At 67.4% G+C, this 113,818-nt stretch carries 102 protein-coding genes and 3 pseudogenes (2 of these 105 cut by a window edge); 26 read left to right on the top strand and 79 right to left on the bottom strand.

What is annotated here, in order from left to right:
- On the bottom strand, positions 1–228 hold the 5' portion of the coding sequence (locus FVA74_RS01875) for a sterol carrier family protein (RefSeq protein ID WP_147720104.1). The gene continues 174 nt to the left of window position 1, outside the view; 228 of the gene's 402 nt are visible here — the first part of the coding sequence; the start codon lies at positions 226–228; its stop codon lies off the left edge, out of view.
- A gap of 37 nt (positions 229–265) precedes the next feature.
- Between FVA74_RS01875 and FVA74_RS01870 the strand changes: the two genes are divergently transcribed.
- Genes FVA74_RS01870 through FVA74_RS01855 form a run of 4 tightly spaced genes read left to right on the top strand, consistent with a single transcriptional unit; the run spans position 266 to position 3,162 of the window.
- Positions 266–544 carry a hypothetical protein gene (locus tag FVA74_RS01870; protein WP_147720103.1) on the top strand — a complete coding sequence of 93 codons (279 nt, stop codon included), beginning with the start codon at positions 266–268 and terminating at the stop codon, positions 542–544.
- 46 nt (positions 545–590) lie between these two features.
- Positions 591–1,844, top strand: a complete 1,254-nt coding sequence (gene purD / locus FVA74_RS01865; RefSeq protein WP_147720102.1) for a phosphoribosylamine--glycine ligase — start codon at positions 591–593, stop codon at positions 1,842–1,844.
- The gene (locus FVA74_RS01860) at positions 1,841–2,695 is read left to right on the top strand and encodes a phosphoribosylaminoimidazolesuccinocarboxamide synthase (protein WP_147720101.1); all 855 of its coding nucleotides are present in this window, start codon (positions 1,841–1,843) and stop codon (positions 2,693–2,695) included. Before purD ends, FVA74_RS01860 begins: the two co-directional genes overlap by 4 nt.
- The gene (locus FVA74_RS01855) at positions 2,692–3,162 is read left to right on the top strand and encodes a GNAT family N-acetyltransferase (protein WP_147720100.1); all 471 of its coding nucleotides are present in this window, start codon (positions 2,692–2,694) and stop codon (positions 3,160–3,162) included. Before FVA74_RS01860 ends, FVA74_RS01855 begins: the two co-directional genes overlap by 4 nt.
- 9 nt (positions 3,163–3,171) lie before the next feature.
- Here the strand turns inward: FVA74_RS01855 and FVA74_RS01850 are convergent, their stop codons facing one another.
- Positions 3,172–4,551: an FAD-binding oxidoreductase gene (locus FVA74_RS01850; protein ID WP_147720099.1), complete on the bottom strand. Its 1,380-nt coding sequence runs from the start codon at positions 4,549–4,551 to the stop codon at positions 3,172–3,174.
- A gap of 72 nt (positions 4,552–4,623) precedes the next feature.
- On the opposite strand from FVA74_RS01850, the gene FVA74_RS01845 reads away from it, so the two are divergent.
- Positions 4,624–5,487 (top strand): VOC family protein, encoded by an 864-nt coding sequence (locus FVA74_RS01845; RefSeq protein ID WP_240792272.1) that lies wholly within the window; start codon positions 4,624–4,626, stop codon positions 5,485–5,487.
- A gap of 48 nt (positions 5,488–5,535) precedes the next feature.
- Here FVA74_RS01845 and FVA74_RS13715 read toward each other — a convergent pair whose 3' ends face one another.
- The 6 genes and pseudogenes from FVA74_RS13715 to FVA74_RS01825 all read right to left on the bottom strand — a co-directional run bounded on the left by FVA74_RS13715 (position 5,536) and on the right by FVA74_RS01825 (position 11,328).
- Positions 5,536–6,378, bottom strand: a complete 843-nt coding sequence (locus tag FVA74_RS13715; protein WP_240792271.1) for an Ig-like domain-containing protein — start codon at positions 6,376–6,378, stop codon at positions 5,536–5,538.
- A gap of 15 nt (positions 6,379–6,393) precedes the next feature.
- Positions 6,394–6,897, bottom strand: a pseudogene (locus FVA74_RS13875) (InlB B-repeat-containing protein); the annotation flags it as partial.
- Positions 6,898–7,336: 439 nt separating this feature from the next.
- A pseudogene (locus FVA74_RS13870) lies at positions 7,337–8,029 on the bottom strand (hypothetical protein); the annotation flags it as partial.
- A 78-nt stretch (positions 8,030–8,107) separates the two neighbouring features.
- The gene (locus tag FVA74_RS01835; RefSeq protein ID WP_240792269.1) at positions 8,108–9,268 is read right to left on the bottom strand and encodes an AI-2E family transporter; all 1,161 of its coding nucleotides are present in this window, start codon (positions 9,266–9,268) and stop codon (positions 8,108–8,110) included.
- 114 nt (positions 9,269–9,382) lie between these two features.
- On the bottom strand, positions 9,383–10,915 hold the full coding sequence (locus FVA74_RS01830) for a catalase (RefSeq protein WP_147720097.1): 1,533 nt from the start codon (positions 10,913–10,915) through the stop codon (positions 9,383–9,385).
- A complete protein-coding gene (locus FVA74_RS01825; RefSeq protein WP_147720096.1) occupies positions 10,888–11,328 on the bottom strand; it encodes a Fur family transcriptional regulator in 441 nt (146 codons plus the stop codon). The genes FVA74_RS01830 and FVA74_RS01825 overlap by 28 nt, the downstream gene beginning before the upstream one ends.
- Before the next feature lie 100 nt (positions 11,329–11,428).
- On the opposite strand from FVA74_RS01825, the gene purS reads away from it, so the two are divergent.
- Genes purS through FVA74_RS01810 form a run of 3 tightly spaced genes read left to right on the top strand, consistent with a single transcriptional unit; the run spans position 11,429 to position 12,914 of the window.
- Complete coding sequence (gene purS / locus FVA74_RS01820; RefSeq protein ID WP_147720095.1) at positions 11,429–11,716, top strand: phosphoribosylformylglycinamidine synthase subunit PurS; 288 nt, start codon at positions 11,429–11,431, stop codon at positions 11,714–11,716.
- Entirely contained in the window at positions 11,716–12,420 is a 705-nt protein-coding gene (gene purQ / locus FVA74_RS01815; RefSeq protein ID WP_147720094.1) for a phosphoribosylformylglycinamidine synthase subunit PurQ, read from the top strand. The genes purS and purQ overlap by 1 nt, the downstream gene beginning before the upstream one ends.
- A complete protein-coding gene (locus FVA74_RS01810) occupies positions 12,417–12,914 on the top strand; it encodes a DUF3817 domain-containing protein (protein ID WP_147720093.1) in 498 nt (165 codons plus the stop codon). Before purQ ends, FVA74_RS01810 begins: the two co-directional genes overlap by 4 nt.
- On the opposite strand, the gene FVA74_RS01805 is transcribed toward FVA74_RS01810, so the two are convergent.
- Positions 12,911–13,957: a mechanosensitive ion channel family protein gene (locus FVA74_RS01805; RefSeq protein WP_147720092.1), complete on the bottom strand. Its 1,047-nt coding sequence runs from the start codon at positions 13,955–13,957 to the stop codon at positions 12,911–12,913. The genes FVA74_RS01810 and FVA74_RS01805 overlap by 4 nt on opposite strands.
- Before the next feature lie 375 nt (positions 13,958–14,332).
- Here FVA74_RS01805 and FVA74_RS13865 point away from each other — a divergent pair, with 375 nt between their 5' ends.
- The gene (locus tag FVA74_RS13865) at positions 14,333–14,512 is read left to right on the top strand and encodes a hypothetical protein (RefSeq protein ID WP_370454492.1); all 180 of its coding nucleotides are present in this window, start codon (positions 14,333–14,335) and stop codon (positions 14,510–14,512) included.
- Here FVA74_RS13865 and FVA74_RS13860 read toward each other — a convergent pair.
- The 3 genes and pseudogenes from FVA74_RS13860 to FVA74_RS01790 all read right to left on the bottom strand — a co-directional run.
- Positions 14,493–14,669, bottom strand: a pseudogene (locus FVA74_RS13860) (mechanosensitive ion channel domain-containing protein); the annotation flags it as partial. The gene FVA74_RS13865 and the pseudogene FVA74_RS13860 overlap by 20 nt on opposite strands.
- Positions 14,670–15,317: 648 nt before the next feature.
- The gene (locus tag FVA74_RS01795; RefSeq protein ID WP_147720090.1) at positions 15,318–16,295 is read right to left on the bottom strand and encodes an SRPBCC family protein; all 978 of its coding nucleotides are present in this window, start codon (positions 16,293–16,295) and stop codon (positions 15,318–15,320) included.
- A gap of 10 nt (positions 16,296–16,305) precedes the next feature.
- Complete coding sequence (locus FVA74_RS01790; protein ID WP_147720089.1) at positions 16,306–16,656, bottom strand: helix-turn-helix transcriptional regulator; 351 nt, start codon at positions 16,654–16,656, stop codon at positions 16,306–16,308.
- Positions 16,657–16,920: 264 nt separating this feature from the next.
- Between FVA74_RS01790 and purL the strand changes: the two genes are divergently transcribed.
- Positions 16,921–19,239 carry a phosphoribosylformylglycinamidine synthase subunit PurL gene (purL, locus tag FVA74_RS01785; protein WP_147720088.1) on the top strand — a complete coding sequence of 773 codons (2,319 nt, stop codon included), beginning with the start codon at positions 16,921–16,923 and terminating at the stop codon, positions 19,237–19,239.
- A 47-nt stretch (positions 19,240–19,286) separates the two neighbouring features.
- On the opposite strand, the gene FVA74_RS01780 is transcribed toward purL, so the two are convergent.
- From FVA74_RS01780 to FVA74_RS01650, 27 genes are all read right to left on the bottom strand, one after another.
- Complete coding sequence (locus tag FVA74_RS01780) at positions 19,287–19,862, bottom strand: maleylpyruvate isomerase N-terminal domain-containing protein (RefSeq protein WP_147720087.1); 576 nt, start codon at positions 19,860–19,862, stop codon at positions 19,287–19,289.
- A gap of 16 nt (positions 19,863–19,878) precedes the next feature.
- Positions 19,879–20,988 carry a cupin domain-containing protein gene (locus tag FVA74_RS01775; RefSeq protein ID WP_147720086.1) on the bottom strand — a complete coding sequence of 370 codons (1,110 nt, stop codon included), beginning with the start codon at positions 20,986–20,988 and terminating at the stop codon, positions 19,879–19,881.
- Positions 20,989–21,038: 50 nt separating this feature from the next.
- A complete protein-coding gene (locus tag FVA74_RS01770; protein ID WP_147720085.1) occupies positions 21,039–22,127 on the bottom strand; it encodes an ABC transporter substrate-binding protein in 1,089 nt (362 codons plus the stop codon).
- A gap of 46 nt (positions 22,128–22,173) precedes the next feature.
- Entirely contained in the window at positions 22,174–23,925 is a 1,752-nt protein-coding gene (locus FVA74_RS01765) for an iron ABC transporter permease (RefSeq protein WP_147720084.1), read from the bottom strand.
- Positions 23,922–25,049: an ABC transporter ATP-binding protein gene (locus tag FVA74_RS01760; protein ID WP_240792267.1), complete on the bottom strand. Its 1,128-nt coding sequence runs from the start codon at positions 25,047–25,049 to the stop codon at positions 23,922–23,924. Before FVA74_RS01760 ends, FVA74_RS01765 begins: the two co-directional genes overlap by 4 nt.
- 64 nt (positions 25,050–25,113) lie before the next feature.
- The gene (locus FVA74_RS01755) at positions 25,114–26,766 is read right to left on the bottom strand and encodes a thiamine pyrophosphate-binding protein (RefSeq protein ID WP_147720083.1); all 1,653 of its coding nucleotides are present in this window, start codon (positions 26,764–26,766) and stop codon (positions 25,114–25,116) included.
- A gap of 105 nt (positions 26,767–26,871) precedes the next feature.
- The gene (locus tag FVA74_RS01750) at positions 26,872–27,864 is read right to left on the bottom strand and encodes a LysR family transcriptional regulator (protein WP_147720082.1); all 993 of its coding nucleotides are present in this window, start codon (positions 27,862–27,864) and stop codon (positions 26,872–26,874) included.
- A gap of 71 nt (positions 27,865–27,935) precedes the next feature.
- Complete coding sequence (locus FVA74_RS01745) at positions 27,936–28,739, bottom strand: enoyl-CoA hydratase/isomerase family protein (RefSeq protein WP_147720081.1); 804 nt, start codon at positions 28,737–28,739, stop codon at positions 27,936–27,938.
- Positions 28,736–29,971 (bottom strand): CaiB/BaiF CoA-transferase family protein, encoded by a 1,236-nt coding sequence (locus tag FVA74_RS01740; RefSeq protein ID WP_240792266.1) that lies wholly within the window; start codon positions 29,969–29,971, stop codon positions 28,736–28,738. Before FVA74_RS01740 ends, FVA74_RS01745 begins: the two co-directional genes overlap by 4 nt.
- A gap of 5 nt (positions 29,972–29,976) precedes the next feature.
- On the bottom strand, positions 29,977–31,119 hold the full coding sequence (locus FVA74_RS01735) for a citramalate synthase (protein WP_147720079.1): 1,143 nt from the start codon (positions 31,117–31,119) through the stop codon (positions 29,977–29,979).
- 48 nt (positions 31,120–31,167) lie between these two features.
- The gene (locus FVA74_RS01730) at positions 31,168–32,355 is read right to left on the bottom strand and encodes an acyl-CoA dehydrogenase family protein (protein WP_147720078.1); all 1,188 of its coding nucleotides are present in this window, start codon (positions 32,353–32,355) and stop codon (positions 31,168–31,170) included.
- Between the two features lie 72 nt (positions 32,356–32,427).
- Complete coding sequence (locus FVA74_RS01725) at positions 32,428–34,542, bottom strand: acetate--CoA ligase family protein (protein WP_147720077.1); 2,115 nt, start codon at positions 34,540–34,542, stop codon at positions 32,428–32,430.
- Positions 34,543–34,544: 2 nt separating this feature from the next.
- The gene (locus FVA74_RS01720; RefSeq protein WP_147720076.1) at positions 34,545–35,909 is read right to left on the bottom strand and encodes an MmgE/PrpD family protein; all 1,365 of its coding nucleotides are present in this window, start codon (positions 35,907–35,909) and stop codon (positions 34,545–34,547) included.
- Between the two features lie 11 nt (positions 35,910–35,920).
- The gene (gene leuD / locus FVA74_RS01715) at positions 35,921–36,514 is read right to left on the bottom strand and encodes a 3-isopropylmalate dehydratase small subunit (RefSeq protein ID WP_147720075.1); all 594 of its coding nucleotides are present in this window, start codon (positions 36,512–36,514) and stop codon (positions 35,921–35,923) included.
- Between the two features lie 9 nt (positions 36,515–36,523).
- Complete coding sequence (gene leuC / locus FVA74_RS01710) at positions 36,524–37,987, bottom strand: 3-isopropylmalate dehydratase large subunit (protein ID WP_147720074.1); 1,464 nt, start codon at positions 37,985–37,987, stop codon at positions 36,524–36,526.
- A gap of 11 nt (positions 37,988–37,998) precedes the next feature.
- Positions 37,999–38,916, bottom strand: coding sequence for a MarR family winged helix-turn-helix transcriptional regulator (locus tag FVA74_RS01705; protein ID WP_147720073.1), 918 nt, complete (start codon positions 38,914–38,916; stop codon positions 37,999–38,001).
- Between the two features lie 24 nt (positions 38,917–38,940).
- Entirely contained in the window at positions 38,941–40,179 is a 1,239-nt protein-coding gene (locus tag FVA74_RS01700) for a CaiB/BaiF CoA-transferase family protein (protein WP_147720072.1), read from the bottom strand.
- 84 nt (positions 40,180–40,263) lie between these two features.
- Positions 40,264–41,220, bottom strand: a complete 957-nt coding sequence (locus tag FVA74_RS01695) for an ABC transporter substrate-binding protein (RefSeq protein WP_147720071.1) — start codon at positions 41,218–41,220, stop codon at positions 40,264–40,266.
- Between the two features lie 69 nt (positions 41,221–41,289).
- A complete protein-coding gene (locus tag FVA74_RS01690) occupies positions 41,290–42,204 on the bottom strand; it encodes a fumarylacetoacetate hydrolase family protein (RefSeq protein WP_147720070.1) in 915 nt (304 codons plus the stop codon).
- Positions 42,205–42,239: 35 nt separating this feature from the next.
- A complete protein-coding gene (locus FVA74_RS01685; RefSeq protein WP_147720069.1) occupies positions 42,240–43,436 on the bottom strand; it encodes an FAD-dependent monooxygenase in 1,197 nt (398 codons plus the stop codon).
- Positions 43,437–43,736: 300 nt separating this feature from the next.
- The gene (locus FVA74_RS01680; RefSeq protein WP_147723010.1) at positions 43,737–44,015 is read right to left on the bottom strand and encodes a chorismate mutase; all 279 of its coding nucleotides are present in this window, start codon (positions 44,013–44,015) and stop codon (positions 43,737–43,739) included.
- Positions 44,016–44,036: 21 nt separating this feature from the next.
- Positions 44,037–45,074, bottom strand: coding sequence for an MBL fold metallo-hydrolase (locus tag FVA74_RS01675; protein ID WP_147720068.1), 1,038 nt, complete (start codon positions 45,072–45,074; stop codon positions 44,037–44,039).
- A gap of 15 nt (positions 45,075–45,089) precedes the next feature.
- On the bottom strand, positions 45,090–46,283 hold the full coding sequence (locus tag FVA74_RS01670; protein WP_147720067.1) for a flavin reductase family protein: 1,194 nt from the start codon (positions 46,281–46,283) through the stop codon (positions 45,090–45,092).
- A gap of 11 nt (positions 46,284–46,294) precedes the next feature.
- Complete coding sequence (locus FVA74_RS01665; RefSeq protein ID WP_147720066.1) at positions 46,295–47,245, bottom strand: alpha/beta fold hydrolase; 951 nt, start codon at positions 47,243–47,245, stop codon at positions 46,295–46,297.
- A gap of 2 nt (positions 47,246–47,247) precedes the next feature.
- Positions 47,248–48,474, bottom strand: a complete 1,227-nt coding sequence (locus tag FVA74_RS01660; RefSeq protein WP_147720065.1) for a hydroxylase — start codon at positions 48,472–48,474, stop codon at positions 47,248–47,250.
- A gap of 12 nt (positions 48,475–48,486) precedes the next feature.
- On the bottom strand, positions 48,487–49,401 hold the full coding sequence (locus tag FVA74_RS01655) for a VOC family protein (protein WP_147720064.1): 915 nt from the start codon (positions 49,399–49,401) through the stop codon (positions 48,487–48,489).
- Between the two features lie 71 nt (positions 49,402–49,472).
- Entirely contained in the window at positions 49,473–51,074 is a 1,602-nt protein-coding gene (locus FVA74_RS01650) for an ABC transporter substrate-binding protein (RefSeq protein ID WP_147720063.1), read from the bottom strand.
- Positions 51,075–51,352: 278 nt separating this feature from the next.
- On the opposite strand from FVA74_RS01650, the gene FVA74_RS01645 reads away from it, so the two are divergent.
- Together FVA74_RS01645 and FVA74_RS01640 are read left to right on the top strand one after the other, a co-directional pair.
- The gene (locus tag FVA74_RS01645; protein WP_147720062.1) at positions 51,353–52,174 is read left to right on the top strand and encodes an IclR family transcriptional regulator; all 822 of its coding nucleotides are present in this window, start codon (positions 51,353–51,355) and stop codon (positions 52,172–52,174) included.
- 34 nt (positions 52,175–52,208) lie between these two features.
- A complete protein-coding gene (locus FVA74_RS01640) occupies positions 52,209–53,045 on the top strand; it encodes an alpha/beta fold hydrolase (RefSeq protein ID WP_147720061.1) in 837 nt (278 codons plus the stop codon).
- 223 nt (positions 53,046–53,268) lie between these two features.
- Here FVA74_RS01640 and FVA74_RS01635 read toward each other — a convergent pair whose 3' ends face one another.
- The 3 genes from FVA74_RS01635 to FVA74_RS01625 are packed head-to-tail and all read right to left on the bottom strand — an operon-like array spanning position 53,269 to position 56,881.
- Positions 53,269–54,216 (bottom strand): 3-carboxyethylcatechol 2,3-dioxygenase, encoded by a 948-nt coding sequence (locus FVA74_RS01635; RefSeq protein WP_147720060.1) that lies wholly within the window; start codon positions 54,214–54,216, stop codon positions 53,269–53,271.
- Entirely contained in the window at positions 54,213–55,109 is an 897-nt protein-coding gene (locus FVA74_RS01630; protein ID WP_147720059.1) for an alpha/beta fold hydrolase, read from the bottom strand. The genes FVA74_RS01635 and FVA74_RS01630 overlap by 4 nt, the downstream gene beginning before the upstream one ends.
- A complete protein-coding gene (locus tag FVA74_RS01625; RefSeq protein ID WP_147720058.1) occupies positions 55,106–56,881 on the bottom strand; it encodes an FAD-dependent monooxygenase in 1,776 nt (591 codons plus the stop codon). Before FVA74_RS01625 ends, FVA74_RS01630 begins: the two co-directional genes overlap by 4 nt.
- Positions 56,882–57,040: 159 nt before the next feature.
- Here FVA74_RS01625 and FVA74_RS01620 point away from each other — a divergent pair, with 159 nt between their 5' ends.
- Positions 57,041–58,378: an MFS transporter gene (locus FVA74_RS01620; protein WP_147720057.1), complete on the top strand. Its 1,338-nt coding sequence runs from the start codon at positions 57,041–57,043 to the stop codon at positions 58,376–58,378.
- Positions 58,379–58,622: 244 nt separating this feature from the next.
- On the opposite strand, the gene map is transcribed toward FVA74_RS01620, so the two are convergent.
- From map to FVA74_RS01605, 3 genes are all read right to left on the bottom strand, one after another.
- On the bottom strand, positions 58,623–59,393 hold the full coding sequence (gene map, locus FVA74_RS01615; protein ID WP_147720056.1) for a type I methionyl aminopeptidase: 771 nt from the start codon (positions 59,391–59,393) through the stop codon (positions 58,623–58,625).
- On the bottom strand, positions 59,390–60,088 hold the full coding sequence (locus FVA74_RS01610) for a GntR family transcriptional regulator (RefSeq protein ID WP_147720055.1): 699 nt from the start codon (positions 60,086–60,088) through the stop codon (positions 59,390–59,392). Before FVA74_RS01610 ends, map begins: the two co-directional genes overlap by 4 nt.
- A gap of 221 nt (positions 60,089–60,309) precedes the next feature.
- The gene (locus tag FVA74_RS01605; RefSeq protein WP_147720054.1) at positions 60,310–61,074 is read right to left on the bottom strand and encodes an IclR family transcriptional regulator; all 765 of its coding nucleotides are present in this window, start codon (positions 61,072–61,074) and stop codon (positions 60,310–60,312) included.
- A 151-nt stretch (positions 61,075–61,225) separates the two neighbouring features.
- On the opposite strand from FVA74_RS01605, the gene FVA74_RS01600 reads away from it, so the two are divergent.
- From FVA74_RS01600 to FVA74_RS01590, 3 genes are read left to right on the top strand one after another with little or no spacing between them, the layout of a single operon-like run.
- A complete protein-coding gene (locus FVA74_RS01600; RefSeq protein WP_147720053.1) occupies positions 61,226–62,167 on the top strand; it encodes an acetaldehyde dehydrogenase (acetylating) in 942 nt (313 codons plus the stop codon).
- Between the two features lies 1 nt (position 62,168).
- Positions 62,169–63,200: a 4-hydroxy-2-oxovalerate aldolase gene (dmpG, locus tag FVA74_RS01595; protein WP_147720052.1), complete on the top strand. Its 1,032-nt coding sequence runs from the start codon at positions 62,169–62,171 to the stop codon at positions 63,198–63,200.
- Positions 63,197–63,991: a 2-keto-4-pentenoate hydratase gene (locus FVA74_RS01590; RefSeq protein WP_147720051.1), complete on the top strand. Its 795-nt coding sequence runs from the start codon at positions 63,197–63,199 to the stop codon at positions 63,989–63,991. Before dmpG ends, FVA74_RS01590 begins: the two co-directional genes overlap by 4 nt.
- Before the next feature lie 128 nt (positions 63,992–64,119).
- Here FVA74_RS01590 and FVA74_RS01585 read toward each other — a convergent pair whose 3' ends face one another.
- The 10 genes from FVA74_RS01585 to FVA74_RS01540 all read right to left on the bottom strand — a co-directional run bounded on the left by FVA74_RS01585 (position 64,120) and on the right by FVA74_RS01540 (position 75,775).
- The gene (locus FVA74_RS01585; protein ID WP_147720048.1) at positions 64,120–65,586 is read right to left on the bottom strand and encodes an aldehyde dehydrogenase family protein; all 1,467 of its coding nucleotides are present in this window, start codon (positions 65,584–65,586) and stop codon (positions 64,120–64,122) included.
- Between the two features lie 5 nt (positions 65,587–65,591).
- Entirely contained in the window at positions 65,592–66,407 is an 816-nt protein-coding gene (locus tag FVA74_RS01580; RefSeq protein ID WP_147720047.1) for an enoyl-CoA hydratase/isomerase family protein, read from the bottom strand.
- The gene (locus FVA74_RS01575) at positions 66,404–67,618 is read right to left on the bottom strand and encodes a CaiB/BaiF CoA-transferase family protein (RefSeq protein WP_147720045.1); all 1,215 of its coding nucleotides are present in this window, start codon (positions 67,616–67,618) and stop codon (positions 66,404–66,406) included. Before FVA74_RS01575 ends, FVA74_RS01580 begins: the two co-directional genes overlap by 4 nt.
- Positions 67,618–68,760: a citramalate synthase gene (locus FVA74_RS01570; protein WP_147720043.1), complete on the bottom strand. Its 1,143-nt coding sequence runs from the start codon at positions 68,758–68,760 to the stop codon at positions 67,618–67,620. The genes FVA74_RS01575 and FVA74_RS01570 overlap by 1 nt, the downstream gene beginning before the upstream one ends.
- Positions 68,757–70,154, bottom strand: a complete 1,398-nt coding sequence (locus FVA74_RS01565; RefSeq protein ID WP_147720042.1) for an MmgE/PrpD family protein — start codon at positions 70,152–70,154, stop codon at positions 68,757–68,759. Before FVA74_RS01565 ends, FVA74_RS01570 begins: the two co-directional genes overlap by 4 nt.
- A 5-nt stretch (positions 70,155–70,159) precedes the next feature.
- A complete protein-coding gene (locus tag FVA74_RS01560; protein WP_147720041.1) occupies positions 70,160–71,347 on the bottom strand; it encodes an acyl-CoA dehydrogenase family protein in 1,188 nt (395 codons plus the stop codon).
- A gap of 69 nt (positions 71,348–71,416) precedes the next feature.
- Positions 71,417–72,841, bottom strand: coding sequence for an MmgE/PrpD family protein (locus FVA74_RS01555; protein WP_147720039.1), 1,425 nt, complete (start codon positions 72,839–72,841; stop codon positions 71,417–71,419).
- The gene (locus FVA74_RS01550) at positions 72,838–73,674 is read right to left on the bottom strand and encodes a cyclase family protein (protein WP_206022652.1); all 837 of its coding nucleotides are present in this window, start codon (positions 73,672–73,674) and stop codon (positions 72,838–72,840) included. The genes FVA74_RS01555 and FVA74_RS01550 overlap by 4 nt, the downstream gene beginning before the upstream one ends.
- Positions 73,671–74,540 carry a CoA ester lyase gene (locus FVA74_RS01545; RefSeq protein WP_147720037.1) on the bottom strand — a complete coding sequence of 290 codons (870 nt, stop codon included), beginning with the start codon at positions 74,538–74,540 and terminating at the stop codon, positions 73,671–73,673. The genes FVA74_RS01550 and FVA74_RS01545 overlap by 4 nt, the downstream gene beginning before the upstream one ends.
- Positions 74,540–75,775: a CaiB/BaiF CoA-transferase family protein gene (locus FVA74_RS01540; protein WP_240792265.1), complete on the bottom strand. Its 1,236-nt coding sequence runs from the start codon at positions 75,773–75,775 to the stop codon at positions 74,540–74,542. The genes FVA74_RS01545 and FVA74_RS01540 overlap by 1 nt, the downstream gene beginning before the upstream one ends.
- A 217-nt stretch (positions 75,776–75,992) precedes the next feature.
- Between FVA74_RS01540 and FVA74_RS01535 the strand changes: the two genes are divergently transcribed.
- On the top strand, positions 75,993–77,204 hold the full coding sequence (locus tag FVA74_RS01535; protein WP_147720035.1) for an FAD-dependent monooxygenase: 1,212 nt from the start codon (positions 75,993–75,995) through the stop codon (positions 77,202–77,204).
- Between the two features lie 16 nt (positions 77,205–77,220).
- Here FVA74_RS01535 and FVA74_RS01530 read toward each other — a convergent pair whose 3' ends face one another.
- The 6 genes from FVA74_RS01530 to mdlC form a co-directional block, all read right to left on the bottom strand.
- A complete protein-coding gene (locus tag FVA74_RS01530) occupies positions 77,221–77,976 on the bottom strand; it encodes an IclR family transcriptional regulator (RefSeq protein WP_147720034.1) in 756 nt (251 codons plus the stop codon).
- A gap of 82 nt (positions 77,977–78,058) precedes the next feature.
- Positions 78,059–79,351 carry an MFS transporter gene (locus FVA74_RS01525; protein ID WP_147720032.1) on the bottom strand — a complete coding sequence of 431 codons (1,293 nt, stop codon included), beginning with the start codon at positions 79,349–79,351 and terminating at the stop codon, positions 78,059–78,061.
- An 88-nt stretch (positions 79,352–79,439) separates the two neighbouring features.
- Entirely contained in the window at positions 79,440–80,540 is a 1,101-nt protein-coding gene (locus FVA74_RS01520; protein WP_147720030.1) for an ABC transporter substrate-binding protein, read from the bottom strand.
- Positions 80,541–80,581: 41 nt separating this feature from the next.
- The gene (locus tag FVA74_RS01515; RefSeq protein WP_147720028.1) at positions 80,582–82,396 is read right to left on the bottom strand and encodes an iron ABC transporter permease; all 1,815 of its coding nucleotides are present in this window, start codon (positions 82,394–82,396) and stop codon (positions 80,582–80,584) included.
- Positions 82,393–83,508, bottom strand: coding sequence for an ABC transporter ATP-binding protein (locus FVA74_RS01510; RefSeq protein WP_147720026.1), 1,116 nt, complete (start codon positions 83,506–83,508; stop codon positions 82,393–82,395). Before FVA74_RS01510 ends, FVA74_RS01515 begins: the two co-directional genes overlap by 4 nt.
- Before the next feature lie 29 nt (positions 83,509–83,537).
- Positions 83,538–85,115, bottom strand: a complete 1,578-nt coding sequence (gene mdlC, locus FVA74_RS01505) for a benzoylformate decarboxylase (RefSeq protein WP_147720024.1) — start codon at positions 85,113–85,115, stop codon at positions 83,538–83,540.
- Positions 85,116–85,244: 129 nt separating this feature from the next.
- Between mdlC and FVA74_RS01500 the strand changes: the two genes are divergently transcribed.
- The 4 genes from FVA74_RS01500 (at position 85,245) to FVA74_RS01485 (ending at position 89,304) form a co-directional block, all read left to right on the top strand.
- Complete coding sequence (locus FVA74_RS01500) at positions 85,245–86,135, top strand: LysR family transcriptional regulator (RefSeq protein ID WP_147720022.1); 891 nt, start codon at positions 85,245–85,247, stop codon at positions 86,133–86,135.
- 121 nt (positions 86,136–86,256) lie between these two features.
- Positions 86,257–87,168, top strand: coding sequence for a transporter substrate-binding domain-containing protein (locus FVA74_RS01495; protein WP_168220015.1), 912 nt, complete (start codon positions 86,257–86,259; stop codon positions 87,166–87,168).
- A 78-nt stretch (positions 87,169–87,246) separates the two neighbouring features.
- Positions 87,247–88,029, top strand: coding sequence for an N-acyl homoserine lactonase family protein (locus FVA74_RS01490; RefSeq protein ID WP_147720018.1), 783 nt, complete (start codon positions 87,247–87,249; stop codon positions 88,027–88,029).
- A 315-nt stretch (positions 88,030–88,344) separates the two neighbouring features.
- Positions 88,345–89,304, top strand: a complete 960-nt coding sequence (locus FVA74_RS01485) for a hypothetical protein (protein WP_147720017.1) — start codon at positions 88,345–88,347, stop codon at positions 89,302–89,304.
- A 122-nt stretch (positions 89,305–89,426) separates the two neighbouring features.
- Here the strand turns inward: FVA74_RS01485 and FVA74_RS01480 are convergent, their stop codons facing one another.
- Genes FVA74_RS01480 through FVA74_RS01465 form a run of 4 tightly spaced genes read right to left on the bottom strand, consistent with a single transcriptional unit; the run spans position 89,427 to position 93,353 of the window.
- Positions 89,427–90,242 (bottom strand): amino acid ABC transporter ATP-binding protein, encoded by an 816-nt coding sequence (locus FVA74_RS01480; protein WP_370454473.1) that lies wholly within the window; start codon positions 90,240–90,242, stop codon positions 89,427–89,429.
- Complete coding sequence (locus FVA74_RS01475; protein WP_222705953.1) at positions 90,239–91,132, bottom strand: amino acid ABC transporter permease; 894 nt, start codon at positions 91,130–91,132, stop codon at positions 90,239–90,241. Before FVA74_RS01475 ends, FVA74_RS01480 begins: the two co-directional genes overlap by 4 nt.
- A 35-nt stretch (positions 91,133–91,167) precedes the next feature.
- Positions 91,168–92,598 (bottom strand): aldehyde dehydrogenase, encoded by a 1,431-nt coding sequence (locus tag FVA74_RS01470; RefSeq protein ID WP_147720015.1) that lies wholly within the window; start codon positions 92,596–92,598, stop codon positions 91,168–91,170.
- A complete protein-coding gene (locus FVA74_RS01465; protein ID WP_147720013.1) occupies positions 92,598–93,353 on the bottom strand; it encodes an SDR family NAD(P)-dependent oxidoreductase in 756 nt (251 codons plus the stop codon). The genes FVA74_RS01470 and FVA74_RS01465 overlap by 1 nt, the downstream gene beginning before the upstream one ends.
- A 137-nt stretch (positions 93,354–93,490) precedes the next feature.
- On the opposite strand from FVA74_RS01465, the gene FVA74_RS01460 reads away from it, so the two are divergent.
- Positions 93,491–94,396, top strand: coding sequence for a LysR family transcriptional regulator (locus tag FVA74_RS01460; protein ID WP_147720011.1), 906 nt, complete (start codon positions 93,491–93,493; stop codon positions 94,394–94,396).
- Between the two features lie 4 nt (positions 94,397–94,400).
- Here the strand turns inward: FVA74_RS01460 and FVA74_RS01455 are convergent, their stop codons facing one another.
- Positions 94,401–95,174: an IclR family transcriptional regulator gene (locus tag FVA74_RS01455; RefSeq protein ID WP_147720009.1), complete on the bottom strand. Its 774-nt coding sequence runs from the start codon at positions 95,172–95,174 to the stop codon at positions 94,401–94,403.
- Between the two features lie 140 nt (positions 95,175–95,314).
- Here FVA74_RS01455 and FVA74_RS01450 point away from each other — a divergent pair, with 140 nt between their 5' ends.
- Together FVA74_RS01450 and FVA74_RS01445 are read left to right on the top strand one after the other, a co-directional pair.
- Positions 95,315–96,337: a cupin domain-containing protein gene (locus FVA74_RS01450; protein ID WP_147720007.1), complete on the top strand. Its 1,023-nt coding sequence runs from the start codon at positions 95,315–95,317 to the stop codon at positions 96,335–96,337.
- Entirely contained in the window at positions 96,337–97,191 is an 855-nt protein-coding gene (locus FVA74_RS01445) for a fumarylacetoacetate hydrolase family protein (RefSeq protein WP_147720006.1), read from the top strand. Before FVA74_RS01450 ends, FVA74_RS01445 begins: the two co-directional genes overlap by 1 nt.
- Positions 97,192–97,273: 82 nt before the next feature.
- Here the strand turns inward: FVA74_RS01445 and FVA74_RS01440 are convergent, their stop codons facing one another.
- Positions 97,274–98,845: a 4-hydroxyphenylacetate 3-hydroxylase N-terminal domain-containing protein gene (locus FVA74_RS01440; RefSeq protein ID WP_147720005.1), complete on the bottom strand. Its 1,572-nt coding sequence runs from the start codon at positions 98,843–98,845 to the stop codon at positions 97,274–97,276.
- Positions 98,842–99,357, bottom strand: a complete 516-nt coding sequence (locus FVA74_RS01435; RefSeq protein WP_147720004.1) for a flavin reductase family protein — start codon at positions 99,355–99,357, stop codon at positions 98,842–98,844. The genes FVA74_RS01440 and FVA74_RS01435 overlap by 4 nt, the downstream gene beginning before the upstream one ends.
- 138 nt (positions 99,358–99,495) lie before the next feature.
- On the opposite strand from FVA74_RS01435, the gene FVA74_RS01430 reads away from it, so the two are divergent.
- The gene (locus FVA74_RS01430; protein ID WP_147720003.1) at positions 99,496–100,812 is read left to right on the top strand and encodes a CdaR family transcriptional regulator; all 1,317 of its coding nucleotides are present in this window, start codon (positions 99,496–99,498) and stop codon (positions 100,810–100,812) included.
- Here FVA74_RS01430 and FVA74_RS01425 read toward each other — a convergent pair.
- From FVA74_RS01425 to FVA74_RS01415, 3 genes are all read right to left on the bottom strand, one after another.
- Positions 100,809–102,341 carry an FAD-binding oxidoreductase gene (locus FVA74_RS01425; protein ID WP_147720002.1) on the bottom strand — a complete coding sequence of 511 codons (1,533 nt, stop codon included), beginning with the start codon at positions 102,339–102,341 and terminating at the stop codon, positions 100,809–100,811. The genes FVA74_RS01430 and FVA74_RS01425 overlap by 4 nt on opposite strands.
- A gap of 29 nt (positions 102,342–102,370) precedes the next feature.
- Entirely contained in the window at positions 102,371–103,825 is a 1,455-nt protein-coding gene (locus FVA74_RS01420) for a benzaldehyde dehydrogenase (RefSeq protein ID WP_147720001.1), read from the bottom strand.
- A gap of 71 nt (positions 103,826–103,896) precedes the next feature.
- Positions 103,897–105,444, bottom strand: a complete 1,548-nt coding sequence (locus FVA74_RS01415) for a carotenoid oxygenase family protein (protein WP_147720000.1) — start codon at positions 105,442–105,444, stop codon at positions 103,897–103,899.
- Between the two features lie 236 nt (positions 105,445–105,680).
- On the opposite strand from FVA74_RS01415, the gene FVA74_RS01410 reads away from it, so the two are divergent.
- Complete coding sequence (locus FVA74_RS01410; RefSeq protein WP_168220014.1) at positions 105,681–106,445, top strand: IclR family transcriptional regulator; 765 nt, start codon at positions 105,681–105,683, stop codon at positions 106,443–106,445.
- 37 nt (positions 106,446–106,482) lie between these two features.
- Here FVA74_RS01410 and FVA74_RS01405 read toward each other — a convergent pair whose 3' ends face one another.
- The 8 genes from FVA74_RS01405 to FVA74_RS01370 all read right to left on the bottom strand — a co-directional run.
- Positions 106,483–107,295 carry an ABC transporter ATP-binding protein gene (locus FVA74_RS01405; protein ID WP_147719998.1) on the bottom strand — a complete coding sequence of 271 codons (813 nt, stop codon included), beginning with the start codon at positions 107,293–107,295 and terminating at the stop codon, positions 106,483–106,485.
- 6 nt (positions 107,296–107,301) lie between these two features.
- Complete coding sequence (locus FVA74_RS01400) at positions 107,302–108,099, bottom strand: ABC transporter permease (protein WP_147719997.1); 798 nt, start codon at positions 108,097–108,099, stop codon at positions 107,302–107,304.
- A gap of 40 nt (positions 108,100–108,139) precedes the next feature.
- Complete coding sequence (locus tag FVA74_RS01395) at positions 108,140–108,835, bottom strand: ABC transporter permease (RefSeq protein ID WP_168220013.1); 696 nt, start codon at positions 108,833–108,835, stop codon at positions 108,140–108,142.
- A 163-nt stretch (positions 108,836–108,998) separates the two neighbouring features.
- Positions 108,999–109,991: an ABC transporter substrate-binding protein gene (locus FVA74_RS01390; protein ID WP_147719995.1), complete on the bottom strand. Its 993-nt coding sequence runs from the start codon at positions 109,989–109,991 to the stop codon at positions 108,999–109,001.
- Positions 109,992–110,158: 167 nt separating this feature from the next.
- Entirely contained in the window at positions 110,159–110,521 is a 363-nt protein-coding gene (locus FVA74_RS01385; protein ID WP_168220012.1) for an FAD-linked oxidase C-terminal domain-containing protein, read from the bottom strand.
- A 224-nt stretch (positions 110,522–110,745) separates the two neighbouring features.
- Complete coding sequence (locus FVA74_RS01380; RefSeq protein WP_168220011.1) at positions 110,746–112,005, bottom strand: MFS transporter; 1,260 nt, start codon at positions 112,003–112,005, stop codon at positions 110,746–110,748.
- Entirely contained in the window at positions 112,002–113,021 is a 1,020-nt protein-coding gene (locus FVA74_RS01375) for an ABC transporter ATP-binding protein (protein ID WP_147719992.1), read from the bottom strand. The genes FVA74_RS01380 and FVA74_RS01375 overlap by 4 nt, the downstream gene beginning before the upstream one ends.
- A protein-coding gene (locus tag FVA74_RS01370; protein ID WP_240792264.1) for an ABC transporter ATP-binding protein crosses the window boundary here: on the bottom strand, positions 113,021–113,818 show its 3' portion. 237 nt of this gene lie beyond the right edge of the window; only the last 798 of its 1,035 coding nucleotides appear in the window; its start codon lies off the right edge, out of view — the gene reads right to left on this strand; the stop codon is at positions 113,021–113,023. Before FVA74_RS01370 ends, FVA74_RS01375 begins: the two co-directional genes overlap by 1 nt.

Raw genomic sequence — 113,818 nt, 5'->3', positions numbered from 1 at the left:
CTCAACCACATTGGGCGGCGTGCCCCGGGTGTGATTCGGGCCCTCGACGCACTGCACGGCCCCGTGCGGCGGGATGCGCACCTCGAGCGTGGTGCCCGGGGCGACATCGGCGAGCAGTTGCAGCAGGTAGCGCACCGCCATTGCCTCCACCTGGCGGTCGTCGGCGCCCGCGAGCACCTGACGCACGGCCGCCTCGCCGACCTGGGGAACGATCCTCGACTTGCCCATGCCCTCCACGCTACCCGCGCGCTGGCAGGATTGAGCTATGGATGTCGCCGCCAATCACCTCACGGCCGATCTGGAAGAGCGGCGGGGGCCCATGTGGAAGCGGGCCCTTGCCTGGCTCTGGGCGCTCGTGGAAGCCGCCTTCGGAATGGGCGCACACGGTCCCATGGATCTCGTCATCCGTCGCATCGACAACGGGCGCGAGGTCATGCGCACCGCTGCAGACTCGGGCTCGCCTGATTTCCTACTCGAGCAGGTGCGGGAGGACCTCGAAACGAAGACTGTCGACGAGTTCTTTGCGGAGTGGCGCCTCGAATGACGACCGCCTTGGCGAGACCTCTCACGCGACCGCTACTCTTGCAGACGTGAAGATCCTGGTCCTCGGTTCCGGTGCCCGCGAGCACGCCATCATTACCGCACTTCTCGCGGAAGAGGCGAGCCACGAGATCATCGCCGCCCCGGGAAACGCGGGCATCGCGGCCGAGGTTCCCGTCATCCACCTCGACCCCACGAACCCGACCGTCGTGACCGACTTCGCGGTCGACAACGACATCGAACTCGTGGTGATCGGGCCGGAGGCCCCCCTCGTCGAGGGCGTGGCCGACCGCATCCGCCGCTCGGGCATCCCCGTCTTCGGCCCCGGCAAGGCGGCTGCGCAGCTCGAGGGCAGCAAGACCTTTGCGAAACGGATCATGGAGGCCGCCGGCGTTCCGACCGGCCGCGCCACACGCGCCGGCACGCTCGATGAGGCGATCGCGGCAATGGACGAGTATGGCGCTCCCCACGTGATCAAGGCCGACGGACTCGCGGCGGGCAAGGGCGTGCTCGTCACTGGCGACCGCGACGCCGCCGTCGCCCACGCCGAGTTCTACCTCAAGCAGGGCAGCGTGCTGGTCGAGGAGTTCCTCGACGGACAGGAGGTCTCGCTCTTCCTGCTCTCCGACGGGCACAACGTGCTCCCGCTCTCCCCCGCCCAGGACTACAAGCGCCTCCTCGACGCGGATGCCGGGCCCAACACGGGCGGAATGGGCGCCTACTCGCCCCTCCCCTGGCTGCCCGACTCCTTCGTCGATGAGGTCATCGACACGATCGCCCTCCCAACCGTGCGCCAGCTCGCCGAGGAGCAGACGCCCTTCATTGGCCTCCTTTACTGCGGACTCATCGTGACGGAGCGCGGCATCCGGGTCATCGAGTTCAACGCGCGTTTCGGCGACCCCGAGACGCAGGTCGTGCTGCCGCGCCTCCTGACCCCGTTGAGCGGGCTGCTGCTCGCCGCAGCGGTGGGCGGCCTCGGCTCCCTGCCTCGCCCCGAGTTCTCGAGCGACGCGTGCGTCACGGTCGTGCTCGCAAGCGAGGGCTACCCGGAGACGCCCATCACGGGCCGTCCCGTCACGGGCATCGCGGATGCTCTCGCAATTGAGGGCGTGACGATCGCGCATGCTGCGACAGCAGCATCCGAGGGCGGCTTCGTCTCCTCGGGAGGGCGCGTGCTGAGCGTCGTCGCGCGGGGAGCGAACTTCGCCCAGGCGCGGGAGCGCGCGTACAGGGCCATGGGCACAATCCATCTGGACGGCGGACAGTTCCGCCACGACATCGCACAGGGGGTGGTTGGGCAATGACCTATACAGAACCACTGGCCAAACGGGGGTGGCACCTCGCCCACTCCGGCAAGGTGCGTGACCTCTATCGTTCCGAGGAGATGCCGGGCCGCATGCTGGTCGTCGCCTCCGACCGTGTGAGTGCCTTCGACCACGTGCTCGAGCCCGAGATCCCCGGCAAGGGTGAACTCCTGACTGCCCTGAGCCTCTTCTGGTTCGAGGAACTCGCCGACGTTCCCAACCATCTCGCGACGGGCGACATCCCCGAGGCGGTCTCGCACCGGGCAATGTTCGTGCAGGAGCTCGAGATGTTCCCGGTCGAGTGCGTCGTCCGCGGTTACCTCACCGGCAGCGGCTGGAAGGAATACCAGCAGAAGCAGACCGTGTGCGGCATCCCTCTGCCGTCCGGCCTCTCCGACGGTGACCGCCTGCCGGAGCCGATCTACACGCCCGCCTTCAAAGCAGCAGCTGGCGAGCACGATGAGAACATCACCTTCGAGCAGTCAGCCGCCCTCGTCGGCGATTCCACCGCCGCTGCCCTCCGCGACCTCTCACTCTCGATCTTCACGCGTGCGGCGACCTATGCCCTTTCGCGTGGTGTCATCCTCGCCGACACGAAGTTCGAGTTCGGCATCGACTCGCACGGCGTCATCACCCTCGCCGACGAGGTGCTCACGTCTGACAGCAGCCGGTACTGGGACGCCGAGCGCTATGCCGCCGGCGACCGCGCATCAAGCTTCGACAAGCAGATCGTGCGCGACTGGCTCAGCGCCAACTGGGCAGGAGAGGGCGCTCCGCCCGAGTTGCCGCAGGAGATCGTCGAGCGCACCTCCGCCCGCTACCGCGAGCTCATCGAAAGGCTGACCGCATGACCCAGATCGACTTCGATGAGATTGAGATCCGCGAGCTGCCCTACGAGCACGCCGACTCGACCATGCTGCACTCGGCCCAGCGAGCCGAGATCTCGGCCGCCTACGGCAACGTGGACTCCGACCCGAGCGAGCCGACGACCTCGGAGAACGTGACGGCGTTCGTCGTCGCCTACACCGATGGCATGCCTGCGGGATGCGGCGGCCTCCGTGCCGTGGCCGACGACGAGTTCGAGGTCAAGCGCATGTATGTCACGCCCGCCCACCGCGGCACCGGGGTCTCGACGGCGGTGCTCGCGGCACTTGAGGGGATCGCCCGCGATCGTGGCGTTCGCCGCCTCGTATTGGAGACGGGCGACCGGCTGCCTGCTGCCATCCGCTTCTATGAGCGCGAAGGCTATAGCCGCATCGAGAACTTCGGTCCCTACGCGGGTGTCGTGACGAGCGTCTGCTACGCCAAGCAACTCTGACCCTCCGGTTCAGTGAGCGAGCGGGCCGAACGCGAAGAGGCCCTTCGGGTCCCAGCGACGCCGCACCTCCCGCAGTCTCTCGGCGGTCGCGGCCGGCCACGCCCTGCCGTAGTCCTCGACGTTCTGGGGGTTGCCGACGAAGTTGATCGTCGTCTCCGCTGAGGTCCACGGCTGCACGGCCTCCCTCAGCGCGCCCATGAACTGGGGAAGCACGGTCTCGAAGAGCGAAGGGTCTGGCGCACCGACCGCCGTCAGCGCGTGGAGGGCCGTGCGGCCGCCGACCGCTGAGCCCTCTGGCACATCCCGCGCCGTCGCGCCGCCCAGGTGCCGCACCTCAACCGCGATGAGCGGTGCCTGGGAACCCGGGCCCACGAGTGCGAGCAGGGTCGAGACGAAGTCGTCATCGATCTCGTCGAGGAGGAGGCCGTCACTCCAGGCGGGCATCGGTTCCTGAGGGTCGTCGTGGATGCGGCCGATCTGCGCGGCGGGCAACACCCCGAGCTCGCCCATGAGCGGCGTCGCCAGTGCAGCCAACGGAGCCGCAAATTTCTCGCCCTCCGCTCCGTCGCCCGGGTAGGCGAACCGCAGGGCCATGACGGTGCGGCCCCGCAGAGGCCGCGGCACGGCGTCGAGCGGAGGCATATTGACGATCGCAACCGAGGTCGTCACGGCCGCGGGCGCATTCCGCGCCCACGCCACCCAGCCGCGCAGGACCGTCGCGATGTCGGCAGCATCGAAGAACAGTGAGCCACCGTAGAGCGTCGCGAGTTCGACGAGGCTGAGCTCGACCGTGGTGACAATCCCGAGCCCGCCCTTGCCGCCGCGGAGCGCCCAGAAGAGTTCCTGGTTCTCGAGGGCACTTGCGTGGACAAGCTCGCCGGACGCCGTCACGACGTGCATGGCGCGCACGTGGTCCGAGCTGAAGCCGTGGCTGCGGGCGAGCGGTCCGAGGCCTCCCCCGAGCAGATAGCCGACGACGCCCACAGTGGGGGCGGCACCCGGCACGGTGGACAGGCCAAGGGATGCGGCCGCCTGCTGCACTTCGCCCCAGGTGACGCCCGCGCCGACGGTCGCGGTGTGGGCATCCGCTTCCACACTCACGCCTCTCAGCCTTCGGGTCGTGATGATCATGCCGTCCGTGACTGCGGAGTGGGAGCCGTGGCCGGTCGCGAGCATTCGCACGGGCAGGTCGTGCTGCGCCGCAAAGCGCACGGCGTTCACGACATCGTCAGGGTTGGCGGCGCCCACGACGATCTCGGGCGTGTGGGCGTAGGCGAGGTTCTGTCCCCTTGTCTCGATGCCGTAGTCGGCGTCGCCGGGGAGCAGCACGGGCCCTGCCAGTGATGTGGCGAGGGCGGCGACCTCATCCGGATCGAAGCGCGTGGGCATGGCGGGAGACTAGTTCCCCGCCGCCGTCTTGGATAGGGGGAATATGCGAGTGGTATGGTTGTTGCTACAACTATGACTGCCGACATCCTCGCCCCAGAAACCGCCATGGCCGCCGTGACCCTCAAGGTCGCCGACCTCGACCGCATGATCGCGTTCTACCGCGACGGCGTCGGCCTCGACCTCATCGCACAGGAAGGCTCGAGCGCCGTGCTCGGCCGCGGTGCGACATCCACCCTCGTACTCGAGGTCGCCCCAGAGCTCAAGCACGCACCCTCGAACTCGGCAGGGCTGTTCCACACCGCCTTCCTCTTCGCCGAGAAGAGCGACCTCGCATCATCGGTGTACTCCACGGCCCGCGCCTACCCGCAGAGCTTCACGGGCTCGAGTGACCACTTCGTGAGTGAAGCCTTCTACTTCGACGACCCCGAGGGCAATGGGGTGGAGCTCTACTGGGACCGCCCGCGCGACTCCTGGGAGTGGAGCAACGGCGAGGTCAAGATGGGCACCGTCTACCTCGACCCCAACCGCTTTCTACAAGAGAACCTGACGGAAGCCGGCCTCACCGCCGCGGCCGGCGGCATGACCTCCATCGGCCATGTGCACCTCAAGGTGGGCGACATCCAGACCGCCAAGCAGTTCTATGTCGACACGGTCGGCTTTGAGCTCACGATCGAATATGGCACGCAGGCACTCTTCGTCGCAGCCGGCGGCTACCACCACCACCTCGGCATGAACACCTGGCAGAGCGCCGGCGCAGGCACCCGCACGCCCGCACTCGGCCTGGGCCAGGTCGCGATCGAGGTGCCGAGCACCGACGAGCTCGGCGCCCTCGCCGAGCGACTCAGCGCCCGCGGCGTGCAGCAGGCCAACGACGGCCGCGTGCTGGAGTTCGACGACCCCTGGGCCAACCTCATCCGCGTCACGGTCGCGTCGTAGGCAGCGTTGCCGCCCGCCCGGCCTCCTCGAGCGGGCGGCAACGGCGGCCTAACCTCGTGCGAGCAGACGCCGTCTCCGCACGAGCATGCCCAAGCCGAGCACCAGAAGCAGCAGCCCCAGCGATGCCCAGGGACTCGGGTTCGAACCCGTTACCGGCAGGCCATCGACTACGGGCGAACCCGTCACCACAGCCCCAGGAGGTGCCGTCACGCTGAACTCGTACACGCTCACATCCCCCGTCGTCTGCCCGACGAACACCAGGTGGTGCGGCCCAGGCGAGAGCACCGGCATGAAGTTCCAGTACGAGGGGTCGACCCTGCCGCCGACGATCGCGTAGGTCCCGAGCCACTGCGCGGTGCTGTAGACGTACACATCGACGAAGCTGTCGAGCGGGTTCGACCACGACACATTCTTGCCGAGCACGCTGTCGACGCCTCCGGCCAGGGGATGCACGGGCCATCCGTTGGCCTCGATCTCATCGAATAGACCCTGCGTGTCGGCAGCCGGGGCGGGCACACGGGGAGCCAGCCCATTCACGACCAGCGCGAGCGGTGTCGACGTCGAGGCCAGGAAACGCGCCTCGCCAGGGGTGAACACGGCCGTGTAGACGTAGGTGCCCCCGGCCAGCGCGAAGGTGTTGATCTGGTACTTTCCGTCGCCGGCCGGGCCGGAACCGATCGAGACGCCATCCTGAAACAGCTCGATCGTGCCGATCGCCGTCGCCGGGCTCACCTCGCCGAAGATCGTGACGCTGCGGCCGGCCGGAACCGCCGCGGCCTGCCCATGGTCGATCGTCTGCGACGGCTCGAAGCTGCCGCCGGCGCCCGTGTCGAAAGTCACCGTGTAGGTGTTGACCGTCCAGCGTGCGTAGACCGTGATATCAGAGGTCACCGCGGCTGTCGCATCCCACACCGTCGAGCCGCCGGCCGTCGTCACCCATCCGCCGAAGGTGTGCCCGGTGCGAGTGGGCGCCACCGAGGGCACTGCCGCCGTGCCGCCATGAGCGATCGTCTGCGAAGGCACCGCACTGGCCCCCGTGCCTGTGGCGAACGACACCGTGTAGGTATTGAGCGTCCAGCGCGCGTACAAGGTCATCGCAGCCGTGACGGGGGTCGACGATGTCCACTCCGTGCCGCCCGAGACGGCCGTGAACCAGCCGGCGAACGTGTGATTCAACTTCGTCGGCGGGGTGGGGAGGACGAATGTCGAACCCTCCTCGACCGCGATCGCCGCGACGGCGCTTCCCCCCACCGAGTCGAAGGTGACCGGATGCTCCGGCGCCTGCCAGCGGGCATGCGACGTGCTGGTGCTCAGCGCCGTCGTGGTCGTGAGTTGGCTTCCGCCCGTCGCCGCCGACCACCAGCCCGCGAAGGTGAACCCCGCCCTGGTGGGTGCGGCAGGGACGGCCATGCCTGCCCGCCGAGAGCGTGGCGGCGAGGACCCGCACACTGCCAGGGCCGCCGGAGCCGCCCGCGTCATTGAAACTCAGAACATAGTTGTTGCCGGAGAGGGGCCCCACGATCGGGCCGTTGATGGTTCCGCTATTGCTCGCGGTCGAACCGGCGGGGAAGGTGAGCCTCGCGTTGAGTACATTGATGGTGCCCGCGTTGCGGAAACTGCCCTCACCCTCACGCGAGAACTGCACCACGGATGTGATGGCGCCATAGTCGTGCGCCGCGAGAAGGTGAACGACCGCGGTCGCGCCGATGGTGATGTCGACGGGGGCATTGGGAACGCAGACGCCGCCGATGTCACTCGCCCACGCCCCGAGTGTTCCTCCACACCACAGGCGTCCGGCCGCCCACACCTCTCCGCTGTTGATCCTGATCGTCGACGCTATTCCCTGTTCCCCTGCGCCGATTCCCATGCCTTGGTACGGCAGCTCGGCTCCTGCTCTCACCGTGCCACCATTAATCGTGATGGGAGGCGCGACCGCCATTGCTCCGCTGCCCAGCGCGGCCGCGATGTACCCACCCAGCGCCGTCACCGTGCCGCCATTGATGGTGACCAGCTCAGCGCCTGCGGGCGCGCTGTCGCCCGTGCCGATGCCAGCACCGCGGTAGCCGCCAATCGCTTCGATGGTTCCGCCGTTGATGGTGATCGCCCCATTGGCCCCCCGGTCGCTGCCACCGATGCCCGCGCCGCCGCCACCGCCAGTCGCCCTCAGGATTCCGGGACCGTTGACGGTCAGCGATGCCCCCACCGGCACCTCGATACCGGCTTTGCCGTCCGGGCTTCCTGCCGATCCAGCACCTTGGACGGTGAGGCTGAAACCGTTCAGCTCGAGAACGACGTCATTGGGGGCGGGAATGCGCAGGCCCGCCCCGGTGATGTTGTCGCCGAGGGTCACCGTGCCACCAGCATCCAGGCCCGCCTGAAGCTCAGCGTGACTCGTGACCGGCGTAGCGGCGGCGGCAGGTGAAGCGGCACCGCTGACGCTGCCCGCGAACGCCAGGATTGCGACGAGTGTGGCCGCGACGAACCGCGTTCGTGCACGCGCGTGCGCGAGTTCGGTGTCGGCGAGGAATCGAGAAAGACGCATGCCACCAGCACAGTGGATGCGCCCGCTCGCGCCTAGGGAGCCAACTCCCCAATCGGAAGTTCTGTGCGCACGCCCGGGTCAGCTGCGGAGACGAGCGGATGTCGCGGGCTCGAGCCTCGTGGCATCCGGCTCGTTCCACGCCTTGATGGCCGCCCACGCGACCGCGGCGAGCGGCACTGCGAGGAAGGTGCCGATGATTCCGCCGAGGATCGTGCCTGCCGACAGCGCGAGCAGGATGACGAGGGCGTGCAGCTTGAGGGCGTTGCCGAGCACCACAGGGGCGAGAAGGTTGCCCTCGAGCTGGTTGACGAGGATCACGACGCCAGCGACGATCAGGGCAGTCACGAGGTCGTTGGTGACGAGGGCGACCAGTGCAGCGAGCGTGCCCGCGACCGTCGCGCCGACGATCGGGATGAACGCGCCCACGAAGACCAGGAGGGCCAGCGGCAGGGCCAGGGGCACCTGGAGAATCCAGAGCGCAAGACCGATGAAGATGGTGTCGACGAGTGCCACGATCGCGGTGCCGCGGATATAGCCGCCGAGCACTCCTGTCGCGCGACTGCCGACTCGGCGGGCTCGCCGCTTGCGGTTCGGCCGCAAGGGACGCAGGAGAAACTCCCACATCTCGGGGCCGTCCTGCAAGAAAAAGAAGAGCAGCACGACAGTGAGGACCGCACCAGTGAGCAGTTCGACGACGGTACCTGCCCCGGCGAGGGCCGTCGACCCAAACTGCGCACTCGTGAGGAAGTCGCCGATGCTCTTACGGACCTCCTCCAGCTGGGAGGTGTCAATCGGAAACGCGCCGGACTGCAGGTAGTCCTGGATGGTGTCGATAGCCCGGGTGACGGCGTCGGACAGATCCTCCCACTGGCTGCGAACGCCCGTGACGACGAGTGTGATGATGCCACCCAGCACGACCACTCCTGCCAACAGCGTGCCGAGGGTTGCGAGCGGTCGCGGGAAGCGGTGCTTCACCAGCCAGCGCACGAGCGGATACAACGCGGACGCGAGGATGAGGGCAATAAAGACTGGGATGACGATGATCTTGAGCTGAATGGTCGCAAGGACCACCAGACTCACGAGGGCGAGCACGAGGAGCGTCTGGCCGCTGCGGATCGAAAGACGACCGAGGGAGTCCGTCCACAGCGGGCGGGGTGAGTCGATCAGCTCGGCGCGTTCCGACGCGGTCAGGTTCGGGTCGACGGGTGGCGTCGACGGCGTGCGCGAGAAGAGTCCCATGCGCCCACGCTACTGCCGAAGCCGTGAGAAAGCTCGAAACGGCCGGCTCCCCGAAGGGAACCGGCCGCTTGGTTTCGATACGGCCCTGGCGGGCCTACTCAACACACCGAGTCGTTACGCGCCGACGCCCACGGGGTCGGCGGACGTCACGTGGTCGACGGCCTCGATGAGCTTCATGCCCAAGTCGGAGTCGACCGAGGTCCAGTACCACATGAAGCGGTCCTTGACGACGGGAACCGTGAGGGCCTGGTACTGGCCGACGAGGGTCTTGAGGAAGCGCTCCTTCGACTCCTCGCTGAACACCTCGCGGTAGAGGATGCCGGCCTGCACGAAGTCGCCGTCCTCCGAGTGGAGGGTCTGGGCGGCGCGGATGAGCTCGCCGTCCGTCTCCCAGCCGCCCTCGGATGCCGCGGCCGCGTCGGCCTCGGCACCACCGAAGGAGTTCGGGGTGTAGACGGGGGTCTCTGCGGTGTTGAACTGGTACCGCATCTGGCCCTCGTGCTGGTAGTTGCGCACCTCAGCCGCGTGCGGCTGGTTGACCGGCAGCTGGTTGTAGTTGGCGCCGATGCGGTAGCGCTGCGCGTCGGGGTAGGCGAATACGCGGGCCATGAGCATCTTGTCGGGGCTGATGTCGGTGCCGGGAACCAGGTTCGACGGCGAGAAGGCAGCCTGCTCGATCTCCGCGAAGAAGTTCTGCGGATTGCGGTTGAGCGTGAAGTGCCCGACCTTGATGAGCGGGTAGTCCTTGTGCGAGATCGTCTTCGTCATGTCGAAGATGTTGTAGCGGTAGGTCTTGGCCTCCTCGTAGGGGACCGCCTGCACGAACACGTCCCACGTGGGGTGCTCGCCGCGCGCGATCGCCTCGTAGAGGTCACGACGGTAGTAGTCGGCGTCCTGGCCGGCGATGCGCTCGGCCTCCTCCGCCTCCATGAGCTCCACGCCCTGGCGGGACTTGAAGTGGTACTTGACCCAGAAGCGCTCGCCCTCGGCGTTGATCCACTGGAAGGTGTGCGATCCGTAGCCGTTGAGGTGACGCCACGACTTCGAGAGGCCGCGGTCACCCATGAGGTAGGTCACCTGGTGGGCCGACTCGGGCGAGAGGGTCCAGAAGTCCCACTGCGCGTCGGCGTTGCGGAGGCCGGTGGCACCCATGCGCTTCTGCGAGTGGATGAAGTCGGGGAACTTCATGCCGTCACGGAGGAAGAAGACGGGGGTGTTGTTGCCGACGACGTCGTAGTTGCCCTCGGTCGTGTAGAAGCGCAGCGCGAAACCGCGCACGTCGCGCCACGTGTCGGGCGAACCCTGCTCGCCGGCGACGGACGAGAAGCGGAGGAGGACCTCGCTCGAGGCGCCGGGCTGGAAGACAGCTGCCTTCGTGTACTTCGAGACGTCTTCGGTGACGACGAACTCACCGAAGGCGCCGCCGCCCTTGGCGTGGGGGTTTCGCTCCGGGACACGCTCGCGGTTGAACGAGGCGAGCTTCTCGACCAGGAAGCGGTCGTGCAGCGCGGTGACGCCATCCGGGCCGGTCGTGAGCGAGTGGGCATGGCTCGGGATTGGCGCGCCCGTCTGCGTGGTGGTGACGTTAGTCAAGGATTCTCCTTCTTGGTGGTGTTGGGTCAGTGTGAGTCTGTTGAGGCCTGGCATGCGGGGCAGAGCCCCCAGAAGGTGACCTCCGCCGTGTGGATGCTGAAGCCCGAATCTGCCGAGGGGATCAAGCAGGGGGCGTGACCGACGACGCAGTCCACGTCTTCGAGGGCACCGCATCCGCTGCAGACGACGTGATGGTGGTTGTCGCCCGTGCGGAGCTCATAGCGGGCGGGAGAGCCGGCGGGCTCGATCTTGCGCAGCAGGCCCGCCGTTGCCAGGGCCGCGAGCACGCCATAGACGGCTTGGATCGACGTGCCGGGGAGGTCGCCGCGCACCGCACCGAACACCGTGTCGGCGTCGGCGTGGGGTCGGGACTCGAGCGCCCGCATGACGGCGAGCCGGGGTTCGGTGACCTTGAGTCCGGCGTCGCGGATGCGCTCGCTGAGCACTGCCGGAGACGTCGTTCGCATACGTCCATTGTATTGCTTGTTTTGAATCACTCAAAACAAGTGCCGCGGCGCGTCCCGGTAGACTGGGAGCACTCATCCGCGCGATCCCCCTGGAGTCACCGTGCCCACAATCGTCGTCGAGGTCATGCCCAAGGCCGAACTGCTCGACCCCCAGGGCAAGGCCGTCGCCGGTGCCCTCCACCGCCTCGGCAAGGAACACTTCACGGATGTGCGCATCGGCAAGCGCTTCGAGCTCACGGTCGCCGAGGTCACCGACGAGGTCGTCGAGGAGGTTCGCCAGCTCGCGGCTGACATGTTCTCGAACTCGGTCATCGAAGATGTCGTGAACATCATCGTCCCCGAGGTTTCGACAGGCTCAACCCGCGGGGCCGCAGGAGAGACCCACTGATGGCACCCCGCGTCGGCGTCATCACCTTCCCCGGCTCGCTCGACGACCGGGACGCCCAGCGCGCCGTCCGCCTCGCAGGCGGCGAGCCCGTCGCGCTCTGGCACGGCTCGCACAGCCTCGACGGCGTCGACGCCCTCGTGCTCCCCGGCGGCTTCAGCTACGGCGACTACCTGCGCGCGGGCGCCATCGCGAGCTTCTCCCCCATCATGGCGGAGGTCGTCGACGCCGCGAACAAGGGGATGCCGGTGCTCGGCATCTGCAACGGCTTCCAGATGCTTGCCGAAGCCCACCTGCTCGAGGGCGGGCTCATCCGCAACAGCCACGGCCAGTTCATCTGCCGCGACCAGGTGCTGCGCGTCGAGAACACGGCGACCGACTGGAGCCGCGGCTACGAGCAGGGCCAGGAGATCGTGATCCCGCTCAAGAACGGCGAGGGCGGCTTCATGGCGAGTGCCGAGACGATCGAGCGACTCGAGGGCGAAGGCCGAGTCGTCTTCCGCTACGTCGACGTCGACCCCAACGGGTCGCTCAACGCGATCGCGGGAATCACCAACGAGCGCGGCAACGTCGTCGGCCTCATGCCGCATCCGGAGCACGCGGTCGAGGAGGGCTTCGGGCCCGACACCAACGCGGCGATGCGCAACGGCACAGACGGCCTCACCATCTTCACGAGCGCGATCCAGCACGCGCTGCAGTCAGCATGAGCGCCACGAGCACGACCACACGGGTGACGCCGCAGCGTTTCTTCCGTGTCGTCGCGATCGCTGAGGCGATCACCTGGACCATGCTCATCGCAGGCCTCCTCATGAAGTACGTCTTCACGATGGGAGAGACCGGCGACCTGGCGGTGCGCATCGGCGGCACCATCCACGGCTTCGTGTTCATCACCTACGCCGCGACCGTCATCATCGTCGGCTTCAACCAGCGCTGGGGCATCCCCCTCATCGCGCTCGGCGTCGTCACGGCGGTCGTGCCCTACGCGACCATCCCGTTCGACGTCGCGATGGATCGCCGCGGCCGACTCGAGGGCGACTGGCGCACCGAGGCGACGGATGACCCGCGCGACAAGAACTGGATCGACCGGCTGCTGCGGTGGTTCCTGGCGCGCCCGATCCTGCTTGTCGTGGTCTTCATCGTCGCCGTCGTGGCCGTCTTCTTCGCGGCCCTCGCGATCGGCCCGCCCGGGGGCGACCACTAGGCGGACTTCGCCTCCGGCATCACCACCCGCGTGGCGGGGAGCGCCTCGGGGTGCACCTCCTGCAGCCACGTGACCATCTCCTCGCGCACGAGGCACATGAGGCTCCACTGGTCGCCCGAGTCCTTGGCCGAGACCAGGAAGCGGATCGTGACGAAGCCACCCTGGGATCCCGTCACCAGCACACTCCCGGCGCGGCCGTCCCACAGCTCGGTGCTCGCCAAGAGCTCCTGAAATCGCTCGCGCACTGCCTTGATGGGAACACGCCAGTCGACGTCCATGTAGACGGTGCCCATGATCTTGGGGTTCTGCCTGGTCCAGTTCTCGTAGGGCTGGCTCGCGAAATAGGTGCACGGGAGGATGAGGCGGCGCTCGTCCCACACGTTGACGACGACGTAGGAGAGGGTGATCTCGCCGATCGTGCCCCACTCCCCCTCCACCACGACGACATCGCCGACGCGCACCGAATCACTGAAGGCGAGTTGGATGCCCGCGATCAGATTGCCGAGGGTGGTCTGGGCAGCGAGGCCTGCGATGATGCTGACGATGCCCGCGGAGGCGAGCACGCTTGTGCCGACGGCACGCACCTCCGGGAACGAGAAGAGCACCACCCCGATCGCGATGACCGCGATCAGCACGTTGACGAGACGGCGGATGACCTGCAGCTGGGTGCGCATCCGTCGAACCTCGGGAAGGCTCTCACCCTCGGTCGAGTAGCGCCCCATGAGCCGCTCGATGCCGAAGGAGGTCAGCCCGGAGAGCAGCCACGCACCCGCCAGCACGGTCGCGATGAGGAAGACATGCGACAGTGCATCCCACCACTCGTATTGGGCGGGCGCGGTGAGTGCGGCCGCGTTCCAGAACGCGATGAGGGCGACGAGCAACTGGATGCGGGGGTGCAGTCGCACGACGAGCGCCCGCAGCCAGCGGCTCTGCTCGTCGGACCTCGAGACGATGATGCGCACGACGACCGCCACGATGACGTTCGCGACGAGGGCGATACCCACTGCCAGGAGGGTGCCCACCCAGCTGTTCCACTCGATCATTCAGTGTCCCTTCGCTTGTGAACTCCCCAGCCTAGGGATCGTGCCTCTCCGCTTCGTGATCGTCGTCGGGGCGGATGATCGGAATCGCCTGAGTGAACTCGTGCGCGCGTGTCTCCGCCTCGATGCTGCCCGTGAAGAGGCCGGGACGCTCCGGCAGGGGCTCCACATCCCCGTCGACAGTCGGCATTTCGACGGTCTTGGCGTCACGCTCGGACGGGTCAAAGGGGTCGAGCATGACGACCCGCTGCCGCGGCATCCCGGGCGAGCCCTGGCGGATGAGCCAGCGCACCATCTCCTCGCGCACGTGGCAGCGAAGGTCGAAGAGGCGCCCCGAGTCGCTGGCGGAGACGAGGATGCGCACGCGCATCGTGTTGCCTGTCGTTTCGGTCACCTGGAGCACCGACTCGCGCTGGTCCCACAGGCTCGTCGCCGCGAGGATGCGGTCCAGCTGGGTGCGCATGTCGTCGAGGTCGAGGTTCCAGTCGAGGTCGAATTCGACGACACCCAGCAGGTCGCTCGAGTGACGGGTCCAGTTCTCGAACGGGGTCGTCGTGAAGTAGGTCGACGGCAACACCAGGCGCCGGTCATCCCAGAGCTTGAGCACGACATAGGTGAGGGTCATCTCCTCGATACGCCCCCATTGCCCCTCCGCGATCACGACGTCGTCAACGCGGAGCGCCTCGCTGAAGGCCAACTGGATGCCGGCGAACATGTTGCCGAGCGTCGACTGCGCGGCGAGGCCCGCGATGACGCTGATGATGCCGGCGGAGGCGAGCAGGCTCGTGCCGACCGCCCGCACCGCGTCGAAGGTGAGGAGGACGCCGGCGATCGCGAGCACGATGACGATCGCAATGACGAGACGCCGCACGATCTCGAGCTGCGTGCGGGCGGTGCGCGCCGAACGACTCTCGGGATCGTTGCGGTACCGGGAGATCGCGTGGTCGATCGCGAGGATGATGAGGGCGCCGAACAGCCAGGCCGCGACGATAATGACGCCGATAAGGAAGCCGTGCGACACATACGGCCACAGCTCCCGGTCAGGCAGGGTCTGCCCCACCGCGAACCACAGGGCGATGACGACGACAAGCACGCGGAACGGCATGCGACCCCACCGCGTGAGATTGCGCACGAACTGGTACCGCCGCCCGAACGCCGCAGCCACCCCGGTCACAAACAGGATGACAACGGCCGCGATCACCAGCGCGATCGCGGCGGCGGCCGCCAACCCAGGCCACGACACCCACTCGAACATCCGCGCCTCCTCCCGGCCGACTCCCACGGTAGGCGCGTTGCGGCCGAAAGGTCAGGGGGACACGGATGCCCGGCCGCACCAACAAAGCGGTTGACGGATGCGAGGGGGCTAGCGCGCGAGCACCGTCTCGAGTCGTGCGTACGAAGCCTCCATGCCCTCGGCCATCCCCGTCGCGAGGATCATGTCGCGGGTCTCGCGGTCGGGGTACTCGATGTGCAGGATGACGAGGGTCGCGCCATCCTCCTCCTCGAACACGCTGTCGTTGATCGTCGAGGGCCCGTCGGTGCCCGCCATGCGTTCCGTCGTGACAACCCGGCGCGGCGGGTCAACGACGAGCACCTCGCCCTCGAAGCCGAAGGATTCACCCTCCGTGCCCTCGAGGGGCGCCCAGGAGTATCGGTAGCTCTCGCCCACCGTCTGGCTCGGTGTGCACTCGGTCATGCTCCAACCGTCGGGGCCGAGCATCCACTGCCGCAGCAGCTCCGGGTCGTTGTGGGCCTGCCACACGAGGTCGCGCGGGCCATCGATGAACCGCGTGATGCGCACGAGGGTGTCGCTCAGCTCCTCCACGCGGGTGCCCTTGCCCTGGGCGTACTCGCGAAGGCCCGCGAGCACCCGGTCGAGCTGGTTCATCGCCTGCGTCGAACCCTCGGTCGCGCCCATCGCGACGACCTGCTCCAGCGCTTCGGCGGCATCGAAGTAGGTGACATTGCGCAGGCGTGCGCGCGAGCCATCCGCTTCGAACTCGAAGGTCATGCGCATGGATGGAAACCCTTCGAGAGGCGCGCCATCGTCGCCCACGAAGCTGTCGATGACTTCGAAGCGATGGGGCGCGTCGATCGAGAGGAACTCCCAGCGTCCCGAGGAGCGCTCGCCCTTCGGCCCGGTCATGTGGTACTCGGCGTGCCCGCCAGGGCGCGGGTCGAAGCTCGTGAAGGTGGCCGGCCAGGTCGGCGGACCCCAGAAGCGCTCGAGCTGGCGCGGGTCGGTGAAGACCTGCCAGAGGCGATCGACGGATGCCTCGAATTCGGCGGTCAGCGTCATGGTGAGTTGTTCGGGGTCGGTCGTGACATCCGTGACAGGCATTGCGTTCTCCTTAGGGATTCTCGGCGAGCAACGCGTCGATTCGATCGACGCGTCCACGCCACAGTGCTTCGTAGTGCGCGAGGAGGGCTCGCGCGCGGGCGATCATTTCGGGGTTCGCGCGGACGAGTCGTTCGCGACCCTCCGCGCGCTTGACGATGAGACGGGCGGCCTCGAGCACGGCGACATGCTTCTGCACCGCTGCGAATGACATGTCGTATTCGCTGGCGAGGTCTGAGACCGACTGCTCGCGGTCGATCGTGCGGCGCAGGATGTCACGCCGCGTCGCTGCGGCGAGCGCCTGGAACAGGCGATCGACTTCGGCATCGCTCAGCTCTTCTCGCTCATCTCGTTGTGCAACCATTTGGTTGTACGTTACACCCGTGCGCGCGGTGGGTCAAGACTCTTCCTGGCATCCGGTGCACCCGGTGCGGCGGCGCAACCCCAGTGATGCGGTGTTTTCTGCGCGATGCGGCCCGCACAACGGCCGCGTCGCGCAGAAAACACCGCATCGCTGTGACGGGGCCGGGACCGCGACCGGGACCGCGGGCATGGGACGGCGGCCCGGTAGACTCGGGGGTGCCCGGCCGCGCGAGCCGTGGCATCCGTCTCGCCCAGGAGCTCCCTCGTGACCGACGTCTCAACCCCCGCCCGCCGCCACGTCGCCGACACCGTCGAGAACGCCAAGGCCACCCCCGAGAAGGAGCAGCCCTACGCGGCGCTCGGCCTGAAGCCCGACGAGTACCAGGCGATCCGCGACATCCTGGGCCGCCGCCCCACCTCGGGCGAGCTCGCGATGTACTCGGTCATGTGGAGCGAGCACTGCTCCTACAAGTCCTCCAAGAAGTACCTGCGCCAGTTCGGGCAGAAGGTCTCCGACGAGATGAAGAAGAACCTCATGGTCGGCATGGGCGAGAACGCCGGCGTCGTGGATGTCGGCGAAGGCTGGGCGGTCACCTTCAAGATCGAGTCGCACAACCACCCCAGCTACATCGAGCCGTTCCAGGGTGCCGCGACCGGCGTCGGCGGCATCGTGCGCGACATCATCTCGATGGGAGCCCGCCCCGTCGCCGTCATGGACGCCCTCCGCTTCGGCAAGATCGACGATCCCGATACGGCCCGCGTCGTGCACGGTGTCGTGAGCGGCATCAGCTTCTACGGCAACTGCCTCGGCCTGCCCAACATCGGCGGCGAGACCTGGTTCGACCCGGTGTACCAGGCAAACCCGCTCGTCAACGCCCTCGCGGTCGGCGTGCTCCGCCACGAAGACCTGCACCTCGCCAACGCCCGCGGCGTCGGCAACAAGGTCGTGCTCTTCGGCGCCCGCACGGGTGGCGATGGCATCGGCGGCGCATCCATCCTCGCCTCCGACTCCTTCGACGAGGGCGGCCCCACCAAGCGGCCCGCCGTGCAGGTCGGTGACCCCTTCGCCGAGAAAGTGCTCATCGAGTGCTGCCTCGAGCTCTTCAAGAACGAGCTCGTCGAGGGCATCCAGGACCTCGGCGCGGCCGGCATCTCGTGCGCGACCTCCGAGCTCGCAGCCAACGGCGACGGCGGCATGCGCATCCAGCTCGAGAACGTGCTGCTGCGCGACCCCACCCTCACGGCCGAGGAGATCCTCATGTCGGAGAGCCAGGAGCGCATGATGGCGATCGTGCACCCCGACAAGCTCGACGCCTTCATGGCCGTCGTCGACAAGTGGAACGTCGAGACGAGCGTGCTGGGAGAGGTCACCGATGGCGACCGCCTCATCATCACCCACTTCGGCGAGGAGATCGTCAACGTCGACCCCACCACCGTCGCGGTCGATGGCCCCGTCTACGACCGGCCCGTCGCCTACCCGGCGTGGCTCGACGCGCTGCAGGCGGATGGCGCGGCTCGCCTGCCCCGGGCATCCTCGTCTTCGGAGCTCCGGGCCCAGGCCCTCGCCCTGCTCGGCAGCCCCAACCTCGCCGCCAAGGACTGGGTCACCAATCAGTACGACCGCTACGTTGGCGGCAACACGGCGCTCTCGTTCCCGGATGACGGCGGCATGGTGCGCATCGATGAGGAGAGCGGCCTCGGCTTCGCGGTCGCGACCGATGCCAACGGGCGCTACTGCCAGCTCGACCCCGCGCAGGGCGCCAAGCTCGCCCTCGCCGAGGCATACCGCAACGTCGCGTCGACCGGCGCGAAGCCCGTCGCGGTCAGTGACTGCCTGAACTTCGGCTCCCCCGAGAACCCCGAGGTCATGTGGCAGTTCGCGCAGGCCGTCGAGGGCCTCTCCGACGGATGCCTCGAGCTCGGCATCCCCGTCACGGGCGGCAACGTCTCCTTCTACAACCAGACGGGTGACGTGCCCATTCACCCCACGCCCGTGGTCGCCGTGCTCGGCGTGATCGACGACGTCGCCCGCCGCGTGCCGAGCGGCTGGCAGGACGAGGGCAACAACATCTACCTGCTCGGCGTCACGCGCGAGGAGTTGGACGGTTCCGCATGGGCTGGCGTCATCCACGACCACCTGGGCGGACGCCCGCCGGCCGTCGACCTCGCGACCGAGAAGCAGCTGGCGGAACTCCTGCACTCAGCGTCCATGGGCAGCCTGCTCTCCTCCGCGCACGACCTCAGCGACGGAGGCCTCTGGCAGGCCCTCGCCGAGTCGGTCGTTCGCTTCGGCCTCGGCGCCCGCGTCTGGACGAGCGGCATCGAGCAGCGCGACGGCGTGGATGCGACATCCGCCCTCTTCTCGGAATCAACCGGTCGCGTGCTCGTGAGCGTGCCGCGTGAGGACGACGTGCGCTTCGTCGGGCTGTGCGAGGGCCGCGGCTACCCCGTGCTGCGCGTGGGTGTCACGGTCGACTCAGGCGAGCTCGAGGTGCAGGACCAGTTCACGATCTCGGTCGAGGAGCTGCGCGCAACGCACCGGGGCACGCTGCCCGAGCACTTCGGCGCGGTCGTCGGCGGCTAGTCCCTCACTCCTGAATTCAGGATCCAACTCTCCTGAATTAGGAAAGGCTAGTGTTCCGCGGTCAGGGAGGCATACGGCCGAATCGCCGGTGCGGGCAGCTCCCGAGCGAGCTCGAGGACAGCCGCCGGGATGTCGGCGAGCTTCCCGCCCGCATCGAGATCGAGCGCGCGGAACCAGTTCTCGCAGGCGCGCATGGCGGGTGTGGCAGCGATCTCGACCGTCAGGCCCTCGCGGGCGGGCACGGTGCGGCGCCAGCCGGCATCGGAGAGGTCGCGCCACTCGACCGTGAGGTGCACGGCCGCATGGTCGGAGAGGTTGCGGAGCGCGAACGGCGGCAGGGTGGCGCCATACTCGACCTGGTCGAGGAACGCGGCATCCGTCTCGAACAGCGGCGGCTCATCCGGGTCGCTGGCGCTCTGCACGAGCATGCTCAACTCGCGGGCGTGGTAGCCGACGTGGGCGATGACGTGCGCCTTCGACCAGCCGCCGATTGCTGACGGCTGCTCGAAGTCGGCATCGCTGAGACGCATGAGGAGTCGGCTGAAGTAGGCCTGGCCGCGGCGCGCCAGGAGGAGCTGCTCCTGGATTGCCGGGTCGGTGACCCTGTCTACGCGCGCCACCATCTCTGGCCTCCCCTGATCAGTGCCCGCCCTCGGGCATGACCGGCATGGCGCGGCCCTCGCCCGGCGAGAAGCTGCGGTCGAAGCCGAGCCGCTCGATGATGGGGAAGTCGTTGAAGCGGAAGAGATCGAGGTCGCTCTCGGCCTTGATCGACCAGGGCACCCACGACGGCACGACGAACACGTCGCCGCGCTCGATCTTGCGCTCGACGCCGCCGAGCTCGCAGAGGCCGCTCCCCTCAAAGACCTGCCAGACGGAGGAGCCGACCTCGTGCAGCACGGGGGTCTCGACTCCTGCGCGCAGGCGGTGGAACTCGGCGCGCAGCGTCGGCATCACGTCCCCGCCCGTCGTGGGGTTGACGTAGCGGATGGCCGCGTGGCCCTGCTCGACAGTGGCTGGGTAGCCCTCGTCCTCCAGCGCCAACTGCTCGCGCAGCGCAGCATCCGTGAATTCCCAGCGGTATGCCATCAGCGGCGAGTTGACCTTGGGGGCCAGCTCGGAGACCGGGCGCAGCCCCGGGTAGCCCCAGAGCCGCTCGTTGCGCGACACGTCGGGCGAGGACTCGTCGGTGACCCGCTCGGAGCCGAACTCGAAGAAGCCGACGTCCATGTAGTACGAGAACGGGGCGTCGAGCCCATCGAGCCAGGCCATCGGCTGGTCTGTGTCGTTGTGGTGTCCGTGGAAATGCCAGCCCGGCGTCAGGAGGAAGTCGCCGCGACGCATGGAGACAGGGTCGCCGTTGACCACCGTCCACACGCCTTCCCCCTCGATGATGAAGCGGAAGGCATTCTGGCTGTGCCGGTGCTCGGGGGCCGTTTCGTGGCCGCCGAGGTACTGGATGGCACACCACAGGGTGCGTGTGGCATAGGGGCGGCCGTCGAGGCCGGGGTTCGCCAGGGCGATTGCCCGACGTTCCCCGCCTCGACCGACCGGCACCAGGTCACCTGACTGCTTGGCGAGGTCGTAGAGACGCGACCATTCCCAGAGGTGCGGCACCGCCTTGGGCTTCGGATGCACCGGCACCAGGTCTTCCCTCTGTGTCCAGAGTGGCGACATGTGGTTCTCATCGAAGTCCCGGTAGAGCTGCTCGAGCTCTGGCGAGTTGTGTTCGCTGTTGGGATCGGTCATGACGACTCTTCTCTCTTGCTTGTGGGCTTCAGGTTCAGACTACAAACGCGCTACCCGAGGAAGACGGACTCCCACTCCTTGACGAGCTGGGTGCGGGCGCTCTCCGACCACTCCTCGAGCGGCACCGAGATGAGGTTTGCGCCATCCTTGGGCATGAGCGCACCCTCGTAAGCGTGTGACATGTCGTTGCGCGCCGGGAACTCGCCCGCGACATCGCTGATGGCCTGCTGGCCGCGCTCCGACAGGACCCATTCGATGTAGAGGCGGGCCGCGTTGGGGTTGTTCGCCTCTTCCATGACGCCGAGCGCGTTGGCCCAGGACGGCGTGCCGTCTTCGAAGAGCACCGAGTTGACCGGGGCTCCGGCGGCGCGCTGCGACGACACGACGCTCGGGCCCGAGATGCCGAGGGCGATCTCGCCACGCACGAGGTCCTGCGTGAGCGGCACGACGGACTGGTACATCTTGGGCGAGTTCCCCGCCAGCTGCTCCCAGTACTCCTCGCCGCCCACCTCGCGAAGCATGTGGTACGTCACGTAGGCGCTCCCGCCGACCGAGACGGGCGTCACGCCGATCTTGCCTTCCCACTTTGGGTCGAGCAGGTCGTCCCAACTCTTGGGAACGTCCTTCTCATCCACGAGCTTCTCGTTGAAGGCGAGCGCGAGGGTGACCTGCGAGCCCGTGTACCAGCGGTGCTCGGGGTCGTACTGCCCTTCCTCGAGCGCTTCGAGCGCCATGGGGGATTCGTACTCGGCGAGGATGCCGCGTTCCGCGACCTCGTTCATGAGAGTCAGGTCGTTGAGGCCCAGCACGTCGGCGACGCCGCGCCCCGCACCGGCTTCGGCGACGGCGCGCTCGTAGAGCTGCGAGGTGACGGCGCGAACCAGCTCAACCTCAATGCCGGTGTCCTCGGTGAAGACGTCGAGCAGGGCCCGATTCTGCTCCTCCGGGTAGGAGTCGTAGAGCACGAACTCGCCCTCCTCCTGGGCGGCAGCGTAGAGCTCGGCCGAGGCGATTGTCTCTCCATCGACGACAAGCTCCCCTCCGTCTCCACTGGAGCTGCCGGCGCCGGCGGTGGAGCCGCACGCGGTGAGGCCGAGCGTAACGCCCATGAACAGTGCAACTGGGATAGACCGCTTCATTGCTTGCTTCCTTTCGATTGCTGTGGTGTGCGTTGGCGGGCGCGAGTTACGCGGGCTTGAGCCACTTGCCGCCGATGATCGTGATGACCAGAAGGATGGCGCTGTAGGCGAGCGACATTGCCGCGACCTTGTCCCACTGGCCGTTCTCCCACTGCCCGAAGACGAGCACGGAGAGCACGCGCGTCTGGGAGGTGTAGAGGAAGATCGAGGACGAGAGCTCGCGCAGCGAAAGGATCAGCACGAGCAGGCCCGCGGAGATGATGCTCGTCCGCAGCAGCGGCAGCGTCACGTAGGTGAGGGCCCGGAGGTTGCCAGCACCAGCGACCTTGGCGGCCGCCTCGAGGTCGCCATCGATCTGTTGCATCGTGCCCGAGATGCCGCCGTAGCCCTGTGGGATGAGGCGTGCGATGTAGGCGAGCACGAGGATGATGAGCGTGCCATAGACCGGGAGCGGCACGACCGCCCAGGTCCAGAAGAACGCGAGGCCCATGATGAGCGCCGGGATGGCGACGGGGGCGGTTGCGAGCTGCTCGAGCAGGCGGCGGCCCTTCATCTGCGTGCGCTGGATGAAGTATGCGAGGGCCACGTAGAGGATGACGCCGAAGATCGCGGCCGCGATGCCCGCGACGAAGCTGTTGTTCAGCGCGTCGAGGAACGCCCCCGACGTGACCGTGTCGACGAACACATCGGTGGAGAAGGTGCTCGGGTCGAAGATGTCCGTAAACGACTCGACGTAGAGCGCTCCGGAGAACGCCGCCTTCGCGAGGGCGAGGATCGGGAGCACGACTGCGATGATGAGGTAGAGCGCGACGAGGCCGAAGGCGGGCCAGCGCCACTTGCCGAGCTTGACGACGCTGGGCTTGAAGCCCTTGCCGCTCACGGTCGTGTACGACTTGTTCTTCAGCAGCATCCGCTGGAAGACGATGATCGCGACGAGGATGACGAGCAGCGTCATGCCGAGGGCGCTCGCCTGGTTCATCTGCGACGGGGCGACCGTCATGAGCGAGTACACCATGGTCGGCAGCGTCTCGATGCCGCCGCCAGCACCGAGGATCGTCTGGATCGGGAAGTCCTCAAGCACGAGCGCGAAGGTCAGCACGGCCGCGCCCAGGAGCGCCGGGCGGATGATCGGCAGCGTCACGAAGCGCACGACGTGGCGCTGGCGAGCGCCGTGGATGAGCGCCGCCTCCTCCATCTCGGGGTTCATGAGCCGCAGCGCACCGAAGACGAAGATGAACGCGTAGGGCGAGTAGTAGATCGCCTGCACGAAGATGATCCCCGGCAGCGAATAGACGTTGAGGGTGACGTCCCACCCGATCCAATCGAAGAAGAGGTTGATGTAGCCGGCCTGGGGTGAGGCGATCAGGCTCCACGCCATCGCGCCGACAAAGGCGGAGATGAAGAGCGGGATGATGCCCGCGATGCTCACGATCGACCGGCCCGGCACGTCGCTTCGCGCCGCGAGCCAGGCCATGGCGGTGCCGAGGATCATCGCGAGCGACCCGGCGAAGAAGGCGATGATCGCCGAGTTGCCAGCCGCCGAGAGGCCCCGCGCGGAGAAGATTGCCGCGTAGTTGTCGAGGGTGAAGTTGCCGATCGCGTCACCCGGGCGCGGCGCGCTGTCGGTGAAGGATGCGACGAGCAGCACCACCATTGGCACGACCACGAGAATGGCCATGACCGCGAAGAGGATCAGGTAGGGCGCACGGAGCAGCCAGATCTTGTCCTTCGGGCCACGGGGCGTGGCGGGTTCGGCCGCACGCATCGCCGTCGTGTCGACGGTGAGTTGTGCGGTCATGATTCCACCACCGTGGGGAAGCAGCGCACGTCCTGCGCCTTGACGCCGAGCGTGATGGTGTCGCCGGGAGCGGCGAGGCGCTCGACGAAGGGCACGAGCACCTCGAGCAGCGTGCCGCCGACCCGGACCGAGTACTGGATCTGGCTGCCCAGCAGGCTCGATACCTCGATGCGGCCCGTGACCCGCCCGCCAGCCCAGGCCTCTGGCGGGTTCTCGGTGAAGTCCTCGGCCCGCAGGCACATCGACACGTCGCCAGCGGGACCGGCGTACGCGGTCGGCAGCGAGAAGTCGTCGAGCAGGACCGTGCCGTTCTCGGCGCGACCTTTCAGGAGGTTGTTGGTGCCAAGGAACTCAGCGGCGAAGAGCGTCTTGGGGTTGCGGTAGAGCTCGAGAGGCGCTGCGACCTGCTCGATGACGCCGTTGCGCATGAGCACGACGCGGTCGGCGAGCGCGAGCGCCTCGGCCTGGTCGTGCGTGACGTAGATCGAGGTCGTGCCGAGTCGCTGCTGCGTCTGCTTGAGCTCGACGCGGAGCTTCTCGCGAAGCTTGGCGTCGAGGTTGGAGAGCGGCTCATCGAGCAGCAGCACGGCGGGGCTCATGACGATGCTGCGGGCCAGGGCGACGCGCTGCATCTGGCCACCGCTCAGCATGCTGGCCGAGCGGCTGCCCTGCGCCTCAAGTCCGACGAGGGCAAGGACCTCGTCGACACGCTGGGCGGCCTCTTTGCGCGGAACCTTCTGCATCTTCAGCGGGAAGGAGACGTTCTCGCGCACCGTGCGGTGCGGCCAGATCGCGTAAGACTGGAAGACCATGCCGATGTTGCGGTCGGCGGGCGCCCGGTCAATGCCCTTGGACGAGTCGAATACGACCTGGCCCCCGACCTCGATCGTGCCGGAGGTCGGCACCTCGAGTCCCGCGATCGACCGCATCGTCGTCGTCTTGCCGCACCCCGAGGGGCCAAGCAGCACCAGGAACTCGCCCTTGCGCACCGCAAGGTCAAGCGACTCGAGTGCGGTTGCCTTGCCGAACTTCTTATGGAGGCCCTGCACGTTGACGGCGAGTTCCTCGCCGGCATTTGCCGCCTCGAACGTCGCTCGCTCTTGCAGCATCGACGCAGTGTTCATGCTCTTCCTTTCCTTGAGACCCGGGACGCTTGGCCCGGGTCGCGGCGCGTTGCTCTTCGTCGAGCTACGCGTCTTTCTCAACCCGGTGTGCGTGCGCGAGCACCCACGAGGCAAACTTGGCGACCTTGGCGTCGATCACGAGGGGGCGGTCGCGGGGGCCGGCCAGCCACAGGCTCACGGCGTCGACGTCGTCGAGGGTCTCGACAGTGATGGCATCGCATCCGAAGCCCCTCGCAATCGCCGCGAGGTCGGTCTCGGGGAACACGACCGTCTCCAGCTGGTCGGTCACGTGCTCGAAATGGTGCACCTCGGCGCCGTACGCGCTGTCGTTGTAGATCACGATGACCATGCCGAGGCCCAGGCGCACAGCCGTGTCGAGCTCGACGAGGCTCATCATGAAGCCGCCATCGCCGATGCCCGCGACGACGAGTCGCTCGGGCGACGCCACGGCGGCGCCGATCGCGCTCGAGAGCGCGAGGCCGATCGACTGGAACGAGGCGGGGAAGCAGAAGCCACGCTCGTCGGGCACCCGCAGGTGCGCCGCCGGGTAGCAGGCGAAGTTGCCACCGTCGGGCACGACGACGCGCTCGGTGGGGAGGATGTGCTCGAGGGCGTTGCTCAGCTCGCGCGGGTCGACGCGGCGCTCCTCAGCGCGCGACTCGACCGCTTGGTCGGCCCAGTAGCGCGACTCGCGCACCTTCACAGCCACTTCGTCGCTGCGGTAGCCGACGCGCGAGCCCGGCAGTTCGCGAACGAGGGCCTGGGCAACCTCCCTCGCGTCACCCCAGACGCCGACATCGACGGGACGGTGCCATCCGATCGCGTCGAGCCGGTCATCGACCTGCACCACCTTGGCGTTCGCCAGAAGGCTGCCGCTGCGGGTCGTCCAGTTGTTGAGGGCGACCCCGAAGGCGAGGACCACGTCAGCATCCTGCACGAGTTCCGCAGCACCGTCGGTGGCGAAGCCGCCCATGATGTCGAGCGCCCAGTCGTCGTCGACGAAGAGTCCGCGGCCCGCGGCAGAGGTGACGAGCAGTGCGCCGATGCGAGCGCCGAGTTCCCGAAGGTCGGCCCCCGCGCCCCAGGCGCCGCGGCCCGCGACGATGACAGGACGCTCAGCCTCTGCAAGGAGCTCGAGCACCTCCCGGACCGACTGCTGCGACGCCCCGGCACGTACGGGGGCGTTCGCCGCCGGAATGCTGTCGACGCTCCACTCAACGAGTTCGTCCTGGATGTCGATCGGCAGCGAGAGCACGACCGTGCGGCGCTCGTAGAGGGCCGAGCGGAAGGCGCGAGCGGCGTCGCTCACGGCGCTCTTCGCCGAGTGGATGCGCTCCGGCACGGCACCGAGGGCACGCACTGCCGCGTCCTGGTCGATGTAGAAGTTGGAGGTGACGTGCCCATTGGCGGTGTCCCCCGAGACGACCAGCACTGGCGAGTGACACTTGGCGGCCTCGACGATGCCGGTCATGGCGTTCGTGAGTCCGCAGCCCTGGTGCACACTGACGATGGCAACCTTGCCGGTGAGGCGCGCATAGGCATCCGCCATGCAGGCCGCGCCCATCTCGTGACGCGCGGCGGTGAATTCGACACCCCCGTCCAGGATGGCGTTGGTGACGTGGAAGTTGCCGCTCCCGACAACTCCGAACACGTGTCCCGCACCGAGGTGCGCAAGAGTCCGTCCGACGGCTTCGGCTACCGTGACGCGATCCGACATCGGCTGTTCCCCGTTTCCCGCGGCTACTCTGCCGCTGTGGATCCATCGTCACAGCGCTCCTGCGCGCTGTCGATTTAGCCTTTGTTTGGCCCCGATAAGGTCGCCTTATTCGTGAGCGGAACGGCGCGCAGCATCCGCAAAGTCGGACGTGATGGCGTCATTGGTGATCGCGAAGTACCGCTCAGGGGTGGTGCGTGCGGCTCGTTCTACAACGCTCGAGAGCCAGGCGAGCGCCTCCATGTCGTGCCCGGTCGTGCGCTTGCAGAGGCACACGTCAACGTGGTCCACGTGAAAGGGCAGAGGTCGCGCGACGACCGGCCAGGTGACCGCCCACGCGCTCGCGAGACTGTCGGGTACGGTCGCGATGAAGTCCCCCATCGCCAGGAGCGGCGGCAGGGCGGCGAAGTTGTTGACGGCGACGGTGGTGTTGATGCGCAGGGCCAGCGTGTCGAACATGGCGCGCACATGGGGAAACCCCGAATCGCCCGTCACGACAATGTGGTTCGCTGCTTCGTACTGCTCGATGCTCATGTCGGCGTCGGCGTCGGCGTCGGCGTCGGCGTCGGCGTCGGCAAGAGGGTGCTGCTCTGACATGAGCGCCACATAGCGCGCCGTCTGCAGGGTCGTGCGCATGACGTTGGAGCCGACGGGCGAGGAGGTGATGGCGAGGTCAATCTTGCCCCGCTGCAGCCAATCGTCGACGCTGTCGGTGTCGAGCGCGACCACCTTGATGCTCACGCCGGGCGCAGTTGCGTGGACATCACGCAGGATGACTGGTAGGTAGCGGATCTCGCCGAGTTCCGACAGGGCGATCGTGAAGTGGTGCTGCGACGTCGCGGGGTCGAAGCCATGGATGCCCGTGATGGCCCGGTCGATGCGGAGCAGGGCCTCCCTCAGTTCGGGGTACAGCACGTCGGCGAGGGGGCTCGGTTCCATGCGCCGCTCGACGCGGGTGAACAGCACGTCATCGAGGTCGCGACGCAGGCGGTTGATGGCCTGGCTGACGGCCGGCGGGGTGACGAACAGTCTCTCTGCAGCCTCGGTAAGACTGCGTGCCTCATACACCGCCACAAAGGTGCGCAGGAGATTGAGGTTCATAGTGCCATTCTCCCCCACAACCGGGGGACACCGTCGGCCGCCAGTGGCCGCGTACACCGTGTGCTGCCGTGTTACCTGTTCTTCCACTGGGGTGCGCGCTTCTCGACGAACGCGGCGACCCCCTCGGCGCGGTCCTCGCTCGTGTACGGGTTCGGCCCGACATTGAGGCGCAGCGCCGAGGCGAGGGGTAGCCCCCAGCCCTTCACCGCCATCTCTTTGTAGCGACGCGTCGACACCGGCGAGTTGGCGACGATGCTGCGCACGTAGCCTTCGACCTCATCTGCGAACGATTCGCGCGAGACGACCTTGTTGACGAGTCCGATCTGGGCGGCCTCCTCGACGGGAACCATGCGGCCCGTGTAGAGCATGTCCATGGCATAGGCGCGAGGCACGAGCCGCGGCAGCACGATGGAACCGAAGTTGGCCCCCATGCCGCGCTTGGCCTCGGTCAGGCCGATCGTCGTGCCCTCCACGGCGATCCGGATGTCACAGGCCAACGCCAGCTCGCATCCTCCCGCGAGCGCGTGCCCGTTGATCGCGGCGATGACGGGCTTGTACGTCTCCGCCGCCACCTCCAGCATGTCCCGATAGGCGCCCGTCATAGGGGTGTGGACCTGGCGACCGGCCTTGGCGATGTTGTTCATCTCCTTGAGGTCACCGCCGGCGCAGAACGCCTTGTCGCCGGTGCCCGTGACAACGACGGCCCAGACCTCCGGGTCCTCCCCCGCCTCAACGAACGCCTCGGTGAGCAACTGGACGGTGTGGCGGCTCATCGCATTGCGCCGCTCCGGCCGGTTGATCGTGATGCGCGCCACGTGGTCGTTGAGTGCGTAGAGCACCTCGTCGGGCGTACCCGCGAGCAGTCCATCGGTCATCGTGCGTCTCCCTGCGTGTCGGTGTCGGTGTCGGTGCTGGTCTTTGCTGCCTCGACGATCCCCGCCTGCACGAGCGCCTCGAGCTGTTCGGGCGTCACCCCGATGTCGGAGAGGACCGCGGAGGTGTCTGCCCCGAGTCCCGGGGGCGCCCCGCGGTGGGCGAGGTACTCCCCGTCGAAGGTGAGCGGGGTGTTCACGATCGTGAACGGCCCCATCTGAGGATGGTCAAGCTGTTCGAGCTGACCGATTGCCTGCACCTGCGGATCGACGAGGACCTTGTCGAGCGTGTTGACCGCCGAGTGCGGCACCTGGGCGCGGTCAAGACGCTCGAGTAGTTCGTCCATCGTGAAGCGGCTCGTCGCTTCGCCCAGACGAGCATTCACGACCGCGCGGTTGGCAACGCGGGTGACGTTGTCGGCGAACTCCGGCGCATACTTCAGCTCGGGTGCCTCGATGGCCTTGAGGAGGCGGTAGAAGCTCTCGTTGTTGCCCACAGAGAGGAATACGTAGCCGTCGGATGCCGGGAACGCGCCGTTGGGCACGTTCCCGCCGAAGCCCGAGCCCAGCCGCTTCGGCACGGGATCTCCCGCGGCGACGTTCATGAGCGCCGGGCCGACCCACGACAGGGCCGTCTGCAGGAGGGATGCCTCGAGGTGCACGCCCTCCCCCGTCTGGTCGCGGCGGCGCAGGGCATCGAAGACGCCGAGCGCGATCCACATGCCCGTGCCGAGGTCCATGATCGACAGCGGCACGCGAGCCGGAGGCCCGTCATCCGCTCCCGTCATGGCGACAACACCCGAATAGGCCTGCAGCATCGCGTCGTAGGCCGGCTGCTCGCTCCGCGGACCCGTGCGCCCGTAGCCGGTCATCTCGGCGTAGATGAGGCGCGGGTTGATCTCGCGCATCCGCTCCCAGGTGAACCCGGCGGCGGCGAGCGCGCCGGGTCGCAGGTTCTGCACGAGCACGTCGGCCGAGGCGATGAGCTTCTCGAGCACCTCGGCGCCCTGCTCATCCTTGTAGTTCACGACGACGGACTTCTTGCTGCGGTTGAGCGCGAGGAAGGTGACCGAGACCCCCTTGATGACGGGGGCCCACGCCCTCGCGTCGTCTCCGCCGCCCAGGCGCTCGACCTTGATGACCTCGGCACCGAAGTCCGCGAGGATCTGGCAGCCATAGGGCACTGCGACGCTCGTGCCGATCTCGACGACCCGCACTCCTGCGAGTGACCCCATCGAGCTCATCGCCCTGCCCCCTCTGCCGCGAGCCGCGCCTCATAGTCGTCGCGCACGGGCGAGCGCACCGGCTCGCGCCAGGGCGACATTGCCCCCGCATACACGTCGGGTCCGAGCCGGAAGTGCTGCGCCTGCTCGAATGTCTCGACGAACGGCATGTCCATCGCATAGACATCCGCGCCCGTGGGGCGGGGCCCCGCCGCCGTGACCTTCGACCAGAGCGGATGCCCGACCACTTCCTCAGCGATGACGCCGGCCTCGATCAGCTTGCGCAGGTCGATGCCCGTTGTGATGCCCTCGGATTCGAGCAGGTGCACGAAGTCCTCCGTCGGGATCATGCGGGTCGCGCGCCCATTGCCGCAGTACGGGCATCCACCCATGCCGCCGATCGATGTGTCGACCGTGAGCGTGTGGCGCTCGTCGAGCTGCTGCATGGCCGCATATGCCGAGAGCATCGCCATGCCGCGCGCATCGTGCAGGTGCAGGTGGAACTCCTTGACCTCCGGCCAGGTATCGAGCAGCCGACGGAACATGGAGCTCATCGCCGAGGGCGTGTTCCAGCTCATGGGGTCACCGATGTGGATGCGGGTCACGGGTATGCCGGCCGCCGTCCAGGCATCGTGCTGCAACTGGAGCACGCGCATCCGCTCGTCTTCGCTGATCTCGCCCAGCCAGTTCGAACCCCAGGCGGCGTTGACGCTGATCTCGGCGTGCGTGACGCCCTTGTCCTTCGCCGCCGCGACCATGGCGAGCGTGGCATCGATCTCGTCCTGCTGGCTGCGGTTGGTGTTGCGCCGCACGAAGACGTCGCACAGGTGGATGCGCGACTGGCCCAGCGCCGGGTCGGGCACCGTGAGCTTCTGCGCGTAGGCCTCGCGGCGCTCGGCACCCTTCGCGTTGAGCACGAGCGCCTGGTACTCGACCCCCTCGACGGGAGTGAAGCCGTTGATGACGTCTTCGACGTGTTCCATCTGCGGGGTCCACTTGGGGCTCACGAAAGAGCCCACGATGATGTGCTTGAGCCCCGTCGCAGACAGCGCGTCGAGCAGACGGATCTTGCCATCGACCGGGATGTCGCGACTCTCGATCTGCATGCCCTCTCGCATGCCCTCCTCAACGATGACGATGGTGGGTTTGCCGGTGGTCATAGCGTGCTCCTAGCGTGTGGGTTCTCGTGTGACGTGGAGGTCGGCAGCTTAGAAGGACTTCGGCAGGCCGAGGGTGCCGTGGGCGATGCCCGCGAGCACGATGTTGTTGCTGATCGGAGCCGTGCGGGGCAGACGCGCCTCCCGCCAGTGACGCTCGATGCCGTACTCCTCGGCGGCCGCGTAGCCACCGAAGGTGTCGAAGGCCGCCTCGGCCGCAGCCCACAGCGCCTCGGAGGCGAGCAGCTTGGCGCCGTTGACCTCGAAGCGGGGGTTCTCGCCGGCGGCGTACATTTCGGCGGCACGCCAGCGCATGAGCGAGGCCGCCTGCAGTTGCGCGTAGGCGCGGGCGATCGGGATCTGGATGGCCTGGTTCATGCCGATCTTGCGCCCGAAGACCTCACGCTCGTTGGCGTACTGCACCGCACGGTCGAGCAGGTAGAAGCCCGCGCCGATGTACTCACTCGTGACGATGACCCGCTCAGAGTTCATGCCCGAGAGGATGACCTTGAAGCCCTTGCCCTCCTCGCCGATCCGGTTCGCGACCGGCACCCGCAGGTCACGGATGGCGAGCTCGTTGGTCTCGTGGTTGACCATCGTCTTGATGGGCGTCGCCACGATCTGGCCGTTCTCGATCGCCTCGCGAAGGTCGACGAGGAGGACAGTGAAGCCATCGCTCGGCTTCGTGGCGTCCTCGCGCTTGGTCGTGCGGGTCAGGAGCAGCAGGAGATCCGAGTGCTGCACGCGCGAGATGAAGATCTTGTTGCCGTTCACGACGTACTCGTCGCCATCACGCACCGCGAAGGTTTTGATGCGGGTCGTGTCAGAGCCGGCATCCGGTTCCGTCACGCCGAAGGACTGCAGGCGCAGCTCACCCGAGGCGATCTTCGGCAAGAACTCCGCCTTCTGCTCCTCGGAACCGTGACGCAGGATCGACCCCATCGTGTACATGCCCGCCCGCACCGCGCCGGCGTGGCATCCATTGCGCTCCATCTGCTCGAGCACGACGGCAGCATCGCGGATGTCAGCACCGCCTCCGCCATACTCTTCCGGAACGAGCATGCTCATCCAGCCCGCCTCATAGACGGCGTCGACGAACTCCTCCGGGTACGTGCTCGCCGCGTCATGCCGAGCCCAGTACTCGTTGCCGAACGGCTCACAGAGGTCGTCGATCGCCTCGCGGATCGCGATCTGCTCCTCCGTGAGACTGAACGCGGATGACTCGATACGGTCTGCCATGGGTACTCCTCTATCAATTGGCGCCGGCGAACGCGGTTCGCGGCGAGGGGTGGTGTCGCGACGGGCGGCTGGTCACGGCGGAGTCCCGCCTGGCCGGCTTGCGACGAGAAGCGCATCGACGGCGATGGGCCCCTCCGTGGTGATCAGAATGGGGTTGAGGTCGATCGCATCAACCGAGTCACGATGGGCCAAGAGCATGTCCTGCACGCGATCGACGACATCGATGAACTGCTCCGTGACCCCTGGGTTCTCGCTCTCAAGCCGCCCCAGCATGCGACCGAGGGGCGAGTCGAGCAGCTTGTGCCGGATCCGGTCGCGCGCGACGGGCACCGACCAGAGCACGACCTGCGCGATCGCCTCCGTGTAGACGCCACCGAGTCCCGCCACGAGCACGTGCCCGATGCCTGGCTGCCGGCTGCTGCCAACGAAGGCCTCGAATTCACCGGTCGCCTGGCGTTCGATGATGATGTCGCCGCCACTGGGCGAGAGTTGCGCGATCACCGCCTCAAGCGAGGTGAAGTTCGTGACCACGTCGGATGGGCTCTCGAGGCCGAGCCGCACGAGGCCCGCCTCGGCCTTGTGCGCGACACCGTCGACGAGTCCCTTCATGACGACGGGATAGCCCATGGCATCCGCGACGGCGTGCGCGTCGATCGCGCTGCGCACGAGTCTTGGCACGACCGCGGGGATGCCCCAACGCGCCAGGAGCTCCAGGCTCCTTCGTTCGTCGAGGACCCCTTCGGGCAGGGTCTCCGTCTCGGCTTGCACCGCGCGCTCGGTGGTGACCTCATACGTTGCCACCTGCACGAGCGGCTTGAGCGACGAGAGGCACAGGGCCGTATTGGTGAAGACCTCAATGCCGGCATCGCTCAGGATGTCGTGCTCCTCGCAGCTCACCCCGCCGGGAGCAATCACGACGTGCAGTACGCCCGTGTCTCGCTGGGACTTCGCGATCGCTCGGGCGATCATGAGATTGACGGCCGGCGTCTGCATGCCATGCAGGAAGACCACCATCGCCCCGACGCCAGGGTCATTCGCGACCGCCGACAGCGCCTCGTAGCTTTCGGCGAGTGGGATGCCCGCCCCCATGTCGAGCGGATTCATCAGCGGCGCGGGCCGGGTGAGCCGCGCCGCGAGGGCCGCGAGGGTCTCAGCCCCGAGCTCAGCGACGGGCAGTGACAGCTCACTTGCCCTGTCGACCACGAGTGCGCTGCCGCCGCCGGAATAGGTGACCACACCGAGACCACCGCGCCGGACTGCTGCGGGGCTGTGCTCCGCGATCGAGGCCAGGCCGGCAATGCTCTCGAGACTGTCGAGCAGCGGCACACCGGCGTCCTCGAGCCAGGCCTCATATGCGGCCGACGACCCCGCGAGCCGACTGGAGTGGGCGACCGTCGCCCGCGCCCCGGCAACGGAGCGTCCGAGCTTCAATGCGACCAGGGTCTTGCCGCGGGCGCGGGCATCATCGGCGAGGCCCCGGAGGCGGTGACCGTCCCGCACCGACTCCATGATCATCGCGATGACGGAACTCTCGCCCTGGTGCACGCAGTATTCCACGAGGTCGAGCATCGTGACATCCGCCTCATTGCCCACAGAGACGAAGGTGTCGAGGCCGACCTCGCGCTGCTCAAGCTGGCCAGCGACGGCGCTGAAGAGGGCGCCGCTGTGGGAGATGATCGCCAGCCTGCCTCGCGTGAACGTGCGCTCGTGCGCCGAGTTGTAGCCGAGCGACATCGAGGCGGGCGTGCTGTAGAGCCCGTTGGTGTTGGGGCCGAGGATGCGCATGCCGGAACTCGCCGCAATCTCGGCGATGCGCTGCTGGCGACTGCGGCCATCCGCGCTGTCTGTCTCGGCAAAGCCACTCACGGCAACGACCGCGCACGGGATGCCGGCAGCAGCGCAGCGCTCGAGCTCGTCGAGCACGAACTCGGCCGGGATGACGATGTAGGCAAGGTCGACGGGAGCCGGGACATCCGTGATCGAGGCGTACGCCGGAACCCCAAGCACCGACTCGGCGGAGGGGTTGACGGGGAACACCTCGCCCGCAAAGCCGTTGCGCAGCAGATTGCGCAGCGGCATGTGGCTGGGCTTCTCGGGCGATGCCGACGCACCGATGACCGCCACGCTGCGAGGAGCGAAGAGGGCGTCAAGGCCTGAGGGGCGCGTGGGGGGATTCGTGATGGACATGATCAAGACCCGGTTTCGAGACGAAGTTCGGCGGCGATCTGGATGAGGTCTTGCTCGGGCGAGTACCCGTCGGCCCCCGCGAGCAGCCTCTCGCCACCCGCTACACCCGCGAACTCGAGGCACGAGCGGAGTTTCGCCTGTAACTCGCTGGGCCCCATGGGGTTGCCTCCGGAACCCTTCGTGAGGGTCACCGTGCGGTGGTGCGAGCCACCGTCGGCGGCGAACACCGTGACGTGCGCGAACTCCCCCTCACCGTCGACCTCGCGCAGCGAGATGCGCGAGGCCAGCGCAGCAACCTCGGCACGGTCCGCGGCGAAGTGCGCATCCGCGAAGTCAAGGAGGGCCACGTTCCCCCGCAACCACGCGAGCGCGGTGCAGTATTCGAGGCTGAACTTCGCCTCGGTGCCAGCCTCGGGCGGGCGCGGGGTGAGCGGCGCGCTGCCGCCGCGGTAGATCTCAACCTCGACGCGGGCCACCTGCTCGGCGGGCACGAGCGCGCGCAGTTCGAGCGCCGCGTCAATCGGGCGGTGCGTGCCGTAGCAGGACGGATAGCGCTTGAGCCCCCAGTCGCTCGGCCACTCCTCGACCCAGTGGGTGAAACGCGCCTCGACCGTCTCGGCGAGCCCCGCGGCATCCGCGGTGCCGAAGCGGCTGAAGAACCCGCCCTTCGATTCCAGTTCCGTTGTCGAGGCCGTCACGCCAGCCTCCGACCATTCGACCGCGTGCAGGGCGTCGCGGGCAGCCAGGCCGGCGTGCAGCGGCTTGGTCATGGTGCCGAAGTTCACGCGCGAACCGGACGCCATCGACGAGGCCATGCCGAGCGCATTCGCCGTCACCTCGGCCGACAACCGCCGGTAGCGGGCGATGGCGGCCACCGCCGCCACACGACCGACGGTCGCCGTCGAGTGCCAACCGCGCCCGTAGTGCTCCTCGCTCGGCAGCGCCTCCGCGATGTAGCGGAACATCGCGGACCCAACGTTGAAGGCCTCCGCGAAGCGGTCGAAGCGCAACTCGCCGTGTGACTCGGCCGCCATGAGCGCTGGGACGAGCACCGCGCTGGGGTGCAGCGGCATCGAGGGCGAGACGTCGTCGAAGTCGAGGAAGTGCGCCGCCGTGCCATTCAGGAGGGCGGCGTCGTCGGCCCGCTGCGGCCCGGTCGCCAACCAGAGCGATGACGCATGCTGGCCGAGCACGGCAGAGCGGATGTCGCGGAGCCCCTGCTGCCCGACGGCGGCCGCCGACACGGCAATCGTGTCGGCCCACGCCTGCGCGATCACGTCCGCGTGCAGGCGTTCCCCCACAGGCAGCGCGACAGCGAGCTCCGCGAGGCGTAGGGTCAGGCCCCGTTCGGCCGCGTGATCGGTCATGGTGCTGGTTCCTATCTGGCGATCGTCGTGGGAAGGCGGCGCGGGCGGCGCGATTCGAATTCCCCGATGGCGTCCTCGTGACGGAGGGTGAGTCCGATGTCGTCGAGTCCCTCCAGAAGGCGCCAGCGCGTGTACTCGTCGATCACGAAGGGTGCGCTCACGGAGCCGCAGGTGACGTGTCGCTGCACGAGGTCGACCGTGACGGCCAGCCCCGGCTGCACCTCGAGTTGTTCCCAGATCCGCTCTACCTCGGCCTGTTCGACCTGCGCCGTCACGAGGCCTTGGTTGCCGGCGTTGCCGCGGAAGATGTCGGCGAAGCGTGACGAGACGACGGCGCGGAAGCCGTAATCCTTGAGCGCCCACACTGCGTGTTCCCGGGAGGATCCGGTGCCGAAGTCGACGCCTGCGACCAGCACCGAACCCTGCGAGTACGGGGGCTGGTTCAGGATGAACGATTCGTCCTTGCGCCAGGCGGCGAAGAGCGCGTCATCGAATCCCGTGCGGGTGATCCGCTTGCAGAACTCGCCCGGGATGATCTGGTCGGTGTCGACGTTGCTGCGCCGCAGGGGAACGCCAATGCCCGTGTGGCTCGTGATCTTCTCCATGGTGGATCCTCACTCTCCTGCGCGGGCGCCGACTGGGGCCGGCGCGATGATGTCTGCGGGCGAGCTCAGCGTGCCCCGCACTGCGGTCGCCGCTGCGACGACGGGCGAGACGAGGTGGGTGCGCCCACCCGCTCCCTGCCGACCCTCGAAGTTGCGATTGGACGTGGATGCGCAGCGCTCGCCCGGCGCGAGCTTGTCGGGATTCATGCCGAGGCACATGGAGCAGCCCGAGTAACGCCATTCGGCGCCGAAGTCGAGGAACACCCGGTCGAGTCCCTCTGCCTCGGCCTCCTGACGCACCCGCATCGAGCCCGGGACCACCATCATGCGAACCCCGGGGGCGATCGTGTGCCCCTGCACGACGGCGGCCGCCGCCCGAAGGTCCTCGAGACGCCCGTTCGTGCAGGAGCCGAGGAAGACCGTGTCGATGTCGACTTCCTTGAGCCGAGTGCCCGGCGTGAGGCCCATGTACTCGAGCGACTGGATGCACGCCTGGCGTTCGCTCTCATTGCTGAAGTCCTCGGGCGAGGGCACGGCACCCGAGAGCGGTACGCCCTGTCCAGGGTTGGTCCCCCACGTCACGAAGGGCTCGAGCTCGTTCACGTCGATGTGCACCTCGGCGTCGTACACGGCACCATCGTCGGTGCGCAGCTGCCGCCACTCCGCAACCGCCGCATCCCAATCGGCCCCGCTCGGCGCATTCGGCCGGCCTTTCAGATACTCGAAGGTCGTGTCGTCGGGAGCGATCAGGCCCGCCCGCGCGCCCGCCTCGATCGACATGTTGCAGATCGTCATGCGTGCATCCATCGACAGCGCCTCGATCGCGGAGCCGCGGTACTCGAAGATGTAGCCCTGCCCACCGCCTGTGCCGATCTTCGCGATGATCGCGAGGATGATGTCCTTCGATGAAACTCCGGGCTTCAACTCGCCGTCGACGACGATCGCCATCGTTTTGAAGGGCTTGAGCGGCAACGTCTGTGTCGCGAGCACGTGCTCGACCTCGGAGGACCCAATGCCGAAGGCGAGGGCGCCGAAGGCACCGTGCGTCGCGGTGTGCGAGTCGCCGCAGACGACCGTGAGACCCGGCTGGGTCAGGCCCAGCTGCGGCCCGACCACGTGCACGATGCCCTGGTTCAGCTCACCGAGTGAGTGCAACGGGATGCCGAACTCAGCACAGTTCTTGCGGAGCGCCTCGATCTGCAGGCGGCTCGTGAGGTCTGCGATGGGCTTGTCGATGTCGACCGTCGGGGTGTTGTGGTCTTCCGTGGCGATCGTCAGGTCAGGCCGCCGCACGGTGCGCCCCGCGAGTCGAAGACCGTCGAATGCCTGGGGCGAGGTGACCTCGTGCACGAGGTGCAGGTCGATGTAGATGTGATCTGGCTCGCGGCTCGAGCCCTCGCCCTCTCCCCGCCGCACGAGGCGGGACTCCCAGATCTTCTCGGCGAGAGTCCGAGACTTCTCTTCTGCGCTCATGATGTGCCCTTTCACTCGGTGCCGCGCGGTCGCCGGGGGCCCCTGCGCCCCGCGTCATGCGCGTCAATCAGCTGACGCGCAAGGAACGCCAAGCGCTCGCGCTCGGCCTCGCCCAACACGCCCAACAGCTTCTCTTCCACTTGCTCCACCCCGTGCACGCTCCATCGCGCCGCGATACGCGCGACGGGCGTGAGGTGGATAAGCCGGCGGCGTTTGTCTTGCTCATCGGTCACCTTGACGAGCCATCCGTCCTTCTCCATGCGGGTGATGACGGCGCCCGCGGATGACAGGTCGAGCCCAGCGAGCTCTGCGACCGCGAAGAGATCGGGCACCTCGAGCGCGGAGCACGCCGCGAGCACCGAGTACTGGGCGGTGGTGATCTCGCCCGCGAAGATCTCGTTCCACCGGGCGGCGTGGTTCTGGTGGGCGCGCCGCAGCAGGTGGCCGATCGAGGTCGACATGCTCATGACGGGAAAACCCGGGTCGTCGACGCGCGGCTCCTGCGGAGCGCCGCCCGCATACGCCACCGCGAAGACGAGACCGACGAACTCCGCGCCGCTGCCCTCCGGCAGCAGGTCCAGGAGGGCGTCATGCACGGCGGTCGCACGCTCCGCGAACGCGGCCATCGAGGCGCGACCGTGCTCGTTGAGGTCAAGTCGGTAGCGGCGAAGGTTGCCGGGATCCGGCGTGCGCTCCACCAGTGCCCGCGTCTCGAGCCGCTCGATGATCCCGCCCATCGTGGCCTTATCGTGGCCGGTCAGCTCGCCGAGGGTCTGCTGGTCTGACCCGGGCCAGCGCGCGATCGCGATGAGGGTGGAGTACTGGGGGCCCGTCAGCTCGTTGCCGAACAGGTCGTTCCACAGCGAGGTGTGCACCCGCTGCGCACGGCGCAGCAGGAATCCACCCGACATCCACGCCGTGTCAGCCATGATGCTCCCCCGCCGCACTCATCCTCACTCGGCCGCCCTCGCCCCGCCTGTGACGGCCGAGATCTCGTCGCTCGACATGCCCAGCATGCCGCCGAGGATCTCGTCCGTGTGCTCACCGAGCTCCGGGCCGAGTGTGCGGATCGACGCCGACACGTCACCGAGCACCGGAACGATTCCCGTGAATCCGACGTCGTCGATCACCTCGCTGCCGGTCGACACTGAGAACTTCTGGATCATGTTGCGAGCGCGGTACTGCTCGTCCTTCGTGATGTCGGCGGCCGAGTAGATGGGGCCCGCCGGCACACCCGCCTCGGCGAGCGCCGCAAGCACGTGTTCGGAGCTGTGCGCCGAGGTCCACCCCTCGATCGCGGCATCCAGGTCGTCGCGTCGCTCCCAGCGGCCGGCGTTCTCTGACAGCTGCGGGTCTGCCGCGAGGTCGGGACGCCCGATGACCTCCATCAGGCGGAGGAAGATCGAGTCCCCATTGCCAGCGATGATGACGCTCGAGGAGTCGGCGCAGAGGTACGCGTTGGAGGGGGCGATGCCCTCGACCCGGCCCCCCGTGCGCTGGCGCAGCACGCCGAAGGCCTCGTAGTCGGGCACGAGCGACTCCATCATCGAGAGGATCACCTCGTTGAGCGCCACGTCGATGACCGGGGCAGACGACGACCCCGCCCGCTCGCGGCCCCGCTCGCGGTCGAAGAGCATCATGGCAACACCAAGCGCCGCATAGAGCCCCGCGATGGAGTCGCCGATCGAGACGCCGACGCGGGCTGGCGGCCGGTCGGCCTCACCGATGAGGTTGCGCAGGCCCCCGTAGCCCTCCGCGACCGCCGCGAACCCCGGTCGGGATGAGAGCGGCCCCGTCTGCCCGAAGGCGGAGATGCGGGAGATGATCAGCTCCGGGTTGGCCTCCTTGAGCACCTCGGGCCCGATACTCCACTTCTCGAGCGTGCCCGGCCGGAAGTTCTCGATCAGCACATCGCAGTGCTTGACGAGTTCGACGACGGCCGCCCGCCCCTCGGGCGAGCCCAGGTCCAGCACGAGCGACTTCTTGTTGCGGTTGATTGTGCGGTAAAGCATCGACGTGTCACCCGAGTACAGGCGCCAACGGCGAAGCTCATCCCCCGTGCCGGGACGCTCCACCTTGATGACCTCTGCACCGAAGTCGGCAAGCATCCGGCCGGCCGTGGGGGCAGCGATGTAGTTGCCGAGTTCGAGGACCCGCACCCCGCTGAGGGGTGAAGCAGACGAATGTGACATGGGATGCTCCTGGCTGGTCTGACGGGGACGGTTGTGGTCTGGGCGGTGGAGGCATGGCCCCGACGGGCCTGCTCGACCCGCCGGCTAGGGAAGCAGCGTGTCGAGGTCCGGCTCGGCCTTGAGGATCCCGTACTTGGCGGCCGCCTTGCCGAGGATCTCCATGGCTTCGCGGTTGAAGTCCGGCTTGAACCGCGGCAGCACGATGTCGGCGGCAAGCTCCGGAGTGATCTGCGTGTAGGTCGTGATGATGCGGTGCACCTCGTCAGGGTTCTCCTGCGAGAACTCGAGGGACTTCGCCATCGCGGCCGCGAACTTCTCGACCAGCTCTGGGTTCTCCTTGACGAGCCGTCCGCTCGTCATGTAGCCCGAGACATCCATTTCCGGATGCACCGCGACATAGTTCCAGTCGAGTGCGCGGCCGCCCGTCTGCAGCGCCTGCGTCAGGAAGGGCTCAACGACGAGCGCCGCCTGGATCTGCTTGTTCTCGAGCGCGGCCATCGCCTCCTGCACTGGAACCTCGATGAAGTTGAGTGAAGCCCCGTCGCCACCAGCCGCGTCGACCGCGTGCCGGATGGTGGTGTCGCCGATGTTGGAGAGCAGGTTCGAGGAGACCGTCAGGCCATCGAGGTCCGCCGCGGACTTGTACGGTGCGTCGTCGAGCACGACGATCGCGGCGATGTCGGCGTCGACCTCGCCGGTGCTCGTCGCACCGTTCGTCACGAACTGGAGGTCGAGACCCTGCTCCTGCGCCACGAACATGCTGATGACGTTAGAGAAGGCGAAGTCGAAGTCGCCGCTGACGACGCCTGGCACCGAGATCGCGCCGCCCATGACGCTCTCGACCGTGACATCCAGCCCCTCGTCTTCGAAGAAGCCCTGCTCGACCCCGAGGTGCAGGGCTGCCGTGTCCGCGATAGGGATGGCGGCGACCGAGACGGGGGTGAGCCCGTTGGCGCCCTCGTCGGGTGCCGCGGAACCGCCACATCCCGCGAGGGCGAGTGCTGCAACCGTCGCTACCGATGCGATCTTGAATGCCTTCATGTCGTTCTCCTGATCTCCATTGATCGTTGGCGGCGAAGCGCCGCGGGGTGCTGCTGCAGGGACGGCACGCTAGCTGCGGGCGCGCTCCCGAACCGGTGTGATCGTCTCGGGCGCGTGCGGGCCCGAGTTCGCTCCAAGGGTCGGGCACGGCACGGCGTGCTCGTCGCTGACCGTGACCGCGAGGGTGCCGATGCGGTCGATCGAGACCTCGATGGTGTCGCCGTCGCGGATGACGCCGACGCCCGCGGGCGTGCCCGTCGTGATGATGTCGCCGACCTCGAGCGTCGTCACCGACGAGACGTAGCTGACGAACTGGGGCACTCCCCAGATGAGGTCCTTGATGTCGGTGTCCTGGCGCACCGTGCCGTTGACGGCGCAGGTCATCGTGAGCTGGTCGAGGTCACCGACCTCGTCGGGGGTGACGAGGTGCGGCCCGACCGGGGTGAAGGTGTCGAAGGACTTGCGGGTGGAACGGTCCTCCCCGCCGCGCATCGTCAGGTCGAGAAGGCACGTGTAGCCCGCGATGTGCTCCGCCACGCTCTCCTGCGGGATGTTGCGACCGCGCTTGCCGATGACAAGAGCGAGTTCGCCCTCCTGGTCGAAGCGACGGTCGCTGTAGGGCAGTCGCACCGTGCTTCCGTGCGCCGCCACCGAGGTCGGGGACTTGAGGAAGAAGCCGAGGGCAGACACGTTGCCGAGCTGCTTCATCTCCTCTTGGTGGTCCTCATAGTTCACGGGGGCCGCGACGATCTTGCCGGGGCGGGAGAGCAGCGGGGCGACGGTCACTTCATCGCTCGGGATGAGCGGCTGGGCCTCGATGACCTCCTGCGAGAGCTCCGTCTCAGCGATCACGCGCAGCAGGTCGAGCATGGGGTCGCCGCTCGCCGACGAGTCATGGAGTAGGGCGGACAGGTCACGGTAACCGTGCTCGGTGACCGAGACGGCGGTCAGACGGCCATTGTGGACGACGCTTGCGTAGCGCATGGGCGTTCCTCTCTAGGGGTTCAGAAGCAGGGGGCTCAGGCGCGGGCGGGCGACAGCTCGCCGACGTGGTCGTTGTAGAGCCAGTCGAGTTCCGAGTAGTCGTCGGCGGCGCGCATCTTGAAGTACTTGTTGCGCATGAGCTGCAGGGTCGGGTCCTCCGTGTGCCACAGGTCGCCCCACGGGCGCGAGACCTCCTGGCACCGTGTCCCGCGCGGCACGCGGCGCTCCTCGTACTCGGCGAACGCGGCCGACTGCTCGGGATGCCGGGCGACGGCCTGGGCGAGCACGAGCGCGTCCTCTAGCGCCTGGCAGGCACCCTGGCCCAGGTACTGGCGCATGGCGTGCGCAGCATCGCCGATCAGCACGGTGTGCTCGGTCGACCAGGAGTACATGGGGTCGCGGTCGTAGATGGGCCACTTCTGTTCGCTCGTCAGCATCGCGAGCGATGCCTTGACCTCGTCACAGGCATCCCGCGTCACCTCATCGAGCTCGGCCCGGGTGCCCCAGTCCTCGCGGCCCTGCGCGTGCCACTTGCTCTCAATCACGGCGACCTGGTTGTAGAGTTCACCGGCCCGCACGGGGTACTGGATCATGTGGAAGTTCGGGCCCATCCAGAGGATGACGTCGTCGGAGTCCAGGTCGACAAGCTCTGTCGGCACGGTGCCGCGGTAGGCGGTCTGGCCCGTGAACTTCGGCTCGCTGTCGTCGAACTGCAGCCGGGTACGCGAACGGATGCCGTCGCCACCGATGACCGTCTTGGAGACGTACTGGTCGCCATCGGCAAAGGTCACGGCCGCGGCATCCGCTGATTCGGTGACCTCGACCACGCGACGGTTCGTCTCGAGCGTGATCTCGGGGCGGCGGCGGCAGGCTTCGACGAGGATGCTGTGCAGGTCGGCGCGGTGTGCGACAACGTAGGGGTAGCCGTAGTGCTCGATGAAGGCTGGGCCCAGGTCGAGCCGGGTGAGTTCTTCGCCCGTCATCGCGTCCATGATGATGCCGGCGCTGGGGAACACCGCGGTCTTCTTGACCTCGTCCCACACGCCGAGCCGGTCGAGACTGCGGATCGCGTTGGGGCCGAGCTGCAGGCCCGCGCCGATCTCCCCGAACTCCGCTGCTTGCTCAACGAGGTGCACCGTGCGGCCGACATCGGCCAGCGCGATCGCGGTTGCGAGGCCGCCAATGCCCCCTCCGAGCACCAGGACGTCGTGGGTGGGTTGCGTGGAGTTCATTGTGCTGTGCCGCCGTTTCGCATCGTTGGGAAACAAATTCTCACGCCTACTTACGGTTTGGCCGTGTCTGGCTTCCGCGAGATTCTGCGTGTACGTATCGAAACCCTAGGAGAGCACTCAGGGGCCGTCAAGCATTGATTTCCCCGGAACCGCGGGCAACATGAGTGGATGGCCCGCACATAGCGCCGAACACGAGGGCGGAGGCCTATTGCAATAGTTTTGCTAAATCATCGGGTACACAAACTAAAGGGTGGACGGCAGACGAAGCCCCGACCGCGAAGCGGGGTCCGTCGCGGTGGGCTAAGACTCGTCGCGGATGCGCTCGTGGTGGTGAATGACCTCGGCGACGATGAAGTTGAGGAACTTCTCCGCGAACTCCGGGTCGAGGTTCGAGTCAGCAGCGAGCGCCCTCAGCCGCTCGATCTGCACGCGCTCGCGCTCCGGGTCGGAGGGCGGCAGGCCGTGCCTGGCCTTCAGCCGACCGACCTGCTGCGTGAACTTGAAGCGCTCCGCCAGCATGTGAATGAGGGCCGCATCGACATTGTCGATGCTCTGGCGCAGGGAGAGCAGCTCGTCCATGGTGTCACTCACGTGAATACTCTATTCGCTGCCGGGAATGCCAACGCGCCAGCGCTCGAGCAGCTCGACATGACCGCCGCCGCGCACGAGTTCGAGGTGCAGCTCGGTCTGCCTGAGGGCCGCGATCAGGTAGTGGCGGGTCATGTTCTCCCAACCGCGCGACCACGTGAGCCGCGAGGCCGTCTCCCAGGTCGAGCCCGGGTCGCCGTGCCCGACGAGCTGCGCGACCTCGGCCGTGCGCTTGAGGTGGTGCCGGGCGATCTCTGCGGCCCGGGCCGTGACCCCGCGGAACCGGTATCCGTGACCGGGCAGCGCCTCGCATCCGTCGTACCTGGCGATGTCGGCCATGCCGTGCAGGTACCGCTCGAGCGGGTTGTAGTCGACGGGCCCGCCGAGCCCGATGCCGGGCACGACCTTCGGCAGCACGTGGTCACCCGTGAAGAGCAGCCCGTCGCCTTCATCGAACAGGCACATGTGCCCGGGCGTGTGCCCCGGCGTGTGCAGGGCCCGGATGCGTCGCCCCGGCACGTCGAGCACCTGCCCGTCTTGCACGAGGATGTCGCCCTCGACGACGACCCGCGCGCCCTTGGTGGCGTAGCCGCGCACCTCGTCGAAACGCTCGGCGGGCACGCCCCAGCGGGTGAGCTCGTCGCGCACATGGTGCGGCCGGGCCTCGAGCGCGGCCACCCGCTGCTGCGCCTCGTGCTCGAGCCGGTGCAGCACGACAGGCAGGCCGTGCAGCGTGCGCACGCGACCCGCGAGGCCGATGTGGTCGGGGTGCAGATGGGTGACGATGACGGAAGCGACATCCGCCCAGTCACGGCCGATGCGCCCGAGCGCGAGGCGGAGTGCGTCAAGGTTCTCGTCGAGATCCCAACCGGGGTCGACGAGGTGCACGCCGCCGCGCGCATCCTCGACAAGGTAGGAGAGCGTGTAGGGCATGTGCCCGGGCGGGATCGCGAGAGGGACCGTCCAGACGCCCTCGACGACGCGTTCCATCGCGGGCAGGCGACCCGCCCGATGCGCGTCGAGCTCGGCCGCGCTCACGGGCGCCGTCATCGCGGCATCACCCGCTCAGCGGCAGGAGCCGTGTGCCGAGAGGGTCTCGCTCGCGGTGGCCGCAGCATCCGTGAGGGCATCGATCCAGGCGCTGATCTGGGCCGGAGTGGCCTGCGTCGGCAGCTGGCGGAGGCGCAGCACGAAACGGATGAGGCCGTCGCACATGACGGGCGCGACGATCGACGTGACGTCATAGCGCTCCCCCTCCACCAGGTCACGGTGCTCGTAGTACTTGTTCGCCGAGCGGATAACCTCGCGGATCTCGGCCAGGCGCACGGGTGTCAGATCGCCGCCGGAATAGTCGCGGAGGGCGTCGAACAGTGCCACATCAGGGTACTCGCCCGCGAACGACATCGACCACCCACGCTCGCGCGCAAGCTCGAGCCGCTCGCGGTAGCGGTCCATGACATCCTCGTCTTCAAGGGATGCCGCGCGACCGAGCCAGCGCAGGGCGGACTCGTCGGCGTCGAGGGCAGCGTAGAGCTCCCCGAGCGGCGGCATGTACGGGATGCGACTGCCCAGGCTGCCGTGCGGCGCCAGTCCGCCGGCCGCGGCGGTGGCAACCACCGTGAGATCTGAACCAATCACCGTGAGCGCGCTGCACTCGGCGCCCACCGCATCCGCGACATCCTGCATGGTGCCGCGGAAGGTCTCCACGAGCCGCACGCTCTCAATCATCTCGCTCGGCGAACGGTCCTCGACCGCGAGCAGCGAGAACTTGCCGTAGCCGCCCTGGAAGAACAGCAGCGGCGAAACGGGCCGGTGCACCTCAAGCGCCTGCACGGCGCCCAGTACGATGTAGTGGTCACCCGCCTCTACGATCGAGTCGAAGGTGCAGTGGATGGATGCGACAGTGCCGTCGAGCACGGGCGCGCCGCTCTCGGCGACCGACCAGAGAACATCCTCGAATCGATCGGGGCCCGAACGGGCGAAGCGCCTCGCGAGGGCCTCCTGGTCGGCCGCGAGAACGTTGACGCAGAAGCAGTCGGCCTCACGCAGCGCCTGGAAGCTCTTCGATGCGGTCGTGGGCATGAAGCTCACGAGCATGGGGTCAAGCGACACCGAGCTGAAGGAGCCGACCGTCATGCCGAGCGGCTGCCCATCGGGACGGATCGCCGTGATGACGACCACGCCCGTCGGATAGTGGCCGAGCACCTGGCGAAAGCGGGCCGGGTCGATCGACTGCACTGCCGTCGCATCCTGCGTCATGGTGGTTCCTTTCAGTCGGACACCACGGGGAGGGGGTCCCGCCGTGGTGAGACTCCCGCGTCGCGCGCGGTCGCCCGTGTGACACGGCCCGTCGAGAAGAACTCGGCGAACACCTGCCCGAAGAGCTCGGGGCGATCGGTCTGCCCCTGGTGGCCGCAGTTCTCCGGATAGAAGAACTGCACGCCCGGCATCGCATCCTCCTGCAGGTAGGCGTTCTCGACGGGGCCGAGCACGTCATCCTGGCCGTACAGGTAGATCGCGGGGATTGTCAGCTTCTCGATCCTGCCGACGAGCATCAGCTTCTCGCGGTGCTCCGGCACGGTGAACGACTCGCGGTTGAACTTCGATGCGGCCGCCCAGGCGTCCTTCTGCTGGGCCGCCGCCTCGGCGCGCATCTGCACGACCTCGTCAGTGACACCCTCCGGCTTGTGGGCGATCGTCTTGAGGATCTCGCGCATCCCGTCGACCGTGCCGTCCCAGCGCGGGAAGGGCACGCCCTCCTTGAGGAGTGCGCGGTCGATGCCAAGGGCGGCGTTGAAACCAGCGGATGCGATGAGCGCCAGGTGCGTGACCCGCTCCGGCATCTCGAGGGCGATATAGGCGGCGAGCTGGGCGCCCTGCGAGTTGCCGCCGATGCCGAAACGGTCGAGCCCGATCGTGTCGACGAAGTCGCGGACGAAACGGATCCAGCTGAGGTGCCCCTCGACCGGCCAGAACTCCTCACGGGTGTCGGCCTTGCCGAAGCCGGGCCGGTCGGGCGCGACCACATAGAGGCCCTCGGCAACGAGACGCGGGATGATCTTGACCCAGCCCGCGTAGCCAGAGGCACCGTGCAGTCCCCCGTGGAGGAGGACCACGGCCGGATTCGCCGGGTCCCCCGCCTCGGAGTAATGGGCGATCGAACCGTTGGGCAGCGTGACCTGCCGTGAACGGATGTCAGCATCCATGGTCGTCTCCGCCATGATCAGGCCCGCGCTCCCGGGGGAAGCTCGTGGCCGAACTCGAGCATGGCCGCGTGCTGGTAGACCGGCTCCGCGACGTTCGACGCGTGGTTCATCGCGGCGTGGAGGTCACGCCAGCGCTGCTGCAGCGGCTGGTCGAGGTGCAGGGCAGCCCCACCGCCGTGCATGAACAGGCGGTCGGCCGCATCCACGGCACGACGAGCAGCACGCACCTGGTTGCGACGAACCTCGAAGCGCGTCTCGAGCGAGACGACCTTGCCGGCGCTCACGATGTCGTAGAGCCGGTCGATGTCGCTCAGCACGTGCGTCACGCTCGCCTGGATGTCGGCCATCGCCTCACCCAGGGTCGCGAGCTTGAACGGGTCGAGCGACGCCTTGCCGCGACGGTTCTCTCGTCCGCGCGTCCACTTGACGTACTCCGCGACGACGCTCTGGGCGATCGCGAGGGTGCCCGCCGTGATCGCGCCCGAGAAGACGCTCGCACGGGGCAATGAGTAGAGCGGGTTGTCGAGGCCCAGCGCCTTGCCGGCGGTGCCCGCCTGGATCTCGTCTTGGGCGATCACGCGGTAGTCGGGCACGAACACGTCCTTGACCACGAGGTCCTTGCTGCCCGTGCCGCGCAGGCCCATGACCTGCCAGGAGTCCTGGAGGATCTCGTAGTCCTTGCGCGGGAGCACGAAGTGACGCACGTCGCTGTGGATGGGGCTGCCGTCAGGGTTGCCGACGAAGCCGCCGATCATGACCCACTGGCAGTGGTCGGTGCCGGAGGAGAACTTCCAGTGCCCCGTGAAGCGGAACCCACCCTCGACGGGGACGCCGACGCCCATGGGCGCGTAGGGGGAGGCGACCCAGATGTCGGGGTTCTGCGCCCACAGCTCCTCCTGCAGTCGCGGGTCGGCGAGACCCAGCTCGTGCGGGTGGACTCCGACGACACCGGCGACCCAGCCGACCGACGGGGCCTGCGTGCCGATGTGGAGCACGGCGCGCATGAAGTCGTTGAGATGCGTCTCGTAGCCGCCGTACTGCGCGGGCTGGAGCATCCGCACGAGGCCCGACTCCTTGATGGCGTCCGCCGCGGACTGGGTCACGCGGCCAAGCTCATTGGACTCCGGCTCCTGCGAGGCCCAGAACTCGGTAAGTTCCTCGACCCGGTCACGAACCTTGCGGCCCGCGTTCGGGTCGCCGATGAGCGACTCCGCGAAGGTGGGGGTGGTGGTTGCACTGGTCATTGTTGCGTGTTCCTAGCCGTGGTCTGCTGCGTCGGTGGGGTCGATCGGCCTGACGCGCTGGTGACCCCAGTAGTGGGCATCCGGGTAGCGGGTGGGCACCCAGTCGTCCGTGATCTCGATGCCGCCGGTGCCGTACTCAATGCCGAAACCGGATGGGCTGCGCACGTAGAAGGACACCATCTTGTCGTTGGTGTGCTTGCCGAGGCGCGAGAGGATCGGGGCGGCGCCGTGCTCGTCGACCTGGTCCCAGGCGAGACCGACCGTGTCCATGCTGTCGACCTCGAACATGAGGTGACCGACGCGGAGCTGCGACGTCGCGATGTGCGCGAAGGCCATCGAGTGGTGGCGGCGGTTGCAGTGGAAGAAGTTGAGGTCGACCTTGAAGTCGGGGCCGGCCTCGATGTTGTCGCTCAGGTTGAAGCCGAGGATGTCGACGTAGAGGCGCCAGTACTTCTCGACGTCGCTGACCGTCTGGAAGGCATGGCCGAAGCCGAGGCCCTTCGTGACGAACTTCGCGCCCGTCGGGGAGACGAAGGGCGCGAGGGTCTCGCGCAGGCCGTAGTAGAGCTCGATGCGCACGGTGCCGTCGGGGTCGTCGAAGCTCACGAACTTCGAGACGCGACGCTCGCGCGCCTCCTCGCGGCTGTGGCGGGTGACAACGTAGCCCTCCGCCTCGACCTTGGCCGTGAGCTCTTCGAGCTCGACGGGGCCGGAGGTCTCCCAGCCGAGGATCGCGACGCCCTCGCGCTCGGTGTTGCGGCGCACGGCGAGGCGGTATTCCTTCTCGTCGACACGGAATTCGATGAGGTCATCCGACTTATTGGCTACCTGGAGGCCCAGGAGGTCAGACGCGAACCGCTCCCAGCCGTCGAGGTCGGCGGAGTCGACAATCGCGTATCCCAAGGCGCGTACCTGAGGCTTTGCCATGGTGTTCCTTTCGTGTGTGTTGATCGTTTCGGAGGTGGCGGGGAGCCGTTGCAGCTCCCCGCCACCGAAGGTCACTCGCCGCTGCGAACCCAGACGAGGCGGAAGTCGGGGTCGGGGGTGCCGACGATGTTCCCGGGGTATCCACCCACGCGGTCGCTCACGAAGATGCCGTTCTTCTGCAACACGAGCGGCACCTGGGGCATCCACTCGGTCAGGGCGTGCTGGAGGTCGGCGTAGAGGCCGTCCATCTCCGACTCGGATGCCACGAGCATGTCGTCGAGGATCTTGTCGACCGTCGGGTCTCCCGCGAGTCCGTTGTTGCCGCCAGACGTGCTGTAGAAGGCCGTGCGGGCGTTCTGGTCGTCGTTGATCTCGAGGTAGCGGTGCTGCGCCTGGAAGTTGCCGGCGCGGGCCTCGGAGACCATGGTGGGCTGGTCGCTCACGTTGATTGACATGTCGATGCCGGCGTCGGCGAGCATCTGCTGGAGCACGGCCGCCTGCTGCTGGAACTCGGGCGGGCTCGTCGTGGTCAGGCTGAAGGCAGCGGGGTTGCCGGTGTCTGCCGTGTAGTCCTCAGCGAGTTCCTTCGCCTTGTCGGGGTCGAAGCTCGGCCACTCGGTCTCCTCGAAGAAGGGACTCGTGCTGGGCATGAAGCCGACCATGGGGTCGTGCTTGCCCTCGAAGACGGCCGCGTTGAGGCCCTGCAGGTCGATCGCGTGGGCGAGGGCCTGGCGCATCCGGACATCATCGAAGGGCGCCTGCGTGAGGTTCAGCAGCAGGTTGTAGTACGCCGAGTCCGGCTGGTCGAGCGTGGTCAGGCCACCGTCGGCCGCGGCCTGGAGGTCGACCGCCGACTGCGTGCGGGCGATGTCGATGTCGCCCGCGAGGCCGGCCGAGACGCGCGACTGGGTGTCGGTTGCCGTGACGAACTTGATCTCGTCGAGGTAGGCCTCCTCGCCCGCATAGTCGGTGTTCTTCACGAGCACGACGTCGCCGCCGGGCTGGAACGACTTGAGCATGAAGGGGCCCGCACCCACGGGGTTGGTCGCGAGCGCCTCGCCGTGCTGCTCGACTGCGGCAGGCGATGGAACCATCGCGGGACCGCCGGGGAAGGCGCCGACGAGGGTGTTGGGGAAGCCCGTCCACGGCTGCTTGAGCGTGATCTCGAGGGTCGTGGCATCCGTCGCCGTCATGGACGCGATCTGCCGCATGTCGCCGGCCGAACGCGAACGCGAGCCCTCTGCCGCCGTGCGCTCAAAGTGTGCCTTGACCGCCTCGGCGTCGTAAGGGTTGCCGTCGGTGAAGGTGAAGCCGGGCTTGAGCTTGAGGGTCCAGTTGAGGCCGTTGTCGTCGGACTCGATCGACTCGGCCATGTCGGGAACGATGTTGCGCTCGCCGTCGTAGGAGAACAGCACACCGTAAATGGAACGCATGATCAGGTTTCCGCTGACGGCAGCGCCGGCGGGGTCGAGCGACTCAACCACGGCCTGCAGGCCGTAGGTGATGCTGCCACCCATTTCAGGTTCGCCGCGTTCCAGGACCTGGGCACCCCACGCCGTCGTGGTGATGTCGCTGTCCTGGCCACCGCCTCCAGTGGGGCCACCGCTGGTGCAACCGGTGAGCACCAACAGTGCTCCGGCCGCGACCGCGATAGCGGGACGGAAGATCTTCATATTCACTCCTTTTGTGCCGTGTAGGCAGGGGACATGCTCGACTCAGCTCTGAGTCGAGGGTGCAGATCGGGCGCTGGCCGGGGCCTGCGCCGTGGTCGCAATCATGCGGGGCGCTACAGGTGCGAACAATCTGGGTGTCTCATTTTGCGGAACGCCTCTTCTGCAGCCAAGAATCGATTTCTGCTGGACGCTTGCCTTCGTCACAAAGTAACCACTACAGTCTCCAGAGCACGCACTACAGAACTCGCGTGCATGGCAATGACGCCAAGGAGGCACGAATGACGACCACCCTCGCCCCGGCACCCGCCCTCCCCCAGGAGCAGGCGCTCGCAAACATCACCCTCGGGATCGACTCAGCACAGAACCCCGGCACCTCCGTGCGCAAGGCACTCCAGCTGCTCGAAGCGTTCACGGGTCTCAAGCGTCCCGTCGGAGTCAGCGAGCTCGCCCGCCGGGCCCTCCTCCCCAAGTCGACCGCCTACCGCCTCCTCAGCGCCCTCGAGACGGGCAACTTCGTCGAGCGCGTCGGCTGCAACTACCAGCTCAGCCTTCGCACCTTCGAACTCGGATGCAGCGTGCGCGAGGTGCGCAACCGCAGCGTCATCGGGGCCGCCTTCCCCTACCTCTGCGAACTCTTCGCGCAGACCCGCCAGGTCGTGCAGCTCGGAATGCTCGACGGAAGCGACGTCGTGCTGCTCGAGCAGTTGCATCCGGTCGGCGGCGCCAGGGTGCCCGACTCGGTCGGCGACCGCCTGCCCGCCAACTGCACGGCACTCGGCAAGGTCATGCTCGCCTTCAGCAGCCGCGCCGAGATCGCCGAATACCTCGGCACCCCGCTCGAGGCGCGCACACAGCGCTCCGTGACCGACTCCCGCAGCTTCGTCGAGCACCTCGCCATCTCTCGCCGCTCGGGTGTCGCCGTCGAGATCTCAGAATGCCACTCGGGCCTCTCGAGCGTCGCCGCCCCCGTGCTCTCGGGCGGCCGCGCGATCGGCGCCGTCTCGATCACGACGGCATCCACCGCCTTCAACGAGCGCGCCCTCGCAGCAACCGTGCGCGCCGTTAGCACCCAGATCACTGCGGCACTCGCCGCCGCCTGACCTCTCCACCACGACGAAAGGGACCACCCACACAATGGCAGCTCTCCCGGCGGGCGTCACCGCCCACGACATCGAGACCCCCAGCGGCAAGATCCACTACATTGAGGCCGGCGAAGGCCACCCCGTGCTCCTCCTGCACGGCTCGGGCCCCGGCGCCACCGGCTGGAGCAACTACGCGCCCAACATCGAGTACCTCGCCAAGCACTTCCGCGTCATCGCGCCCGACATGCCCGGCTGGGGCGAGTCAGACACCGTCACCGTTGACAAGCGCAACCACGTGCAGACGGCCCTCGAGATCCTCGACGCGCTCGGCATCGAGAAGGCCGCCTTCGTCGGCAACTCCATGGGTGGCATGACCTCCACCCGCTTCGCCACGACCCACCCCGACCGCATCTCGCACCTCATCACGATGGGCCCCGGCAGCGGCACCCCCGGCATGTTCGGCCCCGCGGGCCTCACGGAGGGATTGCGCATCCTGCAGGCGACCTACCGCGACCCGTCAATCGAGGGCATGCGCAAGCTCGTCGACATCATGACCTTCGACCCCGCCTTCGCGACCGAGGAGCTCATCACACAGCGTTCCGAGATCGCGAGTTCGCGCCCCGACCACCTCAAGAACTTCGTCGACGGCCTCGGCAACGACCGTGCACGGCACACCCTTGAGCCCGGCAAGATCGCGGGGATCAAGGCTCCTGCGCTGCTCATCCACGGGCGCGACGACCGCGTCGTGCACTTCGAGCACTCGCTGCGCCTGCACAGCCTCATCCCCAACTCACGCCTGCTGCTCATCAACCGCTGCGGCCACTGGGCCCAGCTTGAGCACGCCGCCGAGTTCAACCGCGTTGTCGCAGGGTTTATCGCGGAGCACTGAGCTCACTTTCCCAATCCAGGACCGTCCAACTCCTGAATTGTGAACGTCGCGGAAACTCAGGAATAGTCCCACCTCCCTGAACAAGACGACCCCGCCTCCCTATATATAAGGAGGCGGGGTCGTTCTCATTGGATCGGGTTTCCTGACTTTTCGTGGCCGGAGCGGCTCTCACCGTCCGCCTTTCACAATTCCGGACCGACAGTCCGGAATTGTGAAAGGGCCATTAGGCGAGGCGGGCGGTTGTGACGCCGAAGCCCGCGATGTACTCCGGGATGGGTCGGTAGAAGGAATAGTCGACCGTGTACTCACCCACGGCGCCGAGGGCCGCGTACGCCGCGATCCACGTGCGTACCTCGTGGGAGGAGTTGCCCGCGATCTCGCTCATCTCGTCGGGCGTCCAGGCGTCGATCGGCGATAGGTCGCCCGAGGCGAGGATGCGCATGAGCTCCTGGTCCCACTCGGGGGCCAGCGGCTTGACCACGTTGATGCCGGCCGCGAAGTCGCGCGCGGCGTTGATGACGCGCTGTTGACGGGCATCCCGAGCCTCCGGGGTCAGGTGACGGCCACCACCGAGCAGCGCCTCCCTTACCTCCGGGGTTGCCGTGGCGATCTGGGGCACGGGCGGCTCGTGCGAAAGCCCGCCCGAGCCGATCACGAGCACCTTCTTGTCGGCGAGCTTCTCGCGCACGAAGGCGCCGATCTCCTCACCCAACTGGCGGATGCGACGCAGCGGCGTGAAAGGCGGGGCCACCGAGTTCACGAAGATCGGCAACACGGGCTTGGCCGTGATGTCGCCATAGATGAGCTCCATCGGCTGCACGGCGCCGTGGTCGACCTCCATGCGCAACGACACCGTCATGTCGATCCCGCGCTCCATGAGGAACTCGGTGAGATCCCGCGCGATCTCACTCGGGACATCCAGCGGCCCGGCCTGGGTGCCGAAGTCGCCGATCGCGGTCGCCTCATAGCCGACACAGAACGGCGGCATGATGTCGTAGAAGAAACCGTTGTAGTGGTCCGGCCCGATGTTGATCACCAGGTCAGGGTCGTAGTCCATGACGAAGGCGCGGGCAGCCTCGAAGGCCGCTTCGACCTCGGCCTTGACCTCGGCGGGCGGGTCCACGAACTCCAGCAGCGGGCTGTGGGACATCGTGACGAGTGCAAGCGTCATGCCGGGTCCTTCACCTGGGGGTCATCCTTGCCGAGCAGGAAGTTCAGATGCAGGCGGTCGAAGGTCTCGGTGTCCTCGTACTGGGGCCAGTGGCCACAGTTCTCCATGACGGCGAGCTTCGCGCCAGGGATCAGCGAGGCGATGCGACGGCCTTCATCAACGGGACCGGAGGGGTCCTTCGTCGTCCACAGCACCATGGCGGGCACGGTGATCGCGGCGAGGTCGCCATCCGAGAGCATGTTGCGCTTGCGAGTCTCGAGGTCCTGCAGGGCCATGTTCATCTGGCACGCCATCTTCCAGTCCGGCTGCTGGAAGATCGCCTGCCTGGTCTTGATGAGATCATCCGTCACCATGCTCGGGTCGGCCATCAGCCACTCGAGCCGCGCCTTGACCCGCTCCCAGGACGGGTCGTTCGCGGCATCCGTCGACAGCGTCAGCAGTCGCTCCATCACGACAGGGTTGGCCATCGTGCCACCCATCGTGTTGAGCACGATGCGCTCCACCTTCTCGGGGTGCAGCTGCGCGAGCTTCGCCGCGACCCAACCGCCAAGCGACTCGCCCGTGATGTAGACCTTCTCCGCACCGATGCCGTCCATGAAGGCCAGCACCTGGTCGATGTAGTGCGTGATCTCCAGCGGATGCTCCGGCTTGGAGGAGTAGCCGTGGCCGATGAAGTCGATCGCCCAGCAGGAGAAGTGCTCCGAGTGCGCGCGGAGGTTGCGCGAGTACGCCTCGGCGTGGCCCGTGATTCCGTGCAACATCAGCAGCGCCGGCTTCGAGGTGTCGCCTGCGTGGAGGTACCGCGTGCGGTACCCACCGGCGTCGATGTAGCCCTGGCTGAACTCGAGCGCGGCCAGGTCAGACCAGACTGAGGCGAAGGGTCGTTCGGTCATTGCTTCTCTCCATTCCCCTCGGCCGCGCCGAGGACCGCCGCGAGTGCCGCGGTGAGCTGTCGCTCTGCTTCATCGGTGTCGTGCACGCCTGCCGGCTGGCGCCAGGCGATGTAGCCGTCGGGCCGCACGAGCAGCGCCCCGGCCTCATCGATCTCGCTGACGGCGTTCCAGTCGCCGTAGAGGTCGGCGTGTTCGGGCGCGCCGATCACGACGGTGCGCAGGTACGGGACATCGAGGCGAGCAGATGCCTCGGCCCAGGCGGTTCCCGAAAGTCCCGTGACGAGCGACATCCGCCCGCCCCCGGTCACGTCAAGCGTCGACACCCGCACGCCGCGCTCATTCACGAGCCAGGCATGCGGAATCTTCGCGCCGGGGCGGGTGGTCGCCTGGAGGTAGAGTTCCCGGTCGCGCACCCACTCCTCCTCACCCAGGGTGGGGTCGGGGATGACCGCGCTCGACGCGTAGCGCTGGTTGAGCTCGACACCCTGCGCGTTGAACTCGGTGTTCTTGAGTTCGAGCGCCTCGTAGAGGGCCCTGCGAGCGGCAACACCCTCCGGCGTGGCCGACTTGAGTCGCTTGACGCCCGCGGCGACGGGGTCGTCTGCCTCAGGCATGCTGATCGCGGCGCGGATGGGCGCGTAGTCCTTGCGGGACTGGTTGGCGCGCGCGACGATCTGCCGGCCGACGGGCACGCGCTCGTCGGAGTAGCTGTCGAGCAGCCCCTGCCCGGCCCAGCCGTTGACGGCGAAGGCGAGTTTCCATGCGAGGTTGAAGGCATCCTGCATGCAGGTGTTGGAGCCGAGGCCCGAGCTCGGCGGGTGCCGGTGCACGGCGTCGCCCGCGCAGAAGATGCGGCCGCGGTGGTAGAGCTCGGCGTGCTGCTGGTTGACGTACCAGATCATCTCGCGGTCGATCTCGACCTCGAGGTCGGGGATGCCGGTGAGCGTGCGAATCTGCCCGAGCAGGAACTCCTCGCTCAGGTCGGGCTCGCCCGCCGTGATGTCGAAGCCCCAGCCGAGAATCCACTGGTCCCAGGGCCGGATGGCGCGGAAGGTCGCCATGCCGATCTCGCCGATGCCCGCCGCCGGGTTCATGATCCAGTGCAGGATGCTCGGCCGATGCTCGACGTACTGCCTGAGGTCGGCCGTGAAGAGGATGTAGACAGTGCCTGCGCGGGCCAGCTGACCCTCGAAGGGCAGGTCGAGTTCCTGGGCCACCTTCGACTTGGCTCCGTCCGCACCGACGAGGTAGCGGGCGCGCTGTGTGTACTCGGTGCCGCTCTGCTTGTTGAGGAGCCGCACGGTGACGCCGTCGGCGTCCTGCTCGTGCGAGAGGTATTCGGTGTTGAAGGAGACATCCGCTCCATTGGCGGCGGCGTTCTTGACGAGCACGGGCTCCATGAGGGTCTGCGGGATGTCAGCCATGCCGCAGGGGCTGCCCTTGAGGTAGTCGCCGTAGCGCTGGTCGCCCGTGCCCCAGGTGCGGATGCGCGCGATCTCTTCACCGACGAGGCTCGTCGTGAACATGGTGTCGCCCATGAACTCCCACGGGGTCGCATACTTCTTGGCCTCGTCTTCGACACCCAGGTCGCGAAGCACCTCCATCGCACGCTGGTTGGTGATGTGCGCGCGGGGCGTGTTGGCGAGCCAGTTCCACTTGGACACCATGTGCGTGCGCACGCCGTACTTCGCCAGTGCGAGTGCCGTGGTGGCGCCGGCGGGCCCCGTGCCCACGACGATCACGTCAGTGTCGAATTCAGTGTTCTCTGGCATCGCTCTCTTCCTCGAGATTGGACTGGTCAGGCGCTCGCCGTCGTTGAACTGGCATGCTAGCACGCATACTGCGGGGCAAGGCACTTGCAATTAAGCGAGGAAGCCGCTTACCCTCGACTAACCCGCTAGCATGCGAGTTTGTTTTCAGAGAGGAAAACCGTGACAACGACGACACAGCCGCCCGCGACACCGACGGCTAAGACATCACCCCTGAAGGTCGCGAGCGCCAGCTTCGTCGGCACGACGGTCGAGTACTTCGACTTCTTCATCTACGGAACCGCGGCAGCGCTCGTGTTCCCGCAGATCTTCTTCCCGGACTCCACCCCACTCATGGGAACCCTGCTCTCCTTCGCGACCTTCGGCGTGGGCTTCCTCGCCCGCCCCCTCGGCGGCATCATCTTCGGCCACTTCGGAGACCGCGTCGGCCGCAAGAAGATGCTCGTCATCTCCCTGCTCGGCATGGGGCTTGCGACCCTCCTCATGGGGCTGCTCCCCGGCTACGCACAAATCGGCATCTGGGCCCCCATCCTCCTGACCGTCCTCCGCCTCCTGCAGGGACTCATGGTCGGCGGCGAATGGGGCGGTGCAACGCTCATGGCGGTCGAGCACGCACCCCTCGGCAAGCGCGGCTTCTACGGCGCGTTCCCCCAGATGGGCGCACCCGCCGGCACCTTCCTCGCCACCCTCGCCTTCCTCATGGTTTCGCAGCTGCCCGACCCCGAGTTCTTCTCGTGGGGCTGGCGCATCCCCTTCATCGCGAGCATCCTGCTCGTCGGCGTGGGACTCTTCATCCGCCTCTCCATCAGCGAGAGCCCCGCGTTCGCGGCAGCCCGCGAGAAGTCCGAGATCGTCAAGGTTCCACTCGTCGTCGCCTTCCGCAAGCACTGGCGCGAGATCTTCATGGTCGCCGGCACCTACCTGAGCCAGGGCGTGCTCGCCTACATCACGATGGCGTTCCTCGTGAACTACAGCGGCGGGGTCGGCATCGACCGCACCGCCGCGCTCATGGGCATCTGCTTCGCCGCCATCGTCGCGACCGTGCTCTACCCCGTGTTCGGCTCGCTCTCCGACAAGTACGGCCGCAAGACCATGTACTTCCTCGGCGCCGTGCTGATGCTCATCGCGACGCCCATCGGCTTCCTGCTCATCAACACGGGCAACCCGTGGAACTTCGCCCTCGCCGTCACCCTCATCTTCGGCATCGCGATGGCCCCCTCGGCCGGCGTCACGGGCTCGCTGTTCGCGATGATCTTCACGCGCGAGGTGCGGTACACCGGGGCATCCGTCGGCTACACGATCTCCCAGATCGCCGGGCCCGCCTTCGCGCCGACCATCGCCGTCGCCCTCCTCGCGGCTGGCGGATGGCAGGCGGTCGTCGTCTACCTGATGATCGTGTGCGCCATCTCGGTCATCTCCGTCACCCTCATCCCCGGCGGATGGGGACGCAAGGAGGCGGCGTTCCGCAACGACGCCAACAACGTACTCGAGAACAACTGACAGCCAAAGAGAACGGCCCCTCGGGACTTCGGTTCCGGGGGGCCGTTCCGTTGCACTTTCGCGGTGCAGGGTGCGCCGCCCGGACCTCGGGCCCACCGTAACTAAGGAGATGTGGCGACACGCCCTGCGATCGCAGTCGCCGGGTCCGCGTGTCGCCAAATCTCCGTAGTTGCGCGCGCAGCGGACGGCCGCGCTGAGAAGCAGACGGAACCCGGATGTCTCAGCGCGTCGCGGCAGCCCGGCGCTACCGCGGGAGCGTGAGGATCTCAACCCCGTCGTCGGTGATCGCGATCGTGTGCTCGCTGTGGGCCGTGCGGCAGCCGGTCTTGCTGCGCAGGGTCCAGCCGTCGGCATCCGTCACCAGCTCGTCCGTGTCGATCATGGCCCACGGCTCGATCGCGAGCATCAGCCCTGGGCGCAGCTTGAACCCTCGACCGGGGCGGCCCGTGTTGGGCACATGCGGGTCCTGGTGCATGGTCGAACCGATGCCGTGGCCGCCGAACTGCAGGTTGATCGGGTAGCCGGCCTCCTCCAGCACGGTGCCGATCGCGTGCGCGATGTCGCCGATGCGGGCATCCGGACCCGCCGCCGCGATGCCGGCCACCAGGGCCCGCTCCGTCGCGTCGATCAGGGCAACGCTCTCGGGCGGGCGCGAGTCGCCCACGATGAAGCTGATGGCCGCGTCGGCCGCGATCCCGCCCGTGAGCACGGCAAGGTCAAGCGTGAGGAGGTCGCCGTCGGCGAGAGCGTAGTCGTGCGGCATCCCGTGCAGCACCGCGTCGTTGACGGCCGTGCAGATGTAGTGGCCAAAGGGTCCGCGGCCGAAGGACGGCGCGTAGTCGACATAGCAGGACTCCGCGCCCGCCGCGAGGATCATCTCCTTCGCCCAGCGGTCAACCTCGAGCAGGTTGGTGCCCACGCGCGCGCGGCCCTTGATCGTGTGCAGGATGTCGGCGACGAGTGCGCCGCTCGTGCGCGCCTGCGCAATCTCGGCCGGAGTGAGGATCTCGATCATCGCGCAGCCCCCTGATCCGCGAGCACATCGCCGAGGATGAGGGCGGGGGTCGAGCGGATGTGCGCCTCCATCACCCGGCGAGCCTCCTCCGAATCGCCGGCGCGGATGGCGGCGACGATCTCGGCGTGCTCACTGTGCCGCTCCTCCGTCACGTAGCCGAGCGGGAGCGGGCGACCCGCCGTGTTGATCAGGAAGTCGCTCAGGTCCCAGAGCCGACGGCTGGACTCGGACATGATCGGCGAGGCGACGGCGCGGTGGATCGCGGAGTGGAAGTCGCGGTTCTCCCGGCGGTAGGCGGAGGACTCGTCAGCGCCCGGCTGGTGGTCGCGAGCGGTCGCCGCCGCGATGATCGATTCGAGCCGCTGCACGTCCTCCGGGGTGCCGCGCTTGGCGGCCGCACCCGCCATTGCTCCCTCGAAGGCGGCGAAGACCTCGAAGAAGTCGACGACATCGCGCGGTGAGTAGCTCTTCACGACGCATCCGATCTGGGGCAGGATCTCGACGATGCCGTCGGCGGCCAACTGGCGCAGGGCCTCCATGACGGGCTGCTTGCTCACGCCGAACTCGGCCCGCACGGTCTCGACCGAGACGCGGGAACCCGCTGGGTAGTGGCCGTCAAGGAGTCGGGACTTGAGCGTCTCATACACGTGGCCCGAGAGCCTCCCCCTGCTGCGCTGATTGTCGACGTCGCTCATCTCTCCAGTATGGACGACCCTTGCATGCCAGCCCTGCTTTCCTAGTTCAGGACTTGGCATTCACAGTTCAGGAGGTGGTGAGGGCCGGGCCTGAGCTGGGAAGGCCTGGTCCTGAGTTGGGAAGGCCAAGTCCTGAATTGGGAAGGCCAAGTCCTGAATTGGGAAGGGCTAGGCCTGAATTGGGAAGGCCAAGTCCTGAGTTGGGAAGGGCTAGGCCTGAGTTAGGGAAGGGCGTAGCCGAGGCTCGACGAGAGGCCGTCGCCCGCCGCGCGCACGAGGTCGGCCCAGTCGCTGTCGGGGCGCTCGGAGAAGCGGGCGGATGGCACCGAGAGGCTGATGGCCGCGACGACGGCGCCCGAAGAGTCGCGCACGGGGGCGGCGACGCACCACACGCCCGGCGTCGATTCCTCACGCTCGAAGGCGACCCCCGTCTCGCGCACGCCCTCGAGTTCCTCCTCCAGCACGTCGAGGGAGCGGATGCTGCGCTCCGTCATCCGCGGCAGCGCATCCGGATCAGGAAACAACTCGCGGAGAGTCGTGGGCGAGACGTAGGCGAGCAGTACCTTGCCGAGCCCCGTGACATTGGCGGGGAGGCGCTGGCCGATGCTGGAGGGCAGCCGAAGAGTGTCCCTCGGCTCGACCTTGGCCAGGTAGAAGACGTCGGCACCCTCGCGCAGTGCGACGCTCACGGTCTCGTTGGTGCGGGCCGAGAGTTCGCGTGCGGCCTCGTTGGCGGCCGCGAGCATGTCGAAGCGGGCCGAGTATGCGTTGCCGAGGTGCAGGAGTCGCACCCCGAGCCGGAAACCGCCGCCGTCATCCTTCTGCAGGTAGTCGCGGGCGACGAGCGTCGAGAGCAGTTCGTGGGCCGTCGTGCGTGGGACGCCGGTGCGGCGCACGACCTCGGGCGCCGTGAGGGGTCCGTCGGCGTCGAGGAACAGCTCGAGGATGTCGAGGGTGCGCACGACGGCGGGTGTGAGGCGGGCCATTCCCTATGGATACTCGGCCCGTGGGTCGAGCGCAAACTGGGAGTCCCCGTCGCCCGCTTGACATGCGGCCCTTCGCGTTGTTCGATATATAGAACAAGTGCCGAAACTTCGAACAGGGTCGGCTCGAACGCTATCGAGAGAAGGTACTGGAATGGCTGAGCCCATCCACGTCGCCATCATCGGTTCCGGCAATATCGGCACCGACCTGATGATCAAAATCCTCCGCGGCAAGGGGCTGCTCAAGGCGGCCGCCCTCGTCGGCATCGACCCCGAGAGTGACGGCCTGCGCCGCGCCGCCAGCATGGGCGTAACGGCGATCGCGACTGGCGTCGACGGGCTCATCGCCGACCCCGTCTTCGCCAACATCGGCATCGTCTTCGACGCCACCTCGGCCAAGGCGCACGTCTACAACGCCGAGAAGCTCCTCGCGGCGAAGCCGGGCATCCGCCTCATCGACCTCACCCCCGCGGCGATCGGCCCCTACTGCGTGCCCGTCGTCAACCTCGAGGAGCACATCGACGCGCCCAACCTCAACATGGTGACGTGCGGCGGCCAGGCCACGATCCCCATGGTGGCGGCCGTCTCCAGTGTCGTGCCCGTGCGCTACGCCGAAATCGTGGCATCCATCGCCAGCAAGTCAGCCGGCCCAGGCACGCGCGCCAACATCGACGAGTTCACCGAGACCACCTCTGAGGCGCTCAAGACGGTCGGCGGCGCCGAAAGCGGCAAGGCCATCATCGTGCTCAACCCCGCCGAGCCGCCCCTCATGATGCGCGACACCGTGTTCACGCTCTCCGAGCCCGGAGACCAGGACGCGATCGAGGCTGCCGTCGAGGAGATGGTCTCCAAGGTGAACGCCTACGTTCCCGGCTACCGTCTCAAGCAGAAGGTGCAGTTCGACCTCATCGAGCAGCCCATCGTCATTCCCGGCGTCGGCGAGTTCACGGGCCTGAAGACGAGCGTCTTCCTCGAGGTGGAGGGCGCAGCCCACTACCTGCCCGCCTACGCCGGCAACCTCGACATCATGACCTCCGCGGCGATGCGTGCCGCTGAGACGATCGCACTGCGCCAGCAGGCAGACAAGGCGGCCTGACATGTTCGACCCCACCAAGGACAAGCTCTTCATCTCCGACGTCACGCTGCGTGACGGCAGCCACGCCGTCGGCCACCAGTACACGGTGCAGAACGTGCGCGACATCGTCACCGCGCTCGACAAGGCGGGCGTCGACAGCGTCGAGGTCGCCCACGGCGACGGGCTCGCCGGCTCGAGCGCCAACTACGGCTTCGCACGCCACTCCGACGTCGAGCTGATCGAGGCCGCCGCCGAGGTCGCCGAGAACATCGCCATCGCGACCCTGCTGCTGCCGGGCGTCGGCACGATCCATGACCTCAAGCGCGCCGCATCCGCCGGCGTCAGCTACGTGCGAGTCGCGACCCACTGCACCGAGGCGGATGTCTCGGCGCAGCACATCGAGACGGCGCGCGAGCTGGGGCTCAACACGACCGGCTTCCTCATGATGAGCGCCATGACGACCCCCGGGGACCTCGCCAAGCAGGCGAAGCTCATGGAAGGCTACGGTGCCCAGTGCGTCTACGTCGTCGACTCGAGCGGCGCCCAGACGATGGGCGACGTGACCGACCGCGTCAACGCCATGCGCGACGTGCTCAACCCCGAGACCGAGATCGGCATCCACGCCCACCACAACCTCTCACTCGGCGTTGCCAACTCGGTCGCGGCCGTGCAGGCGGGCGTCAACCGAGTGGATGCCTCGCTCACCGGCATGGGCGCGGGCGCGGGCAATGCCCCGCTCGAGGTCTTCATCGCGGTGGCCGACAAGCTCGGCTGGAACCACGGCACCGACGTCTTCGCGCTGATGGACGCGGCCGATGACATCGTGCGCCCCCTCCAGGTGCGGCCGGTGCAGGTCGACCGCGAGACGCTCGGGCTCGGCTACGCCGGGGTCTACTCGTCGTTCCTGCTGCACGCGGAACGGGCATCCGCTCGCTACGGCGTGCCGACGATCGAGATCCTCATGGAGCTCGGCAAGCGCAAGATGGTGGGAGGCCAGGAGGACATGATCGTCGACGTGGCCCTCGACCTCCTGAAAGAGAAGGACGCCGCATGAGCACCACGCACGACTCGGTCTACTACGCCACCCTCGGCGATGCGCTGCTGGGCGCCTACGAGACGGGCACCCCCATCGCCCCCCTCACGTCCACCCACTCGGGACTGAGCATCGAGGATGCCTACGCCGTGCAGCTCCACCAGGTGAAGCGGTGGACGGAATCCGGCCGCCGCATCGTCGGCTACAAGGTCGGGCTCACGTCGAAGGCCATGCAGGACCAGTTGGGCGTCGACCAGCCCGACTTCGGTCACCTCTTCGACGATATGGTGCTGGATGCCTCGTCCCCCGTGAGCCTCGACCGCTTCATCTCGCCCCGCATCGAGCCGGAGATCTCCTTCGTGCTCGGCCGCGACCTCAAGGGACCAGGGCTCAGCCGTGAGGATGTCGCGGAGGCGATCGACCACGCGGTCATCTCGCTCGAGGTCATCGACTCCCGCATCGCCGACTGGAAAATCACGCTTGCGGACACGATCTCGGACAACGCGTCATCCGGCGCACTCATCCTCGGCGAGAAGGCGGCGCTCGACGCGGTCGACCTCGCCGCCATGCCCGTGACCCTCAAGCGCAACGGCGAGACCGTCGGCGAGGGAGTCGGTGCCGCGGTGCTCGGCCACCCCATCGAGGGCATCGTCTGGCTCGCGAACACGCTCGGTGCCCTCGGCACGACGCTCGAGGCCGGCTCCGTCGTCATGGCGGGGTCGATCACGGCGGCCGTCGCGATTGCGCCGGGCGACAGCATCCGGGCCACCTTCGGCGAACTGGGTGACCTCGAGGTCACCTTCGCGGAGTAGCCCCGCTTTCCTAACTCAGGAGCTGGCTTTCCTAATTCAGGAGCTCCTGAGTTGAGAGAGCCAGCTCCTGAATTGGGAAAGCGGAAGGGGCCGGCATCCAGTGGATGCCGGCCCCTTCTCCTCCTTAATTAAGAGGGGAGCTTGTAGGTCTCGATCTCGGAGCGCACCGTGACCCACTGGGTCTCGGTGAAGGCCTCGAAGTTCGCGCCGGGCCCACCGAAGCGTGAGCCGTTTCCGGATGCTCCCATGCCGCCGAAGGGCGCGCTCGCCTCGTCACCGACCGTCTGCTCGTTGATGTGCACTACCCCGCTGCGGATCTGGTCCGAGACATCCATCGCGGTGCCCGCGTCGCCAAGAATCGCGACCGAGAGGCCGTACTCGCTCGCATTGACGAGCTCGATGGCCTCCTCGATCGTGCTGTAGGCGACGACGGGGGCGACGGGTCCGAAGATCTCGTCCTTCCACACCGACATGTCGGGCGTGACTCCACTCAGCACGGTCGGCCGGTAGCAGCGCCCCGCCGCGGTGCCACCCGAGACGACACGCGCACCCTTGGCGACGGCGTCATCCACGATGCTGCGCACCGCACCGAGCTGCCGGTCGTCGATGATGGGTCCCACCTGCACGCCCTCCTCGGCGAAGGGGTCGCCCACGCGCACGGCGTCCGCGACGGCGCCGAGCTTTGCGACGTACTCCTCGAGCTGCGACTCGTGCACGAGGTGACGCCCCGCCGCCTGGCAGATCTGGCCCTGGTGCAGGAAGGAGCCGAAGGCGCCCGCCGCTGCGGCCTTGTCGAGGTCAGCCCCGGGGAGCACGATGATGGCGTTGTTGCCGCCCAGTTCGAGGTGGGCACGCTTCATGTGCTCGGCGGCGGCCTTGCCGACGTGGCGCCCGGCAGCGGTCGACCCCGTGAAGGAGATGATGCGAACCTCGGGGGCGCTCACGACGGCAGCACCGACATCCGCCCCGCCGGGCAGCACCTGCAGCACACCCTCGGGGAGGCCGGCCTCCTCGAAGACCCGCTGGATGACGACACCACCGCACACGGAGGTGCGGGGGTCCGGCTTGAGCAGCACCGCGTTGCCGAGGGCGAGCGCGGGGGCGACGGAACGGATCGCGAGCGTCAGCGGGTAGTTGAACGGCGCGATCACGGAGACCACACCGGCGGGCACGCGACGTGCGATCGACCAGCGCGGTTTGTTGGTCGTGAGCACCTCGCCGTGCGGGTGGGCGGGCAGGGCCGCCCCCTCCCGGCACTCGCTGATGGCGGCGAGCACCTCGGTGCCGGCCTTCGCCCAGGTGCCGCCGCTCTCGCGCACGATCCAGGGCTTGATGAGTTCGGCATCCCGCTCGAAGATGTCGCCCGCCTTGCGCAGCACGCTCGCCCGGGCGGCTGGCGTCATCCGCGCCCATTCGCGCTGTGCCCGGTCTGCGCGGCGCGCAGCCTCGGCGACCTGCTCGAGCGAGGCGGTGCCGAGGGTGCCGATCACGGCACCCGTCGCCGCCTCGGTCACCTCGAGCGGTTCGCCGTCACCGGCAACCCATCCGCCCGCGGCGATCTTGCCGGTCCACACGTCTGCGTCGAGCAGGGTCATGGTCTCTACCTGTTCTTCCACTGGGGTGCGCGCTTCTCGACGAACGCGGCGACGCCTTCGGCGCGGTCCTCGCTCGTGTAGGGGTTGGGGCCGACGTTGAGGCGCAGCGCCGAGGCGAGGGGCAGGCCCCAGCCCTTGACGGCCATCTCCTTGTAGCGACGCGTGGAGACGGGCGAGTTCGCCACGATGCTGCGCACGTAGGCCTCGACCTCCTCTTCAAAGGATTCCCGCGAGACGACCTTGTTGACGAGTCCGATCTCGGCGGCCTCCTCGACGGGAACCATGCGGCCCGTGTAGAGCATGTCCATCGCGTAGCCGCGGGGAACGAGGCGGGGCAGCACGATGGAACCGAAGTTGGCCCCCATGCCGCGCTTGGCCTCCGTGAGCCCGATGGTCGTGCCCTCGACAGCGATACGGATGTCGGCGGCGAGCGCGATCTCGCATCCACCGGCGAGCGCGTGGCCGTTGATTGCGGCGATGACGGGCTTGTAGGTCTCGACGATCACCTCGAGCATGGCGCGGTGCACCCCCGTCATGGGCGTGTGCACCTGGCGGCCGGCCTTGGCGATCGAGTTCATCTCCTTGAGGTCACCGCCGGCGCAGAACGCCTTGTCGCCGGTGCCCGTGATGACGACGGCCCAGACCTCCGGGTCCTCGCCCGCCTCGACGAAGGCCTCGAGCAGCAACTGCACGGTGTGCCGGCTCATGGCGTTGCGCCGCTCGGGGCGGTTGATCGTGATGCGCGCGACGTGGTCGGTGACCTCGTAGAGCACCTCGTCGGGGGTGCCAGCGATGAGGCCACCGTTCAGTCCGTCACTCATGCTGCGTCTCCTTCTGCGATCTCGATGACGCCGGCCTCGAGCAGGGCGTCGATGTCGGATGCCTCGATGCCGAGTTCTGCGAGCACGGAGGCCGTGTCAGCACCGACGGCGGGGGGCGCGCCCGTGTGCTCAAGGTATTCACCGTCGAAGGTGATGGGGGTGTTGACGATCGTGAACTCGCCGAGCTCCGGGTGCTCCATCTCCTCCAGCTGGCCGATGGCCTGCACCTGCGGGTCGACGATGACCTTGTCGAGCGTGTTGACGGCCGAGTGGGGCACGTTGGCCTTGTCGAGCCGCTCGACGAGCTCATCCATCGTGAAGCGCGAGGTGGCCGCGCCGAGTCGCTCGTTGACGACGCCGCGGTTATTGACGCGCGTGACGTTGTCGGCGAACTCGGGCACATCCTTGAGTTCCGGCGCTTCGATCGCGTCGAGCAGGCGGTAGAGGGTGTCGTTGTTGCCGCAGGAGAGGAAGACGTAGCCGTCGGATGCCGGGTAGGCGCCGTTGGGCACGTTGCCGCGGAAGCCGGAGCCGAGGCGCTTGGGCACGGGGCTTCCCGCCGCCACGCTCATGAGCGGCGTGGCAACCCACGCGAGGGCCGTCTGCAGCAGCGAGACCTCGAGGTGCACACCCTCGCCCGTCTGGTCGCGGCGGCGGAGCGCGTCGAAGACGCCGAGCGCGATCCACATGCCCGTGCCCATGTCCATCATCGACAGCGGCACGCGGGCGGGCGCGCCGCCCTCCTCGCCGGTCATGGCGACGACGCCGGAGTAGGCCTGCAGCATCGCGTCGTAGGCGGGCTGGTCACGGCGCGGGCCGGTGCGGCCGTAGCCGCTCATGTCGGCGTAGATGACGCGGGGGTTTATCTCGTGGATGCGCTCCCATGAGAAGCCAGCGTTGGCGAGCGCGCCGGGGCGGAGGTTTTGCACGAGCACATCCGCCGAGGCGATGAGGTCTTCGAGGACCTTCTTGCCCTTCGCATCCTTGTAGTTGACGACGACCGACTTCTTGTTGCGGTTGAGCGAAAGGAAGGTGACCGAGACGCCCTTGCTGAGCGGGGCCCAGGCGCGAGCGTCGTCGCCGCCCCCGAGCCGCTCGACCTTGATGACCTCGGCGCCGAAGTCGGCGAGGACCTGGCAGCCGTAGGGCACCGCGACGCTCGTGCCGATCTCGATGACGCGAATCCCCTTGAGGGAACCTGGGGTGCTCATCAGTTGCTCTCCTTCTCTGCGGCGAGCCGCGCTTCGTACTCGTCGCGAGCGGGGGATTTCACCGGCTCGCGATAGGGCGACATGGCGCCCTCGTAGACCGAGGGCCCGTTGCGGAAGTGGGATGCCTGCTCGAAGGTCTCGATGAAGGGCATGTCCATGGCGTAGACGGCGGCACCCGTGGGGCGGGGCCCCGCAGCGGTCACCTTCGACCAGAGTTCGTGCCCCACGACCTCCTCGGCGATGACGCCGGCCTCGATCAGCTTGGGGAGGTCGACGCCCGTCTCGATGCCCTCAGACTCAAGCAGGTGCACGAAGTCCTCGGTCGGGATCATGCGGGTCGCGCGACCGTTGCCGCAGTAGGGGCATCCGCCCATTCCGCCGATGGCGGTGTCGATCTGGAGGGTGTGGCGCTCGTCGAGCTCCTCCATCGCGACGTAGGCAGACAGCATCGCCATGCCGCGGGCGTCGTGGAGGTGCAGGTGGTAGTCGTGCACCTCGGGCCACGTCGCCACGAGGCGGCGCATCATCGACCGCACGGCCGAGGGGGTGTTCCAGCTCATGGGGTCGCCGACGTGGATGCGCGTGACGGGCACGCCCGCCGAGGTCCACGCGTCGTGCTGCAGCTGGAGCAGCCGCATCCGCTCCTCTTCATCGAACTCACCGAGCCAGTTCGAGCCCCACGCCGCATTGATGGAGATCTCGGCGTGCGTGACGCCCTTCTCCTTGGCGGTCGCGACGGCACGCCCGAGCGCGTCGATCTCGTCCTGCTGGCTGATGTTGATGTTGCGACGCACGAAGACGTCGCAGAGGTGGATCTTGCTGCGGCCGAGCGTCGGGTCGGGCAGGCTCAGCTTCTCGCCGTAGGCGTCGCGCCGCTCCGCACCCTTCTGGTTGAGCACGATCGCGGTGTAGGTGACGCCCTCGACGGGGGTGAAGCCGGCGATGACCTCGTCGACGTTCGCCATCTGGGGCGTCCACTTGGGGCTCACGAAGGCACCGACGTGGATGCGCTTGAGGCCGGTCGCAGAGAGTGCGTCGAGCAGGCGGATCTTCTCTGCGGCCGGGATGTCGGCGCTCTCGATCTGCATGCCCTCGCGCATCCCCTCCTCGAGGATGCTGATGGTGGGGCGTCCCTTGGTCATTCGGTGCTCCTCTTCGGGATGGACGATGTGAATGCGGCGCCCGGTTCGGCGCTGATGGCGGCGATGATGCGGTCGGCCGTCTCGCTGTCGTAGCCGCCGGCCGCGCAGCAGTCGAGGAACTTGCCGCGGAGCTCGTCATCGCTCAGCGGGTCAGCCGCGAGCCCGTGGGTGACCTCGGTGCGCGAGACCTGGGTGCCGCCGTCGGGGAAGGTGACCTCGACAACGGAGTAGCCCGTGTCGAACTCGGCCGGGCCGTGGGGCGGCACGGCGCTCTCGCCGATCTCGACGCGGCGCAGCAATGCTTGCGCCTCCTCGTCGGCGAATCGCTCCTCGGTGAAGTCGTCGAGCGTCACGTCACCGCGCAGCCACGCGACCGCGAGCGTGTATTCGAGGCTGAACTTGCCCTGCGTGCCGGTCGCCGGCAGGCCGGGGCGCAGCGCCCGCGTGCCCCTCGGGTGCACGGTCGCGGTGATGCGCGTCGGCATCTCCGCAAGCGGCGCGGTCTCGCGCAGGGTGAGCATGGCGTCGATGCTGCGGTGGGTGCCGTAGCAGCTCGGATAACGCTTGAGTCCAGCGTCGCTCGGCCAGGCGTCCGCCCAGTACTCGAGGCGCTCCCCGAGTGCCTGCCCAGCGGAACCGACGGGCGCGACCTCCTGGTCGCCGTAGCGCTCGAGGAAGCCGTTCGGTGCATCCAGTTCATCAGGATTGGCGGTGAAGCCCGCCTCGGCGAGCTCGAGCGCCATGACGGCGTCACGGGCGGCGGCACCCGCGTGGAAGGGCTTGGTCATGGTGCCGAAGTTGACCCGGCTGCCCGCCGTGAGCGAGGCGACGATGCCGAGGGCATTCCTGACCGTGTCGACATCGGATGCCACGAGTCGCCCGAGTGCGGCGACCGTCGCGAGGCGACCCACGGTCGAGGTGGAGTGCCAGCCGCGCGCGTAGTGCACGTGCTGCGGGAGCACGTCGGCGACCGCACGGAAGACGGCCGAGCCGACCTCGTAGGCCTCACTGAAGCGCTCACTGCTCGTGCCGCGCGCCTCAGCGACCGCGACGAGGGCGGGCATGAGCACGGCGGCCGGATGCAGCGGCATCGACGGCGAGATGTCGTCGTAGTCGAGCAGGTGCGCGGCATTGCCGTTGACCAGTGCCGCCATCGAGGGCGTCGTCGTCTCCCCCGACGTCCAGACGGTCGAGGGCCCGTAAGGCGACTCGCGTCGCGCCCAGGTGCGCAGGATGCGGTCTCCCTCCGCGCCGGAGGCGCCGAGGGAGACCGCAACCGTGTCGACCAGCGCACGCGTCACGGCCTCGGTGTGGTCTGCAGATGCGAGGACTCCCGAGACGGCGAACTCCGCCAGGACCTCCGTCGCTCCCGGTTCGGTGGCTGATTCGACCATGGTGATCAGAAGGACTTCGGCAGGCCGAGCGTGCCGTGGGCGATGCCCGCGAGCACGATGTTGTTGCTGATCGGTGCCGTGCGGGGCAGGCGAGCGCCACGCCAGGCGCGCTCGATGCCGTACTCCTCGGCGGCCGCGTAGCCACCGAAGGTGTCGAAGGCCGCCTCGGCCGCAGCCCACAGCGCCTCTGAGGCGAGCAGCTTGGCGCCGTTGACCTCGAAGCGGGGGTTCTCGCCGGCGGCGTACATCTCGGCGGCACGCCAGCGCATGAGCGAGGCCGCCTGCAGTTGCGCGTAGGCGCGAGCGATCGGGATCTGGATGGCCTGGTTCATGCCGATCTTGCGCCCGAAGACCTCACGCTCGTTGGCGTACTGCACCGCACGGTCGAGCAGGTAGAACCCAGCGCCGATGTACTCGCTGGTGACGATGACCCGCTCAGAGTTCATGCCCGAGAGGATGACCTTGAAGCCCTTGCCCTCCTCGCCGATCCGGTTCGCGACCGGCACACGCAGGTCGCGGATGGCGAGCTCGTTGGTCTCATGGTTGACCATCGTCTTGATTGGGGTCGCGACGATCTGGCCGTTCTCGATCGCCTCGCGAAGGTCGACGAGGAGGACAGTGAAGCCATCGCTCGGCTTCGTGGCGTCCTCGCGCTTGGTCGTGCGGGTCAGCAGCAGCAGCAGGTCGGAGTGCTGCACGCGCGAGATGAAGATCTTGTTGCCGTTCACGACGTATTCGTCGCCATCACGCACCGCGAAGGTCTTGATGCGGGTCGTGTCAGAGCCGGCATCCGGTTCCGTCACGCCGAAGGACTGCAGGCGCAGCTCACCCGAGGCGATCTTCGGCAGGTACTTCGCCTTCTGCTCGTCCGAGCCGTGGCGCAGGATGGAGCCCATCGTGTACATGCCCGCCCGCACTGCGCCGGCGTGGCATCCGTTGCGCTCGATCTGCTCGAGCACGACCGCGGCGTCGCGGATGTCGGCGCCGCCTCCGCCGTATTCCTCGGGGATGAGCATGCTCATCCAGCCCTGCTCGTAGACGGTGTCGACGAACTCCTCGGGGTAGAGGTCGTCGGCATCCTTCGTGCGCCAGTATTCGTTGTCGAACGGCTCGCACAGGTCGTCGATGGCTTCGCGGATGGCGATCTGCTCTTCGGTGAGGCTGAACGCGGAGGACTCGATCTTGTCTGCCATGGGGTGCTCCTTCACAGGGGTGTTTACGGTAAGCGAACCGGAGGTTCGCGGTGGATCAAAGCGCGCGTATCACGCTGCGGAATTGGATTCTGCAAAGTCGAGGCCGCTGAAGACGCTGCGGACGCTCGCGGCGCCATCGAGGCTCGTGATGGCGCCGCGCAGGGCGCCCGCGCGCTGCTCGCCAAGCGCACGCACATTCAGGTCGAACTTGAGCTGCACCTGCTCCGGCTGGATGGGGCGCAGGACGGTGCCGAGGTTGGCCATGACCCGCTCCTCGATGACCGAGCCATCGGCCATGTGCACGCGTGCGATCGTGGGCAGGCGCTCGGGATAGAGCGACTCGACCTCCTCGTCGCGCACGTAGTGCACCTTCTCGGAGAGGGTTCGCACGAAGGGGTCGTCGAGCGCCTCCTGCATGAAGTCGTCGAGGTACAGCCCCAGGCCGGAGCCGCCCCGCCAGGCCATCGCGAAGGTCAAAGGTCCACTGAACTGGGCGTGGTACGGGCTCTGCGGGCGCAGCTTCGCCTCGCGCGGCTCGGCGATCGTGCGCGTGACCGACATCGGCACGGAGAGGTCGATGCGCTCGATCGAGTCGATGTCGATGCCGCGCTTGGAGAGCAGCATGGCCGCGTCGATTCCCGTGTGGGTGAAGACGTTGGTCGGGTAGGGCTTGATGAAGCACTTGTCGAGCTCCCACTCCTCGCCGAGGCCCGCCATGAAGCCTTCGTCGATGGGGTGCAGGCCCGTGAACGCCTGGAAGAAGCCGAAGCGACCCTCGAGCACCGTGTCGGGTGCCGTGATGCCCTGGCGCGCGAACTGCGCCGCCGTGACACCCGCGTGGGCGGCCCATCCGCAGTGCACGCGCTTGACCGAGCCGCCGTTGCGGTTGGCTTCGAGGATGCCGCTGCCCATGCTCGCGGCGATACCGAGCGCGTGGCGCGTGGTCGCGGCATCCAGGCCGAGGGCGACGGCCGCCGCCGCGGCAGAGCCGATAGCGCCGCAGAGGGATGTCGCGTGGATGCCCCGCTCGAAGAAGACGTTGTTGCCGAGCTCGGGGTCGTCAGCCGCGTTGCCCAGCCGGATCGCGATCTCGTTGCCGGCCGCGACGGCCGCGAGGAGGGTGCGGCCGTCGACATCCGCCACCTCGGCGGCGGCGAGCGCGGCGGGAACGGCGGATGCGCTGGGGTGCAGGATCGAGGGCAGGTGCGTGTCATCGAAGTCGAGCGCGTGGGCGGCCGTGCCGTTGACGAGCGCGGCGGTCGGCGCCGGCACGCGGTCGGCGAAGCCGAGGAGCGTCGCCTGCGGGTTGCCGCCCCACTCACGGGCGAGGGCGACGGCGGCCTGCACGGGCTCGGTGTCGCGCGCCGCGATCGAGATGCCGATCGTGTCGATGATGCGGTCGCGCGAGTCGTCGGCGATGCGTTGTGGCAGCTCGGCGGCGGTCGCCACCGCGAACTCGGCAAGTCGAGCGCTGAGGGTTGTCACGTCGGTCATTCGGTCACCTCGAAGACGGCCATGGGGCGCACGGGCGAACCGGTCGCGCCCAGGAGGGGCAGGGGGGAGAGGATGAAGTCGAAGATGCGCTCACCGCGCTCGGCGAGTGCCTCGAGGTTGAGCATCTCGATGATTGGCACGCCCTGCTCGACGAGCATGAGGCGGTGCACGGGGAGGCGAGCGTGGCCCTCGCCAGCCGGGATGTGCTCGAAGGCGGTCGTGTCGCTGCCGACGAAGCGCGGCTCGTGGCCGGCAAGCCAGGTGCCGCCGTCGAGGTTGGGGCCGGGCACGCCGGAGTCGTGGCCGACGAAGGCGGCGCCCTGTTCCCAGAGCTGGGTCCAGCCCGTGCGCACGAGCAGCGCGGCGCCCGCGGGGATCGACTCCTCACCGTCAGGCAGGAGCGCTGCCGCCGCCGCGAGGTCGTCGCCGGTCACGGGATGCGCGGGCTCGAGGCGTTGCATGCCGAGCGCGCGGGGCACGTCGAGCAGCACTCCTGGCACGATCGCCGGGCCGATGGTCTCGACGCCGTGGCTCGTGAAGCGCCCCGTGCTCTGCGCCTCCTCCGCACTGACACCGTCGTGCAGCATCCCGTCGGCGCTGATGTGGGAGAGCGCGTCGACGTGCGTGCCCGTGTGGGTGCCGAGGAAGAGCATGTCGTTGGCACCCGAGGTGCCGTCGACGCGCACACTGTCGCCGTGGCGACGCATGAGCGCGTGCCGGTAGCCGGGGTGGCTGGGCGAGGTGGGGATGGCCTGGTGCAGCTGGTGGCCGAGGTCCACGATCTCGACGCGCGAGCCGTTGGCGCGCGTGCCGTGGTGCAGTCGCGAGGTCACGATGCGCTCCTTTCGGCGAGGGCCGCGATGGTCTGGGCCTGGCGGATGACGGGCATGTCGATGAAGGAGCCATCGGCGAGGGTTGCGACGCCGCTACCCGAGGTGTCCATGCCCTCGGCGCGCTCGAGCACGGAGCGTGCCCACTCGACGTCGGCCGCACTCGGCTGGAAGGCGGCACGGACGGTCTCGACCTGCTTGGGGTGGATGCAGCTGCGGCCACGGAAGCCGAGCTCGCGCTGCCGTGCGCAGTCGGCGGCCAGGGCATCCGTGTCGCTGACGTTGACGAAGGCGCTCGCGAGGGGCGACGGGAGCCCGGCGGCGCGTGCGGCGAGCACGACCGTGAGGCGCGCGAGCAGCAGGCCGTCGGCACTCGCGAGGTCGCGGCCCAGGCCGAGGTCGGCGCGCAGGTCGGCCTCGCCCAGCATGAGCGAGTGCACGCCCTCGACGGCCGCGATCTCGTGGGCGTCGCGGATGGCGCGCGCGGTCTCGAGCTGCACGATGAGCCGGCGCTCGACGCCCCAGTGCGCGGTCGCCTCAGCGGCACGGCGCGCCTCGTCGGCGCTGTCGACTTTGGCGACGCGGATCGCCGAGACGGCCCCGCGCAGCACGAGCGGCGTCACGGCCGCGATGTCGGCGTCGAAGTGCTCGGTTGAGGGCGCGTTCACGCGCACGACGGTCGGCGTGCCGAGACCGTCACCGACGGCCGCGTCGAGCCCTGCCCGGGCGGCGGCCTTCTCGGCAGCATGCACGGCATCCTCGAGGTCGATCACGACACCATCAGCGGATGCCGCGGCCTTCGCGAAGCGGTCGGTGCGCGTCGCCGGCACATAGAGCCAGGCGAGGGCGAGCTCCCAGTCGGCGGCCATCAGACGGCGCCCTCCGCACGGAGTCGCGCAATCTCTTCGGCGGTGTAGCCGAGCCCGGCCAGCACTTCATCGGTGTCGGCGCCGTGGCCGCGACCCGTGTGGCGGATGCCACCGGGCGTCTCCGACATGCGAAAGAGCACGTTCTGCATGCGCACGGTGCCAAGGTCGGGGTCGTCCACCGAGGCGATCGTGCCGATGTGGTTGAGCTGCGGGTCCTCGATCACCTGCGACATGTCGTAGACGGGGGCAATCGCCGCCTCCGCCTTTTCGAACTCGGCGATGACCTCGTCCATGGGGCGGGCGCGGATCCAGTCGGCGACAGCGCCGTCGATCTCGTCGGCACGCTTGGCCCGCTCGACGCCGGAGCCGAACCATGGCTCGTCGACCATGTCGGCGCGACCCACGAGGCGCATGACCCGCTCCGCGATCGAGGTCGAGCTCGACGAGATCGCGACCCAATGGTCGTCGGCCGTGAGGTAGGTGTTGCGGGGCGCGTTGTTCTCGGAACGGTTGCCCGAGCGGCGCGTGATGTAGCCGAGCTGGTCGTAGGCAAGCAGCTGCGGGCCAAGCATCGCGAGGATGGGCTCGATGATCGCGAGGTCGATGACCTGGCCCTTGCCCGTGCGGGCACGGTTGTGCACGGCCGTGAGGGTCGCAATGGCGGCGGCGAGGCCCGCGATGTTGTCGGCGAGCGCGAGCGGTGGAAGGGTGGGCGGCCCGTCAGGCTGGCCCGTCGAGAACGCGAAGCCGCTCATGGCCTCCGCGAGGGTGCCGTAGGCGGGGCGTCGCGACATGGGACCGCTCTGCCCGAAGCCCGTGATGCGCACGAGGATGAGGCCGGGGTTCTCGGCGGAGAGGGTCTCGTAGTCGAGGCCCCACTTCTCGAGGGTGCCGGGGCGGAAGTTCTCGATCACGACGTCGGCCTCGCGCACGAGGCGCAGGAAGACCTCTTTGCCCTCGGGGTTCGAGAGGTTGAGGGTGGCCGTGCGCTTGTTGCGGCCGAGCATGAGCCACCAGAGGCCCTTGCCGTCCTTGCTCTTGCCGTGGGTGCGGGCACCGTCGGGGCGCGTGGGGTGCTCGACCTTGAGCACGTCGGCGCCGAAGTCGGCGAAGATCGTCGCTGCGCTCGGGCCTGCGAAGAGGGTTGCGATGTCGATGACCTTGAGGTCGTCGAGGGGCCCACGGCGGGGCGCCGATTCACCCGACCTCTCGTCGGCTGCGGGGGTGGTGGTCACGATGGATCTCCCAACTCTCGATCGTTCGGGGTCAGCGTAGGCGCGAGGCATCCAGAGGCGAAGGCGTGCTCTCACCTGCTGAGAGAGGTTCTCGCCGCCCGGTTGACGAACCCGGCGTGCGGTATCTATTCTGGCATACCGAATCACATTCTTTCTTACAGAATTGAACCGCACGCCGACTCACACCGCGTCGGCCCGTCCCAAGGAGTTAGGGCCCATGTCAGAACAGCCCACCGAAGTCGATGTCCTGGTGTCCGGCGCCGGCATCGCCGGCCTCGCCACCGCACTCGGACTCGCCCGGGGAGGTCGCAAGGTGCACGTCCTGGAACGCGCTCCCGAGCTCGGCGAGGTCGGTGCCGGCATCCAGCTCGCCCCCAACGCCCTCTCAGCGCTCGACAGCCTCGGCGTGCTCGACAAGGTGCTGAAAGATGCCGTATTCCCCGAGCGCAAGGTCTACCTCGACGCCGTCACGGGCAAGACAATCGGCATCATCGACCTCGGCGAAGAGTTCGTGAAGCACTACGGCTACCCCTACGTCGTCGCACACCGCGCCGACCTCCACAGCTCCCTCCTCGAGGGATGCCGTGAGAGCGGCATCGTCGAGGTCGAGACCGACCGCGAGGTCGTCAGCGCCGTCAACCAGCCCGACGGCAAGGTGCTCGTCACGACCCTCAAGGGCCAGAGCTACCTGGCCAACGCGGTCATCGGTGCCGACGGCATCCGCTCCCCGCTGCGTGACGCGATCATCGGCGACGAGCTCGTGCCCACCAAGTACGTCGCCTACCGCGGCACCGTGCCCACCGAGATCGTCGGCGAAGACATCACCTCCTCGCCCTCGGTGCTCTGCTGGCTCGGCCCGAACATGCACCTCATCCAGTACCCGCTGCGAAGCGGCAAGGTCTACAACAACGTCGCCGTCTTCAAGTCCGACAGCTACAGCCCCGACCACGACAACTGGGGCACGCCCGAGGAACTCGACGCCCGCTTCTCGGTCTGCTGCGAGAGCGTGCAGAACGCCGGCAAGTACCTGAGCCGCGACATTCGCTGGCCCATGTACGACCGTGAGCCCACCGAGAACTGGGTGGACGGAAACGTCGCCCTCATCGGTGACGCAGCCCACGCCATGGTGCAGTACCTCGCCCAGGGTGGCGCGCAGTCGCTCGACGACTCGATCGCGATGGCCGGTGCGCTGCTGAGCTCGGAGAACACCTCCGACGCCTTCGCCGAGTACCAGGAGCGCCGCGTCGTGCACGCGAACAACATCCAGCGCCTCGCGCGCGTTGCCGGCGAGCTGTTCCACATCGAGGGCATCGGTCGCGAGATCCGCAACTACGCGTTCAAGGACCACGACCCGAAGGACTTCTCGAACCTCGACTGGATGTTCATGCCCCTCGACAAGGCGCCGAAGGTGCGGAACTACCCCGCCTAAGCGACAGCCAGGAGCCTCAGCGGCGCAGCTCGTTCTCGAGTTGCGCCGCTGCTCGTTTCATGGATTCTGCGAGCTCTGGCACGGCATCCGCCGGGATGCGACCGGTCGGGTAGGTGACGCCGATCGCGTACTCGACCGCGCCGGAGGCGCCGCGCACGGGGACCGCGAGGGCGCTGACGCCCGACTCGACCTCACCGTGCTGCAGCATGTAGCCGCTCTCGGCGATGGCCGCGAAGTGCTTCTCAATCGCCGCGACATCCGCCTCCGAGCCGGCCGCGCGCACCGTCTTGGCGACCTCCGCGGGATCGCTGTCCGACAGCAGCACGCGCCCCATGGCGCTCAGGTGCGCCGGCTGCGTGTGGCCCGAACGGTCGCCGACCCGCAGCAGGTGGGGGCTCTCGACCGAGAAGAGTGTGCGCGCCGCCGTGCCATCCTCGAGGGCCGCAAGGTGCACGGTCTCGCCGCACTCCTCGACAAGCTCACGCAGGAGCGGCAGCGCCAACTGTCGCACCCGCTCGATCGGGTTCGTCAGGCGCTCGATCGCGTCGCCCGGGTGGTAGACCTTTGTCGCGGGGTCCTGTCGGGCGAAGCCGTGCAGCGCGAGCATCTGCAGCAGGCGGTGCGCGGTCGAGGCGGCGACCCCCAGGGCGGATGCCGCCTCACCGATGCGCACACCGCCGGGACGTTCAGCGACAAGCATGAGGAGGCGGAGCGCCTTGTCGACGGAGCCGATGGGATAGGCAGGCTGATCCCGCTCGGGTTGCTCGGACATGCAGTGATTCTAGGGGACAGAATCCAATTCCCACTCAATGGGCGCGAGGCGGGTCACCACGCCGCGGCGAAAGCCCGGGGGCCTACGTCTCCGGGTCAAGCGGCGGCACGATAGCCCCCGGCTCGACCTCGGCCTCATCGAGCAGGCGGAACCCCAGGCCCGGCACGAGGACCACGATCGCGGCGACCACGATGAGACCGGCACCGAAGATGATCGTGGCGAGTTGCACGCCCCACTCCTCCGCGAGCACCCCCGAGATGAGCACCCCGAGCGCGATCGACCCCGAGAAGACCATGTGGCGGGCAGCCATGACACGGCCGCGCAGGTGATCGGCAGCCATGAGCTGGATGGCGCTGTTGAGCGTCGCGAACGCCGCAAGGAACGCCGCACCCACCGCGAGCCCGGCCGCGATGCCCCATCCGAGGGTCGGCACGAGCCCCATGACCATGAGGGCCAGGCCGAGCGCGACGACCGCCGTGGCCGCCCGGCGCCCGAACGATCCGCCGCGGCCGCGGATCACAGATTGGAAGATCGCGAAGAGCACCGCGCCGACACCGAGCGATGCCGTCAACATCCCCATGCCGACTGGGCCCGTCTCGAAGACCGTCTCGGCGAAGACGACCGTGAAGGTGAAGATCGGATTCCCGAGCAGGCCCACGACGCAGCACAGCGCGATCGCGAGGAGCATCGCGCGGCTCCGGGCCATGTAGGCGAGCGCGTCACGCCACTGTGAGGCGAAGCCGCCGCCGACCGGCACGAGGATGCGCGAGATGTGCGGCCGCACGAAGAACAGGGTCACAACGACGATCACGAAGGAGAGCGCGTTGAAGAAGAAGGCCCACGTCGCGCCCAGCGTCGCGAGCAGCACGCCGGCGATAGCGGGCCCGAGCGCGCGGGCGAGATTGAACTGCAGCGAGTTCAGCGTGACGGCCGAGACGACGTCCTCCCGCGGCACGAGGTCATTGACGAGCGACTGCCATGCAGGATTGTTGACACCGTTCAGGATGCCGAAGAGCGTCAGGAGTCCCACCAGCACGATCGGCACATGGAAGCCCGAGGCCCACTGGAGCCACATGAGCAGGGTGATGACTCCGAGGCCCGCCTGCGTCCAGAGCAGGAGCATCCGCCGGTCCCTGTTGTCGGCGAGGGAACCGCCGAGCGGCGAGAGCACGAAGGCCGGGCCGAACTGTGCCGCTGCGGCGACGCCGACCCAGACGGCACTGCCGGTCATCTGGTAAAGCACGTACGGCACCGTAAGGTTGCCGAGCCAGGTGCCGGTGCTCGAGATGAGCGCCCCCACCCAGAAGATCGTGTAACTGCGGTGACGGAACGCGCTGAGGGTGCCACGGCGCGGGGCGCCTGCTATTGCGGCCACGTGCTCTCCTGTCTGCGGGTGGTGGGCGGGACGCGACTCGGGAGCCCGGCACCGAGTGCCGGGCTCCCGAGGTCAGGAGTGCTGTTACTCAGTGACCGAAAGCGGACTTCCAGATCTCCGCGTCTGCCGAGCCGTACTCGAGCTCTCCCTCGGCGGGCATGATCCACACCTGCTCGGAGTCGAGGGCGGGAAGCTCGATGCCGGCCGCGACGGGCGGCTCGACATCGGCGCGAGCCGCGTAGTCGCCGACCTGCGAGATGACCGACTGGCCACGCTTCGAGAGCGCGTAGTTGAGGAACACCTCGGCGGCCTCGGAATTCTGCGCATCCGCAACCTTGCCCGCGAAGAAACTGAAGAGCACGATGCCCTCCTCGGGCACGACCAGCATGATGGGGGCGTTATCTTGCGTCACGGCGACATTGACGGATGCCGTGCCGGCGGTCGCGACGTTGAGCTCCCCACGCGCGAGGGCCTCCTGGCGCTGGCCGCCGCTGTCGAAGATCGTCGGCTTGAGGGCCGCCATCTTGCTCCAGTAGTCGGCGTCGACCTCTTCCTGGATGAAACGGTTCAGCGCGATGGACGAACCACCGGCGGTGCCCTTCGTGAGGCCGATCTTGCCGTCATTGGCCGGGTCGAGCAGGTCCATCCACGACTTCGGCGCGTCCTCTTCAGACACGAGCTGCGTGTTGTAGGCGAAGGTGACCGCGACGTTCGCAAAGGTCGTGAAGTCGCCGCCGTCGTGCTGCAGCTCCTCCTCATCCTGGATGGGCAGCGGGGTGTACGGCTCCCAGATGCCCGCCTCGCCGAACTCGTTGGCGACCTTGTAGTCGGAAGTGATGATGACGTCGGCTGGCAGGCGGCCTGCGCCGTGCTCCGAGAGCACGCGCTCGCTGAGCTTGTTGGTGACGTCGCGCACGTACTCGACCTTGATGCCCGTGTCGGCGGTGAAGGCCTCGTTGAAGGCCTTCTGGTTGGCGTCCTGGTACCCCGTGTAGAGCGAGAGGGTCTGTTCCTTGGCCGCCTCGTAGGTCTCCTTGTCGGCGATGAGCTCGCCGTCGATGACCAGGCCGTCCTCGACGTTGACCTCGGCGTCTCCACTGACGACCGAGTCAGAGTCACCACTCGCGCAGCCCGTGAGGGCGAGCGCGACGATGGCGACAGAGGCGAATGCGGTGTTCCTGATTCGCATGCTGTTTCCTTTCTTGGTGGGGTAGAAGGCGTCACTGCCGTCTACAGGGATGCGTCCTTGAACTTCCGCTCGCGGATACCGATCACCTGGGTGGCAATCGCCACGACGGCGATAAGGAGCACGAATACGAGGCTGATGGCCGCGGAGTAGCTGATGCTGCCGTTCTCGAAGCTGTGGAAGACGAGGATCGAGAGCACCCGCGTGTCCGAGGTGTAGAGGAACAGGATGGCGCTCATCTCACGCAGGCCGAGCATCAGCAGCAGGAGCAGCGTCGAGACGATGCCCGTGCGCATGAGCGGGATGGTGACGTTGCGCACCGCGCGCATGCGGCCAGCACCGAGCATCACAGCGCTGTTCTCAAGGTCACCATCGAGCTGCAGCATCGACGACGAGATGCTGCGATAGCCCTGCGGCATGTTGACCGCGAGGGTCGCGATCACGAGCAGCGCGATCGTGCCGTACACGGGGAACGGCAGGCTCAGCCACACCCACAGTATGCCCATGCCGAGCACGACCTGCGGGATCGCGAGTGGCGACATGGCGATCTGCTCGAGCAGCTGCCCGAGGCGGGAGGTGCTGCGGTAGCGCACGTAGGAGGCGAGGAACGCGATGAGCGTTCCGACGACCGCGGCGGCGACCGCCATGATGATCGAATTCATCATCGAGTCGCGGAAGTCGCTCTGGCCGACGGCCTGCGCGATGCGGTCAAAGGAGAAGCCCTCGAAGAGGTCCATGAAGCGGTTGATGTAGACGTTCTTCGACGTCGCGGTGAGCACGAGCGCGATCATCGGCATGCCGACCGAGAGCGTGAAGTAGAGCACTGCGAAGCCGGTCGCGACCCAGCGGAGCCCACGCAAGGGAACGGGCCGCGGGCGGTTGCCCTTGCCCGTCAGCGTCGTGAAGCGCTTGCGGTTGACAACGCGCTGCTGGACGACCGTGACGATGACGACCGCAGCGGTGAGCGCGATGGCGATGGCCGCGGCAGCGTTCGGCTGCGGGTCACCGACCATGAGGCCGTAGATGTAGGTCGGCAGCGTCTCGATCCCCGCCGGGTTGCCGAGGATCGCGTTGACGGGGAAGTTCTCCATCGCGAGCGTGAAGCTCAGGATGGCGGCACCCGCGAGGGCCGGCACGGCGAGAGGCAGGGTCACGCTGCCGAAGAGCTTGCGCAGCCCGGCACCGTGCACCGAGGCCGCCTCCTCGAGGTCGGCGTTCATCATCGCGAAGGAGCTGTACGTCAGCATGAACGTGTAGGGCGCGTAGTACAGGCCCAGCACGAAGATGATGCCGCCGTAGGAGTAGATATTGATTCCGCCGCCGAGGCCGATGTCCCGGAGGAACAGGGTCAGGTGACCCGAGGTCGGGCTCGCAAGGATCGACCACGCGAGGGCGCCCACGAGGGCGGGGAGGAACATCGGGGCGATGCCGGCGATGTAGATGAAGCGCTTCCACGGAGCATCCGTGCGCGCCGCAATGAAGGCGAGCAGCGCACCGATGAGGAGGGAGAGGAGTCCGGCGCCGGTGCCGATGATCATCGAGTTGATGATGCTCTGCACACCCCGCTCGGTGCCGAGGATGGCGAAGTTCTCCCAGGTGAAGGTGCCGACGTCGGGGTTGCCCGGGCGCGGGACGGCGGTCGAGAACGCCGCGATGATGATGAAGATCATCGGCAGCACGATCAGGAAGATGAACATGATCGCGAGCACGCTCGACGGGATCTCGCGACGGAGGTTCTTCAGGGCGATGCGGCCACGGTTGCGTCCCTTGGGAGCCGGCGACTCGACACCACGACTCGTGGCGACCGCGCGCGTGGACTGCTCGTCCTGCTGCTCGCTGGGCGGGAGCGTGTAGGTCATGCCGCCACCGCCCCGACGGTGAGGTCGGCACGCTTCGTGACAGCCTCCGGCAGCACCTGCACGGCGGCCGGGCTGACCGTCACCCACGCGGTGTCGCCCACGGCGAAGTCATCCGAGCCCTTGGGTGCGACGACGTCGAGGGCGACGTCACCGACCTCGACGGCGTAGCGGATGCTGCTGCCCTGGAAGCTCGCAACGCGCACGACGCCCTCCCACGAGTTGGCGCCCGCGACACCCGCACGCGCGAGCTTGAGGTCTTCGCTGCGGATGCACGCCTTGAGGTCCTGCGCACCGGGAGCCGGGCGCGTCTGGCTCGTGGCCACGGTGAGCGGCGCATCCGTCAGCGTGTAGTCGCCGTCGGCCGCGGCCGCCACCGGCAGCACATTGGAGACACCCAGGAAGTGCGCGATCGATGCGCTGACCGGCTCGTTGTACATGGCGGTCGGCTTGTCCATCTGCACGATGATGCCGTCCTGCATGAGCGCGATCCGGTCGGCGAGCGCGAAGGCCTCCTGCTGGTCGTGCGTGACGTAGACGGTCGTGAGGCCCATCTCGAGCTGGATCTCGCGCAGCTCGATGCGCAGGCGGTCACGGAGGCGAGCGTCGAGGTTCGAGAGCGGCTCGTCGAGCAGGAGCACGGAGGGACGCATGACGAGGCTGCGGGCGAGGGCAACGCGCTGCATCTGGCCACCCGAGAGGAGGCTCGCGCCGCGCTCCGCGAAGGCCTCCAGGCCGACGAGTTCCAGCGTCTCCATGACGCGGGTCTTGATCTCGTCCTTGGGAAGCTTCTGCAGCTTGAGGGAGTACGCAACGTTCTGGAAGACCGTCATGTGCGGCCACACGGCGTAGGACTGGAAGACCATTCCCACGTTCCGCTTGTTCGGCGGCACGTTGATGCCCTTGTCTGCGTCGAAGACGACAGTGTCTCCGATCGTGATGCGGCCCGCCGTGGGCTCCTCAAGCCCAGCGATGCAGCGCATCGTGCTGGTCTTGCCGCAGCCCGACTTGCCGAGGAGCACGACCGACTCGCGGTCGCCGATCTCCAGCTGCATGTCGTCGATTGCGGTGAACTTGCCGTAGCGGAGTTGCAGGTTCTCGATCGTGATCTTCATGGTGATGTTCCTGTTCTCAGTGTCAGATCTCAGTCGTGAAAGGTGCGCGCTTCGATCAGCGTCGGGCCGTCTGAGGCGAAGGCGCGCTTGAGGGCGAGGCGAAGCTCCGCCTCGGTGGTGGCGAGCTCGGCGGGCACACCGTAACCTGCGGCCACTTGAACGAAGTCGATGCCGGGGAGATCGACCGAGGGCGTGCCGGTGACCTTCAAGCGCCTGTTGAAGTTCACCATCGCCCCGTAGGTGTCGTTGCGGAGGATCACGAAGACGACGGGCGTGTTTTGCTGGGCTGCAGACCACAGCCCGGTGATCCCGAAATTCGCCGACCCGTCACCGATTGAGGCTACGACGCGGCGGCGCGGGTTGGCCAACTGGATGCCGACGGCGGCGGGGAGCCCGAAGCCGAGGCCCCCGGCGGCCGCCGAGTAGAAGGAGCCCTGTGACTCCATCCGCACGGTTCCCCAGAACGAGTCGGCGGTCGACGTCGACTCGACGACGTGCACGGCATCGTCGGGCGCGAGCTCGGTGATGGCGCGGAAGACGGTGTCGGGGTGCATCCGGTCTTCGCGGTCGACGCCGGGAGTGCGCTCGGCCCGCACCGGCACCGGGTTCTCCTTGGGCGCGACGGACTCCGCGAGTCGAGCGAGGGTGTCGGCGACGGGGGCGAGGAAGGAGTCACCGAAGGGCGCCCGGGCAATCTCGGCGGGGTCCTGCGAGATGTGCACGAGGCTCGAACCCTCGGCGAGGTAACGCCCGGGGCGATCGTGGTGATAGCGGAAGACGGGTGCGCCGACGACGATCACGAGGTCGTGGCCGGAGAGCAACTCGGCGATGCCCGCGACGTTCGGCGGCAACAGGCCCGCGAAGAGCGGATGCGTCGTCGGGAACGGGCAGCGCGGCGGCGAGGGTGCGATCCAGGCGGGTGCACCCAGTCGCTCGGCAAGCCGCACGGCGTCGGCGTTGGAGTGGGTCGCGTCGACCTCGGGGCCGAGCACCAGAACGGGGGACGAAGCGGCATCGATGCGGGCGGCGAGCTCGGCAAGCTGCGGCTCCGACAGGGCGGTCGCGTCGACGACCCGCCGCTGCACCGTGAGAGGTGTGTTCTCGTCGCTTGGCTGGTCCCAGTCGTCGTACGGTACCGAGATGTGTGCCGGCCCTTTGGGGTGCATGTTCGCGATGTGGATCGCCTGCGCGATGGTGCGCACGACATCCTTCGGCGACAGCGGCTCGGCACTGAACTTGGTGAGCGGCTTGGGGAGCTGTGCGGCCTCTGTGCTCGCGACCATGATCTCCTGGCCGACCATGTCGCGCACCTGCTGACCCGAGAGCACGACGACCGGGGACTTGGAGACGACCGTGTTTGCAAGCACACCCATGGAGGTGCCGGTGCCTGCGGCGGAGTGAAGGCTCACGAGCGGCGCGGTACCGGTGACCTGGGCATAACCGTCGGCCATCGCCAGGACGCTGCCCTCGTGGAGGCCCATGACGTAGCGGAAGTCCTCGGGGAAATCATTGAGGAACGTCAGCTCGTTCGATCCGGGGTTGCCGAACATCGTCGTCATGCCGTGCTGACGGAGCAACTCGTAGGTTGCCTCGCGGATCGTCGTCATCGAACTTCCTTGGTCTCAAAAACGTGTTGCACCCACTCGCGTGCGAGGAGTTGGTTCACACTAGGCAGCCGCATATGCGAAGAGGAAATGTCGATCGGGTCATAGACGCTGTCTATTAGGGTGGGGTACATGGCGGCCTATGACATTGGGATGCTCCGGGTCTTCGTGCTCATCTATGAGACGGGCAGCGCGACGCTCGCCGCTGAGCGCATGTCGATCAGCCAGCCCTCCGTCAGCTACACCCTTCGCAAGCTGCGCAACCACTTCGGCGATGTGCTCTTCCAGCGCCATGGCCAGCGACTCGAACCGACCCCGGTGGCCGACGAGCTCTACCCGCGGCTGCGGCGCATCCTCGAGTCGATGGACGAGATCATGGCAAGTTCCGCCACCTTCTCGCCAGCGACGTCGCGGCGGCATTTCCGGCTGCGGATGACGGATGTCGGCATCGGCGGCCTACTCCCCCGCCTCCTGCACCGCGTCCGCAGCGAGGCACCACATGTCGCTCTCGAGGTCGAGTTGCTGAACCTGCCGAGCATCGTGCAAGACCTGCGGTCGGGCAGCACGGACGCCGCGATCTTCTCGACCAGGCTCGATGCACCGGACCTGCTGCGCGAGGCGCTCTTCCGCCAGCGCTACATCGGCATCTGCCCCATCGATCATCCGCGCATCGGCGAGCATCCGACCCTTGCGGAGTATGAGGCGGAGCAGCACGTGACGGTGGCGATCTCCACGGGGCACACGGCGCTTGACCAGAAAGTGCGGGAACTCGGCGTGCAGCGCACCGTCGCCCTCGTCGTGCCGACGTTCTCCTCCCTCCCGAGCCTCATGGAGGGCACCGACCTGCTCTCCTATGCGCCCACGAGCGTGGCCAATCGGCTCGTGCGCCAGGGAGGGGTGCGCACCTTTCCCCTGCCCTTCGAGGTGCCTATGAGTGAGATTGCGCTCTACACGATCAGGCGCGAATTGCCGTCTGCGGAGTTCGACTGGTTCCGGCGGACCATCGTCGAAGCGCTCCACTGAATCGATCTCACTAATCTAGACATGAAGAAATGTTGATTGGATTTATCTTCTCCGGCCTGATTTCCTAGCGATGGAATCAATATCCACTCAGCAGAATCACTCCTACAAGGAAGTAGAAACCATGGCCTCCTTCAGTCGCCGCCTCGCAGCACCCGCATTCCTCGCAGCAGCCGCCCTCCTCGTCGGCTGCTCCTCAGGAACAGCAGGCGAAGCCGATTCCGCGCCCGCCGCGGGCAACACCGACGCCCCCGCCTACGACCTCCTCCCCCAGGAGTTCAAGGACAGCGGCGTCATCCGCATCGCGATGGCGAGCACCGCCCCGCCCTACTCGTCGGCCGCCGGCGGCGAATGGTCGGGCCTCATCCCCGAGCTCGGCATGGCCGCCGAGCCGATGCTCGGCATCGACATCGAGATCGTCGACACCCCCTACACCGGCCAGATCGCCGCGCTCAAGGCGGGCAAGGTCGACATGGTGTGGGGTGCAACCTACGACAACGTCGACACTGAGGCGGTCGTCGACCTCGCCTCCTACATGCGCTCCGCCGCGAGCCCCATGACCCTCAAGTCGAAGAACATCACGCTTGAGGAGCCCGAGGACATGTGCGGCCACATCGTCGGCACCATCGCTGGCGGCGGCATCCAGGTCTACCTCGAGAACTTCGCGAAGGACTGCGAAGCATCAGGCAAGCCCATGGACCTGCGCCTCTACGACACCTCCTCCGGGGCGACCGCCCAGCTGCAGTCCGGCCAGATCGAGGTGCTGCTCGGCATCGACCTGATCCAGCGCTACGCGGCCAAGACCCTCAACGACGGCGCCGTGTTCGAGGTCCACGACGTGCAGGTGCTGCCCTCGATCTACGGCATGGCCTTCACCAAGGGCGACACCGAACTGCAGGAAGCCATGATGGAGGCGGTTCGCCAGATCATGAAGAACGGTGAGTACAGCAAGGTCTTCGCAGCCTACGACGCCGAGAAGTACGAGCTCACGCCCGACGAGGTCATGATCAATGGCGTCGGTGCCGGCAAGCTCTAGGCACAACACCTACTCCGGGCCGGGGCGCATGAGCGCCCCGGCCCTTTGGCCTTCCCTGACGAGACCTCCAGGAGCACCATGAACGCCGACTCGACCGCTCTCTCTCTGACCGCCCTCGACTCCGGTCGCCTCACCGTCGACGCCGCCGAGCAGGTCGTCGGCGCAACGGGCGAGTGCAGCATCCCGTTCCCGGCGTTCCTCATCGAGCACCGCGAGGGGCTCGTGCTCTTCGACACCGGGCTGTCGCCGCGCGCCTACGACGACCCCGACGGCTACTTCGCCGGCCGCATGCACCTCGCCTCCGGGTTCACGCCCGAGAAGCGCATCGACCGGCAACTGGCGGCGCTGGGCTACTCGTGCAGCGATATCGCGCACGTCGTGCTCTCCCACTGCCACTCCGACCACGCGGGCGACCTGCACCGCTTCTCCCACGCCCGCTTCTACGTCGGCCCCGGCGAGCTGGACTGGGCACGAACGCCGTCGCCAGCCGGGGCGCACTTCATCAAATGGCATGAGCAACTCGAGCCCGCGCTCGGCTACAACTGGACCACGGTCGACACCCCCCGCCACGATCTCCTCGGCGACGGCAGCATCATCGTGCTGCACACCCCCGGTCATACTCCCGGCCACCTGAGCCTGCAGGTCGCGCTGCCCACCCGCACGATCGTGCTGACGGCGGATGCCGCACACCTGCGCGAGGGCATTGATCGGCTCCTGCCGGCCGCGACCGACGACGACCCGAGCCTCGCGGTCGAGTCGCTCCGGATGCTCGGCGCCCTCGAAGCGGACGGCGCCGAACTCTGGGTCGCCCACGACCCGGGCGACTGGGAGCGCTACGGCGCGCTGCAGCGCCTCACGTAGCATCCGGATGGCTGGGCGGCGGCGGCCGCGTCCACCCGGCCGCCGCCCTCGACGCCCACTCCTCCCCACCCGCTCCTCCCCACCCGCTCCTCCCCACCCGCTCCTCCCCACCCATCCCCCTCCCATGCGAATGACTGGATTTCGGGCGGATAATTGCGCCGCGGCGCGGTCATCTGCCCGAAATCCAGTCATCTGCCGCCGGCACGCCGCGCGCCGGGGCCCCCAGCGCTCCTCCCCTGGGCTACGGATGCCGCAGCGGTCCACAGCTCGGCCGCCGGACCGCCGCGTGCCCCGCACTCCCGGCACTGTCGTGGGATGCCGACGCTCTTTCTCGCCCGCGAAACCCTCATCCTCGGAAACGACCGCGAGCTGCGCCGGCAATGTCAGCGCGGAGAGCTGCATCGCATCCGCCCCGGCGTCTACTACCCCGCGAGGGACTGGCGCGATCTCGAAGCCGACGACCGCTACCGCATGATGGTGCGGGCGGCCGCTGTCAGCCTGGCGCCAGGCACGCAGTTCAGCCACGACTCCGCAGCCGCGCTGTGGCGATTGCCCTCCCTCACCCACTGGCCGTCGGTTGCGCACACACTCATCGGACCTCGCGCCGGTGGCATCTCGCGGGCTGGCCTGCGGTGTCACAGCTTCGACAGCGACCCCGCGTCCACCAAGATCGACGGCGTCGCAGTCACGTCGCTGCCGCGAACCTTGCTCGACGTCGCGACGCAACCCGCCTTCGCTCGCGCGGTCGCGATGCTCGACGCCGGCATCCGCGTGCCAGAGGAGGGCGACTTCCTGCACACTCTGGGGGTCGTTCCGCCGACGCGCGAGGAACTCCTACTCCTGCACGAGGCGCGACTGCCGCACTTCGCCAGCGCTCGCGCGCGTCGTGCGCTCGAATTCGCCGACGGGCGCAGTGGCTCACCTCGGGAATCGTTGTTCCGCTGCCAGTGCTACATCCTCGGGGTACCCGCACCGCAACTTCAGGTGCCGTTCCACGACGAGGACGGCTTCATCGGCTTTGCAGACGCCTACTGGGAGCACCTCGGCCTCATCGTCGAAATCGACGGGGACATCAAATACGGCGCGCGCCGCAAATACCAGCTCAACCGCACCCCGGAGCAGATCCTTCTCGCCGAGAAGAGGCGAGAAGACCGGATGCGTCGCGTCGTCAAGAGATTCGCGCGCCCACCGCAAGATGTCATCCGTGACCGGCAGCGATTGCGCGTCTTCCTCGCGCACCACGGGCTCGTGCCGGCGCCTGGAGCCTCCCGATGACCGGATTTCGGTCAGATGATTGCGCCGCGGCGCAGTCATCTGACCGAAATCCAGTCATCCGCGGACACGGTCGCGGTCGCTTATCGCAGGAGCGGTATGCCCGGGTTGGGATGCGCGAGATGCTAGACGGCATTCCTCACGGCCAGGAACTGGCGCATGCGGTCGGTCTTGGGGTTGTCGATGACCTCGCGCGGGTGACCCGTCTCAACGACCTTGCCGTCGGCCATGAAGACGAGGGAGTCGCCCACGTCACGCGCGAAGGCGATCTCGTGGGTCACGACGATCATCGTCATGCCCGACTGGGCGAGCCCGCGCATGACCTCGAGGACCTCACCCACGAGCTCCGGGTCGAGCGCCGAGGTGGGCTCGTCGAAGAGCATGAGGCGCGGTTCCATCGCGAGCGCACGCGCGATCGCGACGCGCTGCTGCTGGCCACCCGACAGCTGCGCCGGGTAGTGGTTCGCGTGGCTCGAGAGCCCGACGCGGTCGAGCAGCTCGAGTGCCTTCGCGCGCGCCTGGGCGCGCTTGCTGCCGGCGACATGCACGGGTGCCTCCATGACGTTCTCGACCGCCGTCATGTTCGCGAAGAGGTTGAAGCGCTGGAACACCATGCCGATGTGCCGCCGCTGCGCCGCCATCTCCTTGGCGTTGAGCGCACGCAGTCGACCGGCGCGCTCGTGGTAGCCGATGAGGTCGCCGTCGACCCAGATGCGCCCCTCGTCGATCGTCTCGAGCGTGTTGATGCAGCGCAGGAGGGTTGACTTGCCGGAACCAGAGGGCCCAAGAAGGCAGAGCACCTCACCCTGCTGCACGTCGAGGTCGATGCCTCGGAGCACCTCGTTGTCACCGAAGGACTTGTGCACGCGCCGGATCGACACCATCGCGTCGGGGTTCTGGTCGACCGACAGGATCGACCCGGTCGGAGTGGTCGTGGTCATCGTTCAACTCCTCGTGAAAGGCGACGCTCGAGCATCCGCTGCAGGAAGCTCAGGATGGACACGATCGCCAAGTACCAGACGGAGGCGACCAGCAGCAGTTCGATCGTGCGGTAGTTCTGCGCCGAGATGTTCTGCGCGGTGCTCATGAGGTCGTGGCCTGCGATGACCGCAACGAGCGCGGTCGCCTTGAGCAGCGTAATGAACTGGTTGCCGGTCGGCGGGATGATGACACGCAGCGCCTGCGGCAGCACGATGCGGCGCATGGCCAGGCCGCGGGTCATGCCGACGGCCGTGGCCGCCTCGCTCTGACCCTTGTCGACGGCGAGGATTCCGCCGCGCACGACCTCGGCCATGTAGGCACCCTCGTGGAGCGAGAGCGCCAGGATCGCCGCCATGAAGGGGGTGATGACCTTGTTCGTGTCCACGCCGAGCAGCATGGTGTCGGCGAAGGGGATCGCGATGCCCAGTTCGGGCGCGAGCAGGGCGAAGTTGCCGAAGAGCAGCAGCTGCACGAGCAGCGGCACCCCGCGGAACAACCAGATGTAGCCCTCGGCAACCGCGTTGAGCACGCGGTTGGCCGACATGCGCGCCACCGCCACCAGGATGCCGATCACGATGCCCGCCAGCATGGCGATGATCGCCAGCTGGAAGGTGACACCGAGGCCCTTGAGGATCGCCGGGTTGAAGAGGTACTCGCCGATCGTCGGGTAGTGGATGTTGTCATTCGTGGCGAGGCTCAACAGCGCCGCCGCGAGCAGCACGATCAGTACTGCCGCTGCGATCCACTGTTTCCAGTGCCGCACGGGCACCGCATTGATGGGCAGACGCTCCGGCAGCGAATCATTCGCCGCCCGCGGCGTCGCGGCCATCGCCGGGTCAGTCATGGTCATTTCTCTCCCTCACCATCGAGCGATTGTTGCATCGGTCAGAGACCGAAGGTGATGCTCTTCACCTGCGTGTAGTGCTGAAGGGCTTCGACGCCCTTCTCCTTGCCGTAGCCGCTCATCTTGTAACCGCCAAACGGGGTTTCAACGATCGAGCCCATCCAGGTGTTGACGTAGACCTGCCCGGCTTCGAGCGCGGCCGAGACGCGGAAGGCCCGCGAGATGTCGGCCGTCCACACGGCGGCCGCGAGGCCGTAGTCCGAGTCGTTCGCGATCGCGATCGCCTCCTCCTCCGTGTCGAAGGGGATGACGCTCAGCACGGGCCCGAAGACCTCTTCGCGCGCGATCCGCATCGTGTTGTCGACGCCGCAGAAGACGGTTGCGGGCACGTAGAAGCCCTCGGAACCGCCTGCACTCGTGGGGGCGCCGCCGACGACGGCCTCCGCGCCATCCTGCTTCGCGATCTCGAAGTACTCGTGCACTTTGGCGAACTGCTCCGCCGTCGTCATGGGTCCAAGCGCCCCACTCTCGTTGAGCGCCTTCACCACCTCGGTGAGATCTGCGACGAACTCGTCATGGATCTCGCGCTGCACGAGCAGGCGAGTGCCGGCTGTGCAGGCCTGGCCGGCATTGGCGGTGAACGCCGTGACGGCCCCCTTGACGGCGGACTCGCGGTTCGCATCCGCGAAGACGACATTGGCCGACTTGCCGCCCAGCTCGAGCGTCAGGGGCAGGATGCGCTCCGCCGCAGCACGGCCCACGATGCGTCCCGCGCGAAGCGAGCCGGTGAACGAGACCTTGCGCACGAGCGGGTGGTCGACAAGCGCGGCACCGACCGAGTCGCCGAGTCCCGTGACAACGTTGATGACGCCGTCGGGGATGCCGACCTCGGTCGCGAGGCGGGCGAGCTCGACCGTCGTGGCCGAGGTGTACTCGGAGGGCTTGATCACGACCGTGTTGCCGACCGCGAGCGCCGGGGCTGCGGCGCGGGCGGCCTGGCCGAGCGGCACATTCCACGGGGTGATGACGCCGATCACGCCGAAGGGCTCGCGCCGAGTGAACGAGTGGTAGCCCGGGCCGAGGTCGATCGTCTCGCCCTGCACCGAGTTCACGAGCCCGCCGTAGAACTCGAAGTACGCGGCCGAGTTGGCGATCTCATTGGGCACCCGGTGTGCGGGATGTCCCGTCTCGCCGGCCTCGAGCTCCGCGAGGCGCTCGCGCTCCTCGACGATCCTCGCGGCGAGGGCGAGCATCAGGCGCCCGCGCTCGATGGGCTTGAGTGCGGCCCAGGCGGGACCGGCGCGGTGCGCAGCCTGCACCGCCGCATCCACTTCATCCCTGCCGCCGAGGGCGATGGATGCCACGGGCTCCCCCGTGACGGGACTGGTCGACTCGAGGCGCTCGTCGCCGCCCGGCACGCTCTGGCCGTCGATCCAGTGGCCGTACTCGCCGAGGAGCTCTGCGGTCTTCATCAGTTGATGCTCCGGCCGCCGTCGACCTGCAGGTTGACGCCCGTGTGGAAGTTGCCGAGGTCGGAGGCGAGGAAGGCGATCGTGTTCGCGACATCCTGCGTGTCTGCGGTGCGGCCGAGGGGGATGCCCGTCACGAGACGCTGGCGGTCGGCGTCGCTCAGCTCGTTGTGCCCGTAGATGCTCGTGAGGAAGCCGGTCTCGGAGATGACGGGGCTGACGCTGTTGACGCGGACCTCGGGGGCGACCTCGGCGGCGAGCGCGAGCGTGAACGATTCGACGCCGGCCTTGGTCGAGTTGTAGACGGTGCCGCCCGGCCGCGGGCGCCGCGCCGAGATGGAGGCGACGTTGACGATGTTGGCGCCCTCGCGACCCTTCATGAGCGGAAGCGCTGCCTGTGAGGCGAGCACGGTGCTGCGGTAGTTGATGTTGATGAGCCAGTTGATGTCGTCGAGCGAGGTGTCGACGAGGTCGCGCTTGGGCGTCGGGGCGCCCGCGTTGTTGACGAGAATGTCGAGGCCGCCGAACTCACTGCGCACGGTCTCGAAGAGTTCCGTGATCGACTCGGGCGACGTGACGTCGGTGCGCACCGCGATGGCGCCTTCGAGCTCGGATGCGACGGCCTGCGCCTTCTCGAGGTTGATGTCCGAGACGACTACGCGGGCGCCTGCTCCGGCGAACGTGCGGGCGGTTGCGGACCCGAAGCCGCCGGCCCCTCCCGTGACGACGACGATCTTTCCGGTGAAGTCGATTCTCATTTTGCTCCGTTGCTTTCGAGGGTCCCGCTGCGCTCTCCCAGCGCTCCGAGCGGGCTTCCACCAGAAAAGCAGGCGGGAGAAAATAAATCCAATAAACAGTCTTCACTTAGAGTTTCAATATTGTTTATGCTGGCCGAATGAGTAGCTACGACATCGCGATGGTGCGATCCTTCGTCACCGTGTTCGAGACCATGAGCGTCGGCATCGCCGCCGAGCAATTGCATGTCTCGCAGCCGGCCATCAGTTACAACCTGGGAAAGCTCCGGCGCCTCTTCGACGACCCGCTCTTCCACAAGCGCAACGGCCGGATGGAACCCACGACACTCGCCGAGTCGCTCTACCCCGAACTCGTCGAGGCGCTCGGCCGACTCGACTCGGTGCTCGCACAGCCGCTCGAGTTCGACCCCGCGGCATCCACCCGCACCTTCACACTCGTCACGACCGACATCGGCCTGATCGGCCTCGTGCCGCGGCTCATCCAGGCGATCGCCGCCGAGGCGCCCCGAGTCTCACTGCACATCGAACCGCTCCACCTCTCGAGCGCCGCCGACGACCTTATCGCCGGCCGAATCGACGCCGTCATCTGCACCCCGCAGATCCCGTCGAAAGACCTGACCCGAGACATCCTCTTCATGCAGCGCTATGCCGGGGTGCGCGCCCCGTCACATCCGCGCATCGGCGACGCTCCGACCCTCGAGGAGTACCTCGCTGAGCGCCACGTCTCCATCAGCCGAGAGGCCGGCCACACGGTCGTGCCCGATCACCTCTCGACCCTGGGGCGTGAACTGGATGTCGCGATCGCCGTGCCCAACTTCATGGCCTTGCCCGGCATCATCGCCGAGACCGAATACCTCGGCTTCGCTCCCAAGCTGACGGCGGAGCGGCTGGAGGCCACCGGCACCGCGAGGGCATTCACCCTCCCCTTCGAGACGGCACTCGCCGAGGTGTCGCTCTACATGCTGCGGCGCTCGGTGCGATCTGCGGCGGGCGCCTGGCTGCGTTCGACCATCATCGACACGCTGCAGGACCTCGACCGGCACTGACGGTTCAGTGCAGCCCGGGTCCCGAGCGACGGGAGAGGTCGGTGCTGATGGCGCGAGCGGTCGCCAGCACCCGTGGCACAATCGAGCGGGGGTCGGGGATGCGAGTCTCTGGGAATGAGACCGCGACGCTCGCGACGATGGCGCCGCCATCCCAGAACACGGGGGCCGCGACCGTCGTGCGGCCGGGGAGACCGTCGTTCTGCGTGATCCCGTGGCCCGCAAGCCTAATCTCGGCGACCTCGCGCCGCAGCGCCGGCACGACCCCGGCGACCGCCTCGGAATGCTCGGCATCCTCCTGCAACCTGTCCCAGGCGTCGTCACTGTAGGCAAGGAGCACGCGACCGCAGCCCGTGCTGTGGAGGGGCATCCGCCGTGTGGCTCGCACCGACTTGGCCGTCGGCTTCACGCGGGTGATGCGGTCGGCGAACACGGCGTCGCCACCGTCGCGCACCCCCAGGTACACGGTGCCGCGGGTCACGACATGGAGGTCGACGAGGTAGGGCTGGGCGAGTTCGCGCAGGCGGCGCACCTGGGGTGCTCCGACGCCGAGGCGCCAGATGCGAGTACCCAGTCGATAGCGGCCGCGGCCGACGCGTTCGACGCCCTCCCATTCGACGAGGGCAGCGAGCATCCGGTGCACCGTCGCGGGCGGGAGGCCCGTACGTTCGCAGATGCCGGCCACGCTCATCTCGGTGCCGCCGGCGAAGCAGTCGAGGATCTCGAGGGCTCGGCCCACGACGCTGCGTTTGGGGTCATCGCGGGCGTCGCTGTCGGACATGGAACCTCCTGCCGATGCCCCCGATTCGTAGGGGCAGGCAAGCGAAATGCTAGCCGATCGCTGGCCCCTTGACGATTGGCGGCCCAGTCAAGGTATTCTAGAAGAGGGAATACAAGTCTGCATTACAGAATGGAGCGGATATGGCCGACACAACCGCGGATGAGGCCTTCTACGCCGAACTCGCCGAGAACCACTACTCGCCCCTGTGGCAGCTCATGGGAGGCATCGGCTCGGAGGCGAAGACCAACCTCGTGCCGCACATCTGGCGCTACGAGCAGGCCCGCGCCCTCATGATGAAGGCCGGAGAGGTCGTGCCGCTCGAGCACGCCCTGCGTCGCGTGCTCGGATTCCGCAACCCCGGAAGCCTGCCCAGCCAGCGCACCGGCGCCACCGACTCCCTGTGGGCCGCACTGCAGCTCGTGCTCCCCGGCGAGATCGCGCCGCCGCACCGCCACACCCCCTCGGCCCTGCGCTTCATCGTCGAGGGCGACGGCGCCTACACGACTGTCAACGGCCAGCGGGTTCCCATGGAGGTCGGCGACTTCCTCCTCACCCCGTCGCTGCACTGGCACGAGCACGGCCACGAGGGCGACGGCCCCATGATCTGGCTCGACGGTCTCGACTCGCCGCTCATCAGCCGCCTCAACCAGTACATCATCGACGAGGCAGGCGACCCCACCGAGCCCGACAAGGCCATGCCAGCCGCATACCTGCAGGGAATGCTCGGCAAGAGCTACGGCGAGCCCCACGCGCTCAACCAGCCGCTCGTCTACAAGCTCGCCGACGCCCTCGAGGCGCTCGAGTACCTGCGCGACGGTGAGGGTGACCCCTACGACGACATCATCGTCGAGTACAAGAACCCCACGACCGGCGGCCCCGTCATGACCACGATCTCGGCCTACCTGCAGCTCGTGCGTCCCGGCGTCGACACAAAGTCGCACCGCCACACGCACAGCACCGTCTACCACGTGGTCAGCGGCAGCGGCTACTCCATCGTCGACGGCCAGAAGATCGAGTGGACCAAGGGTGACACTCTGGCCATCCCGCTCTGGTACGAGCACTCACACCACAACAACACGTCGGAGGACGCCGTCCTGTTCTCCTACACCGACCGCCCGGCGATCACCGCCCTGGGCCTCTGGCGCGAACGAGGAGACGCCTGATGCGCATCTGCATTTTCAACGACAACCAGCTTGGGGTTCTCGCTGAAGACAAGACGATCGTCGACCTGAGCGACCTCGTGTCGGAGCACGTGCCGACGCACGACCGCATGAACGCGCTCATCTCGAATTGGGATGACGTGCGCGGCACGGTCGCGGAGCGCGCTGCGGCCGGCGGCGGCACGCCCGAAGCCGAGGCCACGCTGCGCGCCCCGCAGCCCCGCCCCGTCAACCTCTTCGCGGCCCCCGTCAACTACCACAAGCACCAGCAGGAGATGGGTGGGGAGAAGGGCGTCTACAAGGACCGCCAGATCCTCACCGCCGAGGTACGCAAGGGCTTCCTCAAGGCAGTCACCTCAATCGTCGGCCCCGACGCATCCATCGAGCTGCCCTGGGACGACCGCCGCTTCGACCACGAGGCCGAGATCGGCGTCATCATCGGCAAGACCGCGAGCCGCGTCTCCGCTGAGGATGCCCTCGACTACGTCTTCGGGTACACGCCGCTGCTCGACATCACGCTGCGCGGCGAGGAGGACCGCTCCTACCGCAAGTCCTTCGACACCTTCACACCGATCGGCCCGTACATCGTGACGGCTGACGAGGTTCCGAACCCCGAGGCGCTCGACTTCTGGCTCACGGTCAACGGCGAGGAGCGCCAGCGCTCCAACACCTCGTACCTCATCTATGGCATCGCCAAGCTGATCGAGGTGTACTCCGAGGTCATGACGCTGCAGCCCGGCGACATCATCGCGACCGGCACCCCCGAGGGCGTCGGCCAGATCGTTCCCGGCGACACCGTCGTGCTCACGATCCCCGAGGTCGGCGAGCTCACCATGCCGGTGATCGCGCGCCCGTAACGCGTCACACAAAGACAAAGAGGTGGGCCCCTGCATCAGCAGGGGCCCACCTTTCTTATTGGCCGAATGACCCGGGCTCAGGTCAGGGCTGGATGGTGCGCACGTCGTCGGCGGCGATCAGGTCAGGTGCCGTCCAGCCGTCAAGGTCGTAGTCCTCGTGGAAGCGATCCACGAGACCCTCCATCCTGGCCATCGTCCCGTCGCTCATCGCGCCACCGAAGCTCGCCAGGTAGTGAGCCTCCGGCTGGCCGAAGTAGTTGAGCTCGTAGAGGTCGTGTCGACCACCGAACTCGCTGCCGACGGCATCCCACAGCGTCTTCATGATCCGCGAGCGGTCCAGCGCGGTCGTTCCGTTGGATCCGCGCATGAAGCGGTCCATCAGCGGGCGGATCTCGGGCGTCGAGAAGTCCGTCGCGTGGGAGTTCAGGTAGATGAGACCGGAGGAGACGACCGTCTGGGCAACCTCACGCATGCGCCGGTAGATGCCGGGGGCGTGCGCCGCGTAGGCCCGCGTGTACTTCTGGTTCGGCTCCATTGCCCCACCGGGGCCGGGCTCAGCACTCTCGATCATTCCGTCGCGCAGGCCCGTAAGCATGTTGCGCGCCGCGATCAGCTCACCGATCTGAGCCTGGACCGCCTTGGGGTCGCGCATGCCGGTGACCTGCACAGCTTTCTGGATCGCGCCGATGACGAATTCGAGCTTCGTCGTGAAGCGCACTGACGACTGGAGGATCGCGCGCGCCGTCCACCGGGTCGCGGCTCCGAACTCCTGCACCTTGTCGACGCCGTAGACCAGCACGTTCTCCCAGGGGATCAGTGCGTTGTCGAAGATCAGGATCGCGTCGTTCTCGTCGAGACGGCTCGAAAGCGGGTAGTCGAACGGGCTTGAGGCCGTGGCGGCTGCCTGCTCGTAGGACGCACGGGCGAGGTACTTGATGCCCTTGCCAGCAGACGGCGCGATAAACGTCAAGGCGAAGGCCTTGTCCTGCACCGGCGCCATGAAATGGCTCACGAAGATGTTCTGCGTGAGCGGCGACCCCGTGGCAACCACTTTCGCCCCGCTGACGATCAGCCCAGCATCGGTCTCCCGCTCGACGTGAACGAACACATCGCGGGTGTCCTCCACTGGAAGCCCCCTGTCGACAGGAGGGTTCGCGATGGCGTGGGCCATGTGCAGCACCTTCTCCTGCGCTTCCTTGTACCAGAAGCGGGCATTCGGCTCGTATTCGCCGTACCACTCGGGGATGGCGCCGAGCGAGGTGAGCATGGCGGCCTTGTAATCAGGAGAACGCCCGATCCAGCCGAATCCAATGTCCTGCCAGGTCTGGATGGCGTCAACGCAATCCCGAAGATCCTGCTTGCTGCGTGCAACCTTGAAGAAGGGATGCGTCTGCCCTCCGCTCCCGGTGTCGGTGGGGCGGAGCATGCTGCCAGCCGTCTCGGGGGTGTGGAAGGCGTCGTACAGTCGCGCCATCGACCGCGCACTGTTGCGGAACGCGGGATGCGTCGTGACGTCGTCGACGCGCTCCCCATAGATCCACACCTCGCGCCCATCACGAAGACTCTCGAGGTACTCCTCGCCGGTCTGCGGAAGGAGGCGGCCCGTGCCCTCGGGCGCCGCTTGGTTGGGCGCGGACTGATCAATCGTGGTCATCGTGCGAACTCCTCGTCGTGAATGGGTGAGAACAACCGCCCCGAGGCAAAGACCAGGGGATGGACTTCCGGCGTCTGGTCGAAGGTCTCGACCTCGCCCAAGAACAGGGTGTGATCGCCGGCAGGAAAGCGATCCATGATTCGGCACCCGATCCGAGCGATCGCCCCGGGTACGAAAGCGTGGCCGTTGTGCATATCGAACGGAGGGTCAGCACTCTTCTCGCGGCTCGCGAAGTGCGAGGCGATGTCTTTCTGGTCGTGCCGCAGCACGCTCACGGCGTAGACGTCATTCGACATCAGCCGCTCGTAGGTGCGCGCATTGTGGCCGACGGACACCACGACGAGCGCTGGATCAAGCGAGACTGACATGAAGCCGTTCGCGGTCATTCCCGCTGGCCGTCCATCCGCAGCGGGCGTCGAAATCACGGTAACGCCGGTGGGAAAACGCCCACAAGCATCCCTGAATGCACGAGTGTCCAGGCGGGGAGGTTGGGCAGTCGTCGTCGCAGTCATGCGTGGATCTCTCTCCTCGAGTTCACACCGCGCGTCATCGCGAGGCGTGATCCGAGCCTAGGAGGGACTGCGTTCGGCGTCATGAGGAACGCTGGACAGAGACGCATCGTCCAATTGGGCATAATGCATAATTGAGGCATGTCACCAGACGTCGCGAGGGCGCTCGATCATGTCATCGACCCGGGGTCTCCTATGCAGGTCTTCCAGGTTGATGAAGTCGACAGAGCGCGCGATGACTACAGCGACCGCCTCGTCAACTGGGCTCTCGCAGTCGGGGAAGCAGCTCGCGAGGTGGTGCAGAAGGAGATGTCCCCATCCCGCTTCGACGTGTTCGGTGCACCCACGTCAGCGGCGATCGAATCCATCTCCCTCGACATCCTTGGCGTGCTGAGTGGTGCGATCCCGAACCCAGCGAGCATCCGCATGTCAGATGGGCAGCGCGAGGTCGTCTTGGCAGCGGCACGAGACGGCGTATCAATCGAGCCAGTGACGCGTGGGCTTCGGCACCTCGAGACCGCCTGGCGGCGCGCGGCCATCGAACTCGTCATCCCGAACTATCAGGACGGTGCCGGCATCTCACTGCTGAGCGAGATGAGCGACCGCATCTCGGCGGCCTTCGCGACGGTGATCGATGAGAACACCCGGCGCTATCACGAATCCTCGTCCCGCATGCTCGAGATGCGGATGACGGACCAACGCCGGATGCTCGACCGCATCATCTCTGGAGACATCACATCTCCCGCCGAGGCAGCGCAGGTTCTCGACATGGACCTGTCGCAGATGCATCTCTGTGTGGTGCTCTCGGCCCGGGCGTCATATGAGGGTGCGGTGTCACCGAGCGACTTCTCTACGTTTCGCCGGGCATGCGAGAAGGCGCTCAGCGGGTACCACGCCGCATTCATCCCTCAGGAGGGCACGTCGGCGTGGATTTTGGTGAGTGCCCCTTACCTGTCGGTCGACGCCGTGGTGAGCACGCTCACGCCAGTCGCGGAGCACAGCCCCTGGCTCATCATGAGTATGGGCGTCGCGCGTCGCGACCTGGCAGGAATACGAGCAGCTCACACATCGGCGCAGGCGCTCCATACGACGAGGCGCTCCTCGAACATCGCGGCTGCAGTCTCCACGTTCGCCGATGAAGGGCATCTCGCGCTGCTGTCGGCCCGGGCAGAGCTCGCACGCTTGCTCGTCGAAGACGAGTTGGATGGCCTCTTGGGCGACGACCCGATGAGCGAGGAGTTGCGGCACACGCTCGAGGTGCTGCTGCGAAACCTGGGCAACATTCGACGAGCGGCCGATGAACTGTATGTTCACCGCAACACCATCGCGTATCGGCTCGAGAAGATGGGCGCTTCGATGGGGCGCGACCCGCTCGGACGACCTTTGACGACTCACCTGGCGCTGCAGCTGGCGAAGATGCACCCCGCCGCGACCCAGGCCGCGATCGACGCTCCCTAGGTGGTGGCGGGCCAGATTCCGTGACTCCCGGGGGAGAGGATGCCATCGGGGTCAAGCGCGTCCTTGATGCTCGAGTACGTGCGAGAGAGCGCGTGGTCACCATAATCGAAGTTCTGCGCCACTTCGTCAGCGAGTGAGATGTGCGCCCGGTACTCGGTCCATCCCCACTCCGCGGCAAGGTCGCACATCTTGCGGACTGCCGCGTGTGCGCGAGCGACCTGCTCCGCCGAGGTCTTGTCGAACAGCACCATGCATGCGCCGACCATGCTGCGCGGATTCACGATCCACGCGAACATCCCCGCGAGGCCGAATTCCTCGAGCACGCTCGTCACCATCTGCTCGTGACGCACGGCCGCTGCGCCCTCGAGCGGGATCACTGGCGCGAAGTCGATGTGACCCGTGTCATCGCCGTAGAAGGCCTCCTTGATGAGGTCGAGCAGGACCATCGTCGGGATGCCGGCAGGGACTCGGTCGCGAGGGTGGACGTCGTCAACGCTCGCAGTGCCCGCATACGTGCGCAGCTCGAGTCGAGCGCCTGGCACCTTCGCGACCTGCTCCTCGATGACAGCCCGCTGGGCTGCGACGACCGCCGCGCGACCGTACATGGAGACGCGCGCGTTCCACCGTCCCGGTCGCATGATCGACCTGAGCTTGCGAGCCCGGTCCGCAGCTTCACCCTGTGCCGAGTCATCGACCATGCGGGTGGCCGACAACAGTGGCAGTCCCTGCACTGTCTTGTCGCGCACGAGGGGGCGAAGCAGGTCGATCAGCGGGAGGATGTCATCCTCCCCCTCGCACACGATGCTTCCGGTCACGATCACCTCGGGGCGCGGTGTCAGCCACAGCCCCATCTTCGTGACAATGCCGAAGTTTGACTGCATGAAGAGACTGTCGAGCGATGGACCGAACCCGCGCTTGTGCGCCTGCCACAGCGTGCTGCGCGAATTCGCGCCCTGCCCCGTGCGCAGGATCTCGCCGTTCGCGAGAACGACCTCCATGCCGCAGACGGCATCCGCATGGATTCCGTGCTCGTGATAGCCGAAGCCGTGCTGGAGGGCGTTTCCCACCACGCTGCCCCAGCCGAGGTCTGGCACGGACATCGCGAGCGCCACGTCTCGTCGCTGGAGTTCCTCGTAGAGCTCGAAGAAGGTCACCCCGGGTTCGAGCAGCACATAGCCGGCCTCCTCGTTGATCTCGAGGATTCGATTGAGGCGGCGCAGGCTCACTACGACCGACCCCCCAACGATGGGCGCAGACCCGCCGTATCCGAAGTTGCGGCCCATCGATGATGTCCACAGCTGCACGCCGCACTCTCGCGCGATGCGCACGACCTCCTGGATCTCCTCAACCGATCCGGGCTGCACGACAAAGGACGGCTGATGCTCCGTGGCACCTGGCCCTTCGAAGGGGTCGCGGAACTCGTCAACCCTGGCCGAGTCGAGAAGCACCGCCTCCTCGCCGAGCGCCTCGGTGAACCGTGCGATGGCAGCGGCCAGTCCTGGTGTCGTCTCTTCAACCGTGTTCGTCATGGTGTCTCCTGCAAGCCTCGCCGCACCCGTTAGAACGGGTAGGGCGCGATGTCTGAGCGCAGGGTCAGCCACTGCGTCTCGGTGAACGCCTCGATGTTGGCCTGTGCCCCGCCGAAGCGCGAGCCCGTGCCCGACGCGCCGATTCCGCCGAAGGGGGCGGTCGACTCGTCGGAGACAGTCTGCTCATTGATGTGAACGATGCCGCTCGGGATGGCGTCGGCGACCTCCATCGCCATGCCGACCTCGCCCAGGATGCCGAGCGACAGTCCGAACTCGGTGTCACGAGCGATCTCGATCGCCTCCTCGATGGTCGAGAACGACATGACCGGGGCGACCGGGCCGAAGATCTCCTCGGCCCACGCCCGGTGCTCGCGAGTGACATGCGACAGCACCGTCGGCTTGTAAAAGAGCCCGTCGTGGGTCCCACCGGCCTCGAGCTGCGCGCCCGCATCCACCGAGTCTGTGACGATTGCGTGGATGCGCTCGACCTGGCCGCGGTCGATGATCGGCCCAAGCGCCACCTGGCCACTTGCAGGGTCACCAACCGGAAGATGCTCTGCTTTCTCCTTGAGCGCCGCGACGTACTCGTCGTGCAGGCTCTCATGCACAAGGTGACGACCTGAGGTCATGCAGATCTGCCCCTGGTGCATGAACGAACCGAAGGCACCAGCCGACGCTGCCTTCGCAAGGTCAGCGCCCGGCAGGATGATGAGGGCGTTGTTGCCGCCCAACTCGAGGTGCGCCCGCTTGAGGTGACGCGCTGCCGCCTCGCCAACCTTGCGCCCGGCCGGCGTGGAACCCGTGAAGGAGATGATCCGCACCTCGGGCGCGGCGACGACCGCTTCGCCAACGTCGACCCCTCCCGTGAGCACCTGCAGCAGGCCAGCAGGAAGGCCGGCCTCCTCGAAGATCCGCGCCAAGGCGATGCCGCCGGAGACATTCGTTCGGGGGTCCGGCTTGAGCAGCACCGCGTTGCCGAGGGCGAGCGCCGGGGCGACCGAGCGGATCGAGAGGATGAGGGGGAAGTTGAACGGTGCGATGACGCTGACCACGCCGGCAGGCACGCGGCGTGACACGCTCCAGCGGTCTTCATTGGTCGAGAGCACCTCGCCGCGCGGGTGATTTGGCAGCGCCGCCGCGTCGAAGCACTCGGCCGCGGCGATGTGAGTCTCGAGCTGCGCCTTCGGCAGGATGGCACCGGACTCACGGATGATCCACTGCTCGATCTCTGAGGCGTGCTCTTCCCAGAGCGCCCCAGCGCGACGCAGGACCGCGGCGCGCTCTTCAGGACGCTTCGCCGCCCAGTCGCGCTGGGCGGCCGCCGCGCGCCGTGCCGCGGCGAGCACGTCGTCGGGGGTCGCCTTCCCGACGCGGCCGAGAACCTGCCCCGTGGCCGGCTCGACCACGTCGATGCTCGCGGGCGAGTCAACCCATTCGCCGATGAAGAGCTTTCCATCCCAGATGCTGGAGTCCAGTAGTGCCATCGTGTTCTTCTCCGTGAGGTCGTCGTTGTTGAGAGGTGTTCTGCGGCTGCCCAATGGTGAGCGCAGGTGACTCAGTCCGTTCGCTGGGCGAGCTCCTCAGCCGAAACCCAGTTGCCGTGGAGCCCCTTCGGAACGCGCAGCGGCATGCGAAGGGTGCATACGGGCTCCTTGTCGATGTTCTGCGCGTCGAGCACGACGAGTTCGCTGTGCATCGCATCGCGGCGTGATACCAGCACGAACACGTAGCCGTGTCCCTCTGGTGCGTTGGCGCTCCCTGGCACGAACACGGGCTCGCCGACCGTCGAACCGTCACCGGGGTAATACAGCTTCTGCTCGCCCGTCGCATAGTCGATTGTCGAGATCCAGCGGAAGCCGTGCCCCTGCACCTCGATTCCGGGAACAGCGCTGACCGCCATCGCACCCCAGGTGTGCTTCATCGTCTCGAAGCGGTCGTCCATGCGAGGGAACTCGACGCCGAGCTTCGAGATCTGCGACTCGGTGAATCCGTCGGCGCCGTCGTGGAGGTCGATTGTCCACCTCGTGAGCGTGGTCTGCCCCTTGACCGGGTCGTGGGGTGTCCCGTCCATGTTGGGGAACCACGGGAAGTACTTACTCTCCGAGACCGGGCTGTCAATGTAGATGTACCGTCCATCATCGAAAGCACCGAGGATGTGGCTCGAGAAGCGTGAGCGACCCCGGAACCATCGGATTCCCGCACCGTCACCCTTTCGTGGGATCACGCCGAGGTAGACGTCCTCACTCGCATCCCATTGGAAGGCAGACTTGCCCTCCTCGATCCATTCCCTCTCGCTCCGCAGGGGGATGATCGGAAAGATGACGTAGTTCTGGGTCACGGCAAAGTCGTGCACCATCGCCGAGTAGGGAGCTTTGAACCAGGTCTCATGGATGATCTGGCCCGTGCTGTCCGCCTCGTAGTACGCGATGTCCCGCGTCGTGTCGCCCTTCGCGGCGTATCCGAAGAAGACCATCTCGCCGGTCAGTGGATCGACCTTGGGATGAGCCGTCGACGACTTGGATGTCAGCGAGCCCTCAAAGTCGTACACGCCGAGCGTGTCGAGCGTGTCGGGGTCCAGGATGATGGGCGGCGAGTCCTCCTTGGCCGCGTACAGCTTGCCGCCGTGGAAGAAGAGGTTGGTGTTGGCGTTCCCACGCAGCATCCCCTCGACCATCGCGTCGTCGTCGAACTGGTTGCGATACTTGCCGAACAGTGAGCGACCGGCCGCGCGCTCGGCCTGGAACCGAGGCGTCCGGATGAATCGGCTCTTGTAGGTGACCTTGCCGTCGTGGAATCGAAACGCCAGGGCCATGCCGTCGTCGTTGAAGTAGCCGAGGTCGTTCTCGACGAACGACGGGAACTGGCGGTCGCTCACGACCTTGTAATACGTGCCGTCAAGGTGCGCCGGGATGGCACCCTGCACACACTCGAGCCCGTCGATGTCAGCTTCGACGCGAACGGGCCTGTCGAATGGATGCGCCGGCTCAGCAAAGCGGATCATGGGGTAGGGCGATGGTGTCGGGATGGGAGCCTTCGGCTCCTTCCGCACCCAGGCCAGCTGCTCCGCTCGGGCGTCCTCCGAGGGGTCGTTTTGATGGGACATAGGCTCTCCGTCGGTCGTCAATCTCACTGCCCTGGCTGAAGCAACCCGGCAGACCCAAGACCAATCTCCGCCCCGGTATCCGGAGGCAGCGTTGGCCCCAATACGCCACACTCAATCAGGCGCGACGCCGCAGACCTAGAAAGCTGCAATCCATTCCACCCTGCGGAAACGGTAGAGTGGTAGCGGCCCGGGAATGCCGAAACGGTTGCCCGCTGATGAGAGAGGGTGAGCTCCGCATGAGTTCGGCAGAGAACGCACTTCTCGTCATCCAGTTGATGAGCCAGCGCGGCCAACTCTCGGTGCGAGAGGTGGCGAACGAACTCGCGGTCGCAGACTCGACGGCCCACCGGCTCCTCGCTGCATGCCGTCGACTGGGCTTCGTGCGGCAGGAGGCTGTTGGCGGCGCCTACTTCGCAGGGCCCGCGCTTCACGAGATGGCACTAGCGGCCAGCGGCGCACCACGACTCCGGGAAGCCAGCGGGGTACTCGCCCAGCAGGCAGCTCGCGACCTCGGCGAGACCGTGTCGATCGCGATTCTCGAAGGTCGGCAGTGTCGATTCGTCGAGTCATTTGAGGGCAACCGCGCGATCCGTGTGTCGTCTCTTCTGGGCCAGCTCCTGCCTGCCCACGCATGCAGCGCTGGGCGCGCGATCCTTGCACGCCTCAGCTCAGACGACGTGGCTCGCCGTTTTCCAACCCGAACTCTTGAGAAGAGAACTGATCGCACGATTTCAGATTGGACAGCGTTCACCGCCGAGCTCGACCGAACCCGCAAACGTGGCTGGGCGGTGGAGTTTGGCGAGTTGGAGGCGGGGATCGCCAGCGTGAGCCACGTTCTCACCGACTCGACGGGCCAGCCAAAGGCCGCCATGTGCGTGTCTGCCCCGATGTCCAGGCTGACCACGGCGAAAGATGCCATCCCCCTCGCACACGCGCTGGGGAGTGTGGCCGCGGAGGTGCAGAGCCAGCTCCGCGCCATCACCATGGCGGCGCAGCGCTGACTCCAGCAGCGCTGACTCCAGCAACGCTGAGGCCTGCTTACGCCCGCAACCGCGTGAGGATCCGACCGCGAGCCTCAGCAAAGCGCGGGTCCGCGCGCGTCTCAACTTGATCGCGATGGCTACCGAAGCCCGTCTCGATCTGGTCGACGACGTGAGCTGGCTTATCTGCGATCACGACTACCCGGTCGGCGAGATACAGCGCTTCGTCGATGTCGTGTGTCACCAGGATGATCGTGACGCCGAGGTTCACGTGTAGGTCAACGACGAGATCCTCAAGGTCGAGTCGCGTCTGCGCATCGACCGAGGCGAATGGCTCATCCATGAGGAGGATCTTGGAGTCGTAGGCAAGTGCACGCGCAATTGCGACTCGCTGTTGCATGCCGCCTGACATCTCCCAGGCGTACAAGTGACCCTTGCCGGCGAGACCCACCGCTGCGAGGTTCTTCTCGGCAATGGCGAGGCGCTCCCCCTTCTTCATTCCCTTTCCTTGGAGCGGAAACGCGACATTGTCTAGCGTGGTCATCCACGGAAGAAGCGAGCGGCTGTAGTCCTGGAACACGACCCCGACCTCGGGGTGCGGCTCGGCCAATGGCGACCCGTCGATGAAGACGCCGCCCTCGGTCGGCGGAACGAGTCCGCTCAAGCTGCGAAGGAGGGTCGTCTTGCCAACCCCGGACGGTCCGACGATAGCTACGAACTCACCGGGCGGCACCTCGAGATCCAGATTCCTGATGATCCAGTTCTCCTGCGCCCCAGTGCCATAACTCTTGCCAAGAGCCCTCACGCTCAGCGTGCGGCCGTCAGCGTGGCTGGGCAGGCTTCGTGCTGCCGCTGTCGCAGTTTCGCTCATGTCCACTTACTTCTTTCTCTGAGTCGTGAGGGTCTTCGTTTGGGTCGGGTTTGTCGACCGGTAGTGCCAGTGCAGCAGACGCTTCTCCAACACGTTGAACAGTTCACTCAACACGTAGCCCAGCACACCGACGAGGATCGCGCCCGCCCACGTCTGGGGCAGCTGGAAGACACTGGAGGACCTAAGGATGTAATAGCCGATCCCCTCTTCCGCGGCGAAGAGTTCGCTGACGACCATGACGACGACTGCGATCGGCAGGGCCACGCGAACACCCGCAACGATCTGGGGCAGGGCTGAGGGGATGATCACTCTCCCGAAGTGCAGCAGCGGAGGGATGCGGTAGGCCTGCGACAGGGAACGCACGGCGGGTTCGACGCTCCTGACGCCATCGATTGAGTTGAGGATGATGGGCCACACGCAGGCGAATGCGATGGTCGCAATCTTCGGCGCCGCTCCGATTCCCATCGCGCCGATCACGAGGGGCACGAGGGCTGTCTGGGGCACAGCGCGGAAGAAGTGGATGAGGGGGTCGACGGCCTCCCGCACACGGGGAAGCTCCCCGAGCAACACACCGACGGTGACGCCGATGACGATGGCGATCCCGAGACCGGCGAACAGGTTGGTGAGGCTGACGCTGATGTCTCGAAGCAGGGTGCCGGTGGCTATGTCCGCCACCATCGCCTCCATGATCTTCGACAGCGGAGGGAAGAAGACGGAGGTGCTGCTGGCCGACAGCAGCCACCACAGCGCGACCAGCACCATTGGGAGCCAAACACGCTCTACTACTCGGAGCACGATGGTCATTCGAGCGCTCTCCTTCCGTGACTCGGCTGTGCGATTAGTTTCATGCTTCCCCCTGCCGGTTCCAGCGGAGTAGACGGCCTTCCGCCCACGCGAGAGCCGATGTCACAGCCCACCCGAAGAGACCGATGAGCACCAGGTATGCGACGGCCAGATCCCAGCGGTTGCCTCCCTGAGCCAGGGTGATGAGTCGCCCGAGACCCGGGGTCTGGCTAAGCACTTCCACGGCAACCGCGACGAGGAGCGCGATTGCGACCGCAATGCGAAGACCCGTCGAGATCATCGGGAGCGCGCCGGGCAGGAGCACCCGCCGAAAAGCCAGGAGGCGCGGAATCCTGTAGCTGCGCGTCATCTCCCGAGCCGATGACGTCATTTGCTGGGCCCCGTACAGCGATTGAACGAGGATCGGCCAGACCGCGGCGAGCGACACGACCAGCACCTCCATGCGCCATGAGGCACCCATCATGAGGATGAGCACCGGAAGCAGTGCAATGACAGGGAACGAGCGACCGAAGTCAAGCACGAGGCGCGCGGCTCTCTCCGCTACCGGGATGCCGCCGAGCAGAAGCCCGACGGGCACCCCGACCGCCGTGGCGATTGCTACACCGGTCAGTGCCGCGGAGATGGTCTGGACAAGCGCCTGCCAGAACTCGGGGCGGCCGAAGACTCCCAAGAATGCGACCGCGACATCGTCCACCGCCGGGAGCAGCCCTGGCGCCGCGCCCGTTACTACGGCCACCTGCCAGGCGCCAAGAACGATGGCGACGAGGATGCCGCGCCGGGCCCATATGGCAGCCGCGGAAGGCTGTGCCGAGGGGCGGCCGGATAGCTTCCGGCCGCCCGTCGACGCGCCGTGTGGCCTCTTTGTCAACACTGATCTACTTTCTTCGAGCTGCGCAGGTCTAGCGGGTCGGCGTTCCCTCGGCGAGGAGCTCCTTGACGGTCGGAGGGTTCTCCACCTGGCCGAAGCGCACCATCGTGTCGATCAGGTACTGGTACCGATCGACATACACGGCGGGGTCGCGCTCGACGTACACGCGGTTCGCGAGGAGCTCCGGCGGGATCTCGGTGTGCTCTCCCGTGATTCGACGTGCGTCTTCGTAGTTGTCGTTGTAGAAGTCCGCTGCCTTGCTCATTGCGTTCCGGAAGCGGTCCACCAAGTCGGGACGGGTCTCGACCGTGTTCTCGGACGCCATCCACAGCGTGTTCGGCATGCCGCCACCGTATTCGCGCGTCGGTTCGCCGATGACCGTGAACCCCTGTTCTTTCGCGATGTCGTAGAAGGGCGGAAAGATCAGAGCGGTGTCGACGTGGCCGGCTCCTACCGCCTCCAGCATTCCCGGGAGCGGGGTCACGACGAGTTGCATCGAGTCGAAGGGAACCCCAGCTTCTTCGGCAGCTTCGTACAGCTGGAGTTCTGCTCCGGTCGCGAGCCCGAGCACAGCGACAGACTTGCCCTCCATGTCCTCCATCGAGGTGATGGGGCTGCCCGGCGCCGAGACGAGACCCGACGTGCCTGCCTCGGGGTCGATGGACTCGTTATTGAGCACGACCTTCACGGGAAGGCCATTCGTGACAGCGGTGACTGCCGTCGATCCGGCCACCATTGCGAAGTCGACTTCACCGGAGACCAGCTGGGCCAGGTTCGCGGCCGGGTCCCCACCCGGCACCAGGGTCACGTCGAGGCCCTCGTCCTCGAAGAACCCTTGCTCCTTCGCCTGGTAGGCGTTCTCGAAGGCGATCGATGCCAAGACGACCGAGATCTCCGTCGGTCCGTCTGCTGCCTCGCCACCGCCCGCGGCGGCGGTGCAGCCAGTCAGGGCGAGGCCAGCGACTGCTGTGAGCGACGCAAGCGTTACCAGCCTGCGACGAGTGTGATTGCGTGAAGAGCGCATAGCTCCCCCTCCAACTTCCTTGTTGTGTGCGATCCAGAGAGGATTGAGCACACCTAATCAGCTTTGGGGTCGCGAAGCCTATTCGCCGGAATCGGATTCCTCAGGATGGAAAGTCACCCGTTCTTGTCCTGCAACAAGGGAACCCGCAACGCTCTCTCGACGGGCTCCTACGAGCGATACCGCGAAGACCGCACGCCGTGCTTGCCCGGCGACAGGATCCCGTTGGGATCGAGCGTATCCCTTACCCTCTCCTGGGTTCGCCACAACGCGTGGTTGTTGAAGTCATACTGATCAGCGAGCAGGTCCATGTAGTCGAGGTGCACGCGATACTCCGAGTAGCCGTACCGCTTTGCCACAGCGGCAAGCTCGCGAAACGCGAGGTCAGAGCGGCGACGGCCCTTTTCCGAGTCCTGGTTGAAAATGATCATCACCGTGTGAGCGACGTGCCGGGGGTACACGTGGAAGCCTGCGAAGAAGTCGAGTTCGTGCTCGGCAATGATGCGCCTGCTCTCCTGATAGAACTCACCCACCGCGGCACCGACACATATCCGTTGTTCTTACCGCGCGAGCCTTCCTCGTGTGAGCCCACCACGTGGCCAGAACCCACGATTGCGGCGGCACCGTCAAGGAACCGTTCGGGTGAGTCGGGACCGCCAAGTGGTTTGTCATTCCACGGGGTTGCGTGAACCTCTCCGCTCATGATGCTCCTGTTGGTCCGGGCGGTGCGATACTTGAAGAGTGGGCGTGACCCCCTCTAGTCCTCGTCCTGCGGGTCGTCGAGCCGACCGATTCCCGCGTCGCGCCGCACCAGGAGCAGCAGCCCGAGCAACAGCATGGCGGCTCCCGCGATCATGAGGGACTCGCGCACCCCGAGCCAGTCGGCGATGCCGCCCATGATGAGCGCGCCCACCGCCATCGACAGGGTGTAGAGCATGATGCGCACGGCGATCACGCTGCCGCGCATCCGGTCGGTGACGATGAGCTGGATGGCGGTGTTGACGCCCGCGATGACGGTGAGGAAGCCTGCGCCCGCGACGAAGAGGGCGGCGATGGCCGCGATGTAGTTCTCCACGGCGCCCAGCACGAGCACGGCCGCGCCGACGCCCAACATCCCGGCAAGCGTGACGAGGGAGAGCGGATGCTTCGACGACGCGACGATCGGACCCGCGATGAGTGCCCCCACCCCGGCGGCGGCGGTCATGATGCCGAGTTCGAGTCCGCCGGCGTCGTAGACGGTGGACGCGAGGATGATCGTGAGGTTGAAGACGGGGTTGAAGAGAATGCCGATCGCGATCGACACGATGATCGACACCGTGATCCCGCGCTGGCGGCGGATGTAGGAGAGCGCGGTGCCGAAGCTCCTGAGCGCACTGATGCGCGGCTTCGCGAGGGCCCGCCGCGCGCCGCCCCCGATCGCGATGAGCGCGACCAGCACGAACACGAACGAGACGCTGTTGAGCAGGAACGCTGGACTGGGCCCGAGCGTTCCGATGAGGATGCCCGCGAGGGCGGGTCCGAGCGCCCGGCCCACGTTGAACTGCATCGTGTTAAGGGTGACCGCCGACTGGATGTCCTCCCTCGGCACGAGGTCGTGCACGAGCGCCTGCCAGCTGGGCAGGTTCAGCCCGCCGAAGATCCCCTGCAGGGTGACGGGCAGGATGACGAGGAGCGGGTTCTGCGTGCCCGAGGCGACGACGAGGAACAGGATCAGGGCGGCGAGGCTGCCGAAGATCTGCGTGCCGATCAGCACTCGCCTGCGGTCGAAGCGATCGGCCCATGCTCCGCCGAGGGGGCCCATGAGCACGTTGGGGATGAACTGTGCCGCCGCGCCGATGCCCACCCAGGTGGCGCTGTGCGTCATCTCGAAGATGACGAACGGCACGGCGAGGTTGCTTAGCCACGTGCCCGTCGTGGACACCGCGGCGGCAACCCAGAAGATCGCAAAGCGCCGGTGTCGAAGCGCGCTGAACGGCCCCCGGCGGGGCGAGCCGCCTTCCTCAGCGGGCCCGCTCAACTCGCCGAACGCAGGTCCGGTTCGGCCTCCACCGGGATGGGGTGGTGGCAGGCCACCCGGTGCCCCGGTGCGATCTCCGCGAGCGGCGGCATGACGGTGCGGCAGATCTCCGTCGCGGCCGGGCAGCGGGCCGCAAAGGGGCACCCGCCACTCGGAGCCGGGCTCGTGGCGATCTCGCCCTCGTTCGCGACATCCTGCAGCTTCTCCGGACGGTTCGGCTGCGGGATCGAGCTCAGCAGCAGCGCCGTGTAGTGGTGCCTCGGATGCTGGTAGATCTCCTCCGAGCCGGCCAGCTCGACGATCCGCCCCAGGTACATGACGGCGACGCGGTCGCTGATGTTCTTGACGACGGCGAGGTCGTGCGAGATGAAGACGAGCGAGAGGTCGTGCTCATCCTTCATGCGCTCAAGCAGGTTGAGCACCTGTGCCTGCACCGAGACGTCGAGCGCCGAGACGGGCTCGTCGCAGATGATGACGGATGGCTGCTGGGCGACGCCGCGCGCGATCGAGACGCGCTGGCACTGCCCGCCGGAGAGCTGGTGCGGCTTGCGCTTGGCCATGGCCGCGTCGACGCCCACCTCCTGCAGGAGTTCGAGCGCCCGCTCCTTGGGCTTCGGATGCTTGAGGAAGGTCAGCGGCTCCATGACGATCTCGAGTGCCGTGCGACGCGGGTTGAGCGAGGAGATCGGGTCTTGGAAGATCAGCTGCAGCTCCTTGCGGTGCTTGCGCAGCTGCTTCTGGGTGAGGCCGTCGAGGCGCAGGTCCCCGAGCATGACCTCGCCCTCCGTGGGCGGGGGCAGCATGACGAGCGCGCGACCCGTCGACGACTTGCCGCATCCGGATTCCCCGACGAGGCCGAGGGTCTCGCCGCGGCGCAGCTCGATGTCGATGCCGTGCACCGCGCGCACTGGCTTCTTGCCCGGCACGGGGTACTCGACGACAAGGCCCTTTGCGGAGAGCACGATGTCATCGCCGGACGATTCCCTGACTGCGGGAGCTGTTGCCGTGTCGGTCATCAGGAGATCCTCTCTTTCGCCGCCGTGACCGAGACCCCGAGGGGCTCGTCGGGGCCGGCGACGGGATGATGGCAGGCGACGGGTCGTCCCGCGGGCCCCGGCTCGAGGGGCGGGTCGATGTCGAGGCAGAGTTCGGTCATCCGGGGGCACCGGTTGGCGAAGGAGCACCCGTGGGGAAGGTCCGTGAGCTGGGGAGGACGGCCGGGGATCGTGCGGAGCACGGTGTGCGGCGGGTTCTCGAGGCTCGGCCGGGCCTCCTCGAGTGCCTTGGTGTACGGATGCTGCGGTGCCTCGAAGGTGCTGATGGCCGAGCCCGTCTCGACGACGCGTCCCGCATACATGACCGAGACCTCGTCGCAGCGTTCCGCGATCAGGCTGAGGTCGTGCGAGACGAGCAGCACCGCGAGGTTGCGTTCCCGGCGCAGCTTGTCGAAGAGGTCGAGGATCTGCGCCTGCACCGTGACATCCAGTGCTGTCGTCGGCTCGTCCGCGATGAGCAGTTCGGGGTCACACGAGAGCGCGAGCGCGATCATGATGCGCTGGCGCTGCCCACCCGAGAGCTGGTGCGGGTAGACCTTGAACTTCTCCTCAGGGTCGGGGATGCCGACCTGCCCGAGCAGGTCGATCGCGCGCGCCTTCGCCTCCTTGCCGTTGATGCCGAGGTGGCGGCGCATGGGGAGCACGAGCTGCTTGCCCACCCGCATGACGGGGTTGAGTGCGGTCATGGGGTCCTGGAACACCATGGCGATGCGGCGGCCGCGGATACGCTTGCGCATCTCGTCCTCGCTGAGGCCGAG

This window comes from Salinibacterium sp. dk2585, assembly GCF_008001035.1.
Taxonomy (GTDB): domain Bacteria; phylum Actinomycetota; class Actinomycetes; order Actinomycetales; family Microbacteriaceae; genus Homoserinimonas.
Note: the sequence above shows the minus strand (reverse complement) of the source record. Positions and strands in the feature narration are given on the sequence as shown.

Coding starts and splice junctions, on each gene's coding strand:
- FVA74_RS01415 (WP_147720000.1), bottom strand. CDS start 105,444: ATGTCCCATCAAAACGACCCCTCGGAGGACGCCCGAGCGGAGCAGCTG.
- FVA74_RS01770 (WP_147720085.1), bottom strand. CDS start 22,127: ATGAAGCGGTCTATCCCAGTTGCACTGTTCATGGGCGTTACGCTCGGC.
- FVA74_RS01440 (WP_147720005.1), bottom strand. CDS start 98,845: ATGACCACGATTGATCAGTCCGCGCCCAACCAAGCGGCGCCCGAGGGC.
- FVA74_RS01425 (WP_147720002.1), bottom strand. CDS start 102,341: ATGACGAACACGGTTGAAGAGACGACACCAGGACTGGCCGCTGCCATC.
- FVA74_RS01850 (WP_147720099.1), bottom strand. CDS start 4,551: ATGCCCACGCGCTTCGATCCGGATGAGGTCGCCGCCCTCGCCACATCA.
- FVA74_RS01810 (WP_147720093.1), top strand. CDS start 12,417: ATGAGCGCCACGAGCACGACCACACGGGTGACGCCGCAGCGTTTCTTC.
- FVA74_RS01860 (WP_147720101.1), top strand. CDS start 1,841: ATGACCTATACAGAACCACTGGCCAAACGGGGGTGGCACCTCGCCCAC.
- FVA74_RS01655 (WP_147720064.1), bottom strand. CDS start 49,401: ATGGCAAAGCCTCAGGTACGCGCCTTGGGATACGCGATTGTCGACTCC.
- FVA74_RS01630 (WP_147720059.1), bottom strand. CDS start 55,109: ATGACCGAACGACCCTTCGCCTCAGTCTGGTCTGACCTGGCCGCGCTC.
- FVA74_RS01570 (WP_147720043.1), bottom strand. CDS start 68,760: ATGACCAAGGGACGCCCCACCATCAGCATCCTCGAGGAGGGGATGCGC.
- FVA74_RS01830 (WP_147720097.1), bottom strand. CDS start 10,915: ATGCCAGGCCTCAACAGACTCACACTGACCCAACACCACCAAGAAGGA.
- FVA74_RS01835 (WP_240792269.1), bottom strand. CDS start 9,268: ATGGGACTCTTCTCGCGCACGCCGTCGACGCCACCCGTCGACCCGAAC.
- FVA74_RS01805 (WP_147720092.1), bottom strand. CDS start 13,957: ATGATCGAGTGGAACAGCTGGGTGGGCACCCTCCTGGCAGTGGGTATC.
- FVA74_RS01420 (WP_147720001.1), bottom strand. CDS start 103,825: ATGGCACTACTGGACTCCAGCATCTGGGATGGAAAGCTCTTCATCGGC.
- FVA74_RS01750 (WP_147720082.1), bottom strand. CDS start 27,864: ATGAACCTCAATCTCCTGCGCACCTTTGTGGCGGTGTATGAGGCACGC.
- FVA74_RS01775 (WP_147720086.1), bottom strand. CDS start 20,988: ATGACCGATCCCAACAGCGAACACAACTCGCCAGAGCTCGAGCAGCTC.
- FVA74_RS01675 (WP_147720068.1), bottom strand. CDS start 45,074: ATGACGGCGCCCGTGAGCGCGGCCGAGCTCGACGCGCATCGGGCGGGT.
- FVA74_RS01665 (WP_147720066.1), bottom strand. CDS start 47,245: ATGGCGGAGACGACCATGGATGCTGACATCCGTTCACGGCAGGTCACG.
- FVA74_RS01435 (WP_147720004.1), bottom strand. CDS start 99,357: ATGACTGCGACGACGACTGCCCAACCTCCCCGCCTGGACACTCGTGCA.
- leuC (WP_147720074.1), bottom strand. CDS start 37,987: ATGAGCGCAGAAGAGAAGTCTCGGACTCTCGCCGAGAAGATCTGGGAG.
- FVA74_RS01605 (WP_147720054.1), bottom strand. CDS start 61,074: ATGGCCCGCCTCACACCCGCCGTCGTGCGCACCCTCGACATCCTCGAG.
- FVA74_RS01650 (WP_147720063.1), bottom strand. CDS start 51,074: ATGAAGATCTTCCGTCCCGCTATCGCGGTCGCGGCCGGAGCACTGTTG.
- FVA74_RS01465 (WP_147720013.1), bottom strand. CDS start 93,353: ATGAGAATCGACTTCACCGGAAAGATCGTCGTCGTCACGGGAGGGGCC.
- FVA74_RS01460 (WP_147720011.1), top strand. CDS start 93,491: ATGAGTAGCTACGACATCGCGATGGTGCGATCCTTCGTCACCGTGTTC.
- FVA74_RS01755 (WP_147720083.1), bottom strand. CDS start 26,766: ATGTCGGATCGCGTCACGGTAGCCGAAGCCGTCGGACGGACTCTTGCG.
- FVA74_RS01410 (WP_168220014.1), top strand. CDS start 105,681: ATGAGTTCGGCAGAGAACGCACTTCTCGTCATCCAGTTGATGAGCCAG.
- FVA74_RS01705 (WP_147720073.1), bottom strand. CDS start 38,916: ATGGCTGACACGGCGTGGATGTCGGGTGGATTCCTGCTGCGCCGTGCG.
- FVA74_RS01555 (WP_147720039.1), bottom strand. CDS start 72,841: ATGACCGACGTGACAACCCTCAGCGCTCGACTTGCCGAGTTCGCGGTG.
- FVA74_RS01455 (WP_147720009.1), bottom strand. CDS start 95,174: ATGTCCGACAGCGACGCCCGCGATGACCCCAAACGCAGCGTCGTGGGC.
- FVA74_RS01600 (WP_147720053.1), top strand. CDS start 61,226: ATGGCTGAGCCCATCCACGTCGCCATCATCGGTTCCGGCAATATCGGC.
- FVA74_RS01565 (WP_147720042.1), bottom strand. CDS start 70,154: ATGGTCGAATCAGCCACCGAACCGGGAGCGACGGAGGTCCTGGCGGAG.
- FVA74_RS01450 (WP_147720007.1), top strand. CDS start 95,315: ATGGCCGACACAACCGCGGATGAGGCCTTCTACGCCGAACTCGCCGAG.
- FVA74_RS01690 (WP_147720070.1), bottom strand. CDS start 42,204: ATGCGCTACGCAAGCGTCGTCCACAATGGCCGTCTGACCGCCGTCTCG.
- FVA74_RS01430 (WP_147720003.1), top strand. CDS start 99,496: ATGTCACCAGACGTCGCGAGGGCGCTCGATCATGTCATCGACCCGGGG.
- FVA74_RS01870 (WP_147720103.1), top strand. CDS start 266: ATGGATGTCGCCGCCAATCACCTCACGGCCGATCTGGAAGAGCGGCGG.
- FVA74_RS01635 (WP_147720060.1), bottom strand. CDS start 54,216: ATGACGCTTGCACTCGTCACGATGTCCCACAGCCCGCTGCTGGAGTTC.
- FVA74_RS01825 (WP_147720096.1), bottom strand. CDS start 11,328: ATGCGAACGACGTCTCCGGCAGTGCTCAGCGAGCGCATCCGCGACGCC.
- FVA74_RS01610 (WP_147720055.1), bottom strand. CDS start 60,088: ATGAGCGACGTCGACAATCAGCGCAGCAGGGGGAGGCTCTCGGGCCAC.
- FVA74_RS01700 (WP_147720072.1), bottom strand. CDS start 40,179: ATGTCACATTCGTCTGCTTCACCCCTCAGCGGGGTGCGGGTCCTCGAA.
- FVA74_RS01765 (WP_147720084.1), bottom strand. CDS start 23,925: ATGACCGCACAACTCACCGTCGACACGACGGCGATGCGTGCGGCCGAA.
- FVA74_RS01790 (WP_147720089.1), bottom strand. CDS start 16,656: ATGGTTGCACAACGAGATGAGCGAGAAGAGCTGAGCGATGCCGAAGTC.
- FVA74_RS01405 (WP_147719998.1), bottom strand. CDS start 107,295: ATGAGCGAAACTGCGACAGCGGCAGCACGAAGCCTGCCCAGCCACGCT.
- FVA74_RS01735 (WP_147720079.1), bottom strand. CDS start 31,119: ATGACCACCGGCAAACCCACCATCGTCATCGTTGAGGAGGGCATGCGA.
- FVA74_RS01445 (WP_147720006.1), top strand. CDS start 96,337: ATGCGCATCTGCATTTTCAACGACAACCAGCTTGGGGTTCTCGCTGAA.
- FVA74_RS01745 (WP_147720081.1), bottom strand. CDS start 28,739: ATGACCGATGGACTGCTCGCGGGTACGCCCGACGAGGTGCTCTACGCA.
- dmpG (WP_147720052.1), top strand. CDS start 62,169: ATGTTCGACCCCACCAAGGACAAGCTCTTCATCTCCGACGTCACGCTG.
- FVA74_RS01725 (WP_147720077.1), bottom strand. CDS start 34,542: ATGTCCATCACGAATCCCCCCACGCGCCCCTCAGGCCTTGACGCCCTC.
- FVA74_RS01740 (WP_240792266.1), bottom strand. CDS start 29,971: ATGGGGTCACTCGCAGGAGTGCGGGTCGTCGAGATCGGCACGAGCGTC.
- leuD (WP_147720075.1), bottom strand. CDS start 36,514: ATGGAGAAGATCACGAGCCACACGGGCATTGGCGTTCCCCTGCGGCGC.
- FVA74_RS01855 (WP_147720100.1), top strand. CDS start 2,692: ATGACCCAGATCGACTTCGATGAGATTGAGATCCGCGAGCTGCCCTAC.
- FVA74_RS01530 (WP_147720034.1), bottom strand. CDS start 77,976: ATGTCCGAGCAACCCGAGCGGGATCAGCCTGCCTATCCCATCGGCTCC.
- FVA74_RS01490 (WP_147720018.1), top strand. CDS start 87,247: ATGAACGCCGACTCGACCGCTCTCTCTCTGACCGCCCTCGACTCCGGT.
- FVA74_RS01575 (WP_147720045.1), bottom strand. CDS start 67,618: ATGAGCACCCCAGGTTCCCTCAAGGGGATTCGCGTCATCGAGATCGGC.
- FVA74_RS01480 (WP_370454473.1), bottom strand. CDS start 90,242: ATGACCACGACCACTCCGACCGGGTCGATCCTGTCGGTCGACCAGAAC.
- FVA74_RS01470 (WP_147720015.1), bottom strand. CDS start 92,598: ATGAAGACCGCAGAGCTCCTCGGCGAGTACGGCCACTGGATCGACGGC.
- FVA74_RS01560 (WP_147720041.1), bottom strand. CDS start 71,347: ATGGCAGACAAGATCGAGTCCTCCGCGTTCAGCCTCACCGAAGAGCAG.
- FVA74_RS01535 (WP_147720035.1), top strand. CDS start 75,993: ATGTCAGAACAGCCCACCGAAGTCGATGTCCTGGTGTCCGGCGCCGGC.
- FVA74_RS01520 (WP_147720030.1), bottom strand. CDS start 80,540: ATGCGAATCAGGAACACCGCATTCGCCTCTGTCGCCATCGTCGCGCTC.
- FVA74_RS01515 (WP_147720028.1), bottom strand. CDS start 82,396: ATGACCTACACGCTCCCGCCCAGCGAGCAGCAGGACGAGCAGTCCACG.
- FVA74_RS01640 (WP_147720061.1), top strand. CDS start 52,209: ATGGCAGCTCTCCCGGCGGGCGTCACCGCCCACGACATCGAGACCCCC.
- FVA74_RS01730 (WP_147720078.1), bottom strand. CDS start 32,355: ATGGCAGACCGTATCGAGTCATCCGCGTTCAGTCTCACGGAGGAGCAG.
- FVA74_RS01625 (WP_147720058.1), bottom strand. CDS start 56,881: ATGCCAGAGAACACTGAATTCGACACTGACGTGATCGTCGTGGGCACG.
- FVA74_RS01670 (WP_147720067.1), bottom strand. CDS start 46,283: ATGACGCAGGATGCGACGGCAGTGCAGTCGATCGACCCGGCCCGCTTT.
- FVA74_RS01680 (WP_147723010.1), bottom strand. CDS start 44,015: ATGGACGAGCTGCTCTCCCTGCGCCAGAGCATCGACAATGTCGATGCG.
- FVA74_RS01390 (WP_147719995.1), bottom strand. CDS start 109,991: ATGCGCTCTTCACGCAATCACACTCGTCGCAGGCTGGTAACGCTTGCG.
- FVA74_RS01495 (WP_168220015.1), top strand. CDS start 86,257: ATGGCCTCCTTCAGTCGCCGCCTCGCAGCACCCGCATTCCTCGCAGCA.
- FVA74_RS01545 (WP_147720037.1), bottom strand. CDS start 74,540: ATGGCCGCCGACTGGGAGCTCGCCCTCGCCTGGCTCTATGTGCCGGCG.
- FVA74_RS01845 (WP_240792272.1), top strand. CDS start 4,624: ATGACTGCCGACATCCTCGCCCCAGAAACCGCCATGGCCGCCGTGACC.
- FVA74_RS01585 (WP_147720048.1), bottom strand. CDS start 65,586: ATGACCCTGCTCGACGCAGACGTGTGGACCGGCAAGATCGCCGCGGGC.
- mdlC (WP_147720024.1), bottom strand. CDS start 85,115: ATGACGACGATCCGCGAGGCAACCTACGAGTTGCTCCGTCAGCACGGC.
- FVA74_RS01695 (WP_147720071.1), bottom strand. CDS start 41,220: ATGAAGGCATTCAAGATCGCATCGGTAGCGACGGTTGCAGCACTCGCC.
- FVA74_RS01475 (WP_222705953.1), bottom strand. CDS start 91,132: ATGACCATGACTGACCCGGCGATGGCCGCGACGCCGCGGGCGGCGAAT.
- purQ (WP_147720094.1), top strand. CDS start 11,716: ATGGCACCCCGCGTCGGCGTCATCACCTTCCCCGGCTCGCTCGACGAC.
- FVA74_RS01720 (WP_147720076.1), bottom strand. CDS start 35,909: ATGACCGATCACGCGGCCGAACGGGGCCTGACCCTACGCCTCGCGGAG.
- FVA74_RS01660 (WP_147720065.1), bottom strand. CDS start 48,474: ATGACCAGTGCAACCACCACCCCCACCTTCGCGGAGTCGCTCATCGGC.
- FVA74_RS01510 (WP_147720026.1), bottom strand. CDS start 83,508: ATGAAGATCACGATCGAGAACCTGCAACTCCGCTACGGCAAGTTCACC.
- FVA74_RS01400 (WP_147719997.1), bottom strand. CDS start 108,099: ATGACCATCGTGCTCCGAGTAGTAGAGCGTGTTTGGCTCCCAATGGTG.
- FVA74_RS01760 (WP_240792267.1), bottom strand. CDS start 25,049: ATGAACACTGCGTCGATGCTGCAAGAGCGAGCGACGTTCGAGGCGGCA.
- FVA74_RS01485 (WP_147720017.1), top strand. CDS start 88,345: ATGCCGACGCTCTTTCTCGCCCGCGAAACCCTCATCCTCGGAAACGAC.
- FVA74_RS01375 (WP_147719992.1), bottom strand. CDS start 113,021: ATGACCGACACGGCAACAGCTCCCGCAGTCAGGGAATCGTCCGGCGAT.
- FVA74_RS01795 (WP_147720090.1), bottom strand. CDS start 16,295: ATGCCTGTCACGGATGTCACGACCGACCCCGAACAACTCACCATGACG.
- map (WP_147720056.1), bottom strand. CDS start 59,393: ATGATCGAGATCCTCACTCCGGCCGAGATTGCGCAGGCGCGCACGAGC.
- FVA74_RS01780 (WP_147720087.1), bottom strand. CDS start 19,862: ATGGTGGCGCGCGTAGACAGGGTCACCGACCCGGCAATCCAGGAGCAG.
- FVA74_RS01500 (WP_147720022.1), top strand. CDS start 85,245: ATGGCGGCCTATGACATTGGGATGCTCCGGGTCTTCGTGCTCATCTAT.
- FVA74_RS01580 (WP_147720047.1), bottom strand. CDS start 66,407: ATGAGTGACGGACTGAACGGTGGCCTCATCGCTGGCACCCCCGACGAG.
- FVA74_RS01645 (WP_147720062.1), top strand. CDS start 51,353: ATGACGACCACCCTCGCCCCGGCACCCGCCCTCCCCCAGGAGCAGGCG.
- FVA74_RS01590 (WP_147720051.1), top strand. CDS start 63,197: ATGAGCACCACGCACGACTCGGTCTACTACGCCACCCTCGGCGATGCG.
- FVA74_RS01685 (WP_147720069.1), bottom strand. CDS start 43,436: ATGAACTCCACGCAACCCACCCACGACGTCCTGGTGCTCGGAGGGGGC.